This is a genomic window from Desulfoconvexum algidum (assembly GCF_055382125.1).
Genome location: NZ_AP042394.1, coordinates 5,302,470 through 5,417,812, shown reverse-complemented (window position 1 = coordinate 5,417,812; position 115,343 = coordinate 5,302,470). Strand labels below are relative to the sequence as shown.

At 47.2% G+C, this 115,343-nt stretch carries 104 protein-coding genes (1 of these 104 only partly in view); 48 read left to right on the top strand and 56 right to left on the bottom strand.

The features are described from left to right. The first annotated feature begins 143 nt into the window (after positions 1-143). The 11 genes from ACZ45G_RS24460 (at position 144) to hypD (ending at position 11,479) form a co-directional block, all read left to right on the top strand. Entirely contained in the window at positions 144-1,694 is a 1,551-nt protein-coding gene (locus ACZ45G_RS24460) for an ABC transporter substrate-binding protein (protein WP_464173148.1), read from the top strand. A 100-nt stretch (positions 1,695-1,794) separates the two neighbouring features. After that, entirely contained in the window at positions 1,795-2,781 is a 987-nt protein-coding gene (locus ACZ45G_RS24455; protein ID WP_464173147.1) for an ABC transporter permease, read from the top strand. Beyond that, positions 2,778-3,695 (top strand): ABC transporter permease, encoded by a 918-nt coding sequence (locus ACZ45G_RS24450; protein ID WP_464173146.1) that lies wholly within the window; start codon positions 2,778-2,780, stop codon positions 3,693-3,695. Before ACZ45G_RS24455 ends, ACZ45G_RS24450 begins: the two co-directional genes overlap by 4 nt. A gap of 9 nt (positions 3,696-3,704) precedes the next feature. Then, on the top strand, positions 3,705-4,664 hold the full coding sequence (locus ACZ45G_RS24445) for an ABC transporter ATP-binding protein (RefSeq protein WP_464173145.1): 960 nt from the start codon (positions 3,705-3,707) through the stop codon (positions 4,662-4,664). Between the two features lie 25 nt (positions 4,665-4,689). Continuing rightward, positions 4,690-5,730: an ABC transporter ATP-binding protein gene (locus ACZ45G_RS24440; RefSeq protein ID WP_464173144.1), complete on the top strand. Its 1,041-nt coding sequence runs from the start codon at positions 4,690-4,692 to the stop codon at positions 5,728-5,730. A 56-nt stretch (positions 5,731-5,786) separates the two neighbouring features. Beyond that, positions 5,787-5,990, top strand: coding sequence for a 2-hydroxymuconate tautomerase family protein (locus ACZ45G_RS24435; protein WP_464173142.1), 204 nt, complete (start codon positions 5,787-5,789; stop codon positions 5,988-5,990). Between the two features lie 8 nt (positions 5,991-5,998). Further along, entirely contained in the window at positions 5,999-6,694 is a 696-nt protein-coding gene (locus ACZ45G_RS24430; protein ID WP_464173141.1) for a 4Fe-4S double cluster binding domain-containing protein, read from the top strand. Positions 6,695-6,718: 24 nt separating this feature from the next. After that, entirely contained in the window at positions 6,719-7,462 is a 744-nt protein-coding gene (locus ACZ45G_RS24425) for an MBL fold metallo-hydrolase (protein WP_464173139.1), read from the top strand. 126 nt (positions 7,463-7,588) lie between these two features. Further along, positions 7,589-8,350, top strand: a complete 762-nt coding sequence (locus ACZ45G_RS24420) for a FadR/GntR family transcriptional regulator (RefSeq protein ID WP_464173138.1) — start codon at positions 7,589-7,591, stop codon at positions 8,348-8,350. 5 nt (positions 8,351-8,355) lie between these two features. Beyond that, entirely contained in the window at positions 8,356-9,114 is a 759-nt protein-coding gene (locus ACZ45G_RS24415; RefSeq protein ID WP_464173137.1) for a glycyl-radical enzyme activating protein, read from the top strand. Position 9,115: 1 nt separating this feature from the next. Next, positions 9,116-11,479: a trans-4-hydroxy-L-proline dehydratase gene (gene hypD, locus ACZ45G_RS24410; RefSeq protein ID WP_464173135.1), complete on the top strand. Its 2,364-nt coding sequence runs from the start codon at positions 9,116-9,118 to the stop codon at positions 11,477-11,479. 232 nt (positions 11,480-11,711) lie between these two features. Here the strand turns inward: hypD and ACZ45G_RS24405 are convergent, their stop codons facing one another. Beyond that, entirely contained in the window at positions 11,712-14,207 is a 2,496-nt protein-coding gene (locus ACZ45G_RS24405; RefSeq protein WP_464173133.1) for a right-handed parallel beta-helix repeat-containing protein, read from the bottom strand. Positions 14,208-14,304: 97 nt separating this feature from the next. Here ACZ45G_RS24405 and ACZ45G_RS24400 point away from each other — a divergent pair, with 97 nt between their 5' ends. Both ACZ45G_RS24400 and ACZ45G_RS24395 read left to right on the top strand, forming a co-directional pair. After that, on the top strand, positions 14,305-14,430 hold the full coding sequence (locus ACZ45G_RS24400) for a hypothetical protein (RefSeq protein WP_464173132.1): 126 nt from the start codon (positions 14,305-14,307) through the stop codon (positions 14,428-14,430). A 50-nt stretch (positions 14,431-14,480) separates the two neighbouring features. Continuing rightward, a complete protein-coding gene (locus ACZ45G_RS24395) occupies positions 14,481-16,634 on the top strand; it encodes a DNA translocase FtsK (protein ID WP_464173131.1) in 2,154 nt (717 codons plus the stop codon). On the opposite strand, the gene ACZ45G_RS24390 is transcribed toward ACZ45G_RS24395, so the two are convergent. From ACZ45G_RS24390 to ACZ45G_RS24350, 9 genes are all read right to left on the bottom strand, one after another. Further along, positions 16,597-17,097 (bottom strand): hypothetical protein, encoded by a 501-nt coding sequence (locus tag ACZ45G_RS24390; RefSeq protein ID WP_464173129.1) that lies wholly within the window; start codon positions 17,095-17,097, stop codon positions 16,597-16,599. The two genes, ACZ45G_RS24395 and ACZ45G_RS24390, sit on opposite strands and share 38 nt — an antisense overlap. A 190-nt stretch (positions 17,098-17,287) precedes the next feature. Then, positions 17,288-17,644, bottom strand: coding sequence for a hypothetical protein (locus tag ACZ45G_RS24385; RefSeq protein ID WP_464173128.1), 357 nt, complete (start codon positions 17,642-17,644; stop codon positions 17,288-17,290). Between the two features lie 175 nt (positions 17,645-17,819). Further along, positions 17,820-18,665, bottom strand: coding sequence for an acid phosphatase (locus tag ACZ45G_RS24380; RefSeq protein ID WP_464173127.1), 846 nt, complete (start codon positions 18,663-18,665; stop codon positions 17,820-17,822). Between the two features lie 34 nt (positions 18,666-18,699). Then, complete coding sequence (locus ACZ45G_RS24375; RefSeq protein WP_464173125.1) at positions 18,700-19,752, bottom strand: DUF1254 domain-containing protein; 1,053 nt, start codon at positions 19,750-19,752, stop codon at positions 18,700-18,702. A gap of 38 nt (positions 19,753-19,790) precedes the next feature. Beyond that, positions 19,791-21,311 carry a DUF1254 domain-containing protein gene (locus ACZ45G_RS24370; RefSeq protein ID WP_464173124.1) on the bottom strand — a complete coding sequence of 507 codons (1,521 nt, stop codon included), beginning with the start codon at positions 21,309-21,311 and terminating at the stop codon, positions 19,791-19,793. A gap of 35 nt (positions 21,312-21,346) precedes the next feature. Continuing rightward, positions 21,347-22,813: a DUF1254 domain-containing protein gene (locus ACZ45G_RS24365; RefSeq protein ID WP_464173123.1), complete on the bottom strand. Its 1,467-nt coding sequence runs from the start codon at positions 22,811-22,813 to the stop codon at positions 21,347-21,349. Positions 22,814-22,830: 17 nt separating this feature from the next. Then, positions 22,831-23,643, bottom strand: coding sequence for a hypothetical protein (locus tag ACZ45G_RS24360; RefSeq protein ID WP_464173122.1), 813 nt, complete (start codon positions 23,641-23,643; stop codon positions 22,831-22,833). A gap of 203 nt (positions 23,644-23,846) precedes the next feature. Further along, entirely contained in the window at positions 23,847-24,242 is a 396-nt protein-coding gene (locus ACZ45G_RS24355; RefSeq protein ID WP_464173121.1) for a hypothetical protein, read from the bottom strand. Between the two features lie 53 nt (positions 24,243-24,295). Next, positions 24,296-24,913 carry a hypothetical protein gene (locus tag ACZ45G_RS24350; RefSeq protein WP_464173120.1) on the bottom strand — a complete coding sequence of 206 codons (618 nt, stop codon included), beginning with the start codon at positions 24,911-24,913 and terminating at the stop codon, positions 24,296-24,298. Between the two features lie 213 nt (positions 24,914-25,126). On the opposite strand from ACZ45G_RS24350, the gene ACZ45G_RS24345 reads away from it, so the two are divergent. Beyond that, positions 25,127-26,752, top strand: coding sequence for a tetratricopeptide repeat protein (locus ACZ45G_RS24345; RefSeq protein WP_464173119.1), 1,626 nt, complete (start codon positions 25,127-25,129; stop codon positions 26,750-26,752). A gap of 126 nt (positions 26,753-26,878) precedes the next feature. On the opposite strand, the gene ACZ45G_RS24340 is transcribed toward ACZ45G_RS24345, so the two are convergent. From ACZ45G_RS24340 to ACZ45G_RS24310, 7 genes are all read right to left on the bottom strand, one after another. After that, complete coding sequence (locus ACZ45G_RS24340) at positions 26,879-27,712, bottom strand: RnfABCDGE type electron transport complex subunit B (protein ID WP_464173118.1); 834 nt, start codon at positions 27,710-27,712, stop codon at positions 26,879-26,881. Next, a complete protein-coding gene (locus ACZ45G_RS24335) occupies positions 27,709-28,494 on the bottom strand; it encodes an electron transport complex protein RnfA (protein WP_464173117.1) in 786 nt (261 codons plus the stop codon). Before ACZ45G_RS24335 ends, ACZ45G_RS24340 begins: the two co-directional genes overlap by 4 nt. A 92-nt stretch (positions 28,495-28,586) precedes the next feature. Continuing rightward, positions 28,587-29,207 (bottom strand): electron transport complex subunit RsxE, encoded by a 621-nt coding sequence (gene rsxE / locus ACZ45G_RS24330; RefSeq protein ID WP_464173116.1) that lies wholly within the window; start codon positions 29,205-29,207, stop codon positions 28,587-28,589. Next, positions 29,207-29,896 (bottom strand): FMN-binding protein, encoded by a 690-nt coding sequence (locus ACZ45G_RS24325; RefSeq protein ID WP_464173115.1) that lies wholly within the window; start codon positions 29,894-29,896, stop codon positions 29,207-29,209. The genes rsxE and ACZ45G_RS24325 overlap by 1 nt, the downstream gene beginning before the upstream one ends. Position 29,897: 1 nt before the next feature. After that, a complete protein-coding gene (locus ACZ45G_RS24320; protein WP_464173113.1) occupies positions 29,898-30,908 on the bottom strand; it encodes an RnfABCDGE type electron transport complex subunit D in 1,011 nt (336 codons plus the stop codon). Positions 30,909-30,972: 64 nt separating this feature from the next. After that, entirely contained in the window at positions 30,973-32,340 is a 1,368-nt protein-coding gene (gene rsxC, locus ACZ45G_RS24315; protein WP_464173112.1) for an electron transport complex subunit RsxC, read from the bottom strand. 68 nt (positions 32,341-32,408) lie between these two features. Continuing rightward, the gene (locus tag ACZ45G_RS24310; protein ID WP_464173111.1) at positions 32,409-33,323 is read right to left on the bottom strand and encodes a universal stress protein; all 915 of its coding nucleotides are present in this window, start codon (positions 33,321-33,323) and stop codon (positions 32,409-32,411) included. 244 nt (positions 33,324-33,567) lie between these two features. Between ACZ45G_RS24310 and ACZ45G_RS24305 the strand changes: the two genes are divergently transcribed. Together ACZ45G_RS24305 and ACZ45G_RS24300 are read left to right on the top strand one after the other, a co-directional pair. Beyond that, on the top strand, positions 33,568-33,999 hold the full coding sequence (locus tag ACZ45G_RS24305) for a flavodoxin domain-containing protein (protein WP_464173110.1): 432 nt from the start codon (positions 33,568-33,570) through the stop codon (positions 33,997-33,999). A gap of 37 nt (positions 34,000-34,036) precedes the next feature. After that, entirely contained in the window at positions 34,037-34,789 is a 753-nt protein-coding gene (locus ACZ45G_RS24300) for a YkgJ family cysteine cluster protein (RefSeq protein WP_464173109.1), read from the top strand. 91 nt (positions 34,790-34,880) lie between these two features. On the opposite strand, the gene ACZ45G_RS24295 is transcribed toward ACZ45G_RS24300, so the two are convergent. The 5 genes from ACZ45G_RS24295 to ACZ45G_RS24275 all read right to left on the bottom strand — a co-directional run bounded on the left by ACZ45G_RS24295 (position 34,881) and on the right by ACZ45G_RS24275 (position 38,935). Then, positions 34,881-35,294: a transposase gene (locus ACZ45G_RS24295; RefSeq protein ID WP_464173108.1), complete on the bottom strand. Its 414-nt coding sequence runs from the start codon at positions 35,292-35,294 to the stop codon at positions 34,881-34,883. A 110-nt stretch (positions 35,295-35,404) separates the two neighbouring features. Next, complete coding sequence (locus tag ACZ45G_RS24290; protein WP_464173107.1) at positions 35,405-36,094, bottom strand: queuosine precursor transporter; 690 nt, start codon at positions 36,092-36,094, stop codon at positions 35,405-35,407. A 618-nt stretch (positions 36,095-36,712) separates the two neighbouring features. Next, on the bottom strand, positions 36,713-37,042 hold the full coding sequence (locus ACZ45G_RS24285) for a DUF6951 family protein (protein ID WP_464173106.1): 330 nt from the start codon (positions 37,040-37,042) through the stop codon (positions 36,713-36,715). Positions 37,043-37,064: 22 nt separating this feature from the next. After that, complete coding sequence (locus ACZ45G_RS24280; protein ID WP_464173105.1) at positions 37,065-37,934, bottom strand: homocysteine S-methyltransferase family protein; 870 nt, start codon at positions 37,932-37,934, stop codon at positions 37,065-37,067. A 92-nt stretch (positions 37,935-38,026) separates the two neighbouring features. Further along, a complete protein-coding gene (locus ACZ45G_RS24275) occupies positions 38,027-38,935 on the bottom strand; it encodes a uroporphyrinogen decarboxylase family protein (RefSeq protein WP_464173104.1) in 909 nt (302 codons plus the stop codon). Positions 38,936-39,030: 95 nt separating this feature from the next. Between ACZ45G_RS24275 and ACZ45G_RS24270 the strand changes: the two genes are divergently transcribed. The 9 genes from ACZ45G_RS24270 (at position 39,031) to ACZ45G_RS24230 (ending at position 50,543) form a co-directional block, all read left to right on the top strand. After that, positions 39,031-39,186, top strand: coding sequence for a hypothetical protein (locus tag ACZ45G_RS24270; protein ID WP_464173103.1), 156 nt, complete (start codon positions 39,031-39,033; stop codon positions 39,184-39,186). A 281-nt stretch (positions 39,187-39,467) separates the two neighbouring features. After that, positions 39,468-41,303 (top strand): ASKHA domain-containing protein, encoded by a 1,836-nt coding sequence (locus tag ACZ45G_RS24265; protein ID WP_464173102.1) that lies wholly within the window; start codon positions 39,468-39,470, stop codon positions 41,301-41,303. A gap of 216 nt (positions 41,304-41,519) precedes the next feature. Continuing rightward, entirely contained in the window at positions 41,520-44,030 is a 2,511-nt protein-coding gene (locus tag ACZ45G_RS24260; RefSeq protein WP_464173101.1) for a GAF domain-containing protein, read from the top strand. After that, a complete protein-coding gene (locus tag ACZ45G_RS24255) occupies positions 44,027-45,406 on the top strand; it encodes a sigma-54-dependent transcriptional regulator (RefSeq protein ID WP_464173100.1) in 1,380 nt (459 codons plus the stop codon). The genes ACZ45G_RS24260 and ACZ45G_RS24255 overlap by 4 nt, the downstream gene beginning before the upstream one ends. Before the next feature lie 354 nt (positions 45,407-45,760). Next, positions 45,761-47,188, top strand: coding sequence for a trimethylamine methyltransferase family protein (locus ACZ45G_RS24250; protein ID WP_464173099.1), 1,428 nt, complete (start codon positions 45,761-45,763; stop codon positions 47,186-47,188). A gap of 50 nt (positions 47,189-47,238) precedes the next feature. Continuing rightward, positions 47,239-48,798, top strand: a complete 1,560-nt coding sequence (locus ACZ45G_RS24245; RefSeq protein ID WP_464173098.1) for a BCCT family transporter — start codon at positions 47,239-47,241, stop codon at positions 48,796-48,798. A 26-nt stretch (positions 48,799-48,824) separates the two neighbouring features. Next, entirely contained in the window at positions 48,825-49,457 is a 633-nt protein-coding gene (locus ACZ45G_RS24240) for a corrinoid protein (RefSeq protein WP_464173097.1), read from the top strand. 90 nt (positions 49,458-49,547) lie between these two features. After that, positions 49,548-50,348, top strand: coding sequence for a dihydropteroate synthase (locus ACZ45G_RS24235; protein ID WP_464173096.1), 801 nt, complete (start codon positions 49,548-49,550; stop codon positions 50,346-50,348). 63 nt (positions 50,349-50,411) lie between these two features. Then, positions 50,412-50,543 carry a hypothetical protein gene (locus ACZ45G_RS24230; RefSeq protein WP_464173095.1) on the top strand — a complete coding sequence of 44 codons (132 nt, stop codon included), beginning with the start codon at positions 50,412-50,414 and terminating at the stop codon, positions 50,541-50,543. Positions 50,544-50,779: 236 nt separating this feature from the next. Here the strand turns inward: ACZ45G_RS24230 and tsaA are convergent, their stop codons facing one another. Together tsaA and pepF are read right to left on the bottom strand one after the other, a co-directional pair. After that, on the bottom strand, positions 50,780-51,493 hold the full coding sequence (tsaA, locus tag ACZ45G_RS24225) for a tRNA (N6-threonylcarbamoyladenosine(37)-N6)-methyltransferase TrmO (RefSeq protein WP_464173094.1): 714 nt from the start codon (positions 51,491-51,493) through the stop codon (positions 50,780-50,782). Continuing rightward, positions 51,469-53,289, bottom strand: a complete 1,821-nt coding sequence (gene pepF, locus ACZ45G_RS24220) for an oligoendopeptidase F (protein WP_464173093.1) — start codon at positions 53,287-53,289, stop codon at positions 51,469-51,471. The genes tsaA and pepF overlap by 25 nt, the downstream gene beginning before the upstream one ends. A 168-nt stretch (positions 53,290-53,457) precedes the next feature. On the opposite strand from pepF, the gene ACZ45G_RS24215 reads away from it, so the two are divergent. The 5 genes from ACZ45G_RS24215 (at position 53,458) to ACZ45G_RS24195 (ending at position 57,897) form a co-directional block, all read left to right on the top strand. Beyond that, complete coding sequence (locus ACZ45G_RS24215; RefSeq protein WP_464173092.1) at positions 53,458-54,273, top strand: alpha/beta hydrolase; 816 nt, start codon at positions 53,458-53,460, stop codon at positions 54,271-54,273. A 94-nt stretch (positions 54,274-54,367) separates the two neighbouring features. Continuing rightward, entirely contained in the window at positions 54,368-55,069 is a 702-nt protein-coding gene (locus ACZ45G_RS24210) for an AzlC family ABC transporter permease (RefSeq protein WP_464173091.1), read from the top strand. Continuing rightward, complete coding sequence (locus tag ACZ45G_RS24205) at positions 55,062-55,373, top strand: AzlD domain-containing protein (RefSeq protein WP_464173090.1); 312 nt, start codon at positions 55,062-55,064, stop codon at positions 55,371-55,373. The genes ACZ45G_RS24210 and ACZ45G_RS24205 overlap by 8 nt, the downstream gene beginning before the upstream one ends. After that, a complete protein-coding gene (locus ACZ45G_RS24200) occupies positions 55,373-56,218 on the top strand; it encodes a TrmB family transcriptional regulator (RefSeq protein WP_464173088.1) in 846 nt (281 codons plus the stop codon). The genes ACZ45G_RS24205 and ACZ45G_RS24200 overlap by 1 nt, the downstream gene beginning before the upstream one ends. Before the next feature lie 140 nt (positions 56,219-56,358). Further along, positions 56,359-57,897: an NAD(P)/FAD-dependent oxidoreductase gene (locus tag ACZ45G_RS24195; protein WP_464173087.1), complete on the top strand. Its 1,539-nt coding sequence runs from the start codon at positions 56,359-56,361 to the stop codon at positions 57,895-57,897. Positions 57,898-57,905: 8 nt separating this feature from the next. Here the strand turns inward: ACZ45G_RS24195 and ACZ45G_RS24190 are convergent, their stop codons facing one another. Further along, positions 57,906-58,361 carry a hypothetical protein gene (locus tag ACZ45G_RS24190; RefSeq protein WP_464173086.1) on the bottom strand — a complete coding sequence of 152 codons (456 nt, stop codon included), beginning with the start codon at positions 58,359-58,361 and terminating at the stop codon, positions 57,906-57,908. A gap of 68 nt (positions 58,362-58,429) precedes the next feature. Then, positions 58,430-59,623 (bottom strand): MFS transporter, encoded by a 1,194-nt coding sequence (locus ACZ45G_RS24185; protein ID WP_464173085.1) that lies wholly within the window; start codon positions 59,621-59,623, stop codon positions 58,430-58,432. 171 nt (positions 59,624-59,794) lie between these two features. Between ACZ45G_RS24185 and ACZ45G_RS24180 the strand changes: the two genes are divergently transcribed. Further along, positions 59,795-60,823 carry a ketopantoate reductase family protein gene (locus tag ACZ45G_RS24180; protein ID WP_464173084.1) on the top strand — a complete coding sequence of 343 codons (1,029 nt, stop codon included), beginning with the start codon at positions 59,795-59,797 and terminating at the stop codon, positions 60,821-60,823. 1 nt (position 60,824) lies between these two features. On the opposite strand, the gene ACZ45G_RS24175 is transcribed toward ACZ45G_RS24180, so the two are convergent. From ACZ45G_RS24175 to ACZ45G_RS24165, 3 genes are all read right to left on the bottom strand, one after another. Next, positions 60,825-62,081 (bottom strand): glutamate-5-semialdehyde dehydrogenase, encoded by a 1,257-nt coding sequence (locus ACZ45G_RS24175; protein WP_464173083.1) that lies wholly within the window; start codon positions 62,079-62,081, stop codon positions 60,825-60,827. A gap of 24 nt (positions 62,082-62,105) precedes the next feature. Next, positions 62,106-63,257, bottom strand: coding sequence for a glutamate 5-kinase (proB, locus tag ACZ45G_RS24170; RefSeq protein ID WP_464173082.1), 1,152 nt, complete (start codon positions 63,255-63,257; stop codon positions 62,106-62,108). A 125-nt stretch (positions 63,258-63,382) separates the two neighbouring features. Further along, the gene (locus tag ACZ45G_RS24165) at positions 63,383-66,091 is read right to left on the bottom strand and encodes a DEAD/DEAH box helicase (protein ID WP_464173081.1); all 2,709 of its coding nucleotides are present in this window, start codon (positions 66,089-66,091) and stop codon (positions 63,383-63,385) included. Positions 66,092-66,308: 217 nt separating this feature from the next. On the opposite strand from ACZ45G_RS24165, the gene ACZ45G_RS24160 reads away from it, so the two are divergent. The 4 genes from ACZ45G_RS24160 to ACZ45G_RS24145 are packed head-to-tail and all read left to right on the top strand — an operon-like array spanning position 66,309 to position 68,254. Beyond that, positions 66,309-66,806, top strand: coding sequence for a YchJ family protein (locus ACZ45G_RS24160; RefSeq protein WP_464173080.1), 498 nt, complete (start codon positions 66,309-66,311; stop codon positions 66,804-66,806). Continuing rightward, positions 66,803-67,420, top strand: coding sequence for a LysE family translocator (locus ACZ45G_RS24155; RefSeq protein WP_464173079.1), 618 nt, complete (start codon positions 66,803-66,805; stop codon positions 67,418-67,420). The genes ACZ45G_RS24160 and ACZ45G_RS24155 overlap by 4 nt, the downstream gene beginning before the upstream one ends. A 50-nt stretch (positions 67,421-67,470) precedes the next feature. Continuing rightward, positions 67,471-68,043 (top strand): DUF4136 domain-containing protein, encoded by a 573-nt coding sequence (locus tag ACZ45G_RS24150; protein WP_464173078.1) that lies wholly within the window; start codon positions 67,471-67,473, stop codon positions 68,041-68,043. Next, on the top strand, positions 67,949-68,254 hold the full coding sequence (locus tag ACZ45G_RS24145) for a 7TM-DISM domain-containing protein (protein WP_464180008.1): 306 nt from the start codon (positions 67,949-67,951) through the stop codon (positions 68,252-68,254). The genes ACZ45G_RS24150 and ACZ45G_RS24145 overlap by 95 nt, the downstream gene beginning before the upstream one ends. Positions 68,255-68,528: 274 nt before the next feature. On the opposite strand, the gene pspC is transcribed toward ACZ45G_RS24145, so the two are convergent. From pspC to pspA, 3 genes are read right to left on the bottom strand one after another with little or no spacing between them, the layout of a single operon-like run. Next, positions 68,529-68,966, bottom strand: a complete 438-nt coding sequence (gene pspC, locus ACZ45G_RS24140) for an envelope stress response membrane protein PspC (RefSeq protein WP_464173077.1) — start codon at positions 68,964-68,966, stop codon at positions 68,529-68,531. Between the two features lie 18 nt (positions 68,967-68,984). Then, a complete protein-coding gene (locus tag ACZ45G_RS24135; RefSeq protein ID WP_464173076.1) occupies positions 68,985-69,230 on the bottom strand; it encodes a phage-shock protein in 246 nt (81 codons plus the stop codon). 56 nt (positions 69,231-69,286) lie between these two features. After that, positions 69,287-69,964, bottom strand: a complete 678-nt coding sequence (pspA, locus tag ACZ45G_RS24130; RefSeq protein ID WP_464173075.1) for a phage shock protein PspA — start codon at positions 69,962-69,964, stop codon at positions 69,287-69,289. Between the two features lie 214 nt (positions 69,965-70,178). Here pspA and pspF point away from each other — a divergent pair, with 214 nt between their 5' ends. Next, entirely contained in the window at positions 70,179-71,273 is a 1,095-nt protein-coding gene (gene pspF, locus ACZ45G_RS24125; RefSeq protein WP_464173074.1) for a phage shock protein operon transcriptional activator, read from the top strand. 74 nt (positions 71,274-71,347) lie between these two features. On the opposite strand, the gene ACZ45G_RS24120 is transcribed toward pspF, so the two are convergent. The 4 genes from ACZ45G_RS24120 to ACZ45G_RS24105 all read right to left on the bottom strand — a co-directional run bounded on the left by ACZ45G_RS24120 (position 71,348) and on the right by ACZ45G_RS24105 (position 76,457). Beyond that, on the bottom strand, positions 71,348-73,441 hold the full coding sequence (locus ACZ45G_RS24120; protein ID WP_464173073.1) for a lytic transglycosylase domain-containing protein: 2,094 nt from the start codon (positions 73,439-73,441) through the stop codon (positions 71,348-71,350). Next, entirely contained in the window at positions 73,438-74,748 is a 1,311-nt protein-coding gene (locus ACZ45G_RS24115) for a diguanylate cyclase domain-containing protein (RefSeq protein WP_464173072.1), read from the bottom strand. Before ACZ45G_RS24115 ends, ACZ45G_RS24120 begins: the two co-directional genes overlap by 4 nt. Positions 74,749-75,036: 288 nt before the next feature. Next, positions 75,037-76,224, bottom strand: a complete 1,188-nt coding sequence (locus ACZ45G_RS24110; RefSeq protein WP_464173071.1) for an aminotransferase-like domain-containing protein — start codon at positions 76,222-76,224, stop codon at positions 75,037-75,039. A gap of 125 nt (positions 76,225-76,349) precedes the next feature. Further along, a complete protein-coding gene (locus ACZ45G_RS24105) occupies positions 76,350-76,457 on the bottom strand; it encodes a dual CXXC motif small (seleno)protein (RefSeq protein WP_464180006.1) in 108 nt (35 codons plus the stop codon). Between the two features lie 211 nt (positions 76,458-76,668). On the opposite strand from ACZ45G_RS24105, the gene gpt reads away from it, so the two are divergent. Further along, complete coding sequence (gene gpt / locus ACZ45G_RS24100) at positions 76,669-77,151, top strand: xanthine phosphoribosyltransferase (RefSeq protein WP_464173070.1); 483 nt, start codon at positions 76,669-76,671, stop codon at positions 77,149-77,151. 95 nt (positions 77,152-77,246) lie between these two features. Here the strand turns inward: gpt and ACZ45G_RS24095 are convergent, their stop codons facing one another. Continuing rightward, complete coding sequence (locus ACZ45G_RS24095; protein ID WP_464173069.1) at positions 77,247-78,473, bottom strand: argininosuccinate synthase; 1,227 nt, start codon at positions 78,471-78,473, stop codon at positions 77,247-77,249. 187 nt (positions 78,474-78,660) lie between these two features. On the opposite strand from ACZ45G_RS24095, the gene ACZ45G_RS24090 reads away from it, so the two are divergent. Further along, a complete protein-coding gene (locus ACZ45G_RS24090) occupies positions 78,661-79,116 on the top strand; it encodes an arginine repressor (RefSeq protein ID WP_464173068.1) in 456 nt (151 codons plus the stop codon). A gap of 28 nt (positions 79,117-79,144) precedes the next feature. Here ACZ45G_RS24090 and ACZ45G_RS24085 read toward each other — a convergent pair whose 3' ends face one another. After that, positions 79,145-80,764: an N-acyl-D-amino-acid deacylase family protein gene (locus ACZ45G_RS24085; RefSeq protein ID WP_464173067.1), complete on the bottom strand. Its 1,620-nt coding sequence runs from the start codon at positions 80,762-80,764 to the stop codon at positions 79,145-79,147. A 301-nt stretch (positions 80,765-81,065) separates the two neighbouring features. Between ACZ45G_RS24085 and ACZ45G_RS24080 the strand changes: the two genes are divergently transcribed. Then, positions 81,066-82,694 (top strand): SulP family inorganic anion transporter, encoded by a 1,629-nt coding sequence (locus ACZ45G_RS24080; protein ID WP_464173066.1) that lies wholly within the window; start codon positions 81,066-81,068, stop codon positions 82,692-82,694. Between the two features lie 76 nt (positions 82,695-82,770). Here the strand turns inward: ACZ45G_RS24080 and ACZ45G_RS24075 are convergent, their stop codons facing one another. The 4 genes from ACZ45G_RS24075 to ACZ45G_RS24060 all read right to left on the bottom strand — a co-directional run bounded on the left by ACZ45G_RS24075 (position 82,771) and on the right by ACZ45G_RS24060 (position 87,262). Next, the gene (locus tag ACZ45G_RS24075) at positions 82,771-83,169 is read right to left on the bottom strand and encodes a response regulator (protein WP_464173065.1); all 399 of its coding nucleotides are present in this window, start codon (positions 83,167-83,169) and stop codon (positions 82,771-82,773) included. Then, complete coding sequence (locus tag ACZ45G_RS24070; protein WP_464173064.1) at positions 83,166-86,045, bottom strand: PAS domain-containing sensor histidine kinase; 2,880 nt, start codon at positions 86,043-86,045, stop codon at positions 83,166-83,168. The genes ACZ45G_RS24075 and ACZ45G_RS24070 overlap by 4 nt, the downstream gene beginning before the upstream one ends. A gap of 49 nt (positions 86,046-86,094) precedes the next feature. Beyond that, on the bottom strand, positions 86,095-86,862 hold the full coding sequence (locus ACZ45G_RS24065; RefSeq protein ID WP_464173063.1) for a substrate-binding periplasmic protein: 768 nt from the start codon (positions 86,860-86,862) through the stop codon (positions 86,095-86,097). 187 nt (positions 86,863-87,049) lie between these two features. Further along, positions 87,050-87,262, bottom strand: a complete 213-nt coding sequence (locus ACZ45G_RS24060) for a hypothetical protein (protein WP_464173062.1) — start codon at positions 87,260-87,262, stop codon at positions 87,050-87,052. 70 nt (positions 87,263-87,332) lie between these two features. Between ACZ45G_RS24060 and ACZ45G_RS24055 the strand changes: the two genes are divergently transcribed. Next, complete coding sequence (locus ACZ45G_RS24055; protein ID WP_464173061.1) at positions 87,333-88,154, top strand: HD domain-containing protein; 822 nt, start codon at positions 87,333-87,335, stop codon at positions 88,152-88,154. Between the two features lie 8 nt (positions 88,155-88,162). Here the strand turns inward: ACZ45G_RS24055 and ACZ45G_RS24050 are convergent, their stop codons facing one another. Next, entirely contained in the window at positions 88,163-89,197 is a 1,035-nt protein-coding gene (locus ACZ45G_RS24050; protein ID WP_464173060.1) for a MaoC/PaaZ C-terminal domain-containing protein, read from the bottom strand. A gap of 382 nt (positions 89,198-89,579) precedes the next feature. On the opposite strand from ACZ45G_RS24050, the gene ACZ45G_RS24045 reads away from it, so the two are divergent. After that, the gene (locus ACZ45G_RS24045; RefSeq protein ID WP_464173059.1) at positions 89,580-92,714 is read left to right on the top strand and encodes an NAD-glutamate dehydrogenase domain-containing protein; all 3,135 of its coding nucleotides are present in this window, start codon (positions 89,580-89,582) and stop codon (positions 92,712-92,714) included. A gap of 156 nt (positions 92,715-92,870) precedes the next feature. After that, entirely contained in the window at positions 92,871-94,220 is a 1,350-nt protein-coding gene (gene gdhA / locus ACZ45G_RS24040) for an NADP-specific glutamate dehydrogenase (RefSeq protein ID WP_464173058.1), read from the top strand. 9 nt (positions 94,221-94,229) lie between these two features. Here the strand turns inward: gdhA and ACZ45G_RS24035 are convergent, their stop codons facing one another. The 3 genes from ACZ45G_RS24035 to ACZ45G_RS24025 are packed head-to-tail and all read right to left on the bottom strand — an operon-like array spanning position 94,230 to position 96,692. Continuing rightward, positions 94,230-94,637: a hypothetical protein gene (locus ACZ45G_RS24035; RefSeq protein ID WP_464173057.1), complete on the bottom strand. Its 408-nt coding sequence runs from the start codon at positions 94,635-94,637 to the stop codon at positions 94,230-94,232. Positions 94,638-94,659: 22 nt separating this feature from the next. Further along, positions 94,660-96,342, bottom strand: a complete 1,683-nt coding sequence (locus ACZ45G_RS24030) for a hypothetical protein (protein WP_464173056.1) — start codon at positions 96,340-96,342, stop codon at positions 94,660-94,662. After that, entirely contained in the window at positions 96,342-96,692 is a 351-nt protein-coding gene (locus tag ACZ45G_RS24025; RefSeq protein ID WP_464173055.1) for a cupin domain-containing protein, read from the bottom strand. Before ACZ45G_RS24025 ends, ACZ45G_RS24030 begins: the two co-directional genes overlap by 1 nt. A gap of 278 nt (positions 96,693-96,970) precedes the next feature. Between ACZ45G_RS24025 and ACZ45G_RS24020 the strand changes: the two genes are divergently transcribed. Continuing rightward, complete coding sequence (locus ACZ45G_RS24020) at positions 96,971-99,361, top strand: Lon protease family protein (protein WP_464173054.1); 2,391 nt, start codon at positions 96,971-96,973, stop codon at positions 99,359-99,361. A gap of 12 nt (positions 99,362-99,373) precedes the next feature. Here the strand turns inward: ACZ45G_RS24020 and ACZ45G_RS24015 are convergent, their stop codons facing one another. Next, positions 99,374-99,832: a cupin domain-containing protein gene (locus tag ACZ45G_RS24015; protein ID WP_464173052.1), complete on the bottom strand. Its 459-nt coding sequence runs from the start codon at positions 99,830-99,832 to the stop codon at positions 99,374-99,376. 386 nt (positions 99,833-100,218) lie between these two features. Here ACZ45G_RS24015 and ACZ45G_RS24010 point away from each other — a divergent pair, with 386 nt between their 5' ends. Continuing rightward, entirely contained in the window at positions 100,219-101,460 is a 1,242-nt protein-coding gene (locus tag ACZ45G_RS24010) for a GAF domain-containing sensor histidine kinase (protein WP_464173051.1), read from the top strand. 115 nt (positions 101,461-101,575) lie between these two features. Here the strand turns inward: ACZ45G_RS24010 and fdhF are convergent, their stop codons facing one another. From fdhF to ACZ45G_RS23970, 8 genes are all read right to left on the bottom strand, one after another. Continuing rightward, positions 101,576-103,624: a formate dehydrogenase subunit alpha gene (fdhF, locus tag ACZ45G_RS24005; RefSeq protein WP_464173050.1), complete on the bottom strand. Its 2,049-nt coding sequence runs from the start codon at positions 103,622-103,624 to the stop codon at positions 101,576-101,578. Between the two features lie 18 nt (positions 103,625-103,642). Next, positions 103,643-104,455 (bottom strand): 4Fe-4S binding protein, encoded by an 813-nt coding sequence (locus tag ACZ45G_RS24000; protein WP_464173049.1) that lies wholly within the window; start codon positions 104,453-104,455, stop codon positions 103,643-103,645. Between the two features lie 3 nt (positions 104,456-104,458). Continuing rightward, positions 104,459-104,866, bottom strand: a complete 408-nt coding sequence (locus ACZ45G_RS23995; RefSeq protein WP_464180004.1) for a hydrogenase iron-sulfur subunit — start codon at positions 104,864-104,866, stop codon at positions 104,459-104,461. A 59-nt stretch (positions 104,867-104,925) separates the two neighbouring features. Beyond that, positions 104,926-107,988, bottom strand: coding sequence for an FAD-dependent oxidoreductase (locus tag ACZ45G_RS23990; RefSeq protein WP_464173048.1), 3,063 nt, complete (start codon positions 107,986-107,988; stop codon positions 104,926-104,928). 45 nt (positions 107,989-108,033) lie between these two features. Next, positions 108,034-108,411: a response regulator gene (locus ACZ45G_RS23985; protein WP_464173047.1), complete on the bottom strand. Its 378-nt coding sequence runs from the start codon at positions 108,409-108,411 to the stop codon at positions 108,034-108,036. 3 nt (positions 108,412-108,414) lie between these two features. Further along, on the bottom strand, positions 108,415-109,659 hold the full coding sequence (locus tag ACZ45G_RS23980) for a GAF domain-containing sensor histidine kinase (protein WP_464173046.1): 1,245 nt from the start codon (positions 109,657-109,659) through the stop codon (positions 108,415-108,417). 67 nt (positions 109,660-109,726) lie between these two features. Next, positions 109,727-110,416, bottom strand: coding sequence for a response regulator (locus ACZ45G_RS23975; protein WP_464173045.1), 690 nt, complete (start codon positions 110,414-110,416; stop codon positions 109,727-109,729). A gap of 288 nt (positions 110,417-110,704) precedes the next feature. Further along, a complete protein-coding gene (locus ACZ45G_RS23970; RefSeq protein WP_464173044.1) occupies positions 110,705-112,123 on the bottom strand; it encodes a sigma-54-dependent transcriptional regulator in 1,419 nt (472 codons plus the stop codon). A 255-nt stretch (positions 112,124-112,378) separates the two neighbouring features. Between ACZ45G_RS23970 and ACZ45G_RS23965 the strand changes: the two genes are divergently transcribed. The 4 genes from ACZ45G_RS23965 to ACZ45G_RS23950 all read left to right on the top strand — a co-directional run bounded on the left by ACZ45G_RS23965 (position 112,379) and on the right by ACZ45G_RS23950 (position 114,940). Beyond that, positions 112,379-112,594, top strand: a complete 216-nt coding sequence (locus ACZ45G_RS23965) for a hypothetical protein (RefSeq protein WP_464173043.1) — start codon at positions 112,379-112,381, stop codon at positions 112,592-112,594. Positions 112,595-112,618: 24 nt separating this feature from the next. After that, positions 112,619-112,804, top strand: coding sequence for a hypothetical protein (locus ACZ45G_RS23960; protein ID WP_464173042.1), 186 nt, complete (start codon positions 112,619-112,621; stop codon positions 112,802-112,804). A 554-nt stretch (positions 112,805-113,358) separates the two neighbouring features. Then, positions 113,359-114,141, top strand: coding sequence for an MBL fold metallo-hydrolase (locus ACZ45G_RS23955; RefSeq protein WP_464173041.1), 783 nt, complete (start codon positions 113,359-113,361; stop codon positions 114,139-114,141). A 451-nt stretch (positions 114,142-114,592) separates the two neighbouring features. Next, complete coding sequence (locus ACZ45G_RS23950; protein ID WP_464173040.1) at positions 114,593-114,940, top strand: hypothetical protein; 348 nt, start codon at positions 114,593-114,595, stop codon at positions 114,938-114,940. 17 nt (positions 114,941-114,957) lie between these two features. Here the strand turns inward: ACZ45G_RS23950 and ACZ45G_RS23945 are convergent, their stop codons facing one another. Next, a protein-coding gene (locus ACZ45G_RS23945) for a response regulator (protein ID WP_464173039.1) crosses the window boundary here: on the bottom strand, positions 114,958-115,343 show its 3' portion. The gene runs 7 nt beyond the window's last position; only the last 386 of its 393 coding nucleotides appear in the window; the start codon falls outside the window, past its right edge; its stop codon occupies positions 114,958-114,960.

The following is a 115,343-nucleotide window of genomic DNA, read 5'->3' as shown; positions in this document are numbered from 1 at the left end:
GTGTGGGGTAGGGAGATATCCCTTGACCCCATCAACTATCTTTGGTATTTTTTTCATTTAAAATAGGTGGTTTTTATGAAATATTGAAAGGTGGAAAATAGTCTGCTTTCAATATCACTTTTAATACATGTATGGAGGATGGAATGAAAAAATTATTATTGTTGGCTGTAAGCCTTCTTTTGGTGCTTTCTTTTACTGTTTCTGCCGGTGCAAAGACAGTGACAGTCGGACTGGCTGCAGATCCGGTATCCCTTGATCCCCAGGTTCAGTTGTCCGGCGGGATGCTCCAGCTGTCCCATTGGGTGTTTGACCCCCTTGTGCGTTGGACCCAGGAACTGACCTTTGAACCTCGTCTGGCAACAAAATGGGAACGGCTTGATGAACTGACCATGCGCTTTACCCTCAGAAAGGGCGTGAAATTCCACAGTGGAAACCCCTTTACCGCCAAGGATGTAAAATGGTCCTTTGACCGGATGAGAAAGGGTGTGGATTTTAAAGCACTTCTGGAACCCTTTGAGGGGGTCACCGTTGTAGATGACTACACCGTGGACATCAAAACCAAAAAACCCTATGCCCTTTTGCTCAATATGGCCACCTACTTCTTTGCCATGGATTCTGAGTTCTATACCGGCACCGATGCAAACGGACAGCCCAAGGATGCCATTCTGAAAATCGGTGAATCCTTTGCCCTGAATAACGAATCCGGTACCGGTCCTTTTTTTGTCACCAAAAGAGAGCACGGGGTTGTGCTTGAGATGGAACGGTTCAAAGATTATTGGGATACAAAAAGTCCGGGTAATATTTCAAAATTAATCATCGCCCCCATCAAGGAAAATGCCACGCGGGTGGCGGCACTTCTTTCTGGTGATGTTGATTTTATTTCTCCTGTTCCTCCCCAGGATTTCAGAAGAATTCACAAGGATGACAAGGTGAAACTGGTCACCATTTCCGGCGGGCGTATTATTACCTTCCAGATGAACCAGAACCGGGTTGAAGCCCTTAAGGATGTCAGGGTTCGCCAGGCCATTGTCTATGCCGTCAACAATGTCGGTATTGTTAAAAAAATCATGAAAGGAACGGCAACAGTTGCCGCCCAGCAGGGTCCCAGGGGATATACCGGTTATAAAGAGGCGCTTAAACCCAGATATGACCTTGTCAAAGCCAAGGCCCTCATGAAAGAAGCAGGTTACGAAAAGGGGTTTGAAATTTCCATGATGGCCCCCAACAACAGATATGTGAACGATGCCAAGATTGCCGAGGCCACTGCCCAGATGCTGGGGAAAATTGGTATCAAGGTGAACCTGAAAACCATGCCCAAGGCCCAGTACTGGAACGAATTTGATGCCAGAGCCGCCGACATGATGTTGATTGGCTGGCATTCAGATACAGAGGATTCCGGTAACTTCTCTGAATTTTTAATGATGTGCGAGAACAAGGAAACCGGATACGGCGCTTATAACAGCGGGTATTGCAACCCTAAAGTAGACGAGTTGACCCTGGCGGCCCAGTCTGAAACCAATCTTGAAAAACGGGCTGCCATGCTCCAGGAAATCGAACAGATTCTCTATGATGATGCTGCCTTTGTCCCCTTTCACTGGCAGAACCACTCCTATGGCGCCAAAAAGAATCTTCAGGTTAAACCGATTATCAATGCGATGAACTTCCCCTATTTCGGTGACATGGTCGCCAAATAGCTGCAACACGAGTATACCGTATTAAAACGCTGCCCCCACCCCGGGGAGGAAGATCCTCCCGGGGGTGGGGGTGCCTAAATTTGGAAAAATAAGAAAAAACATGTTTGCATTTATTTTCCGCAGAATCCTCCAGGCGGTGGTGGTCATGCTCGTCATCAGTCTGGCGGTATTTGCCATAAAAAAACAATTTGGAGATCCTGTCCGGGATCTGGTCGGCGAAAGGGTCACCCAGCAAGAACGTGCCCAAATCGCCGAAAAAATGGGTCTCAACGATCCTTTCTTCACCCAATACGGCCGGTTTATAAGAGATGCGGTCACCAAGGGGGACCTGGGAAGATCTTTTTTATACAACAAACCCAATCTTGAGGTGATCATCGCCCATGCCCCTGCCACCATTGAGCTGGTGTTCGGCACTGCCCTGATCATCATTGTGATTTCTCTTCCCCTTGGAATCTATTGTGCGCTGTGGCCCAGGCGGCTTCTATCCCGGTTTACCATGAGTTTTTCCACCCTGGGGGTCTCCATGCCCGTTTTTTTAACGGCCATTTTGCTTATCTATCTGTTTGCGGTCCATTGGCAGGTGCTGCCCTCCTACGGCCGGGGGGAAACCGTGGATCTCTTCGGCATGGGATACTGGCATACGGGGTTGCTCACCATTGACGGGCTTAAACATTTGATTTTGCCCTGTATCTCTTTATCCACCCTGATGCTGCCGCTTTTTATCCGTTTGATCCGGTCAGAGATGATGGAAGTTATGGAAACTGAATATATCAAATATGCCTGGGCCAAGGGGTTGGCTCCTTCAAGGGTTTGGCTGGTCCATGCCTTTAAAAATACCTTGCTTCCTGTGATAACGGTGTTCGGGGTCCAGATCGGTATCATGTTTGCCTTTACCCTTTTAACCGAATTGGTGTTCCAATGGCCGGGTATGGGGTTCATGTTTCTAGAAGCTGTGAACCGGGCGGATCTATCGCTGCTCATCGCCTACATGGTGGTGGTGGCAGCTTTGTTTGTATTTGTCAATACGGTGGTGGATATCCTCTATGGATTCATCAATCCCACCGTTAGAATAACAGGGACAAAATGAAAAAATTACAGCAATTTAAAGAATCCTATTTTTTTTACTCATTTAAACGGGACAAGGTGGCCATATCAAGCTTTGTTGTCCTGGCGATATTTCTTATCCTGGCAATTACCGCCCCCTGGATTTCTCCCATGGATCCCTATGATGCGGCCAGTATCGACCTCATGGATTCTGAAATTCCGCCCATGTGGATGGCAGACGGGTCTTCTCAGTTTCCCCTGGGCACGGACAACATGGGCCGGGACATGCTTTCCACAATGTTCTACGGATTGCGGACTTCTATTATCATAGGGGTTGGCGCTGTCGCTATCCAGGGGTTTATCGGGGTGGTGCTCGGCCTCATGGCCGGGTATATGGGGAAAACAACAGATGCCATCATCATGCGCATCGCAGATATTCAGTTTTCCTTCCCCTATCTGATGATGGCCATTCTCATGAGCGCCATTTTTCAGGTGGTGTTTGGGCTGGGCAGTTTTGAGCGTCTGGCCGTTCCCCTGCTGACCATTATCATAGGGCTTTCCAATTGGCCCATGTTTGCCCGGACCATAAGAGCTTCGGTTATTGGCGAGAAAAACAAGGAATATGTGGAAGCCGCCCGGGTGATCGGTCTGCCCAAATGGAGCATCATGTTTCGTCATATTTTGCCCAACTCCCTGACATCGGTGATGGTCATCTCCACTATCCAGGTGGCCAATGCCGTCATGAGCGAGGCGGCTCTTTCTTTCCTAGGATTGGGCATGCCCGTATCAAGACCTTCCCTGGGATCCCTTATCCGGGCCGGTCAAGAGTTTTTCTTTTCCGGTTCCTGGTGGATCACTGTTTTTCCGGGAATCTGGCTGGTGCTCTTTGTGCTGGTGATAAACCTTTTGGGTGACTGGCTCAGGGATGTACTTAACCCGAAACTTTACAAAGGATAGAAAATTACGATGTCTCATCTTTTAGAAGTGCGGGATCTTGAAGTGAAGTTTGCGCTAAGATCCGGCGATATAACGGCCATAGACGGCGCCAGCTTTACCCTGGACAAGGGAGAGCGGTTGGGAATTGTGGGGGAAAGCGGGGCGGGAAAGTCGGTGACCGGTTTTTCCATTATCAATCTCATCAGTAAACCAGGGTTTATTTCCAGGGGCAGCATTTTTTTTGAGGGAAAAAAGATCAGCGATTATAGTGATTCCCAGATGCGTAAAATTCGGGGGAATCGGATTTCCATGATTTTCCAAGATCCCATGATGACATTGAACCCGGTGTTTACCATCGGATTTCAGATGATCGAGACCCTAAGGGCCCATCAAAAAATTTCAAAATCTGCTGCCAGGATAGTTGCGCTGGAAAAATTAAAAAAGGTTCAGATCCCTTCCCCCGAAGAACGTCTGGATCAATACCCCCATGAATTGTCCGGCGGCATGCGCCAGCGGATCATCATTGCCATATCCCTGTTGTCAGATCCGGCCATTATCATTGCCGACGAGCCCACAACCGCCCTGGATGTGACCATCCAGGCCGAGATAATGGATCTTTTGCAGCAGCTTTGTGAAACCGAAAACATGGGGTTGATCCTGATCACCCATGATTTGGGAGTGGTCTCCCAGGTGACCGAGAAAATTGCCGTCATGTATGCGGGCAAGATCATTGAATTTGGCTTAACCGACCAGGTGGTCCATAACCCGGTTCATCCCTATACCATCGGCCTCATCGGGTCTATCCCCGGATCCACGGCACCGGGAGAAGAACTTCGGCAGATTCCCGGCATGATGCCGACCCTGAGCAATATCCCCCCCGGGTGTGCATTCAATCCCCGGTGTGAACTTTGCGAACCCATCTGTACCCGGGAAACCCCGGTGCTTGAGGAAAAACGAAACGGCATTATGGCAGCCTGCCATATGAAATAACCGATGAAAGATTATGGGAAATAACATGGAACAAGATCTTAAAATGAACCTGGAAAAACCATTGGTTTCCATCAATAATGTGGTGAAGCATTTTGATATTTCCGGCGGGCTCCTTGATCAGCTGACATTCAAAGGCGGTAAGCTCCGACTTGAGAAGACAACTGTTAAGGCGGTGAATGATGTGTCTCTCTTTGTTAACAAAGGGGAGACCCTGAGCGTGGTGGGGGAGAGCGGGTGCGGCAAATCAACACTTGCCCGGGTGATCATGGGATTGTATCCCCCCAATTCAGGGCAGGTTCTCTATGACGGCCAGCGGATTGATAATTTAAGCCACAACCAATGGCTTCCCTTTCGCAAGAAGATGCAGATGATCTTCCAGGACCCTTACGCCTCCTTGAACCCCAGGAAAACCGTGCGCCAGACCCTGGAGGAACCCCTGCGGTTCCACAACCCTAAAATGACGGCGGCAGAAGCCACGGACAAGGCAGCCCAAGTCATGGAACAGGTGGGGGTGGACCCTGCCTGGATCACCCGGTATCCCCATGAGTTTTCAGGCGGTCAGCGCCAGCGGATCTCCATTGCCAGGGGCCTTATTCTGGATCCCCAGTTTATTGTGGCCGATGAGCCGGTATCAGCTCTTGATGTGTCCATCCAGGCCCAGATTTTAAACCTGCTCATGGAGTTGATGGAAAAGCGGGACCTTACCTATCTTTTTATCACCCATGATCTTTCCGTGGTCCGCCATATCAGCACCCGGGTGGCGGTTCTTTATCTGGGCACCCTCTGCGAACTGGCCTCGGCCCATGACCTGTTCGCCGAACCCCAGCACCCGTACACAAGGGCCCTGATTTCCGCTATTCCAAAGTTGGGGGAGAAAAGAGCAAAACATATCAAGCTTAAGGGGGAGGTGCCCACACCGGTTCATCTTCCCACCGGATGCGTTTTCCACGGTCGGTGCGTTTATGCCGATGAGCGATGCGTCAGGGAAGTGCCAAACCTGGTGAAACTTGCCAATGGGAGTTTTGTGGCCTGCCATGGGGTTGAGGAAAACCGTGTCATGGAATAGCCTTCATGGGCAACAGATGTTTGTCAATGTAAAAGTGAGTGAGAAAAGGAGATGTCGTGCCGTTTGTGAACATTAAAATTACCAGGGAAGGGGCCTCACCGGATCAAAAAGCAACGCTTATCAGGGGGGTAACCGATCTTCTTGCCGATGTGCTGGGGAAAAATCCGGCAACAACTGTCGTGGTCATTGAAGAGGTGGATACGGACAATTGGGGTATTGGCGGAGAATCCATTACCCTGCGAAGACAGCGTGAAGGCTAAGCAGTGTCATGACAGACTGGCTAAGCGAGTGGATGGACGGTCACGGGTTAACCCTATGGGGAGCAGCAGACCTTCGGGCTTTTGACACCCCCAGGGATGAAACTGGACAAACATTTCCCCGGGCAATTTCATGGGCTGTCCCAATGGCCCCTCTGATAATGGCCGACATTCAGAAGGGTCCAACCCGGGCATATGCAGATGAATATACCCGGGTGAATCATCAAATCAATGAGGTTTCGTTAGACTTGGCGGGTGTTATCAGAACCCGGGGCTTTCGATCCTTATCATTGGCGGCATCTGATCGTACAGATGCGATTCATATCAAAGGGGATTTCCCCCATAAAACAGCCGCAACAAGAGCCGGGATCGGCTGGATAGGCCGTCATTGTCAGTTGATCACCCGCCCCTTTGGTTCATGGGTTCGACTGGGAACTGTTTTCACTGACATGACCCTCCTCTGTGGACCCCCGGTTGAGAAAAATTTTTGCGGTAATTGTTATCGCTGTGTGGATGCCTGTCCTGCAAGTGCTTTAACCGGTCAATCATGGGTGCCAGGGGTGCCCCGTGACGCCATACTTGCGGCAAAGGCCTGTGATCAATGGAAAAAGCAACATTATTTTCAGTATCACAAGGGGCATAATTGCGGAATTTGTTCTGCTGTTTGTCCCTATGGGTTAAAGGTTTTGAAAAAACTGATAGAATAACGCAATGGGACGCTTGGAGAACAAGTGAATAAAATTTTGAAAAAAAGATTGATTTCATTGGCTGCTGTTTTGGGCATCGTCCTGTTTTCAGGAGGGGTGATTCTGGGAAAACTTTATATGGAATCCAGGAAATTGTCGCCCGTGGAAACCCGGGAGATTGCTGCCGGCGTTTATGCGGTAAAAGATTCCTATGTAAATTTGTTTCTCATGAAAACCGATGATACCTATATTGCCTTTGACGCCGGCAATGATGCAAAGAAGGTTCGGCAGGAGCTCCTAAAACTCAAGATAGACCCCAAAAATGTAGCAGCCGTATTTTTAACCCATTCAGATCCTGATCATGTCGCGGCATGCATCCTTTTTTCCAATGCCAGAATTTTTCTTCCCAAGGCGGAAGAACCGATGGTGAACGGGCAAATATCCCGTTTTTTATTCATGAAAAATAAATTGGCTCTTCCCCATGAACTTCTTGAAGATAATCAGATCATAAATATTTCAGGTCTGAAGATCAAAGGAATCTCAACACCGGGTCATACGCCTGGTTCAATGTCCTTTCTGGTGAACGGAACCCATTTGTTTACAGGGGACACCATGGGGATAAAAAATGGGGAGGTCACACAATTTAATGATCTGTTTAATATGGATACCCGTCGCCAGCGAAAATCCATAACCCGATTGGCAGCTTTACCCGGGGTGGACTATATATTTACAGGCCATTATGGTTTTGTTGATTTACCTGAAATTTTTTTTCGAAACTGGAAAGAGTAAGCGTCTCTTAAGCTTTTCTTTTTTTGGAATCCTTGACACGGAAAGTCGAAACGATTAAACTGTAGGACAGTTAAACAATTAGATTGTTCTCTTTTAATCCGTGTATCCCAAAGGACTCCCATGGCCTTGAAGTTTATAAAAATGGTGACTCAAAAATCTTACCAGCATGTGGTGGAACAAATCCAGACAGCCATCATTGATGGAGAACTCAAACAGGGGGATTGCCTCCCCTCGGAGATGAAATTAAAGGATGCCTTTGATACCAGCCGGGGCACCATCCGGGAAGCCCTCAGGGTATTGGAACAAAAGGGGTTGATCTCGATCAGAACCGGGGTAAAGGGGGGGGCCGTCATCAAAGCGGTCAATACCGAAGCCATGAGCGATAGTATGGCCCTGCTCATTCGCCATGGAAATGTTTCTTTGCCGCATTTGGCTGAGTTCAGGAAGCTGTTGGAAGGGCATGTGGCCCAACAGGCAGCCAGGCTTGCCAATCTTGAAGATATCCGAGGGTTAAAGGATATCCTGGCCAAAATCCAAATCCTCATCAACACAGATCCCCCAGGGTGGGAGGACTTCCATCGTCTGGATGCAAATTTTCACCAGGAACTGGCCAGGATCGGGCAAAACCCTCTTCTCCAGGCCAATTTAACCACCATTCATGAGAATATCCATACCTATTTTCACCAATATTTGCCCTTTAGCCGGGAACTGCTTGATGAAGATTACCAGGATTTGTGCAAGATTATGGCGGCGGTGGAACGACAGGATGAAGGAGAGGCCAGAATCATCGCCCAACACCATGTGGCACGGTTCAGTGAACTCATGGCCGAGCATCAATACGCCCAAAAGATACCCGACAAAAGATTGCCTGGGAATAAGGAAGCATAACGGCAATGGTAAATATTACCCCCTCTATTTTTAAGATCCAGCGGTATTCCCTCCACGACGGACCCGGGATCCGGACCACCCTGTTTTTCCAGGGGTGTCCCCTGTCCTGCCAATGGTGCCACAACCCGGAAAGCCAGGCCATGGGGAAGGTTTCAGAGGTAAAAAACATTGGGGAGCTTGTGGAATCCCTGGTCCGGGAAATTGAACGAGATCGGATCTTTTACGATGAATCCGGCGGGGGTGTCACCTTTTCCGGGGGCGAGCCCCTGGCCCAACCAGAATTGCTCCTTGCCTTACTTTCGGCCTGCAGGGAACAAGAGATCCACACCTGTCTGGATACCTGCGGGTTTGCGCCTTTCAATATTCTCAAAGCGGCATCAACCGCAGCGGATCTAGTGCTTTTTGATATCAAAATTATAGCAGATCAGGACCACCAGGCCTTTACAGGAAAGCCCGTGGGACAAATACTTGAAAACCTTAGAAAACTCGCCCATTCCAGGGTACCCTTGAAACTGAGGTTTCCCCTGATTCCCACAAGGACAGATACCCGGGACAATATTCGCCAAATGATTGAATTTTTAAGGAGTCAGACCCCCTACCGGGATATTCATATTCTGCCCTTTCACACTAGTGGTGAGGGCAAATATGAGCGGTTGAAAATAAAAAACAAATTAAACCATATTTGCCCGCCCACAAAAGAGCGCGTGGAAGAAGTGCAGCAGATGTTTGAGGTCAAGGGGTTTAATACGACCATCGGAGGATGAAATGAATTTAAGGGTAGAACAACTGAGAAAAAAAAGTATGGATCGACCCGTCACCATTTCCCATGAACGGGCAGCGCTTGTGACCCGGTTTTATAAAACAAAGGTGAGCCCGGGTGATTCAGTCCCGGTTCAACGGGCCCTGTGCCTTGCCCATCTTCTTGCCCACAAGCGCATTTTCATCGATGAAAATGAGCTGATTGTAGGAGAACGTGGACCAGAACCCAAGGCGGTGCCCACCTATCCGGAAGTCTGCCTTCATTCCCTTGGGGATCTTGAAATCCTGGATTCCCGGGATAGTGTGGCCTATGGTGTCTCAAAAGAAACAAAACAGGTGTATGAGCAGACGATTATTCCCTTTTGGAAGGGAAAAACCATTCGGGAAAAGATCTTTGCCGCCATGGAAGATCCCTGGAAGAACTCCTTTGAAGCCGGTGTCTTTACAGAATTTCAGGAGCAGAGGTCGCCGGGCCATACCGCCGGGGGTGATTTGATCTATACCAATGGGTTCAGTGACCTGAAAGTCCGGATTCAGGCGGCCATGGATGCTCTGGACTTTTTTACAGATACCACGGCCCTTGATCAGCAGGAGGTGTTGACGGCTCTTGATATTGCAGCAGATGCCTTGATCGCCTTTGCCAACCGCCATGCCGATGTCCTGGAGGAATTGGCCCAAAAAGAAACCGACCCGAAAAGACGCCGGGAGTTGGTGGACATGTCAACGATCTGCCGACGGGTGCCCGAACATCAGCCAAAAACTTTCCACGAGGCCCTCCAGTATTATTGGTTTGTCCATGTGGGGGTGATAACCGAACTAAATCCCTGGGACGCCTATAACCCGGGGCGTCTGGACCAGAACCTTTATCCCTTTTACAAAGCAGATATTGAACAGGGTCGTCTGACCCGGGAAGCGGCCAGGGAGCTACTTTGTTGTTTCTGGATAAAATTTAACAATCATCCGGCACCGCCCAAGGTGGGGGTGACGGCAAAGGAGAGCAATACCTATGTTGACTTTTGCCTCATTAACCTGGGAGGGGTGACCCCGGCCAACAAGGATGGGGTAAATGAACTGACCTATTTGATTCTGGATGTTATTGAGAAGATGCGTCTGCTCCAGCCAAGTTCCATGGTCCAGGTCTCCCGGAAAAATCCGGACCGGTTTGTGAAACGGGCATTAAAAATCATTGCCACCGGCTTTGGCCAACCTTCGATTTTTAACACCGACGCCATTGTCCAGGAGATGCTCCTCCAGGGCAAATCCATGGAAGATGCCAGAAAAGCCGGGGCTTCTGGGTGTGTGGAAGCCGGCGCATTCGGCAGGGAAGCCTACATCCTGACCGGGTATTTTAACCTGCCCAAAATTCTGGAAATTACCCTGCACAACGGGTGGGACCCAAGGACCCAAAAGCAGATCGGTCTTCACACCGGTGATCCTGTGACCTTTGAGACCTATGACCAGCTTTTTTGCGCCTATTCCCGACAACTGGCCCATTTCGCCAAAATCAAAATCCGTGGTTCCAATGTGATCGAGCAGATAAATGGCCGCTACATGCCGGTTCCCCTGTTGTCCCTTGTGACCGAGGACTGTATCCAAAATGGCCGGGACTACAACCAGGGAGGGGCACGGTATAATACCTCCTATATCCAGGGAGTGGGCATGGGAACCATCACCGATTGCCTGTCCGCTGTTAAAACCACGGTTTATGATCAAAAGCGATTCTCTATGGAAACCCTTTTGGCCGCTTTGGTGAATAACTTTGCGGGAGATGATCGGGTCCGGCACGCACTTCTTAAGGCACCCAAGTACGGTAATGACGATGACTATGCCGACCAGGTCCTCACCGAGGTTTTTGACGCATACCACGGGGCTGTCACAGGAAAACCCAATGCCAGGGGAGGGGTGTATCGCATCAATCTTTTACCCACCACCTGCCATGTGTATTTCGGGGAAATTACCGGGGCTTTGCCTGATGGGCGCAAAGCTTTCATCCCTTTTTCCGAAGGAATTTCTCCTGTCCAGGGAGCAGATCATTGCGGTCCCACGGCTGTGTTGAAATCCGCTGCAAAAATTGACCATTTAAAAACCGGCGGCACCCTGCTCAATCAGAAATTTCTGCCAGGCTTCTTGGAGAGCGAGAAGGGCATCACCTCCCTGGTGCAGTTGATCCGTTCCTATTTTAAAATGGACGGTCATCATATCCAATTTAATGTGGTGGATAAGGAAACATTGCAAAAGGCCCAGAAGCATCCGGAAAATTACCGGGATCTTATTGTGCGGGTGGCAGGGTATTCAGATTATTTTGTGGATCTCACCCCGGCCCTTCAGGAGGAGATCATTCTTAGAACAGCCCATGAATGTAACCCATGAATTTTTTTTAGGCCGGGTGGTATTTTAATCAGGTCAATGAAAAAAGGATCTTTTTACTGTGACCGCTCAAACCTGTTTTTGGCTATCCGGGGGAGGAAGAACCGGCGGCAGTCTTCAGAACTGCCGCCGGAAGGTGGGTTATGACAATAGGTGATGGGTGGTGGTGGGTGGTGGTGGTGTGATGGCTCTCACCTGAAGAAGAGATGCCATCGTGGGTAAATCAGAAAAGAGGTTAATTTCTCCTGGTCAGGGCAGTCACCTGGCTTAAATCCAGAGTCAGGCCCTGTGTCAAGTCGTCAATATCGCAGTTGCCGGACGTACTGGTGTTTACCGTGACAGAGGAGGCGTCTTTCTCGTTGACCACGCGGCCCATATAATCAAGGGCAATGCCCCCGCCTCCTGATCTGGCCGTATTATCGGTAACAATGGTGCCATTTAGAAAAAGTGTTCCCTCATACACAGCAAAAGCACCACCTCGGAGTGCTGCTGTGTTGCCTTTCAAAAGACAGGTATCGAATCTGGTTTCGATGGGGAAAAGCGGGGAAGCATTGTTGTCCACATACACGCCGCCGCCGTTGCCGATGACAGTATTCCCGGCCAGGGTACATTTAAAGAAGTCCGGCCATGCCCCGTAGTCGATATAAACGGCCCCGCCCCTGTCCTGGGCAGTATTATCAACCAGGTCAACAGCGGTGAGTTTTGCGCCCAGGCCTGAATGGTCCGGCCCTGTCCTGAAAAGGAGTGCACCGCCGGACCGGGCTGTATTTCCGGAGATAGTGCAGTTTTCAATTGTGGGTGCGGAATAGTTGGTACAGGCAATGGCTCCGCCTTCTCCGGCCTTGTTCTTTTCAAAGGTGCAGTTTAAAATCCTGGGGGATGCGTGGTTGTCGCAGAGCATCCCGCCGCCCCTGCTGTTGTGAAAGTCGCCGTCAGCCCGGCCGTCCTGGATGACAAATCCGTCCAGAAGACTGTCGGATGCACCGAAAACCACGTGATATGAATTGTCGGTGTCGTCATTTAGCCTTCCGATGTCCCCGGACAATAGGGTGATATTGTTTTTAATATCCCGCTGTTCAAGTTGGGTTTCGGTGCCGTTAAATCCGCCCAGGATCGATACCCCCTTTTTCATGACAAAGGCTGCCGTCCGGTCTTGTTCGGATGTGGGCAGATATTTGCCCCGGGCCACCCAGATCCGATCACCTGAAACGGCCTGCTCTAACGCCTGGTTCAGGTCGGCACATGCGGTTTCCCAGGAGGCTCCGTCCCCCCCCCCGGAGGCGTCATCATCCACATAGATGACGCTGCCTCCGGAAGTGCCGGTTAAAGTCGTTGTATCATAAGAATAGCCGGTATAAGTACGGTTTTTGTCCTTGTCAAAAATATCTGTCCAGTATGCCATGTCTATTTTTCGGGCCGGGTGGAAGCCGGCATCCTTGGATTTGGAATAATAATTTTTTTCATCCAGGTATTCGGATATTTTCAGGGTGCCGTCCAGGGTTTCCACAATGGAATCGAAATCAAAGGTTGCCTTGGAATCATGCCAGTTGCTGATGGAAGAGGCTGAAAACATACTGATATTGGAGATAAGAATAGACCGGTAGAGATGAATCTCATTTCCCCTGAACGGTTTTCCGTCGGTCTGGACATCCTTATAGGTTCCCTGGTAGAGGGCGGCCCCGATGTCATAGGCCATGTTGCCGATGAATGTGGTGTACACCATCCGGTGGGAGGAGGAACCATCCGCCACGAGAGCAGCCCCGCGTTCGGCTTCGTTGTGACAGAAAAGTACATTCATCAGATAAACCGGGCTGCCCATATCCGCATACAGCGCACCCCCTTTGACCTCACAGGAATTGTTTGAAAAAACGCAGTTCATAAAGGTTGAAGCCGTGAAAAAATCATTGGTTACTGCCCCGCCCCGGTTGCTTGCATGGTTATCTTCAAATATACAGTTCTCAAACACCGGGGTCTCCCCGCCGATGGTGTTTTCCGGGCGGTCCGGATCCCAGGACCGGGTGACCATATTATATACAGCCCCACCTTTCCCAGCGTGATTGTTGCGGAAACAACAATTGCGGGTGAGGGTGCCGGCATGGATATTTAACAATCCGCCGCCGGACGATGACCTGCTGTTGGTAACAATGCCCGGAACCTTCATATTTCCCGTTTTTTCCGGGATCGCCACCAGACTGCCGCTGTCATCTGTCTCTCCTACACCCAAAACAGCATATCCGTCCCGAATGGTGAAGCCGTCAATGATGGCCCCATCGGATCCTGTTACCACATGTAAGGTATTGTCGGCCATCAGAGACGGATCTCCGATTTCCCCGGACAGAACCGTTATGTTCCGGGTCCAATCCCGCTGGGAACGCAGAACCTCCTTTCCCTGAAAACCGCCGAAAAGACTGATGCCCGGGATCAGAAGAAAGCTGGCATCTCTGTCTGCATCCATCGTGGGATAGTATGTTCCTTTGGCCACCCATATCTCTTTTTTATGGGTGTAATCACCGGCCAGGGCTTGTGAAAGTGAGGGATAGGCTGTGGACCAGGATGAGCCGTCCGGAGAATGGGCTCGATTGTTTTGATCCACATAGACGACGGAAGGGTTGATTTTCGTGAGCTGTTGTCTTCGCAATTTTACTTTCGGGAAGGGACCTGATGCCCATGACAGCGGTGCGATAACTGCCGCCATTATAAAAATAATTATTGCTTTTTTCGCGGTATTCATTGGCTATTTTCCTTTTAAACTTTGTATTTTCATTTAAACCTTCCTTCTCTTGTGTGATTTCAATTGGGATATAAGGTAATATACAATTATGTGAGCCATGAGATCAAAATATGTGGACAAAGAGATGATTGCCCGGGAAACCTTGAACCGGCTTAACTTTTATAGGACACAGATTGGCGCATCCTGCCAGCAGTGGCATCTCTTTAACAATTGTGCTATATAGCGTGGTTGTATTTTAATGGTTTATCTGAACTCAAATAAAAAGTTGGTAGTGTGGAAGAAAATAATTACAGCCTTGATAAAAATGTTCTGTCCATCAAAACAGAGTGTGGGACCTACAAATTTAAGATTGATGGAAATACCGTTTTGAGCAATGCACAGAGGATTGCCCATGTAATGGTCAGTGAAATGGAAAAAATTGCATTGGAATCTCAGGACCGTGGGAACAAATCAAGTCCATACGCGAAGTTGCTGTTATCCAACTTAAACATTACCGATAAATATGTCCAGCTTGAAAATAAATACAATCAGCTGCTTGAGGCGCATGAACGGATGATGGTCCTATGCCGGGACCGGGAAACTTCCAACGGCATCTGCAAACAGGAACCAGAAAAGACCGGGCCGCTTCCAGAAACACCACCACCATCACCGCCACCGAAAGAAGAAGAGAAAGAAGAAGAGAAAAAAGATCTGCCCCCTTGCCAGGAAGAAAAAGAGACACAGACCACAATAGAACCTGCTCAGCCGCTCAAAACCCCGGTGGTGCAACAGCCTGGCCCCCTGGTCAGGCGAGTGCTAGAAAGGTTGAAAGAATCAAAGGTCGTTGCAAAAACCTCCGAGGATCCCCAGCCCGAAATACCGTCCCAGCCAGAGGTACCGCAGTCCCACCGGCAAGAGACCGAATCTTTTGTGCAAACGAATGAAACAACCCATTCTCAATTGAAAATCAACACAGCACAAAAAAGCATGAATCCCATTGTCGTCCCACCCCATGGCTGTGATGAATTTAATATGCCTTCCCTGGATTTTCTTAAAAAAACCGATACACAGATGGAAGTGGATCATGAGGCCATCAGAAGAAGGGCGGAGGTGTTAGAATTAAAATTGGGGTTCTTCGGTATCAAGGGAGAGGTCATGGCAGTTTCACCCGGCCCTGTGATTACCACATTTGAATACAAGCCGGACCCTGGAATCAAGATCAGTAAAATTGTGAACCTGGCCGATGATCTGGCACTTGCACTGAGCGCCCTGAGTATCCGTATTGTCGCCCCGATTCCCGGTAAGGATGTTATCGGTATTGAAATCCCCAATACAAAGATGAGTATAGTCCCCTTTATTGATGTTGTCGGGTCTGAAGATTTTATCAATATCGACTCCCATACCCCCATCTGTCTGGGCAAGGATATCATCGGCAACCCGGTGGTTGTGGGGCTTGAAAAAATGCCACATCTGCTCATTGCAGGTGCAACGGGTACAGGAAAAAGTGTTGCCCTCAACGCCATGATTGCCAGTATTCTTTATAAATCATCACCGGATAACGTAAGATTTATCATGATTGATCCAAAGCGCATCGAGCTTTCGATGTTCAATGATATTCCCCATTTGCTCACCCCGGTCATCACCGACATGAAAAAGGCCAATATCGCCCTTCAATGGGTGGTTCGGGAGATGGAGAACCGGTATGAGATGCTGGCCAGGCTTCAAGTTAGAAACATTGAGCAGTACAATCACAAAATAAAACACTCTGATCTGTCGGAATATGGGGAAGATCATATTGAAGCATATCCCTATATTGTCGTCATCATAGATGAGTTGGCCGACCTCATGATGACCGCAAGCAAGGATATTGAGTTTTCACTCACCCGAATCGCCCAGATGGCAAGGGCGGCTGGTATTCACCTGATTCTTGCCACCCAGCGCCCTTCCGTTGATGTGTTAACCGGCATCATTAAGGCCAATTTCCCCACAAGGATATCCTTTCAGGTCTCCTCCAAAACCGACTCCAGAACCATCATCGATTCCAACGGTGCCGAAACCCTTCTGGGCAGGGGAGATATGCTCTTTGTCCCCCCGGGAACCGCACGGTTGACCAGAGTTCACGGCACCTATCTTTCCGAAACGGAACTTATCGCCATCACCAATTTTCTAAAGACCCAGGGAAAACCCCAATATATCCTTGAGATCACTTCGGAAAAAGAGGTCGAAGCGTCCCTGGAGGTGAACACAGATGATTATGATGAAAAATACAAGGAAGCCCTTGAGTATGTTCTGTTCACAAGAAAGGCATCCATATCAAGTGTTCAGCGTGAGCTTAGGGTTGGGTACAACCGAGCCGCAAGGATTATCGACCTGATGGAGAAAAACGGAATTATCGGCCCCACAGATGGGGTCAAACCACGCCAGGTCTTAGTCGACCGGATGGGATAGATACGAGACGCTTTTTGTTAATAGAAGTATGAAATAGGATTGGTTTTCTTGTAGACTTATTCCAATTGCGTTGGCGTTTTTGTTGTTCGTTTTTGTGTTTCATTTCACGGCCTTCGGCAATATGGGATTCAGGTACATCAATGTAGGCTGCATATTCAGCCATAATTTGTAACAGCGAACGGTTGAGAATCGCTATCTCTTTGTTATTCAGGGCAAAACCCCTGTGTACCACTGGAAAATTTTTGACTTCCGTGTCCAGGCCGAGAAGCTGTATGACTTTTTTCAAATTCCCGGCGGCAGCCTCATTGTTTGGCGGCCTAAAGACCATCACCATAGTTCTTTTATTATCCGTTAATTGGGAACGTATTGCCATACCGTCCATTTCTTGTAAATCGCAAAGTAAATTCGATAGTTCACAAAATTCCGGATCGGCTCCTTTAGACCCGATTGGGCTGCTTCGCATGTTTTCTAATCCATTGATGGTCTGTGTGCAGATCCGCACGAACCACAGACAGCAAATGGTTTTGCTGTCTGTGGTTCATCCGCATTAAACCGCTAAATGCCTACTCAATAAAGCTGATATGAACGTTTTTGATCTTGCCGTTGAACGCAAACGGTGTACAATACTAAAGATTGCACCTAATTTAACCAAACTATTCTGTTTTTTTATCTTTATCCGAGGGCTTCTCTTCACCAGAAGCTTCAGCTGCTTTTTCAACGACCGGCTCTGAAGCTGCACCAGAAGTTTCAGCTGCTTTTTCAACGACCGGCTTTGAAGCTGCACCAGAAGCAAAAGTTCCTATGACATTACCATCTACATCACGTAGTTCTGCGCCACCCGCAGCATTCAATATCAAAGTCCCAGATTCACGTCCAGAATCGTCAATCAATTTAAAAGTTCGATTAAGAGTACCTTTTTCAGCTACCTCAGGCTCTTTGGATTTTCCTCCACATCCGGCAATAGACAAAGAAACGAATAATACAATTATCATCAAAAATAATTTACGCATGGTATCCTCCCTTTTTTAATTGAAAAATTATATCAATGTTACTACGAATGACAACGACAAAAGAAACTAATATTCGAAATACTATCATACATGCTATTTATTATAAAAAACTTTCACCTGGCATGCAGATGCCCGGATATCCAAGCAAAATCCCCCACTTGAGCACTGAATTTTTTTAATCGTTTAAATGCAAGCGAATAGAAAGCGCTTCAGCCTCTGCATCGCAGTCACGAGATGGCGTCAGGCCTTTTGAAACAGCAACTTTATATTCGCTTTTGGCTGCTTCCAGTTCGGCACAAAAAACAGGGTCCCCATGCAACCGCGCAACCGTTGCGGCCCCCATAAAACGTCCTTCAGCCACATCACTTTGCCAGTGTACATTGCAGATATTCCGACTTTCACCGTATGCCCGGCCCCGGGCAAGAATTTTATCCGCCCGTTCCGGCGCAATCTCGGTCAAAATCAACGCCCATGCCCATCCGATGGCAGTATGTCCGGATGGGTAGGACCCGTCCTTTCTCAATTTTTCCTCCTCTTTCGGCGTACATACAGGGTTATCGTTTTCCATGAAAGGACGTTTCCGCTGATAATGATTCTTGGCCGTGTAGGTGGAAAGACCTGCATCTGTCAATGTGCGTCGCAAAATCATATAAAGATGCGGCGTGTCCTTTTCTGAGACTGGAATCCCCAGTGCACAGGAAAAAGTTTCGGCAGCTTCAGGAAACATCAAATTAGCGTCTTCCGTCGCAAGTTCCCAGCGGGGCGTACCCTGCAACTTCAGAGCTTTTTTGCTGACCTCCCTGTCAAATGCAAATGCAGCAGATCCGTCCGCCGGCGGCGGTGGAATCAGCTCAAGACTGTCGGGAAGCGCCTCTGGTGAAAGATATCCCGCAACAAGACCGTGATGGATCTCCGGGACTTCTGAAGGAATTTGAATGGTGTCAACACTTGCGCATGATACAAGGGCGAGAATGCATACAAGAACAAGCAATGTTTTTTTAATTCTAAACATCATCTTCATATTAAACCTCTTTTCGTTTCATTGTTTGTTCTACTTATTTCACCTTGACGGGTGTTGGTAATTTGTATGTTTCCAATTGGTTTAATTTGGGCTCGTATACCCGCATTACAAAGTTCCAACCTTTGGTGATAGGTAAGTTATTTTTAGCGTTGTCACCACATTCACCAAAAGTAACATCAAAGCTGCCATCTTCATTAAAAACGATGTTGTTTTTGTTCAAAATTGCTTTTTCATTAAACATCCAGCCTTCGGCATCATACATAGTGATTGAGAAGAAGCCAGGAGCATTAAATGGAGGTACTTGATAAGTTGCTTGGTAGCAAACACCTGTGTCGTCTTCCGGAGCATATGCGATGTATCGAGCATTGGCATCGGGTAATAATCCCCACCCCACAGCTGTGCCTAGTAAATGCAAATGCTCATCAACTGTGCCACGAGCTCCCTGCATATTATTTTGCGAGCCCAATGCAATCGCTTCATTTGCAAGCTTGACTCTGAGTTTCACGAGTTGATCCATATCATAATTAGGCTGTTTGAAGACTTTATCGCCTTTAACCTCTAATTTTATGGCTTGTTGTAGGGCGACTACTTTTTTTGCATCCGCTGGATCACTCAGATTAATCTCTGTACGTACGGCAACCTGAACAAAATCGCTGTCTGTATCGCTTTTAATCTCGTAGGTACCCGCACCCATAAAAACGTCATTAACATAGTGATCGTTTTGCACGATCATTGCCGATTGATAACGGCCATCCGTTTCTGGCAGGGTTATGGTTGCACCTTTTGATACATCAACCACAGCAGCACTGTAAATGGTATCTTGATTCATACGTACAACCGTTTGATTACTTAAATCAAATGCTGTTACTGGAAGGTGGACCAGCTTATTTGCCGCACCTAGTTTAATAACATTTCCATTAGTGACGTCTGATTCTGCTACTTTATAGTTTTCAAGCGTCACAGGGATCGTATCCGTTGCATCAGCGATAGATGCCTCCTTTGCTGTGGAACACCCAAAGATCAGTAAACTACTAACGAATAATGCGCTTATGATGGTTGGTAGATATATTTTTTTGTGAATATTCATTTTAACTTTCCTTTATTGTTTTCGTTTTGTTTTGGAATTTAGTTCACCAGCTCAAAATCGCCGGGCTTCCAGGTCTTGTCGAACCAGGGTTCCAGTGGGCCATAGAGTCGCAGTATGGCAAGGTAACTTTTTCCGGGGACCGTTTGAATCCAATTGCCCTCGTGGCCTTCTGGTGCCTTTGGCCCGAACCAGACTGTATACGAACCGTCCTGGTTGGGTTTGACCGATGGCATAGTGCTGTCAAGGCCGGCTGATTTCTGGTCGGTTTCCAGCATTGAGCGATGTTGACCCGAATACACCATGTATGACCAAAAATTATTGACTGGAATTGGCACAGGCAACGTTACCTTGTACGTTTTGCCACCATCGAGGTACTCGCCCTTATCGTCCTTGGGAGTAGCTGCATAGGCCGATCCTGTTCCCACTTTTGGCGTGACCATGGCAGGTGTAATACCGGTAGCCGCATAATGAAACATAATACGATCATCGAGAACCAGCTCGCCGTTGTTCATGAATTCGTGGCTGCCACCGGCAAAGGAAGAATACCACTGGCGGTCCGGATAGAAATAGACAGCCTTACTGCGCGGACTAAAAGTTATGGCTCGTGCCGTGGCGTTGCCGATTGCAGCGGCCTCCTTCAGAATCTTTTTCATGCGTGCATCTGGTGAAAATGTTTTTCCCTTTTTGATGCCGATGGAGGCGAAAAGCCCCACAAGCTCTGGATTAAATGCATCGGCAGGCTCATATTGAATCACTGCGTTAAGCTCTTCATAAAAGTGCTCATCGTTGGCATGAATGGTGTTAAACTGTTTGCCGGAAAGGTTGTAAACTTTTTGCTTTGGTGGCTTATTTGCTTGGGCGAGAGGATAGCAGCGAAAGCCTTCTTTCAGCTCTTTTGTAGACCCCTTCAAGTCGCCGTCTTTCACAAAAACGCGCATGAGCAGCCAGTGACGGTAGGTCGTGGATTTTACGACAAAGTAGCCTTCGGGGATATCCCCCTCGTAGTCCGGCCCTATAAACAGATATTTACCCCCCTTGCCCTGGTCCGGTCCGGTCAGGCCAACGTCACTAACGAAATGGAAAAATGCATCGTCAAGGGTGCCCAGGACAGGCCCGGGGATCTCTACTACAACCGGACCATTTTTTAAGTCAATCTCTGCAAAGGCATAGGGAGTCGTTGATTGGGCCGTCAATAATAGGCCCCGGGCATCCAGTAAGTCTTCGGTAATTCCCAGGTCGCCCGGTTTTAAGCCAGCGTCTTTGAGTCCCTCCAGCATGGCATACAGGGAAGTCGCCGGCATGCCGTTAAGAAACGCCTCTACGCCTCGTGATAGATCGAGAAAATCATAGGCTTTCTTGACCGTAGCTTCACTGGGCATCCCATCGAAAAATTCGAGATCACCGAGGAATTCGGTCTCCACCTTGTCCGGTGTGAGCAGGAATTTTGGTACATCGGCTGCGTATTTCGGGTTTGTAGTCTCTTTTGCCCATGCTGAAAAAGTAAGTAACAGGGTGATTGATGCAAACATCACTATATAAATTATTTTTTTGCCACTCATAGGTTATTTCCTTTTTAAAAAAAAATGGAATTTGATTAGTTCACCAGTTCAGCATCACCCGGAATCCAGGTTTTATCAAAATAGGCTTTCTCCGGGCCATACAGACGAATATAAGCAAACCATCCCTTGTTAGGTTTTGTCTGCACCCAGTTTTTTTCGGGTACGTTTTCAGGAAGTTTGGGGCCAAAGTAGAGGTCAAATGATCCGTCTTTGTTGGGCGTTGACCCATGAACCGATCCCATGAGCGGGCGTCCCAGGTCATTTTGGATCAGGGACCGGGTTTCGTTGTCGTAGGCGGTGAGTGACCAGAACATTTTGGCAGGTACATCTTTGGGAAAATGGATTTTGTAAGTGTGCTCGCCGCTGAGCCATTTACCACTCGCATCCATGTAGGCACCGATATATTGGGATCCTTGTCCCGGCACAGCGACAACCATGGATTTGGCGGTACCAATTGCCTCGAAGGCGTATTTGCTGCGCTGATCAATGGCCATGTAATCCGGTGTCTGGAATTCCGGATCACCGAAAAAGAGGTATTTCCACTTCCGTTTCCCGGGGTAGGCATACAAAACATCCTTTGGTATCCGTGATTGCCAGGCAAGGGTCTTGGCCATGGCCCGCCCCACGGAAGCCGCTTGGGTCAGGATCTCTTGCAAGCGCTGATCCGGCGCAAAGGAGCGCCCATGGGCAATACCCAGGGTTTCCAGCATGCCCAGCATGGCCATGTCCTGGGAGCGGGGTGGGTTTTCATTGATGTAACGGGCCAGGCTTTCAAAATAGGCAAAGTTCTCATTGGTCAGCATGTTGGCTTCTTTCCCGGCCATGGAAATAAAATTCATCTGTGGCGGCTTTTTTGCTTCGGAAAGCTTGTACTGTTTGTATGTATGGATGAGCTCGACAAGCTTTGGAAAATCATCCCGGGTTTGCGGAATGGCCCGCAGGTAAAAAACCACGATATTGGAGTCCGACGCTACAATATGAAAATGGAAGTCCGGCATGGGCCCGTCATAGCCGGGCGGCAGGATGAGAAATCTTCCGCCACGGTTTTGTTCTGGAGAAAACGGGCCGCCCAGGTCGCACAGGGGTTGCTGCCAGATATTGTTCATCGTTCCGAGAAGTCCGGGGGGCAGTTCCATCACCATGGGGCCGTTGCGCAGATCCAGGACACCCGACATGTAGACGGTATCCTGGTTGGCGGTAAGAACCAGTTGCTGCTGTTCCCCGGAATTATCCAAGACGAGGACCGCGCTGCTGCCACAACCCAGCCGGATGTGCTCGTCGGCCATTGCCCCATAGGACGCCATGGGCAAAGCCCAGAGATAGGCCTGCACAGCACGCTGGAAATCAAGTTCGTCATAAAGCGTCTGCACCGTTTTCTCTGTGGGATAGCCGCTTGTGAAATGTAGCTCTCCGATTCTGGTGTTCATGGTTTCCGCCCAGCCGGATGCTGAAAACAACGATAACAGGCAGGCCGCCCAAATCATGATTGCAAATTTTTTCATTCTTTTTTTCCTTTTTATTACAATTTAGGCAGCAGGATTTGCACCTGGAAACGCAGGGTCCATTCCGGCCCGATGGTATCGGGTTTTTCAACATTATAAAAGGCCTGGATCTGGGTGTTTACAGGTAATTTCCCAATTCTGAACAGCCTGCCGAATCCGCCGCCAAAAGGGACGGTCCATGTATTGTCACTGTCAGCTTGCCAGTTTGCCGTAATAATGGGTGATGAGGTCAGATACCAGCCATTTGGCAGGTTATAGTTGATAAAATACTGGGCCAGCATCTGGTTAACATCTTCCCGATCACTGTCACCGGCAAATGACCAGATGTTTTGCACCAGTCCACCAATAACCCAGGGGCCCTGCATGGTCAGAGCAACCGCGGCCGGTCCTGCTCCCCATTTTTTGCCGCCCAACCGACTATCGGTTGCAGTGGGAAGCAAAAAGACAGCACCGGTGCCCCAGATTAATTTTCCCGGTTTACGCGGCCCGAAGAACAGGGATTGATTGATATCACCCAGGCCAAACTTGCTTCCCTGGCCTTCATAAAATTCCGGCTGGCTGACCAGCGGTACAATGGTTCGTGAGATGATGAGCCAGTCTTCGTTTAAATCAAAAGGAATAACCGGTTGAATATTTGTGATGTTCTGGGTTTTCTCAAGCGGTCCATATCCAAAGTTGGTATTGTTCTGGACAGGAATACTCACCAAATCCGCCATGGGATTCTGGGTGGCCTTGCGTAAATCATCGTTGGAGGGTTCTGCAGCAGACAGGCCCGGTAAAAAAAAGACCATTACCAGGAAGAGTATTCCATAACATACGAAGTGCTTCATTTTCATGTTTTCCTTTATTCTTTTTGTTTTCACCATTAGGCTTTTTTAAAATACTTTAGCAATGGTTAAAATAAGTAATTCACCTTCAAACCTGGTTTCAGCATCCTTGCCAGGGTCTTCATAACGCAACATTCATAAAATTCGTTTTAGCCGGGTAGCCATGTCCCTCACATTTTATTTTTCTATCCAGGTAACGATTTTCATCAATTACCGAAAAATGGAATCCTGGACCATGCCGGGGCCGGCAGAACCGGCGAGAAAATGATGCGAAACTGATGCTCCGGTGATAACTCATCAGACCTTTTGACGTAGTAGTAATACTCAAAACCAATGGCTACCGGCAGTTTTCCCAGCATAAGCACTGTGGAGATACCGCCGCCTAACGGAATCGACCAATTATCACCACTGTCTGCGTCCCAGTTGTATCGAATGTTAGGGGCCATCCCAATATTGGTTGTAGGTGTAATACGATATCGAATGAGAGGCTGAAAATCCGTCAGGTTGACATTATTGCGATCACTATCACCCGCAAACGACCACCAGTGCTGAAGAATGCCTCCGATGATCCATTTCTCCGTGATATGTGCAATGGTTCCCATGGGGCCGGCGCTCCACTTACCCGTACCCAACCACTCATCGCTGGCTGTATCCATCATGATGGTAGGACCGAACCCATAGACCAGCGGCGGCGTATACTGGGGGAAAAAGCCGTCCAGAGAACGATATCTCCCAGGCCGGTTTCGCGTTCAAAATTACCTGTGATACCATCCGGCTCATCCGGTTCTTGGCCTGGGATGAAATTAAAGCCTGTGATCGTATCAACGCTTGCGATGGGGATAACCGGGCGGAAGATCACCCGCCATTTTTCTGTGAACGCCAATGACATCACGGGCTGAATCGTTGTTATATTCTGTATTTTGTTATCTTCCCCAATCGCATCAAGGGCGTCTCCACTCCAACTATAGGTATCATTCTGAATCATGCCGAACCAGAGATATGAAAAAGGATTGGCCATCATCTCGGCTATCTCATCCAGGGTCATCTCTTCGGGTTCCGTTGTGCCTTCTCCGACCTCGACGGCATCGGATTCCACCTGGGCCAGCAACATGCCGGTTTCACCGAAATCAAACTGTTTCTCCCTGTAAACCATGCCAGAAGTAGGCAATTCCAGCGAGCTTTTCCAGTCGTTTCCCACAGATGTTTGAGCCTCATCCTGCAGCCCTGAAAACGCCGGGGAGCTAAACAGCATAACCGTAGCAATAGACAACACGGCACAAAGATATCTTAAATTTATTTGGTCTCTCCTTCCTTGAAAAATTTTGTTGGTGTTTTATTTTCCCAAAATATTGGGATCGGTGAAAAGTTAATTGTAAAAAGATTTACTATCTTTGAGTTAATTAGGCAAATAAAATAGGTTGTGTTAAGTCCTTATATATAAGATGATATATAATTAGCATTTCTCTTCATTATTAGGAGTCGTAAAATGAACAAAGTACGACAGTATAAAGAAAATAACCTATATCAAAAAAATCCAAAAAAAATCTCCCATATCCAAAAAGAGGATAAAATTACAGAGCAGCTGGAAAGGATTATGAACAGTCCCGAGTTTCATGCTACAGCCAGTCAGCGGAAGCTTCTTGATTTTATTATTTCAAAAACGAGCAACGGCAGGTCCAATGAACTTAAAGGATACACAATAGCAGTTGAGGTTTTCCATCGAGGGAATGACTTTGATCCCAATTCCAACCCGATTGTAAGTATTCAGGCCGGTAAACTTCGACGGGCTCTGGAGAGATATTATTTGGTGGCGGGTCAAAACGACCCGTTACGCATAGATATCCCAAAGGGAAGCTATATTCCTATATTTATAGATCAAACATCCCATGAAGTTGATTCAACAGAGACGGATAAACCATGGGATGAAATTTTTAAACGAAGGTCTCCTGTGATAGAAATTGCCCCCTTTAATAACCTGACGGGGGATTCAACAAATGATATTATAGGAATGGGCGTTGCATCGGAACTGGCCATTGAGATTTCGCAATACCAGGAAATAAAAATAGTGCATACACCAGATAAAGTAGAAAACCCAGATCAAAAAGGAAATTATAGATTTGTTCTTTATGGGAATGTGTACAAAAATAACACCGAAATAAAAGTATCTTCTCAACTAATGGACACAAAAACCGGCGAACATCTCTGGGGAGAGAAATATCGGATGGATATTGGCGATAAAAGATTGTTGGAATTTCAAGAAGAAGTTGCACAAAAGGTCTCCCTCAAGCTCTTTGACAGCTATGGCGTTATATCAACCAGGCTGTTTAATGAATCAAAACTAAAACCACTGAGTGATCTTACAGCTTATGAGGCTATCCTGAAGTTTTATGAGTTTGAGAAAACCTGGACCAAAGAGTCTTTTTTAATCGCAATGGAAGCCTTAAACCATGCAAAAATTAACGAACCAAACTGCGGACAGGTCTGGACTTTATTAGGAAATCTTTACGCAAATATCTATGGTATGGATTTTTCTGGTTTCAAAGACCCCATAGAAAAAGCACTCCAGCATGCAGAAAAAGGTATTTCTATCACGCCATCTGATCCGCGGGCATGGAGCACATTAGCTTATATCTATTTGTTATCCGATGAATTATCACTGGCAAGAGAAGCAATCAACAGAGCACTGAAACTAAACGCAAGATCCCCTTTGAATAGAGAGATCCCAGGCTATGTCATGACACTTTTAGGGGAATGGGAAAAGGGAACGACTCTGATAAAAAAGTGTATGGAACTTAGCCCACATTATAGAACTTCTGTTCATTATGCCCTTTGGTTAAACCGTATCTGCCAAAAGAACTATGAAGAAGCGTATATGGAAATAATAAATTTTCCATCGCCCAATATATTCTGGTATCCATTGGCCAGGGCATCCACCCTGGGTCTTTTGGGAGAACATAAAAAAGGGGAAGCCTTTGTGAACAGGTTGATTGAACTGAAGCCTGATTTCTCAAGTAAGGCCGCGATATTGATAAGGCGATACGTTAAATTTGAAGAACTCGTCGATCGGATACTCAAAGGTCTCAGCCAAGTGGGTATGGATATATTAGGTTAGTATTCAGATTAGTTTGTGGATCTCACCCCGGTCCTCCAGGAGGAGATCCTTTTTAGAACTGCTCATAAATCCAGACCATTCATTTCTATAGGCCGGGTGGTATGACCGATATCCTATGGTACAAAATTAAGGGGTGTTTAATTGACTTGGTTCCCCAACGAAGTGGATGCAGTTTGTGGGGCATTTTTCCATTGCGCCTAGGGCATCTTCATAATGTTGGGCGGTATAGGAATCATATTCACATTTTGAGAGATTGCCTGTGATGGTAAAAATATCTGAAATTTTAGAACAGGCCTTGCAGGCGACGCAGGGTGTCGTACACACCGCTTTTGCATCCTTGGCCTTGTCTTGATTGGAACAGGCGACGGTGGGAATCTGGTCTTCCTTAAAACCTGCAATGGTGATAATTTTTCGGGGACATACCTTTGAACAGGCGCCACAGCCCACGCATTTTTTATAATCCACCACAGCCAATCCCTCGACAATGTGGATGGCATCATAGTTACACGCCCTAACACAGTCCCCAAATCCCAGGCAGCCAAAGGTACAGCCCTGGACTCCTGCCACCTGGTGGGCGGCGGCACACCGTTTTTCCCCCCGGTATTGGGTTGTCTGAAGGCGCTGGGAACTTGTGGCACCACAATGGACAATGGCCCGGAGCGGAATCATTTCACCGACTTCAACTCCCATAATGGCTGCCACACTGTCGGCACACGCTTTCCCCCCCACCGTACATTTGTTGACGGGAACATTGTCGGTAACCACGGCCACGGCATAGTCACTGCAGCCAAGATAGCCGCAGCCGCCGCAATTAACCCCAGGCAAAATTTCCAATACTGATTCTATTTTGGGATCCACCTCCACCTTGAAGGTTTTATTTGCCCAGCCCAGAATATAAGAGAGGATTATTGCCATGACCAGCATGGTGCCAGCTGCGATGGCAAGGGTAACAAGGATCATGGCAGCCTCACTTGGGATACAGGTTCAAGGATTGCAAGGACATCGGGCCGGGGGGGGACCCTGGTGGACACCTGTTCTGCTACAGGGGGCATGATGGCAGCGCGTATGCCCGAATCCACCCCGGTAAATCCCATGAAGGCGATGGCAAGGATACCGCCGATAACCAGGGTGATGGCAGCACCCTGGAAGGGTTCAGGGATATCACAAAGTTCGAGTTCTTCCCTGATGCCCGACATGATCACAATGGCAATGGTGAATCCCACACCTCCGAAAAAAGCCAGGGCAATGGATCTGCCCAGATCCCATGCATCCGCCGGGTTGTCAACGCCGGTAACATGGCTCATGATGGTAAGACAGGCAAAGAGGATCGCGCAATTGGTGGTGATGAGGGGGAGAAAAACCCCAAAGGAACCATAGAGCATGGGAAAATATTTTCTTACATACATCTCCACAAATTGAACCGAAGAGGCAATGGCAAAGATATAAACGATATAACTCAATACCGTAAGATCAATCTGTGCTGCGGCTTGTTCCGGGAGGAAAAAACCGGCAATAAAAGAAGACAGGGGAGCGCCTGGTATCAGCACCATGGTGGTGATACTCCAGGAGATTAAGGCGGCAATGCTTATGACAAAGGTAACGGCGCATCCCATGCCAAATGCCATTTCCACCTTTCTGGAAACCCCCACAAAGGGGCAGATGCCCACAAAATAGTAGAGTACAAAATTATTAATCAGGGCTGCTGTCAGGGAAATCAGCAGTATGTCCAAAAGATACATCATAAATAGTGCCTATACCTCTCTTGGGAATCGTGAAGAAACCAATGTAAAAACTAAAGTAAAAATCAGTGAAATAATTAAAGTAAAGTGGCGAATCATTTGGCAGACCCCTTGGATCGAATGATGCCGATCCAGTTGACAAATCCCAGGAGCAATCCCAATGTGATGAATGCGCCGGGGGGTAATACCATGATGACCCAGTCCGGCCAGGCAGTTGGAAGCACCCGTATCCCGAAAAGCATTCCTGTGCCCAGGATTTCCCTGACCGCGGCAATGCTGGAAAGGGCAAGTCCAAACCCAAGTGCTTGGCCAATGGCATCCGAGGCTGCCGTGACCACGCCTTGTTTGGAGGCACAGACCTCGCAGCGGCAGATGATAATGCAGTTAACGATGATCAAGGGAATATAGGGTCCCAGGGTTTTGCTCATCTGGAAAAAATAGGCGGCCAGAAAGCGGTCCGCAATGGTAACAAAGGTGGCAATGGTAAGGGTAAAAATAACAATGCGCAAATGGGGTTTTAATAAATTCCGGATCAGGCTGATGACAATATTGGCACACAGGAGTACAAACCCAACGGAACAGGCCATGGTCAGAGCAGGTTTCATACCATTGGTAACCGCAAGCGTTGGGCAAAGTCCAAGAAGCTGCCGGTATACCGGGTTTTCAGGTAAAATGCCCTGGACAAATCTTTCAAAGGCTGTGGGGGAATCCGCCATTAGGTGTTCTCCTTAATTTTGCCATTTTCATTTTGGGAGGTCTCTTGTTTGTCGGCCGTTTCTTTGGGGGGGGTAATAAGTTGGGCCTTGATATCGGTAATGGTTTTATTGACAATTCCCGTAACACTTCTGGAGGAAATGGTGGCACCCGAGATGGCATCGATTTCATTGTCCTTGCCAGAGTTTCCTTTCACAACAACCAGGCGGGTGGCGCTGGATTTTTTTAAAAACTGATCCCGCCATGGTTTTTCTATAATTCTGTTGCCCAGGCCCGGGGTTTCTTTCTGGTCCAGAATAAAAAGACCTGTAATGGCACGGGCATCGGCATCAAGGCCCAGCAGCAGTTCAATTTTATCGGCATAGCCCTGACCCGAGGCCTTGGCCACATGTCCTGCCAGGGTGCCCTCAAGAAAAGCATCATAGACGGTATAAAATTTTTTAATACCGTTTCGTTCAATTTCAATGGTCCGGGAGGTGATGGAAAGACTCTTTTTTTGACGACTGAGTTGTCCTGCCTGATCTTCGCCCAGAACAAGGGCGGGAATTTTTGCCAGGGTTTCCCGGGTTTTGTTTGCTTCAATAACGGGTCCCAGTTTTGTCTGGACTCCGGCAAGAGCGCAGCCAAAAGCGGTTGCAAGCAGCAGCACCAGCCAGGCCTGGAAAAGATTGCTGTCCTTAAATGAGCTCATATTAAGCTTCTCCCATGGGCTGGGGGTTGGTCCAGCGGTTAATCAGCGGGGTGACGGCATTCATCATGAGAACGGCAAACATGACGCCCTCGGGATAGCCGGAAAAAAGCCGGATAACCATTATTAAAAAGCCGGTTCCCAGGCCGAAAATCCATTTTCCCTTCGGGGTAAGCGGGGAGGTCACAGGATCCGTTGCAATGAAAAACACCCCGAACATAAGCGCCCCGGCAAAAAGATGGTGAACAAGGAAGAGGCCTGAATGGGACCCTATCAAATCTGTGATACCGGCAATGAGGGCGACCGACAACAGTATGCCGGAAGGGATCTGCCAGGAGATGGTTTTCCTGAAAACGAGAAACAGCCCGCCCAGGAGACAGGCGGCACTACTTGTTTCACCCAGGGAACCATTGGTGGTTCCCCAGAAAAGAGAGGCGGCTGGCATGAAAATGTTATTGAATTTTAAGGCACTCAAAGGAGTTGCCCCGGAAACCGCATCCACCAGCCCTGTCACATTTTCATAGGAGCCCGCCCCCATCAACTGGGCAAAGGCGATCATTACAAAGGCCCGGCCGACCATGGCCGGATTAAAAATATTCATGCCAAGGCCTCCGAAGAGGGTTTTTCCTATTCCGATGGCCACCACCGAGGCAAGGGCGCCCACAAACCAGGGGGCGGATCCCGGCAGGGACAGGGCCAGAATAATACCGGTGACCACAGCAGAGCAGTCTTTAAGGGTAATGGCCTTGCCCCGCATCCTGACAAACAAAAATTCAGATCCCATGCAGGCGATAACGCAGATTAAAAGCTGTTTGACGGCATAGAATCTAAACAAATAGATGGACAGGGCGATAACGGGTAGCAGCGCCAGGATCACATCGGTCATCATTCTTTGGGTATGGGCCGTTGCAGCGTTTATATGGGGAGACGGCGCCACATGGATGAGGGTTCCTGCTCGTTCGTCTGCTGAATCGGGTGGGGCAATTAATTCCTCGTTTTTTATTGTATCTGACACGCATTCGTTCCTTTTCGTGTGATGGGGCTCATTATTTGCAAGTTTTGCATGAAGACTCCTTTTCCTATCGTTTCGCCCAGGCGGCAACCAGTGCTTTTCCTGTTCGAATCAGCTGAACCAGATTGATTTTGGCCGGGCAGACATAGGTACAGCAACCGCATTCAAAACAGGCATGGATATGGTATTGACTTGCAATGGAGGGACTATTGTAGCGGGCAGCCAGGGCAAGCCGTGTGGGAATAAGGTTCATGGGGCAGGCATCCACACAGCGGCCGCACCGGATGCAGGGCGTCTCCTTTTCATCGGATATTTCGTCATGGGTCAGCACGGTGAGGCCTGAGGTTCCCTTGGTGACAGGTGCACTGAGATCTGAAAAACTAAATCCCATCATGGGGCCGCCGGCAATAATCCTCGCGGCATCATGGGTGATACCGCCACAAAAATCGATCACTTCCTTCATGGAGATGCCAATGGGAACAAAGAGATTCCTAGGGGTTTTTATCCCCCGCCCGGAGACAGAGATCACCCGGTGTGTCAAAGGTGCTTCTTTGATCACAGCCCTTGCCACTGTTGCCATTGTTCCGACATTGCTCATGGCAACTCCCACATCCGAGGGCAGCCCTCCCAAAGGGATTTCAAGACCCAGCACTGATTTTATCAGCTGTTTTTCACTCCCCTGGGGATATTTAGTCTTTAATACGGCAATTTTGATGACCGTCTGTTCCGTAGCTTCGGTCAGCTTTTTGATCGCCTCGGGTTTATTGTCTTCCACACAAATGACAATCTCCCTTGCGGATACGGCACGGCCCGTTAAAAGAGCACCGGTCACAATGGACCTTGCCGCTTCTTGCATCAGCCGGTAATCGCAGGTGAGATAGGGCTCGCATTCACAGCCGTTGATCATGAGGGTGTCGATCATCCGGGTATCATTGGGGGTGACCTTTACATGGGTGGGAAATGCAGCGCCCCCCAACCCGACAATTCCGGAATCATGGATAATTTTAACGATGGTCAGGGGATCATAAATGGAAATGCAGTCCCTGGGCCAGTCCTTTGAGCGCATCTCATCCCATATTTTTTGCGGGGGAATCTGATCCCCATCCGCCTGGATGGTGATGGCCGGAAGATGTTTGCCGTTTGGCAGGGTTACCACCGTCATCCGTTTTACTTTTCCGGCAATGGGGGAATGGAGGGAGGCGGATACAAAGGCTTCACCCAGGCCGATCATTTCTCCATACCGGACCGTCTGTCCCGGCTTGACCACCGGTTTGCAAGGCACTCCCAGATGCTGAAGCAACGGTAGCGTCACACTTTCAGGGATGTCCATCACTTCAACTTTTGATTCCTCGGACAAGGCTTTGTTATCCGGCGGATGAATGCCGTGTCGAAAATTACCGGTCCCTGGAAACCCTTTTAACCTGAACAAACTCATAGATCCCTATTTATTTTTTTTTAAGTTTAGTTGCATTATCTTTTAGATAGATTCAACGGGCTTGCAAATTATTGAACAATCCAGACAACATGGTTGTCTGCGTTTCTGAAAATTTTGTTGCCAACCCTGTTGAAGAATAGTTGTTTTACCGCTGTCAAGCGTCGTCTTCCAATCACAATGGTGCCGTAATCCCCATACCGGGCTTTGTTTAAAATACAATTGGGGTGATTTTTTTCACCCTCCATGATCTCAAAGGAAACCTGGTCAATTGGAAAACCGGCTTCCCGAAAATAATCCAAGGGCAAATCAAACATGTCGGTAGATGCTTTTTTGGGGCGAGGGTGAAACAGGCAACGGGGAGTTTGTGAATGGCACAATAACAATTTGCAGTCATTGGTGTTGATCAGAGAGCTCATGGATTTTATCGCCTTCATGATTTCCCTTGTCCCGTTAAAGGCAACGATGATATTTTTATGGGCAGGGTTTTTCCCAACAACAATCAGGGGAATGGTGCTGATTTTACCCAAAAGCTTAATGGGTAGACTGTCCACAAAAAAATCTTTTATCCTGCTGTGCCCCTTGCGACCAATCACCAAAGCATCATATCCGTTATGGGATTCATCGATAATATCCTGGAGAACCCCCTGGTTTTTGATATGAACCATGGGATGAATTGCATCCGATGGAAATCCTGCCGCCAGCAATCGTCGTTCGGCTTTTTCCATGGCAAGGTTGACCGTCTTTTTCCTTGCGGCCATGCTGGCCCTTATTTCAGGTGTTTTAAACCTAAAATCAAGCTCTCTCTCCATTTTCCAGAAGGACCTGGGAATTTTGGTTTCCACATAAAAAATAGAAACCTCGGTCCTGTCAGAGGGAAATACCTCGCCGATATATTGCACGGAATCCAGCGCAAGATGAGACCCGTCATAGGCAAGCAGAATTCTGATTTTTTTTAACGCTGTCGTTGTCATTAATTCTGTCATTGACAAATACTATCCTGTTTTAGTTTAGGCCATATCAAAAATTTAATCTTGAGAAATATCAATTTTTCAGCTGTTTTTCAATACTATTATTTTTTTTATTTCGCAATTGCTTTTTTTAGGTTGGTAATTTTTCTTGCACCGTCGCAACACAGACGATATAACCATTCTAAGTGGGAATAGCAGTTTCAAAATTTTATCCGCGGCATTGTCTGAGTTTTTTCAAAAACACAATAAAGGAGTCAAAATGGGAAAGGTATTGATCGTATATGCCTCCAGGGCAGACGAGACAAAAGGAATTGCAGAAGTGATTGGTGAGGGTGTTCGCAGCTCAGGGCACGAGGCCATTTTAAAAAAAACAAGTGAAATTAAAGGAGAAGAGGATCTAAAAGGGTATGACGGATACGCCTTTGGGTCCGCCACCTACCATGGTGAAATGATCACCTCCATGAAACAGATTTTGTTTGTTGCCGAAAGGGCAGAACTAAAAGATAAGCCGGGGGGTGCTTTTGGTGCCTATGGGTGGACCGGAGAGGCAGCGGTGAGAATATTTGACACCATGCATCATATCTATAAAATGAAAATGGTTGCAGGCCCCTTGATGCTCAAGGCCAGCTGGGTTGAGGGGGGGATAGAGGCTGCCCAGGAATATGGAAAAAGTATTGCGGCAATGATATAAAATGGTTTGATCAGAGAAAGCCCAGGGCAAAACACCAATGACACCAACCGAACAAGACCCGAAAGCCCAAAAAAGAGAAATACAAAATCAGGGACAATCCCTGGACTCGGGTGAGACCCGGACCAAAGCGCTTTTGGCGGAGTATATGGCCCAGGGTCGGGAAAAACTGGGTGCGTTTTTAGACGCCCATGGGGTAAGTTTGCCGGTTCTCGGGGTGGCCATGGAGCAGTTTACACAATCTGTTTTTGCATTGCCGGAAGGGACTGTCTGTAAACAAGGGTGTGCCCATTGCTGTCATTTAAGGGTGGGGGCTTCCATCCCAGAGGTGTTGGTGATTTATAGCGAACTTGCTGCCCAGACAACCCAGGAAGGGTTTATCCTTTTAAAAGAGCGGGTGCTGAATGTGGTTGCAAAGGGCAATACCCTAACCGATGCCTTTTGGCTTACCACCCGCACCCCCTGTCCGTTTCTGGATGTTGATACAAACCAATTGTGTCTGATTTTCAGCCTGCGACCCTTCGCCTGCCGTGCGTATCATTCCACGGACGTGGACGCTTGTCAGAAGGGCTATGAACAGGGGCAAAAAACCATGATCCCCTGTTTTCCTTTGTACCGGGCCACCACCGAGATGTATTCCAGTATTTTGACCTGGGTTCTGGCACAAAAAGGGTTCCCATCCTATCAGGTGGGGTTTGTAAAGGCCCTGGAAATTTTGTTTAAGAACAAGGGTGCTTCAGACCGATGGCTGGACAATAAGGAAGATGTTTTCAGGTCAGCAAAACTTGTCTGATACCTAAAAAAAGGCATTTAGCAGTGTGCGATTTACCAAATTTGTGAAAGGATAGGAAATTCTTTTTTGCCAAGCAAAGTATAAAAGATTATCAAGAGCCTGAAATGTGGCCCCGACCGAGATCGGCCTGCTCATCGGAAAAGATTCTGTCACCGATATAAACATGAAAACCTGAATGGCGCCATGAAAGCATATTCTTGATAACGGTATCCGTTATTTGGCCCTCTTTTTTAAGCGTCTTGAGAACTTCATACTGGAAGATTTCTTCCAGGTCTTCCAGTATGAACCCCGGAGCCATGTGAAAATAACCGTCTTGTGAAAAAAAGCTGTCGGAAATAATGGCATGCAGATGAGGGTTGAAATTGAGAAAGTCTCCATAAGTCTGTACCGCAATACTGGCACCGGGCACGGCATCATTATTGGTATAAATATTTGGGCCGGTAAAATGGACCAAGGAAATAATGTGGAACTGTTGTTTGGAAATTCGCTCAATTCCGATTCCCACTTAACCCCGCCTAATCTCGGCAATGTTCCCAATACCTCATAGCTTGCCTGCCAGATAACACCGATCATTGCCCATTTATTGATAAACGCATAAAACATGCACCGATCATATTAGGCCTTTGGTATTTTTCCCTTGTCATACCAGTGGCGGGCCAGATAGATAAAGGGAGTGTCCGCCACCCCCACCACCCATTTGAGCAGGTAGGTGGTCCAGAAAATCTCCATAAGGATCTCTAGTGGATATACCCCCCAGAAAGCAAGCAGCGTAAACAAAGAGGAGTCAATGAACTGGCTTGCCATGGTGGAAGCATTGTTGCGAAGCCATAAAAGCTGATTGGCCGGAAACCGGTTCTTCCAGAATTCAAAGGCCCATACATCATGGGTCTGGGAGATCATATAGGCCAGAAGGCTGGCGCCTGCGATCCTGGGCATGAACCCGAAAATCACGGAAAGGCTCTTCTGAGCAAAATCATCCTGGGCCGGGGCAAATGCCAGGGCCAGGTTCATGAGCACCGTCATCACCACAAGGGAAAACAGTCCGATATAAACCGCCTTTTGGGCCTGCCGCTTCCCATAGATCTCGGAAAGGATATCGGTAACCAGAAAAGATGCGGCATAGACAATATTGCCAAGGGTGGCGGTGGTGCCAAACAAATCCACCAGCTTGACCACCTGTACATTTGCCACCACCGCAGCCAAGGCTACCCAGGCAAACAATCCGGATTTGCCGAATAAGCGGTATGATATCAGGATACTTAGAAAATTAACGGCTAGCATGGCCAGCCAAAGCAGTTCATTCAAGACAGGTCTCCAGTTTTGTTAAGGCGGGTGCTGTGACCGCCTGGGTTGTTATAATTCCAGACCGATTTATTTACCAGGTCTGCACTGTAAAATCAAGGAGGGTTAAAATTTCCCCAGCAATTTTAAAGGTAGCATCTGTGAATTTGCCAACAGCGGTTCCGCAAATTTTTTGTCATATTTTTAAATATCAAAGTGATCTGTAATTCTAAATGATTCAACAGATCTCTTCTTGAGCAAATGGCTATACAAAAAGCGCTGTCTGGTTGGCACAACCGGTAAGCATACCGGCAATGCTGATGCAACAAAAGAAACCACAAAATATCTGGACGAAGATAGAACTTAAAACCACTCTTGAGGCCATTTCTATAGTGATATGAAATAACCCGGTATCAACGGCACTACCCTACAAAATCAGCATTAACGCTGTTTCATCACAGATTACGCCAGACGTTCAGGGCTTCTGTGATTTATCCCTTGATATTCAAAACTATATTCAATCTCAAAATCCAGGCCAATCTGTTCGTATCCCTGTCGATTTTACCGCTGCTGGTCCTGGTTTCATCACGGTGTATTCACCTGAGATAAAATAGGTGCGTGATTTAAAATGAAAAAATGCTGTTATTTGAATGTTATGGTTGCATTCTTAGCAAGTGCCAGACCGACGCTTACTTCCAATGCCTTTAGAACACCTGATAGTACAGGACATGATACATGGGGAATTGTTTTTAAAAAAGTATCAATGACCTGGGAATCAAGTTCCCCTGTTTTTTTGTTTTTGAATAATTCGGTCATTACATTCAATTTTTTCCCACCTAACAAGGCATCAACTTTTTTCCAGTTGGGACATTCGGTTTCCAACCGGAATGAGGCCATAAAGCCGTTCTTATCTTCAGCATGAACCATGGTTGTCAATCCACAAATACCACTATTTATTTCAACGTTAACCATTTTAAGTATGAGATTCCTTTTATTAAATAATTTCTTTGATTTTTTTTATATATTCCGGGGTTGTTCCACAACAACCGCCTATAATTTCCACACCAAGCGTCTTGATCTTTTTAATACTGTCTGCAAAAAAAAATTTATCCTCTGGATAAAAGACAGCAGTATCTTTTGTTGTTTCTGGCATACCTGCATTGGGCATAATGATTACAGGAACACTAACACTGCCTTTAATCTCCCGGGCCAGATCAATCATTGTTCTGCTTCCCATTGAGCAATTGGCGCCAACAGCAGTGGCACCGGCATCAACCAGTGATTTCATACTGTCTTTTGGGTTATTTCCAAAAATAGTAAAAAACCCTTTTTTCATTTTCTTAAAGGTCAAAGAACAGAAAACCGGTTTTTTAGAGACAGAACGAACCGCTTTAATTGCTGCAAATGCAATATTAACATCAAAAATTGTTTCAATAAGGAAAACATCAACGCCTTCATCTTCAAGAAAACCTGCCTGTTGGGCAAAGCAGTCCACAGCTTCATCAAATGAAACAGGACCCATGGGCTCAAGCATGTCACCAAGAGCCCCCATATCACCTGCAACGTATTGATTTTTACCACATACGGATCTTGCAATCTGAACCCCGGTTCGATTCACATCTTCTACACTTTGAGTGACCCCCATTTTTTTTAATTTTATGGCGGATGCACCAAATGTATTGGCTGTTGCAACATCTGATCCGGCATCATAATAGGCCCTATGTATTTCCCTTATAATATCAGGATGCTTTAAATTCCATAATTCAGATGCTTCTCCTCCTGCAATGCCTTTGCTGATAAGCATTGAACCCATGGCACCATCAAACACAAGACCATTGTTTTGAATTTTTTCAAGAATATCCACGACCGAGTTTCTCCCTGCACGTTTAATTTTTTTTATGCATGCAATCTTTGTGTTTGCTGCAATTTTATCCACACTGTCATCAACTGTTTATTTTATTGAATATGGTCTGCCAGTGCATATATTTTTTTTATCCGGTCCAGAAAATCAGCGCTGTACAAGCCGCAGGAAGAACTTAAAATGAAACCGCCTCCGGTTATCATGGCCTTTAACATGTCTGTGAATTCTAAAATCATTTCTTCAGAAAGCTCAGTTACCAGAAGCTGTGCATCGATCCCGGCCATGATAACATGATTGGGACCCATGAGGTCCCTCAGCTCCGGGAGATTGTTGATGCTGTGCTGAACTGCGGCAAGGCCATCAATCTGCCAGGAACGAATAAGTTTTGTTAATTGTTTGATTTTGCCGCAGGAATGTAAAAATACAGGCAGTCCGGCGTTATGAATGTTATTGACAGATTCCCTGTAAAATCCTGTACACAGCATCTCAATATCTTTGGGCGCGATCATGGGGCCCTGATCGGCGGCAAGATCATCTGTGAGGATGATGCCCTGTACTCCCATGTCAAGGCATTGGGAAATCAGGTCAAGAATTCTTGTTTGTTCCTTTTCATAGGCCTTGATGACCTGGCTGCGGTCCCGGGCCCATCCGATGAGAACATTCATCAGCCCCATACCGTTGACCAGTTCCTGGAATGGACCGTCAACCACAGCGGTAATAAACCGGCCGCCGATTTGGACAGCCTTTTTAATATCGGCATATTCAAAATAGCGATACCCCAGAGACGGCTTGCTAATGGTGTTATCGGTGACAGGAAGGCAGATCATCTCCTGCCCCAGCTGGTCAGCCATGGAAAAATGATTTTCAAGGGTGTCGGTAAATCCGGCCTGTTTCAAAAGGTCGGTTCCAAGCCAGACTTCTCCTCTTGGAACAGGAAATAAAGGGGTATTCTTTAATGCGGCGTTTATTTTGTCCGCAGCATTCTTTTCAAAGGCTTTTTTCATGTTCCACAAGATCCTATTGCAACTAAATTCAAAACGCGACAATAACAGATTTGAGCAGCGTTAACCAGTTTTGTACTAAATTATTATACAGGGAAATGATAGATATTGCTCTGCTGTCTGATGCGTTAAGGACAATCTATACACAGCCCAAACATATTTTGGGTGTATGGGAGGCCACCACCATGTTTCAGATGGCAGCAGCAAAGGACTTTCATGGGGATGAAGGTAAAGAAGGGGGGGGGGGCAAGTGAACCGGTAGAATAAAAAAAATGGCATGGATATTGATATAATCGATCTTTTCGGATAAGAGGGGGGCTTTGTAGAGAATGGGTGAATCGGTTAGTGGGTGTCTAATTTTTGAAACTATTGTTTTTATGTTCAAAATAGAGCGGAGTGATACCACAAGTTGTCACTTTTTAATATTCAATTTGGTTCTGGCTTTGCAAGGTTTGGACAACAAAATTCATGCATTTTTTATCAGAACAGAAGAACAGTATTTTTAAACTTAAAAAAATTGAAAGGACTATAAAAAATGAAAATTGAAGTAGATTTTCAACCCATCGGCAAACATGTGGAAATTGATTCAGGCACAACGATTTTACAAGCGGCCCAGGAGGCAGGCGTCGGTATTTCAGCTATTTGTGGTGGTGCGGGGTCCTGTGGCGCCTGTCGGGTTCGTCTGGACGATCAAGAGCATGTGAGCAAACCAAACGAGACCGAAATCGAAGTTCTTGATTCCGATGACCTGGCTTCGGGCATACGGCTGGCTTGTCAGACTGAAGTTTATGGCCCCACCCGGGTGGATGTCCCTTCCGAGTCCATGACGGCAACCCAGCGCACCCAGGTGGAGGGAGAAGAAATCAGTTTTGAATTTGAATCGCCCATCAAGGTCCTGGATTTGACCTTGGCCAAAGCCGAGGCCACCGACCTGCAGGCGGATTTTGAGAGACTCCGTGCTGCTGTTTTGACAAACGGCTGGGCTACCCTGCGCTGCCATAGAATAAATATTCTTAAACAAATTCCAGGTCTGTTGCGGGCAAACAAATGGAAAATTCGGGTGGGACTGCGCGGTGACGAACTGGTCAGTGTCAGTGCGCCGGGAACCCCTTTGCTGGGGATGGCCGTGGACATCGGCACCACCAAGGTGGCCGGGTATCTGGTGGATATGGTCAGCGGCGAAACCCTTGCCATAAAAGGCATCATGAATCCCCAGATTACTTACGGTGAAGACGTTATGGCCCGGATTTCCTATTCTTTCATGCATGAGAATGGATCGGGCATTTTGCAAAAGGCCATCATCGATGCGTTGAATAAACTGGCCATTGATCTTTGCGCCGCAGCTGGGGCAGACGGTGACACCGACACATCGGTTTATGTGCCGACCCAGATTGTGGAATCGGTCATGGTGGGTAATACTGCCATGCATCACCTGCTGCTGGGCCTGCCGGTCGAACAGCTGGGCCTTTCACCGTATGTGGCGGCGGTATCATCACCGCTGGATGTAAAGGCGGATGAAATTGACCTGGCTTTTTCACCGGGTGCCACTGTCCATCTGCTGGCCAATATCGCCGGCTTTGTCGGTGCCGATCATCTTTCCATGCTTCTTGCTACAGATACCCACAAGAAAAAAGGGGTGGTAATCAGCCTGGATATCGGCACGAATACGGAAATCACCCTTGCGTCCCATGGCAGCATGATTGCCTGCTCAACCGCTTCAGGACCGGCTTTTGAAGGGGCCCATATCCATCATGGCATGCGGGCCGCGGACGGTGCCATCGAACGGGTCCAGATTGTCGACAACAAGCTGGCCTTTCAAACCATTGGCCATACGGCGCCTGTGGGGGTCTGCGGCTCGGGTATCCTGGATGCCATTGCCCAGCTCAAGCTTTGCGGGGCAATGAACGACAAGGGTGCTCTGGATGTCAAGCATCCCTTGATCCGTGAGGGTAAAAAATTGCCCGAAGCGCTTCTGGCAGCAGCTGCCATATCTGGAAACGGTCATGATATTGTCCTGACTCGCAGTGATATCAATGAAATTCAGCTGGCCAAAGGCGCCATGCGGGCGGGCATTGAACTGTTGCTGGATGCGGCAGGTGTCACGGCAGCGGATGTTGATGAATTTATAATTGCCGGTGCTTTTGGTACTTACATCAGCGTGGAAGCTGCCGTTGGCATTGGTATGTTTCCCGATATTCCCATAGATCGGTTTCGTCAGGTGGGTAATGCCGCCGGTATTGGTGCAAAGCAGGCCCTTTTGTCTACCACACGCCGGGCGGAAGCCGCTGGCATTGGCGAACGGGTCGAGTACCTGGAACTCACCGTCAGTAAGAAATTTCAGGCAGAATTTTTAAAGGCCTTGTATATGTAATAGTTCGTATCGAAAAGTGAATAATCTTATTCTGGTTCTGACCTTTCAAACCCAGCCAAATTACCTCTTTCCACCTTATTATGCATAGGTAAACCTATGGCCTGGCAAACCGGTTGTGCTCCACCCTGTCCTGTGGTAGACTGCAATCGGTGTGGGCAAGGGTCGGGGTTGAAAAGGGCTTCGTTAATTTTGATGTTTTAAACGTGTTGTTTTTTGATGGTTAAATTAATAAAGTCTTTTTTTTTTCTTGCTGCCCTCTGGTGTGCTCTTTCGATAACCAGTCCGGCGTTTTCATCGGACAATCTCCTCACCTCCGACGAACAGAAATGGCTGAACGATCACAATCGGACAGTCCGCCTTTCCCCTGCACCCGACTGGGAGCCTCTGGAATTCTTCAATGCAAACGGAAAATATTCCGGGCTTATTGCTGAGTACATCTATCTTCTCGAGAAAAAGCTGGACATCAAATTTAAGATTATCCAGACTGACACTTGGGGCCAGGTGTTAGAGATGGCCAAGGACAGGGAGGTGGATGTCATATCCGCCGCCTATGCCACCAAAGACCGGCGACGGTTCATGAACTGGTCAGATCCTTACATTAACCTTAAGACCACCATTATTGTCAAAAAATCTTTGAAGAAAAAACTCTCCCTTGAGACGATGACTGGGATGCGGGTGGGGGCGCCCAGGGACTACATCCTTTTTGACTACCTGAAAAACAATTACCCAGAGCTTGACGTGGTGGCGGTTGAGACCGGAGCCCTAGGCCTTAAAAAGGTCTCGTTCGGTGAGATTGACGCCATGATCATGGAGATGCCCAACGCTCTCTATTCCATTGAAGAGAGCCAGCTCACCAACCTTCGCCTGGCCGGAACCACGGATTATATCGCCACCTACAGCCTTGGCACTCGAAAGGACTGGCCAAAGCTCCACTCCATCCTCACCAAGGGGTTGAACAGGATCACGCCAGGGGAGCGGGAGACCATCTATAACCGCTGGATACACCTTACCCAGGATCCCTGGTACAAGAACCGTACCTTCTGGTACATCACCGCAAGCCTTGGCATTGCCTTTTTTCTGATCGTGGGCACCGTCCTCTTTATTAACCGCACCCTCAAGGTCCAGGTGGCCCAGCGCACTGGGGAACTCCGGTTCAACGAGATGCGCCTGGAAGCCCTGCTTAAGCTTGCCCGCATGAACGACGCATCCATTGACGCCATCATCGACTTTGCCTTTAGGGAGGCCATTCGCCTCACAAAAAGTCGGTTCGGCTACCTTGCCTTTGCCGGCAAGGACAGCATTTTCTACACCGTGGACAGTTTGGGGCGCTCCTACCAAAAGACCGTCTTCAAGAGCGAGGAATCCGATTTCACATCTAAGACCATTGGACTTTGGCGGGACGCCATAATCAAAAAAAAGCCTGTCATCTCCAATGACTACATGGAGTCCAACCCGTTCAGGCGAGGCGTACCAGAGCAGCATTTAACCATATACCGGTACATGAACATTCCGGTTGTGAACGACAACCAGGTGGTTGTGATCGCCGGTGTGGGAAATAAAGCCGACCGGTACGACGAGAGTGACCAGCGGCAGCTCTCCCTGCTCCTTGACGGGATGTGGCGAATGATTCGGCGAAGGGAGTCTGAAATGGCCCTGAAAAGCAGCGAAAAAAGGTTCAGGGACCTGGTGGAGAACTCCCCCTTTGGCATCTCCATCATCAGAAAGGGAAGGTTGGTCTTCAGCAATCCGGAGCAGGAGCGCCTGAAAGGCCTCATGCCCCTGTTCCGCCACGGCAGGTTCTCTACCATTCACCCGGATGATATAGACAAGGTTGAGGAATTCTACCGCACCTTCACCTCAAGTTCAAATTCCGCCGAACTTGAATTCAGATTTTACCCCCAGGATACCCCTTCCCAGGGGCAGCTCAAATGGGTTAACTGCCGGGCCACCCCCATTGACGTCCAGGAGGGTATGGGAACCCTTATTACCACCATGGATGTCACAAAGGCCAAAAACCTGGAACGGCTGCTCATCATCCAGGACAAGATGGCCTCTCTGGGCCATGTGTCCGCCGGCATCGCCCATGAGATCAGGAATCCCCTGTCTGGCATCAATATTTACCTCAATGCCCTGGAGCAGCATCTTCTGGACGGGGAGGAGATGGCGGAGACCTCTCCCATGATCCAGCAGATCAAGTCCGCATCCGGGAAGATCGAATCCGTAATACGCAGGGTGATGAACTTTTCCAAACCCCATGAGCCCAAGTTTGTTCCAGCCAACCTCCATAAGCCCATTGATGAGGCCATCGCCCTTTCTGCAGCCACCCTCAGGAAGAACAAAATCACGCTGGTCCGCAAATTTGATCCAGATCTCCCCCTCTGCCATGCCGAGCCCCATCTCATTGAGGAGGTGGTACTGAATCTGATTAATAATGCCTGCCATGCCCTGGAAAGGGTAGGGACAAAGACCCTCCTCATCGCAACCGACCACGACAAACATTTCGTCTCCATAAGGGTGGAGGATTCAGGCCATGGCGTTCCGTTTCACATCCGCCAGCGGATCCTGGAGCCCTTTTTTACCACAAAGAAAAACAGCACCGGCATTGGCTTGAGCATCTGCCACAGGATCATCTCCGACCACAAGGGAGAATTTACTGTCTCCACAAGTGACCTTGGCGGCGCGTTGATGCGGGTAAACATTCCAATAATAAAGAGAAGCAGACCATGACCCTTGATTTTAAGATTTACATCGTGGATGACGAAGAGATCATCCGGGACGGTATCCGGCTCACCCTTGGAAAGCGCTATACCCTCCTGGGATTTGAAGATGCAGAGAGCGCCATCGAGGCGATGGAGACCGACCCGCCTGACTTGGTCCTCCTGGACATAGGGCTTCCCGGCCTCAGCGGCATCGAGGCCCTTGAAGCGATCAAGGAGCAGAACCGGGAAATCATCGTCATCATGATCACCGCCTACGAGGATATCACCTCGGTGATTTCCTGTATGAAGCTCGGGGCCTATGACTATGTGGTCAAGCCCATCTACATGGAGGAACTCGAGGTGACCATTTCAAACGGCCTTGAGACCATCCGCCTTCGAAAGGAGATCCGGGCGATCCAGGAGAGTCAGCTCAGGGAAAACCTGCCCTGTTTCATCAGCGAGAGCCATGCCATCCAGGAGATCATGACTTTTATTGAACGGGTGGCTAAGAGCCCTGACACCCCTGTGCTTATTCTTGGTGAGACCGGCACGGGAAAGGAGCTCATCGCAAGCACCATCCATTATCGAAGCCCCCATCATAAAGGCCCCTTTATCACGGTCAATTGTGCGGCCATCCCCAGGGAACTGATCGAAAGCGAACTTTTTGGTTATGAAAAAGGCGCCTTCAGTGGGGCCAGCGCCACCGGGAAAAAGGGATTGATCGAAGCGGCTGACGGCGGAACCCTGTTTCTGGACGAAGTGGGGGACATGAGCCTGGAGGTCCAGGCAAAGTTGTTGAGATTCCTCGAGTACGGCGAGTTCTATCGGGTGGGCAGCACCCGGGTCAACCGGGTGAATACCCGGATCGTGTCGGCCACCAACAAGGACCTTGAAACCATGATCAGCAAAGAAACCTTTAGAAAGGACCTTTTCTTCCGGCTGGGGGTGATCAGAATCAATCTTCCCTCCCTGAACGATCGGCCTGAAGACATTGAGCTGCTGGCCAACTATTTTATCGGTAACTTTTCTGAAAAATTTAACATCCCTGGAGTCACCCTGTCCAGGGCGGCCCTGGAGCTGTTGATGCAATACTCCTGGAGCGGCAATGTCCGGGAACTCAAAAATATGATGGAGCGGGGGGTGCTGACGGCCCAGGGCAAGCAGATAACGGCGCTGGATCTCGGCCTGGACCAGATGCGAAGGGGAGAGATGATGACCGGTCCCTACGACAACTTTGCCCCGATCCCGGCCGCAGGCATTGACATCAACGAGGTCCGGGCCGCGGTGGATCGGTTCTACTTTAACCAGGCCCTTAAGATGGCAAAGGGAAACGAGACCAAGGCCGCAAAGCTTCTCAACCTCAACCACCACACCTTCCGGTACCAGTGTAAGAAGGTTCTATAGGGGACGCTTTGCTCCGGCCTGCCTTCCCCCTGGCCGGTTTCCAGCCATAAAATTTCGGTCGGGAGCCAGGGCTCAACTTTCCCGTAGAAGATCTTCTATTTTCTTTAAGATCTTCTACGGGGCTGAATTCCCTCCCTTTGATTCCTGGGCGATCACATTTTGGCCCGGCCAGGGCCTATGTAAAAACTTTGTTTGTGAAAAATGTTATATTTCAGATGGTTGTTTTGAATCGCAGCAAATCTCTTCGTAAAAATACAGCCCCTGGTATGCTTAATGCTATTTATTCTTTTCAAGTGATCGAAACAGTCTATTAATCAGGGTCTTTCGAAGATCTGATAATGAAAGGAGTTTATAATGGGATTGGCAAGCAAAATCAGGGTCGTTGAAACAGAGGTACTCAAACAGGTTCATGAAGCAACCGTTGAAATCTTTGAAACCGTGGGCATTGAATTTCAGCTGCAGGATGCCGTGGATATCCTGGAACAGGGCGGCGCCCGGGCAGAGGGACATCGGGTTTTCATACCAAGGAAGATGCTCGAGGCAGCCATAAAAACGGCCCCTGCTTCGTTTAAACTATGGGGAAGGGACGACAAAAAATCCATCATCATGGGGGAGGGCCAGACCCGTGTCCATGTTGAGCCGAGTAACGGCCCCGTGTTTGCCCAGGATATCAAGGGGGGCAAACGAAAGGGCACCATGGAGGATCTTATCAACTTCTATAAGCTTGCCCATACAAGCGATGTGTGCGATGTCAGCGGTGCCATTCCGGTGGAGCCTTCGGATATTGATTCGGAAGGGCGTCACCTCAGGATCTTCTATGAGATGATCAAACACACGGACAAGCCCATCCGCAACAACGTGGGCACCTATAAAGAGGTCAAGGAGATGTTCGACATGTTTGAGATCGCCGTGGGAGAACAAGGTTACCTCAAAACCCATCCCTCCATCTATGTGAGCATCAACCCCTTGAGCCCCCTGGCCTACGACAGCAAGCCCCTCGAGACCATCATTACCTTTGCCAAATACGGTCAGCCTGTGACCATTCTCTCCTGCGCCCTGGCCGGCATCTCCGCCCCTGTCAGCCCCCTTGGTGCTGCAGCCCTGCAGAATGCCGAGATGCTTGCAGGTCTTGTTCTCATGCAGCAGATCAATCCAGGGACACCCTATATTTATTCTCCCTCATCGGCCATGCCCAACATGCAGAACGGCCAGTACGTCACAGGATCTCCCGAGTCAAACCTGATCAACATCATTAATCTCCAGCTGGCCCTGGAACTATACAATCTGCCCACCCGGTCCATGGCAGGACTTACCGACGCAAAGACCATCGATGCCCAGGCCGGCTATGAGACCATGCAGAACCTGTTCATGTGCATTGCCGGCGGCTCCCATGTGATCAACGAGTGCCTCGGAGTAATGGATTCCATCATGACCAACTCGTTTGAAAAATTTATCCTGGACGAAGAGATGATCTCAAGGATGATACGGATCATGGACGGTGTGGGCACTTCTGAAAAAGACCTTGCCCTTGATGTGATCAAGAGTATCGGTCCCCAGGGCTCATTCCTCATGCATCCGTCTACCTTGGCAGCCTGCAGGGGCTCATGGCGGCCCACTGTCTCCTCCTGGGACAGCTATGACAAGTGGGAAAAAGCCGGGGCCCCGGATGTGGTCGAGACGGCCAACAAAGCGTATCTCAAACGAATCGCTGCAGCCCCTGATATTCTTTTAAGCGACCAGGCCGAGGAGAAACTCCAGGCATTCATGGCAGCGGCCGTTTAGACAGTTATTTTTTTATGCACCTTCATTTTTAAAACAAGGAGTAATGAAAGTTGAATAAACCCAAGATAGACCCCTATATCTTCTGGCCTTCGGTGTCTCTGATTCTGGCAGTACTGGTACTGCTCATGGTCAACCCGGAAGCTGGCCGGACCACGATTTCCTCAGTGCTCGCCTTCATCACCCATAACTTTGATTCCCTGATCGAATGGTTCACCCTGGGCGGTTTCCTCTGGCTGATCTGGCTTGCCTTCAGTAAATACGGTTCCATCAAGCTCGGGGGGCCGGACGACAAGCCCGAGTTTTCAACCTTCAGCTGGATCAGCGTCATGCTCACGGCAGGATCCGGCTTTGCCCTCATGTACTGGGCAGCGGTGGAGCCCATCTACTATCTGTCGAGTCCCCCCTTTGGCATCACGCCGGACTCGCCTGAGGCCGCCAAATGGGCCATCAGCTACGGTATTTTCCACTGGGGATTTTCTGCCTGGGGACTCTTTACCATGGCTGCCGTGGGCATCGGCTACACCTACCACGTACGGAAAATTCCTTTTCTCAAGGCCAGCGTCGCCTGTGAAGGGGTCCTGGGCAAGTATGCCTCCGGCAAGGTGGGCAAGGTTATCGATTGCATCATCCTGCTGGGAACCGTGGGTGGTATGGGCACCTCCCTGGGGGTTTGCGTGCCCCTGATGTCGGCCTGCTTCACCAAGGAGTTCGGCTTTGCCCAGTCCGTGGGCCTGGACGCGTCTGTAATTATTATCTGGGTCGCCATCTTCGGCACCACGGCTTACCTGGGTCTCCACAAGGGAATCAAGATCCTGTCTGACTGGAATGTCTACGGCATCATCGTCCTGCTGCTCTTCATGTTCCTTGTGGGAAATACCTCTTTTCTCATGTCCTACTACTCCCAGAGCATCGGGGTGATGTTCCAGAATTTTCTTGAGATGAGCACCTATACAGAGCCCATCCTCAAGACCGGGTGGCCCCAGGACTGGACCGTGTTCTACTGGGCGTGGTGGGTGGTATGGGCCGTCTACATGGGATTGTTTATCGCAAGGGTTTCCAAGGGCCGAACTATCAGAGAAATGATCATCGGGTCCATGGTCGCCCCCACCATTGGAACCTCCATGTTCTATCTGGTGTTCGGCGGAACCATCGTGGATCTTCATCTGAACGGCGGCAATCTCATCACCACGTTGCAGAGCGAGGGAGCCCCTTTTGTGATTATCAGCATGCTGGAATCCCTGCCTCTGTTTTCCATTGTCCTGCCCCTATTCATGATTATCGGGTTTGTCTACCAAGCCACAAGCTTTCAAGGTGCTGCTTATACCCTGGCATCCATGGCCAGCGATCGGCTGCTGCCAGACGAGGAACCAGCTCCCTGGCACAGGCTGTTCTGGGCCATCGTACTCGGTGTGCTCGGTTTTGTCATAATCATCGTCGGAGGACTCAAGATCGTCCAGATCGCCTCGGTCATCCTGGCCGTGCCGGTATACATCATCATCGCCATGATGATCTTCTCCGTGATGAAGTGGATGCGTGAGGATTTTGGCAACCAATGCCGGAGCAAGAAAATGGTCTATGATGTCACAACCAAACAGGTTTCTGAAGAATAATAAACATACAATAGGAGAATATTATAATGTCAGATTTTGCAGCCATTACAGAAACATTGATCTCAGGGGATGCAGACGTCCTCGTCAACCAGGTTAACCAGGCCATTTCATCGGGCCATAAGCCTGGCGAAATCCTGTCCCAAGGTCTGATTTCAGGCATGGACATCGTGGGGGAGAGAATGGAGAGCGGCGAGATGTTTATTCCCGAAGTTCTCATGTCCGCCCAGGCCATGTCCCAGGCCGTTGGGGTACTGAAACCCCTTCTGGGCGAAGGAGAGTCCAGCTCTGCAGGCCGGGTGATCATTGGAACCGTCAAGGGAGACCTCCACGATATCGGCAAAAATCTTGTCTCCATGATGATGGAGAGTGCAGGGTTTGAGGTAACCGATCTTGGTGTGGACAATGCGCCGGAAGATTTCATTGGGGCAATTAAAGAACAAAATGCCACCATCGTTGCCCTTTCCGCCCTCTTGACCACCACCATGCCCATGATGAAAAAAACAGTGGATGCCATTGTGGAAGCAGGTTTAAGAGACCAGGTTAAAATTTTGATCGGCGGGGCGCCGGTTAACCAGAGCTTTGCCGATGAGATCGGTGCGGACGGGTATGCCGCCGATGCCGGCTCTGCCAGTAAGCTTGCCAAGTCCTACCTGAATTAAACGAAACACCACCTTGATCCGGGATAGGGCGGATGCCATGATGGATCCGCCTGTCCCGGATTGATTTTAAGGAAGCAAAAAGGAGATATTATGTTTGAAGTGATCGGAGAGAGGATCAACACCACCCTTAAAAAAGTACAGGCAGCGGTCATTGAACGGGATGCTGAGCATATCAAAGCCGATGTAAAAAAACAGGAGGCCTGCGGGGCTAGCTACATTGACGTCAATGCCGGAGCCAGGATTGGCCACGAAAAAGAAGACATGGCGTGGCTTTTGGAGATTATCCAGGAGGTGACTGAACTTCCCCTTTGCCTGGACAGCCCGGATCCCGAAGTGCTGGAGATGGCCTATACCATGGTCACCAAGACCCCAATGGTTAACTCCATCAGCCTTGAAAAAAATCGTTTTGAGGCCATGATTCCCTTTCTCAAGGGAAAGGATTGCAAAATCATCGCCCTATGCATGGACGATTCCGGGATGCCAAAGAGTGCGGATGACATCATTAACCGCGCCAAGGATATTGTGGGTGAACTGGAAGCCATCGGTGTTAAAAGGGAAAACATCTATGTGGATCCCCTGATCCAGCCCATGAGCGTTGACAAAGATAACGGAAACATGGTTATGGATGCGGTCCAGGCGATCATGACCGATCTTGAAGGGGTTCACACCACAGGGGGGCTTTCCAACATCTCCTACGGCCTTCCCCAGAGAAAGATCATTAACCGTATTTTTCTTGCCATGATGATGAAGGTGGGGTTTAATTCTGCCATCATGGATCCCCTGGACACGGAGATCATGGCGGTCATGAAAACCACAGAAATGATCAAGGGCTGCGACAACTACTGCATGAACTACCTTAAGGCGGTCAGGGCCGGTAACATCAAGGCTTGATCCACCTTAACCCTATGGAGGGCTCCCCGGGTTCCCCTTCCAACCTAGAGAAAAGAATTCGCCATGATACCCCACAATGAAACGGCAATACTGACTATGAAAAAGATTTCCTCCGCCCCGGCCCTGGGAGAATTTGACAAGAAGATTGGCGTTTACATGGACCGCAAGTCCGGTAAGGACAAAAATAGCCCCTGAAACAAGGTATGAAAACTGGGTAAGTAAAATTTTATTTGGCATGGTTAAATTCAAAATTATTTAAGAGTTGAAATATGCACTCAACCAGGTACTGGCAAAACATGTTGTGCCAGTACCTGGTTGAATCTTAACATTCCTGAAATAAAACATAGGCATTAAGTGGGGGATGGGAATCGTCTGGATTTTATTGAAAAAGATCGAAAACTATCAAATTTCTGATTTACCAGATTCGTGATTTACTGGGTGTGCTCCAGGGCAATCACCTGGATGCCGCCATTGATCACCCTCCATTTCAGGTCAAAATCAAACAATCGGATTCCGTAGAGCCTGTCTGGCTCATCTTTGATATTGCTGCAATACCCGGGTCTGGGATCGTTTTCAAGAACCTGGGTGATGATGGATCGAAGATCCGGGATTTCTTCGTCCAGGAGGGCACATTGCCCAAGGGCCTTGTCGGAAAAATTGATATGGAACCCGGAATCGGGAGGGGTGGGCGCAAAGCCGCCCGTGGCCTGGGGGATGCTGTCTGAATAGGGCAGATAGGGTTTTATATCCAGCACCGGGGTGTTGTCTAAAATATCCACCCCCGTAAGGTGGAGAATGGGTCCTTGGGAACTTATTTCCACGGAGTTAAGTCTTACCGCAGACATGCCGAGGGAATTGGGCCTGAAGGGGGAGCGGGAGGCAAACACCCCGACGCGTTTATTGCCGCCCAGGCGGGGGGGGCGGACCATTACAGGCCAGGTGTTTGTGACGGCCCTGTGAAAGACAAAAATCAGCCAGATATGGGAAAACCCGGAAAGTTCTCTTACGGCTTCTTCCCTGGCAAATTCCGGATGAAAGACCAGGGTGCCCGGTGCCTTTTCCACCAGATTCATCTGCCGGGGAATCCCGAATTTTTCCTTGAAGCAGGTGTGCAGGGTGCCTATGGGTTTAAATGGGTATTCCATAACGTTTCCAGGGTATTTACTTGTTGTTTAAAATAGGTGATGGTTGCAAGAATCGGTTCTGGAGAGGACATGTCCACCCCGGCGGTTCTTAGTTCGTCAATGGGGAATTGGCTCCCCCCAAGTTTAAGAAAGGAGAGGTAGTCCGTTACTGCTGTTTGGCCCAGGGTCTGGATCCTTTTGGAAATGGCCAGGGCAGCGGATATGCCCGTGGCATATTGATAGACATAAAAGCTGGAATAAAAATGGGGGATGCGAAGGCATTCAAGGCCAAGCACCTCATCTATTACCAGGTGATCTCCAAAATAGACTTCCAGAAGTTTTTTATATTCCCCTGTCAGGGTTTCCAGGGTCAGACTTTTGTTTTGGGCGGCAAGCCCGTGGATGATGTTTTCAAATTCAGCAAACAGGGTCTGTCTGAAAAAGGTGGCCCGGATATTTTCGATTTCCCGGTTCAGGATATAGGCCTTCATCCGGGGATCTGCCTCATATTTTTTTAAAAGGTATTGTCCCAGAAGATTCTCATTCAGAGTGGAGGCCACTTCGGCCACAAAAATAGTGTAATCGTGGCTTGCATAGGGCTGATGTTTTTTTGAATAATAGGAGTGCATGGAGTGGCCGGCCTCGTGGATAAGGGTAAAGAGGCTGTTGATGGATTTTTCTTCATAATTCATCAAAATATAGGGAGGGGAATCATAGCACCCGGAAGAATAGGCACCGCTTCGTTTGCCTTTGTTTTCATACCGGTCCACCCAGCCACGGGTCAACCCTTTTTCCAGGATATCACAGTATTCTGCTCCCAGGGGGGCCAGGGCCGCGATGCAGGTGGTGACGGCTTCTTCATAGGGCATGTGAAATTTTACATTGCTGACAATGGGAACATAGGTGTCATAGATATGCAGCTCGTCCAATTTCAGGGCTTTTTTCCGAAAATCAAGATAGGCATACAAGGGGGTCAGGTTTTCCCTGACGCTTGAGATCAGGTTGTCATAAACGGTATCGGCTATATTGTCCTTGTATAGGGCCGCTTGCCTTGCATGGGAAAAGTGTTTTGCCCGGGCATAAAAAAGATCTTTTTTTACCGAGGCACAAAGGGAAGCTGCAATGGTATGCTTATGACGCGCATAAATCTCATAGTACTGGGTAAATACACTTTTCCTGAAATCCCTATTCTTGTGGCTCAATAAAAGGGTGAAATTGCCGTGGCTTAAGGGTTGGGACTTGCCATCCGGATCAATCAGGCTGCCGAAGTTGAGATCTGCATTGTCCAGCTGGCCAAAAATCTGCCGGGGAGCGGCGAGGCATTCTCCGGCCATGGCAAGGAGTTGCTCCACCTCGGCATTTCTGGTGTGGGGGATATTCCGGATGATTTTTTCAAGGTAAAACCCATAGGCACCAATGGACGATTCCTTGAGAAAAACAGCCAGTGTCGTTTGGGGAATGGCCTGGATTTGGGGGATAATAAAGCTGGCTGCGTCACTGACCCGGGTGTGAAGGTTCACGGCCCGTTGAAAGAGATCATCTGCTGGGTCATTGGTTTTGTCTTCATCGTTTTTTAAGTGGGCATAGGTGTAGACCTTTTCAAGGTCCCTTGCCATGTCATGGTCAAAATCAAGGCCGGCCTTGAACAATTCATAGGAGGTGTGGAGCATATCTTTGAATTGTTCATATCCGGGTATCCTGTTTTCCAAATCTGTATAAAGGGTTTCCCAGTCTTGTTCTCTTGAAAAAAGGGGGGTAAGATCCCAGCAATCCTGCGCCGGGATGTCCTGTCTCGTTGGAATATTTTTTTTGTCCATGGTAACTCCTTTCTTGCTGGGACAGCGGTTGTCTGCTTTTATCCTGCCCAATAGTTTCCTTAACTAGATCAGATCCCGGGGGTTTGTCAAGGAAGGGATAAAAAAAGGATGATTTTGAAGGGTGGTTTGGGTATGGTGGATATCATATTAAACTTGGGGGAAGAATAGATGAAAATTATAGGATTCATTCTCATCGGCGGCATTGTCATTATAGTGGGGCTCATGCTTTTTTCAAGAAAATTATTATATTTTCCTACCCCTGTGAGCGGGGCAAGGCTTGCCTACCTGAAATCCGGGTTTGATCAGGTCAGGGAAATTACCATCCCCATTGAAAAAAAAGGGTCTCTCCATGGCTGGCTGATTCAAAAAGATATGGAGAACCTGCCCACCCTTTTTTATTTTGGAGGCAATGCTGAAGAGGTCTCTTTGAATATGGAGGATTTTGTCCAAAAGATTGATGTCAATGTGGTCATGGTTAATTATCGGGGATTTGGGCAAAGCGATGGAACTCCGGATGAAGGTTCATTGAAATCAGATGCCCTGGCCATCTATGATGCCATGGCAAAAAAATATAAGATAACGCCTGATAATGCGGTTGCCTGGGGGCGAAGTATCGGTTCCTCCATGGCCTGTTTCCTGGCCCTTGAGAGGGGACTTGGCCGGCTGATTCTCACCTGCCCCTTTGACAGTATCGTGTCTGTGGCAGCCCATTATTATCCTGGCTGGCTGGTGGGAATGGTCTTAAAGGATAAACACCAAACCATCGATTTTTCATCCAAAATCATTGCCACCACCCTGGTTTTGGCATCCAAAGCAGACGAGGTGATCCCCCCGGAAAATACCCTGAAGCTGTATGAGAGTCTGAACTGTCCCAAGGAGTTGGTGTATATTGACGGGGCTGGGCACAATACCATCTCGGAGTTTGATGGGTATTATGGGGCGGTAAATCGGTTTCTGAGGGGATACGGCACCATTTCCAATTAAAGTTTTTTGTTTGGAGTAAAGATTTCTTGACAAAAATATAGTAGTTACTACAATAGTCACTAATTGTTATTGCGTTAATTATGGAGCGATTGGAATGGTAAAACAAGAGGTCCAGGATGCTATAAAAGCCGGCATCCCTATTTTTATCGGTTATTTCCCGGCTGCCGTGGCCTTCGGGATTCTGTCCAAAACCACAGGGGTTTCCCTGTTGGAATCTTTTTTATTTTCAGCCGTGGTCTTTGCCGGGGCCAGCCAGTTCATTGCGCTGAACCTTCTGGCCACGGGAATGGGGTTCACCGGGATTATCCTGACCACCTTGCTGGTTAATTTCAGACACTTTTTAATGAGTGCCTATCTTTCCACCCGGATTAAGGAAAAGCTTAAAAAATATTATTTTGCCCTGGCCTTCGGCGTGACAGACGAGGTTTTTTCAGTGCTCTCCTTTAAACGAGGTCCCCTGTCCAAGGGGTTTGTGTTTGCCCTCCAGATGTCTGCCTATTCCGGATGGGTAGCAGGCACCCTTTGTGGTTATCTTCTGGGGGGATTTATGCCCCCAATTTTGAGCCAGAGCATGGGGGTGGCATTGTATTCCCTGCTTTTGGCCATATTAATGCCCGAGATAAAGGCTTCTTTCCTCTCCTTGTTTCTGGCCCTGTCATCGGGCCTTCTCAATTGGTTGTTGCTCTATCTGGATATTTTACCCAAGGGCTGGAGCATCATTGTGTGCATTTTTATTATTGCCACGGCAGGGGCTTTTTTAACCTTGAGGTACCAAAAGGAGGAACTCCATGGGTGATAATCTGATCCCCCTGATCCTGGGAATGGCTGCTGTGACCTATGGGCCAAGGCTGTTACCGTTTCTATTTTTTTCCAACACCCCAATCCCCAGGCGGGTGGATGCCTTTTTAAAATGTATTCCCGTGGCGGCCATCGGCGCGCTGATCATCCCCGGTGTAATGACCGCCACCCCGGAATTTCCCCCGGCGGCCCTACTGGGGATTGGATTTACAGCTGTCTACGGTTTTTTCAAGGGCGGCATCATTGTACCGGTATTGGGATCGGTGGGGGTTACCTACCTGGCCCTGGCAGGACTGGGATAATGGATCAAGCAACCCAAATGATGTCCGACATGAAGACCCTGGGGTTTTCCGAGTATGAGTGCAAGGCCTATTTGAAACTGCTGGAAGCGTTTCCCTTGAACGGGTATGCCCTGAGCAAAGCCTCGGGGATCCCAAGGTCCCGGATTTACGAGGTCTTGAACAATCTGATCGACAAGCAGATGGTCTTTGAGCAGGCAAATGAAAAAAACCGGGTCTATTACCCCGTGGAGCCCAAGATCTTTATTGAAAAGCTTAAGGCCCATTATGAGAAACTTTTTGAGGATTTGGCCGAATATGCCGGTGCTCTCTACCAGGAACCCAAGCAGGATGATAAGCTGGTAGTGATTTCAGGCAGAGAAAATATTATCAGCTTTCTAAAGCTGCTCATCCAGGGGGCCCAAAAACGGGTGGCGGTTTCCATTTGGGAAGAAGAAATACAAGACCTCACGGTTGAGCTGGATGCGGCTGTGGAGCGGGGGGTCATGCTCAGGGGGATTTATTTTGGAAAAAAGAACGCCTATGCGTCCCTTACGCCCCACCGCAGGATTGACCGATACGTGGCCGAGAAAAAGGAACGCTACCTGTCCATTATCATCGACCATACCCATGTTATCTCCGGGATTATGTCCCGGGGAGCCAATGCCAAGGTCACCTGGACCCGGGATGAGGGATTTATCGAGGTCAGTGAGGATTATATCGCCCACGATCTTATCGTCAATCTTTATTCTGCCTCCCTGGACCCTTCGACCTATAAACGTTTTGAATCCTTTGCCGACAATGTCCATGACCATTATTTCCACTATTCGAAAAAGGATCTGGCCACCTATAAAAACCTCATGGAGTGACATTTTTCATGGCCGATCTAATTCACTATTTCTTTTACAATTTCCATGGATACTGATAAACTCATTGGATGGAGCGCCTTTAAGCATTGTGCTTTCCGGTATCCAACCCTTGGCCGGCACCATCACAGGAGATTTAGAATTTGGGATTTCGGGAAATTACCCTAGAACTATCCACCGACTACACGGATGAGGCTGCAAGGGATGCCATTGCAAAACAATTGGGCATCCTGCAGTTTACCTGGCAGATCCAGGGCAAAAGCCTGGATGCCCGGAAAAAAAGCAACATCCACTGGCTGATCCGGGCCGGTGTGCTGTCCGATGAACTAATTGGCGGAGAGCCCTTTGTATATCCTTGTTTGGAAATTCCCTGGAAAAAAAGAATCACCAAGGCTTTGGTGGTGGGAAGCGGGCCAGCTGGCTTTTTTGCCGCCCTGGTGCTGCAGAAAGCCGGATTTCAAACCCTGCTCATCGAACGGGGTTCCAAGGTGGGCAGACGGTCTGACAGCATACAGACCTTTGAATCTACCGGCACCTTTGACCCCATCAATAATTATGCCTTTGGAGAAGGCGGGGCCGGCACCTTTTCTGATGGAAAGCTCACCTCAAGAACCAAGCGGGTGGCTGCTGAAAAACAATTCATTCTGTCCAGCTACATCCGGGCAGGTGCTCCCAGGGAAATCCAATATCTGGCCCATCCCCATTTGGGCACGGATTATCTTCGGCGCATTGTAAAGGGCCTGAGAAAGGAATTTGAGGCCCTGGGAGGGCAGATGCAGTTTGAAACCCTGCTCACGGACCTGACCATTAAAAATGGAAAGGTGGTTGCGGCCGTCACCTCAAAGGGCGAAATCCCCGTTGATGAGGTGGTCATTGCCCCGGGCCACTCCGCCCATGAAACCTATCGCATGCTGATTGGAAACCAGGTTCAATTTCAAACTAAAAATTTTGCCATTGGCTGCCGGGTGGAACATCCCCAGGAATTCATCAACAAGGCCCAGTGGGGAAGGGACTGTCTTCCCGGGGTCAAGGCCGCAGAATATCGGCTTACGGCAAAAGGGGACGGGTATCTTCCCGTCTATACCTTCTGCATGTGCCCCGGCGGAATGGTGGTCCCGGCTGCCGCCTATGCGACCGCCAATATCGTTAATGGCATGAGCCGTTACAAACGAAGCGGTAATTTTGCCAATGCCGCCTGCGTGGCCGGTATCAACCTTGAAACCCTTTTGAAAAAGCCGGTGGAACCGCTGGAAGCCCTGGATTGGCTGGGGGATCTGGAACATCGGTTTTATGAATATGCCAAGGGCTATCGTGCCCCCTTTGCCACCATCGACGGGTTCATCCAACAACAGGCCCCCTCCCGGACAGTTGACACAAGTTATCCTCTGGGGCTCACCCCGGCACCTCTTTGGGACCTACTTCCCCAGGCGGTCAGCCGTTCCATTGCCCAGGGACTCACCGTATTCAACCGAAAACTTAAGGGATTTGATTCAGGGATTATTTTGGGGTTGGAGAGTAAAACATCATCGCCGATCCAGGCCGTGAGAGATAAGGATAGATGCTGCCAGGGGTTTTCGAACCTGTATCTGGCAGGGGAGGGGTCTGGCTGGGCCGGGGGAATCATCTCCAGCGGTGTGGACGGGATTCGTTCTGCCATGGCCATCGTCCAAAAAACATCATGAACCGTTAATTATCTGTTTTTATTGAGTTTTCCTGGCAGAAAAAAATTGTCAATTACCCCTGGTCCTGTAGAGGAAACGGCCAGACCTAAAGTCTCGAACCAATTCAGGGCTTCTGTCTCGTTAGAAAAGGCGCGGATATGGAAGCGGTTTTTTTCTTTGTCGATCTGATGGATGGTGAATTCCTTTAAACCGGAATCCATAATCAGGGCACGGGCCACCTGGCCGTTTGCCTGTGCCCAGTCAGAAATTTTTTCGAAAAAATCAATTGCATCCGGGGTCCCCCCTTCAAATTGCCTCAGATCGCTTAGAATGCCGAATTTTTTGAGATTGCTCTGCTTAACAAGTGTCTCATATTTGGAAAAAAAGGCTTGGGCTCCCTCCAGGTTCCAATTGTGAAAAAATCGTATGATGAAAATTTCCCCTTGAAGAGAAATCTCGAATTTGCCGTGTGCCTCAAATTGCATATATTTCCTTTTGTTGATTTGTTTCAATAATATACGAAATATATAATGAAACAGTCAATGTCAATTGTTTATTCAAGGCCTGGGGTCGGGATTATACCGGGTTTTCTAACACGCAAGATAAGGAAGGCGGATATCAAATAAAAAAAAGCAAATCCTGTGAATACAATCGTAAAATTTCCATTGGTGGTATCCAGAACAATTCCGGAAAGCCAGGGACCCAAAAAGCCGGCAAGAAAACCATAGGCGGTGAAAACAAGGCCGAAAACTCTGCCGAAATTTTCAAGGCCGAAACATTCGGTGACCAGGGGAGCTGAGACCGTGAACATCGCACCAAAAGCAAGACCGACAAAGCAGGCAAGGAAACTCAATAGATAGAGCTCTGTGACAAAAGGCATCAAAAAATAGGCTGCTGAGGCGAAAAGAAAAACTATCATTAGAATTTTTTGTTTTGGAAAATAATCCGCCAGGCGGCCGCAAACCAGCCGGCCGATCCCATTTAAAATATTAAAACAGGTGAGAATCATAACATATTGGGTGACATCATAGCCCAGGGTCTGGCCAAATGTGGCGCTAAGTATGATTAGAGAAACACCGGCTGCCCCTGCAAGTGCCCATACACACCATAAATATCTGAAGGGTTTCAAGGCAATTGTCTGCATCAGGCTCAGCCTGGGGGCGATTGTCAGAGCTCGTTTTGCCATGGATTTCGGAATTTTGATGAACAGGGCGCATCCCATCCCGATGCTGATGGCTGCAACCATGGTGATCCAACAGGTGGCCCCATATCCTTTTGAAACCAAAAGGAAGGAAAATACTGGGGACATGATAGCGGATGAGCCACCAAATGTTAGATTGATGATCCCCGTGAGAAGCCCTTTGTTTGCCGGAAAGAGTCGTTGGAATATGGTTAAGCAGGGGATATAGACAAATCCGCAGAAAAAGCCTTCCGCAAATGCCCAAATATAGACATGGGTGATTGAGGTTGCATATCCGACAAGACCAATGGACAGGGCACAAAAAAAATTACCTGTCAGAATCATCCAATGGGGTGCTATTTTTTCCTGAAGTTTTCCGGAAAGGTACATGGAAAAGCCGGTTCCGGCCAGAATAAAAAACATGAGCCGGCCTATCTGGGATTTGTCCACGTTGAATAGCTGCTGCCATTCACCTGCCATGACACCGGGAAATCCGAAAACGAATGACCCTGGAAAAAAGATGGCAAAACACCCGCATGCCACAAGGAAGTGTATGTTATTGAACATGCGCAATATCATATTTATCCAGACCTCTAATGTTAGGAAAGAACCAATCTAACTTTTTTTTCACAAATTGGAAACTTAATTTTTAAGCATGACGGCTTCTTTGGGCAGCATTTACAAATTTTGGAAAATCTGACATAGATAAATATCTATAACCAAAAGGAGACAGCGTCCATGAATCAGACAGGTTTGGATTTTAAAATAGCCGTGGTAGGGGCCGGCGCCATTGGCGGTATTTGTGCGGGTCTCATTAAAAAGGCAGGCCTTAATGTCCAGGTGGTGGTTCGCAGAGAAGAACATGCCCAAAAGATCAAAAACCTGGGGATTCATATCACCGGCATAAAAGGAGAGTTCACTGAGAGAATGGATGCCGTAGTCGGGGTGGAGAATATGGACCCGGACGTAGATTTGGTGCTGCTGGGGGTCAAGGCCACGGCCCTTGCGGATGTGACTCAAAAACTTAGTTCCCGGCTGAGTCCTTCAGCCATGGTGGTCTCCCTCCAGAATGGATTTTGTGAACAGGCCCTGGCCGATGTCCTGGGAAGGGATCGGGTCATCGGCTGTGTGACCGGCTGGGGCGCCACCCTGCACTCGGACTGTGATTTGGAAATGACCTCCAGCGGCGATTTTATTATCGGCAATATCGATGGCAAAAAAGATCCTCGCCTGGAAAAGGTGCAATCTGTTTTAAACCGGGTGCTTCCCTGCCAGATCTCAAATAATATTGGCGGCAGCCTCTATTCCAAACTGATCATCAATTCCTGTATTACCTCTGTGGGCGCTGTATGTGGCCTTTATCTGGGGCAGATGCTGGCCCAAAAAAAGGTCAGGCTTGTTTTTTTAAGGATAATGGAAGAGGCCATGGCCGTTGCAATAGCCATGGATATCAAGGTCGAAATTTTTGCCGGCAAGCTCAATTATTACACCTTTCTTGAAGAAAACGGAATGATTTTGGCCCTGAAGCGCCATTTGTTTTTGAGGGTGCTGGGGTTTAAATACAGACGGCTCAAATCCTCCATGCTCCAGTCCCTTGAACGAAAACAAGCAACGGAAATCGATTATTTAACAGGCTTTATCACAAAAAATGGCAAAAAACACCAGGTTCCCACCCCGGTGAACGACCAGATCTTTGAGATGGTCCGGGAAATTGAGCAGGGCCAACGGGCCATATCCCCCGATAATCTGGAGCAAATAAAAATTTGAATCAGATCCGGATCTGACCCTCTCCCCAGGCAACAAATTTGGTGGTGGTCAGCTCTTTGATGCCCATGGGACCGTAAGCATGGAGCTTTGAGGTGGAAATCCCCATTTCCGCCCCCAGTCCCAGTTCCCCGCCGTCATTGAACCTTGTTGAGGCATTGACAATGACCAGAGAAGCGTCCACTTCCCGGACAAACCTGCGGGATCGGCTGTAGTCTTGTGTGATAATGGCTTCGGTATGGTTGGAGCCGTGGGCCGCGATGTGGGCCATTGCCGCATCCATATCCTCAACCACCTTGACGGCCAGGATAAGATCCAGATATTCCGCGTCCCAGTCTTCAGGGGTGGCGGATTCAATCTGGGGAAGAACTGCACAGGTTCGTTCACAGCCCCTAAGGGCTACGCCGGCTTTGGTCAAGGCTTTGTAGACCAGGGGTAAAAATTTATCTGCAATGCTCCCATGGACCAGCAGGGTCTCCAGGGCATTGCAGACCCCGGGCCGCTGGGCCTTGGAATTGACACTGATGTTTGCGGCCATCTCAAGATCGGCACCCTCATCCACATAGGCATGGCAGACCCCTTTGTAATGCTTGAGCACGGGGATGGTTGACAGGGCCACCACATGGCGGATGAGGCCTTCCCCGCCCCTGGGAATGATCAGGTCAATGGACTCTTCCTGTTTAAGCAGAATGTCCACGGCTGCCCGGTCCGGAACCGGGATTACCTGGACAGCGGCCAGTGGCAGGCCTGTTTCTTTCATGCCCTGTTCAATTACCGATGCCAGGGCCATGTTGGAACAGATGGCTTCGGATCCACCCCGCAAAATTACGGCATTTCCTGCCTTGAGGCAGAGTCCTGCAGCATCTACGGTGACATTGGGGCGGGATTCATAAATAATCCCGATGACCCCTAATGGAATCCGCATCTTGGCGATTTCAAGTCCGTTGGGCCGGATGGAGGCATCGGACAAAGACCCCACCGGATCGGCGAGGCCTGCCACAAACAAGAGGCCGTCTGCCATTCCCTGGATAACCGCATCACTGATGGTGAGCCGGTCGATCATGGCCGGGGAGAGTCCGTTTGTTCGGGCACGGTCTATATCCTTTTCATTTTCCACCTGGATGGCGGAGGCATTTTTTATGATCAGATCGGCAATGGCCACGAGGGCCTGGTTTTTTTGGCTGGTGGATACGGCTGCCATGGTTCTGGACGCTTGTCTGGCATTTTGGGCTATTTGAATGATCTTGTTTTCCAAAGACATCGTGTCTCCTTTTGAAGGGGGTGTTTAAAAAGTTAATTCCGTGTCGGCCGTTATCACCAGGTTGTCCCGGTGGATCACTTCATCATAGGACCTGAACCCCAGACGGTCTTTTATCTGGCTGGTCTTACAGCCCATGATCCTAAGAATATCTGCGGCATTGTAGTTGACAAGGCCCATGCCCAGAAGCTGTTTGTTTTCATTTAAAAACTCAACCGGGTCTCCCACATCAAAATAATCTTCCACCCGGGTGATGCCCGAGGGGAGAAGGCTTTTTCCCTGTTTGAGGACGGCGTTCTGGGCGCCGGCATCAATGGTGATCTTTCCCTTGGCCTGGAGGGTGAGGCCGATCCAGTTTTTTCGGGAATTGAGTCGTTCCTCTTTGGGGACAAAATAGGTGCCGATATAGTCATTGTTGAAAATGTCGATCAAGATGTTGGGCGCAAGTCCCGAGGCAATGATCATGGGGATTCCGGCCGAGGTCAGCTTTCTGGCCGCCGTGATTTTGGTGCCCATGCCGCCGGTTCCTAAAGGGCCTGCAATTTTTCCGGCCATGTCATCGATGTGTTTTCCCATATTTGCCACTTGTCTTAGCAGCTGAGCGTCCTCGTGGACCCGGGGATCCTTGTCATAGAGGCCGCCGATATCCGTGAGATTGATCATGAGGTCGGCACCGAGAAGCAGGGTGATCATGGCACCTAGATTGTCATTGTCCCCGAATTGCAGGGATTTGACAGCAACCGTATCGTTTTCATTGATAATGGGTAGTACATTCCATTCCAACAGGGTGTTGATGGTGTTCCGGGCATTGAGATACCGAATCCTGTCACACAGATCCCCCCGGGTCAGCAGAATCTGGGCCACTTTCCGGCCGCAGTGTTCCAGGGATCGTTCCCACTCCCTGATCAGATCTGCCTGGCCAATGGCAGCGACTGCCTGACGTTTGGGGGTTTCCGATGGCCGGCAGGAAAGCCCCAGCTTGGTGACCCCGGCTGCCATGGCCCCGGAGGAGACAAGAATCACCTGGATTCCCCGGTCATGCAAGGCGCAGATTTGATTCGTGATGGCGGTGATGATCGCAAGGTTCAAACGATTGTCTTTGGTTAAAACCCCGCTGCCAACCTTGACCACGATTCGTTTGCCGGCTGAAAGAGGGGGGTGTTTTTTGGGTATTTCCATGTTCATATCTCTATTTAAGTATCTTTATTTAAGTGTTTTTTTGGGGGCACATATTATCGGGTTAGTGGTAAACACCTTAATTTATTTGAATTGAATTTCCTATGCCGAATCGGCCTGAAAGTCAATCAAAATCCCGGCAGTTTGAATTTCATGGTGACTTCCCCTGTCTGGCTGTCAATTTGAACCATTTTTTCCTGGTCCTGGCCTTTCTCCATTTTCTGACCCGTGGCCATTTCCATGAGACCGGCAATGAAGGTCATGCCCGAATTGAGGACGGCTTCAATTTTTTCCGGCGGCTGGCTTGCCAGAATGTTTTCAGAAGACACCCTGTTTTCATGTTGTATGTTTTCATGTTGTATGTTTTCAGGTTGGGTCTTTTCGGGTGGCGTTTCTTTTAGTGGGGTATCTTCCGGAGAATCAATTGCAGGTTGTGCCTCGTTCAAAACTTTTGGGTTCAGGTAGAAGGGGGTGTCCTCGGGGATGTCTTCTGGTTCCGCCGCATCATAGGGGATGGCTTCAGCCTCTTCTCCCATCATTTCCCTGAGCCGGTTGAGCATCTCATTGCGTTTTTCCCGGGAAAACTCCACCGTGTCCGGGCCTTCATCAAACACCCCTTTGAACAGGTCGGTCTTCAGCTGGATCCCTGCCAGGATTCTTTCTTCTATGCTGTTTTTGGCAATGAGGTTGATGACATTGATGCACTGGCTCGCCTGTCCGATGCGGCTGACTCGTCCGATGCGCTGGTTCATTTTTGCCGGGTTCCAGGGCAGTTCAAAATTGACCACGCAGTCGGCGGCCTGGAGGTTTAAGCCCGTGCCCCCGGCATCGGTGGACAAAAAGACCCGGCAGTCTTTATTATGGGTGAATTCATCAATTAGAGCCTGGCGTTTTTTGACGGGTACTTTGCCGGATAATTCCACAAAGGGGATGCCCATGTCGGACAAGTGCCTGGCAATCAAAAAGGTCATGGTGGTCCATTCACTGAAGATGACCATTTTGCGCTGACTCTGGATGACGATTTCATCCAGGATGCTGTCCAGTTCCTTCAGCTTGGGGGAAATATGGGTGTCCCGGTCCACAAGATAGGTGGAATCACAGACCATCCTCATGCGCAGCAGCAGGGTCTGGATTCTTCTCATGTCCATGGGGGTTAAAAATTTTTTATTGAGCAGGGGCACAAGGGACCTGCCATACCCCCCATGCATTTCAAGCTGTTCCTGGGACAGATCAATATAATAGTTGTTCACCACTTCCCGGGGCAGTTCCTTGAGCACCTCTTCTTTTTTTCGCCGGATCAGGAGGGGTTTTAACTTTTCTTTGAGTTTGGCCAGGTTTTTATACCCGGCAATATTGGTTTTTTTATTCCTGGGAATCATAAAATGATCGGCGGCAAATTTCCATAAAGGGGTCAGCAGGTAGGGATCCAGGAACTGGACAATGGAATAAACATCTTCCAATTTGTTTTCCAAAGGTGTGCCCGTAAGGACAATGGCATGTTTTTTGGGCAGGCGCTTAACCGCTTCTGCGGTTTTGGTGGAGAAATTTTTAATGCGCTGGGCTTCATCCAGGATGATGATATCCGGGTTAAACCCCGACAAGATTGTGACATCTCGCAGCACTGCCTCGTAGTTGGTGATTTTGAATAAATTGGGGTCATTGCGATACATGGCCTTGCGCTGGAAGGGATTGCCTTCAATGATGGTGGCCTTTTCCTGAGAGAAGCGTTCGATTTCCCGTTTCCATTGTTCTTTTAAGGAGGCCAGGGTGACCACCAACACCTTTGAAAACCCGAAGATCTTTTTTTTGAGTATTCCTAAAGCAATGGCCTGCAAGGTTTTACCAAGGCCCATCTCATCTCCAATGAGTACCCCTGTTTTTAGCAGTCCAAACTTCACCCCCTCCTTTTGATAGGGGTATAGCTTGGTGTTGAGGGCAAGCTTGGGAATGGCGTCTTGTGTGATCTTATTTAATTGCAGGATCTGGAGGCGGTGGTCCACCCGTTTGAGCAAGTTCTGCCGGATTCTTACCCGTTTGTCACCGTGGAGCTTTGCCATGAGCCCCATGATCAATGCGATGTCCGTTGCAACGAACTGCCCCTGCTCATTAAAATATTTTTTCAAAATAGGTTTCAGATCTTTCATTTCCGCGTCAAGGCGCTGGGAAAAAAGGCGGGGTCCTTCGGACAATGAATCCCAGTAAATGTCTGTATAGGGGAAAATTTCTTTGCTAAGTTGTCGTTTAAATCCCGGCTCTTTTTTTAAAAAGTCGGCCATGAACTGGATATGTTTGCAGGTGCCAAGGCCGTTGGTCAGGTAGTCCGGGCAGGAACAGTGGCCACTCGCTTTTTCCGGATCATGGAGGGTGACGGTGTATTGGCGGCCGCCCTTGTTGGTCACCAGGTGGTCTCCCTTGAACATGTCCCCCCTGCCAGGGGTGAATTTTTCCGACAAGGCTCTTTTCTTTCGGTCTGCCAGGGCCTGGGCCTTGATTTCTGTCCGAGCCAGATAGGGTTCAGCCGGATCCTGAAATAGTTTTTTTGGGGTTTTTTCTCTTGCCAGAAGATCTCCTACGTTTAGGCTGGCCGCCACTACATGGCGGCACCCTTGCCTTGGGTAGGGGCAATTGCAACTGGTTTCCACTTGATCTGCATTAATATGGATACGGGTGGTGTAGTTTCCCAGGGTGCCGTCAAACTCATAGGTGAAGGACTTTTTTGTTAAATCTTTTTGTGACAGAAAATAGGACCCGTGCTCGTAGGTGTTCAGGCCTCTGTAAAAAATAAGCTGGGTGTCGGCAATTTTGTTTTTAATATGGTCTTTGGACAATGTCAGCATGTTTTTTTTCCTTGTGTTTTCGATTAAACTTAAGGGTTTACCCTAATATAGCTTTCCCTTTGTTTCAATGTTTTTTTCATGGGGAACCCCAAAACGGGTAAATAGCGAGTAGAAAAATCCAAACGGCCATGATATAATTTTTTGCTGATGTAAGAATGAAACCCTGGGTTGAAAATGAGATACCGGCTGTGCCGGGCAAAAAAGGGGGGGGGGATCAATGACCGAAGGGCTTTGCTGCTGCCAAAGTGGGAACACGAGTGATACTTGTTGCGGGCCCTACCTTTCGGGGCAGGCCATTCCCGCCACCCCGGAACAGCTGATGCGATCCCGGTATGCCGCTTTTTTCTACAAAAATATGGATTACCTTATTGCCACCCGAGATCCGGATCACCGGGAGGAAAATGACCGGCAATTGCTGGCCGATACCTGTAACACCACCCAATGGCGGGGGCTTGTTGTGGTGAAAACAGATGATTCTCAACTGGACCAGGGGGTTGGGTATGTGGAGTTTGTCGCGTTTTATGAACAGAGGGGCATAGGCCCGCTCCGTGACCTGATCCACGGCCAGATCCACGAAAAGGCCCGGTTTGTGAACAAGGAGGGCCGCTGGGTTTATTGCGACGGGCAGATGCTTCCCCCGGTGGTCTGGGGCCGGAACCAGCCCTGCTGGTGCGGTAGCCATAAAAAATTTAAACGATGCCATGGCGCCCCATGATTTATTATCTTGCCATGGGAAGCCTGCTGGGGGTTTCTGCCGGGATGTCCCCGGGTCCCCTGCTGGCCCTTGTGGTATCGGAAACCCTTGCCCATGACATCCGGGCCGGTATCCGGGTGGCCCTTGCCCCTTTGGTCAGTGATCTGCCCATTGTGCTGTTGACCCTGTTTGTTCTGTCAAAATTGTCCGATTCCCATTCTGTGCTGGGGGGAATTTCCCTTGTGGGCGGTGGGGTGATTTTTTACATGGGGGTCCAGGGGATTCGCACCTCGGGCGTGGTACTGGATATGGAAAAAAAAGCCCCCCGATCCTTAAGCAAAGGGGTGATGGTGAATTTTTTGAGTCCCCATCCCTATCTTTTCTGGATCAGCGTGGGCGCCCCCATCATGGGCCGGGCCATGGCGGTGAATGTCGGGGCGGCCATTTTTTTTGTGGCAGGTTTTTATCTGTTGCTGGTGGGGTCAAAGGTTTCGCTGGCAGTGCTCGTGGGCCGATCCAAATCATTTTTAAAGGGCCGGGTGTATGTGGTCACCATGAAATGCCTGGGGGGGTTGCTTTGCGGTTTGGCGCTTCTCTTGTTCAAAGACGGGCTGGGCCTGCTGGGTTTTTTGTAACTGCTGTAAAAAAAAGAGATTGGTCATTAACAAGTGGCCGGGGGGTGAAAATGAAAAAAAGACATAGTGTGTCTGTTCTTGTCTGTTCTTTATTTGCCATATTTATATTGGGGTGTTCCAGCATAGAGGTCAGTCAAGATTACCAGCCAGATTGGGATTTTGGTAATTTAAAAACATATGCCTGGAAATATAAAGGCCAGGAAAAAACTGGCGATATGAGAATTGATTCGCAATTGCTGGATGATAGAATTCGTAAGGCAACAGAGGAAAAACTACTGGAAAAGGGGTTTACAAAGAGTTCCGGTAAAATCCCTGATTTTCAGATAGTCTATAAATATTCCATTTCACGAAAGATTTATTCCAACCCGGTCAGCACGGGTCTCGGGTTCGGATACGGTCATTATGGCAATCATGGCGCAATCGGTATCAGAACAGGAACACAGATAGATGAATACGATGAGGGGCTCCTGATTATTGATTTTTTAAAACCGGGCAGCGATATTGTTTTATGGAGAGGGAACAGCACGCGTGTGGTTGAAACCCATTCAACCCCTGAAAAAAGAATTCAGGATATCGATCAAACCATTGGGAAAATGCTGGACCAGTTTCCTCCGGGTAAATAAAATCGGTTTTTTGGAGAAAACGGGTTCGCAAGAAATTAATGTCACAAAAAATATTGAATATTTCATGGATAATAAAGGAGCGGTTTCTGAAAAAGAAACTTCTTCGTTGATATTTACTAAAAATATGGAAAAAAATATAGATTTAGGATTGACTGAATCTTTTATATGGCTCCGTTTTCGAGTCAAAAATGACTCGGATATCACAAATTGAGTACTTGAGTTTAACATTCATAAATTTTATACAGTCGAGCTCTATAGTAACCAAAGTGATTAAGTTGACCTAAAATTTGAAGGGATTATCGAAAGGCCCTGACCGGACATCTCTTGGGGAAATATGGAGCTAAAATTGGCGGGGTGTAAACGGTCTCTCTCTTCCACTCAGGCCGGGACTGCTCCCGGCCACCCTTATAAACGCTCGCCCTGGGGTTTTCAGAGAGCCTATTTGCAGCGGTTGATTTTTTGAAATCGTTTTGTCATATGAAGTGTTACAGCTCAAACTCCCGGGAGGTAACCGTGTGTTCCATTCTCTGGATTCTGCGGTCGAGGTTGTCAAATTTGCGCTTGACCCGCTGGATGGCAGATTCCCTGGAATTTGTATAGGACTGATAAAATGCCTGATCTTCATCATTTTCAAGGGGGATGACAGGTCCCATCTTCAGGAGCAGCCCGGCAACAATGTACAATACCCCCACAGGCCAGAATCCGGTGAATAAAAAGAGAAGAAAGACAATCATTCTCGTCCAGAAGACACTGAAATGAAAGTGTTCTGCTATCCCCCGGCAGACCCCCATGAGGATGCCCTGCCGTGAGCGGTAGACCCTGTTGGTGGGGGTGATCGCATCCACCTGGTTTCGGAAATGGCCGTATTGGGTGCGGTATCTGTCAAAGCCTCTGCGCCCTTTGTTTTTATGATGGTATCTCATTTTTTGAGTTTCCTTTTTTTATATGTCTTTTCTCTGACGTTCAATCAAAATGGTTTCAAGTGCTTCTATCCGCTCTTCCATTTTAGACAGCCCGTTGAAAATATCCTGGATCATTTTGGTTTCATCGGCATGGGTCTGCTTGTCTTTCTTTGAGATGCCGCCGGTTTTGGCAGCCCGGATGATGCCGATGAGAATTAATCCAAGTGTGGCAATCAGGAGGATGGCCCCGCCGATAAAGAACCCTACGAACATTATGCCATGCATTATAGTGTCACTCCTCTCAGGTGTGTGTGATCAAAAAAAGTCATTGAATTTATACCCTAGGTTGTAGCATCATTTTTAGAGGAATGGGAGGACTTTAAATCATGGAGTTGCTGTTCGATTTCATCGTCGGATGCCAACCCTTCAAATTCTTCCTCAAGGGTGGTTTTGCGTCCGAAATTGACCAGGTCTGCCTCGGCTTCCAACCGTTCAATCTGGGATTCTATTTCATCAAATTTTTGCATGACCTCGGCAGAATCCACCCGTCGGATCTCCTGCTGGGCTTTCTTTTTCCGTTGGGCCCGGATATGACGCTGGACCAGCATTCGCTGTTTGTCCCGGGCAGATTTGAGTTTGGTCTCAAGTTCCTGGATATCATCCCGGTACTGCTCCACAATCACCCCTAATTCCATGTGCTCTTCATCCACCGTATCAACTCTCTGGGTGAACCGTCTTTTTTCCAGAAGGGCCTGGCGGGCCAGATCGTCTCTTCCCTTGGCCACTGCCAGTTCTGCTTTTTCTTTCCAGAATAATTGCCTGTCCTTTGTTTCTTCCAGGAGCCGTTGAACTTTTTTCTGACTGGCAATGGTGTTGGCACAGGAGGACTTGATTTCGATGAGGGTGTCTTCCATTTCCCGGATCATGAGCTTGATGAGTTTTTCAGGATCTTCTGCTTTGTCCAGCATGGCATTGATGTTTGATGAAACAATATCGCTAAAGCGTGTAAAAATTCCCATGTGTTTTCTCCTTATTGGGTTGTTATCTGATAGGCTCAACATGAAAACATTAATAGCAGAAAGTGTGCCAGGGCGAATGATTTAAAAAAACGGTTGTTATTTCAATGGGTTGTTCGCTTGACCGGGAGATGGTTTTGTGGTATTATTGATCAATAAATGGTTTTATTACTATTTTATGGTTATATTAACCAAAAAAATTATCCCGGGAGGCGGTATGGATTTTTCGAGTCAGGATGGCGGGGAAGGGGGGCATGTTTCCATGTCCGAAGCCCTGGGTCAGTCCGAGGCATTTATTGAATTTCAGGAGCAAATTTCCCAGGTGGCGCCTATAGACCGGCCGGTTTTAATCCTGGGAGAGCGGGGGACGGGCAAGGAACTGGCCGCCGCCCGAGTCCATTTTTTATCCAAACGCTGGCAAAAACCCATGGTGACCTTAAATTGTGCCGCCCTGACCCCCACCCTGATCGGGTCTGAGTTGTTCGGGTATGAAAAAGGGGCCTTTACCGGTGCCACGGTTCGCCAGGTAGGCCGATTTGAACAGGCGGACGACGGGACCCTTTTTCTGGATGAAATCGGCACCATCCCCATGGAGGTCCAGGAAAAGATCCTTCGGGTGGTGGAATACGGGGCCTTTGAACGGGTGGGATCCTCCCGGCCAGTGCAGGTGGATGTCCGGATTGTGGCTGCCACCAACGTGGATTTGTCCAGGCTGGCAGACCTGGGCAGGTTTAAACAGGATCTTTTGGACCGGCTCTCCTTTGAGGTGATTTATGCCCCGCCCTTGCGGTATCGAACCGAAGATATCCTTTTGCTGGCCAATCATTTTGCCGGAAGGATGGCCTATGAACTGGACTGGGAAGAGCTGCCGCACCTCACCCCCGGGGCTGTTAAAACCCTTGAGTCCTATCCCTGGCCCGGCAATGTCCGGGAATTAAAAAATGTGATTGAACGGGCTGTGTACAAATCGCCTTCCCACAGGATTGGAGAGATTTCCTTTGATCCCTTTCAATCTCGCTATGGGGAGGGGTTGGGCACAGGCCCTACAAGGCCGGGCCTTGTAGGGCCGGATGCTCTGGCGCTGGATCCAGGGTGTGATGTTTCACGCTCGGCTCAAGGGCCAGGGCAAATGGACATCATGACAGCTCTTTTTGAAAAACCCCTGAAGGAATCCATCCGGGCCCTGGAATTTCACAGGCTTTGTGCTGCCCTGTCCGCCTGCCAGTATAATCAGAAAAAAGCCGCCGCCTCGTTGGGGATTTCCTATGACCAGTTCAGGGGTTTAAAGAAAAAGTATGGGCCAGATTTATGATAAATTTCCAGGAACAGGTGCTGCAAAGATGGGGATGCGGTTCCTCGGGGTTTCCAATGCTATGAAAAAAAGGTTTATTGAATCTCAAAATTTCTAGGACTACTGACAATGGGATAGTGGATTGTTTGCCGGAGCTGTAATTTGCTAAAATCCATGACAGGGTTGTATTTTTTCAGCAGCCACAGAGGGATTTCCAGCTTATTGAGGCATAGGAGCCAGATGGTATCCCCGCGCTTTATTTCATAGGTGCCCACACCTGTAATGGAAAAGGATTCAAAAAAATCTTCTTCCATTTCCTTGTGATATTCGTACCTGAGCTCCTCAAAGCGTTCCAAATCTTTTGGGCCCAGGGGTATTTTAATTTTTTGGTCAATGGAAATCGTTTGGCCATAGGGAAATTGGTTTAAGACACGGATTTTCTGGGTGGGGATTTGGAGCCAGTCTGCATAGTGGCCCAGGGTTTCCTCCGGGTCCACCCGGATAACTCCCACCAGTTGATTTGATTGGGTAAAGGTTTTTTTGATTTTAAGGTCGCTTGTGACAATTGCAAGGTTGATCGTTGGTTCCTTGGAAATTGGTTTTGCCACGGCTTCCGGGCTGTCAGGCAAGGGGGAGACAACTGCAGCGGTTGGGTCGGGTGCAGTTTTTGTCATTAATTTTTCCCGAGGCAAGGGCAGTGGTGGTGTTTCTTTTTGAGGAGAAGGCAAAACCGTATCGGTGTGTGTCTTTGGTGGCAGCGGTGTTTTTGCCGTTTTCTTTATTGGGTTGTAATCCTTTGGTTTTGCAAGGGCCAGTTTTTCAGGGAGAATCACTTCTCCCTGGACGGGAATCCTCAGGTTCTGGCCGATATAGATGGTGGCACGGCGGCTCAGACCATTTGCCAGAATCAGTGCATTTAAGGGGACAGAGTGGGTCCTGGCAATGTTGCCTGCTGTATCGCCCTTTTGGACCATATGGAATTTGCTGGGTTTTTGTCTGGCCTGGTACAGATCTGTTGTCACCCGGGCAATGGTTTTATGGAGGACCTGGGCGGGCAGGCGGAGCTCAAATCCTTTTGGGATGTGTTTGCGGCCGTCAAATACCGGGCTTCTCAAGGAGGGGTTCAATTTTTTGATTGTCTGGATGTCCAGATTCAGACCCTGGGCCAGGGCCTTGGCTGGCAGATAACCCTTGGTGGTATACCGGGTCACGTGAACCGGTTTTTGAAGGGGGATGTCTCCAAAATAGGTTTTATGATTTTTGGCCACCTGCCGGGCCGCCAGAAACTCAGAATAAAAATTTCGTGAGGCGAACCTAAAGGAGCGTCCCTGGTAAGTGTTAAAGATCTTTTCATAGCCGCCTTTTTGTTTCTGGGCCCGGAGCATTCCGTTGACCCCATGGTTATAAGCGGTAAGGGCCAGGGGCCATTGTCCTAGCTTTGCATAATTTCTTTTTAAAAGTCTGGCCGCTGCCTGGGTTGAGATGTAGGGGTCCCTTCTCTGGTCCACAACATACCCTATTTCCATATACATCCTTCCGGTTCCCCGGGTAAACTGCCAGATGCCGGCAGCACCGAATTTTGAATAGGCTGTAAAATCAAAGGAAGATTCCACACAGGGCAGGTAGGCCAGGTCAATGGGGAGGCCATGGGAGGCAAATATTTGTTTGAATTGATCAATCACGGCACCGGACCGTATCAGGCCCTCCTTAAAATGCTGACTCAGTCCGGTCTGGCATCGCAGCACATGGGCTGCCTGTTTAAAGTCTCGGGGACTGGCTTTTTTGCCAAACAATTGGACCACTTGTTTTTCTTTTGGGGTGGCAGGTGGCTTTCCTGCTGCAAGGGCCAGCAGGATTCTTTTATATTTTTTCTGGACAGCTTCTTTCTTTTTTTTGTTTCGTTTGGACGCTGTCCTTGTCTGTGACGGGTCCAGGCGGATTACTTCGTATATCCTGTTCAGATGTCGGGCGTCATGGATGACGCCCTGGGATCGGGTATAGCGGGTAAACATGTCTATCCAGAATGCCACATTGGGTTCAATGGAGGGGTAAACAGGAAAGGTTTCAACCTCCGTTTTTTCAAGGTTCCGGGTTGATGAATGGGATGGAGAAACTGCCAATAGTGAAAGTCCAATTGCCATGGCGATGAAGATACCTGTGATAAATAAATGTCTTGTGGAAAACTTCATACACTCCCTTGAATGTTTTTCAGCGTTTTTCCGATGCATTGGTTCCTGCCTCCCTCTTTAGCCTCGTATAATGCTTTGTCAGCAAGGGCAATAAGATCTTTAGCAGACGTGTTACGTCCTGGCAGGGCGGAGGCGATGCCAAGACTCAGGGTTACATATTTTTCTATTGCAGAGTTTTTATGGTCTATTTTAAGGTTTCTTACGGAGGTTCGAACCCGTTCTGCAACCGTTGTTGCACCTTTCAAATCTGTATTTGGCAAGATGAGAACAAACTCTTCGCCACCATACCGTGCAACCAGATCGCTGGAACGGCTGCAACAGTCATGGATGGCCCGGGCAACTTGCTGAAGGCATTCATCCCCTGCCTGATGCCCATAGGCATCATTATAATATTTAAAAAAATCTATATCACACATAATCACAGCGAATTTATTTTTTTCTCGGAGGTGTCGCCTCCATTCCGAGGCAAGATATTCATCAAATCTTCTTCGATTGGGTATTTGGGTCAGGCCATCTACCCCGGAAAGGATCTTAAGTTGTTCATTGGCTTTTTCCAATGCCTGTTCCGTCCGGACTGTTGCGCTGATATCAATTGAAAATCCGTTAAATCCATCTGTTCGGCCAAATTTATTCCGGGTGGTTTTTGCATAGCATAATGCCCAGAGATAGGAATTATCCTTTCTTTTCAATCGGCACCTGAAACTGACAATCTGATCTGCTTCAAAAATATTGAACATAAATTCTTCGGCTTTTTCCTGATCAAAAAAAACCTGGGCTGCAAAATCTTTCACCTGACTCACAACCGTATCTGATGATTCATGGCCAAGCATCCATGCATATTCGGAATTTGCCATGGTTATGTTGCCGTCCAAGTTAACATGGTACATACCAATGGGGGCAACTCCGAATATTTCTTCAATCTGCTGTTTTTTTTGTTTAAGGTCTGTTTCGTCTTTTGATTTATCTGAAAGGTTGGCTACTAATAGGGCAATCCCCAGTTTTTTCGCCTGTAAATTTATGATGGGTGCATAGGTGATATCACACAAGATTTTTTGTCCATGTCCATTTTCATGGGAAATAGTCATCATTCCTGCCCGGGTGCACTGAATCAAGGTTTCTTTGTTGACGGGAATCAGTTCATCTAAAAAACGCCCCAAGGCCTCGTTCTCCGAATGTCTGAACAGATCTGTTGCCCCTTGGTTCCATGCGGATACGCGTAAATCCATATCGGCCTCAATATGGGCCATACGGGCATATCCCATTAGATTTCCCAGAGCAAGTATTCTGTCAATCAGTTTTATATTCATGGCAATTTTTTAAAAATTTAGGTTGATTATGGAGACAATCCTATGAATTATTCTGGTGTTTAACAAGAAAAATCTCACTAAATTTTAATTTTGTGTTTATTTATAGGGGCATCGGGCCGGGATAAAATACTGTTCTGGCATTGGCTGCATCAATACCTGTGAATACCAGGCCTTCCACATGGAATACCGCAGGGAGAAGGTGATCGGGTTTAAACAATTTTTGACACAGCATCATCTTGAAGTGTATCTGCCCCCGGAATTGACCGCTTGATAGGGAAATGTTGACGCCTATCCTTGCATGCTGTGGATGGCTGATGCTAATTTTTCAACGGCTATTTTAATGGTGGGTTCATCGGCCATGGTATAGTTGAGCCGCATGGTTTCAAGACCTTCTTTTGGGTCGGTGTAAAAAAATTGCCCGGGCACAAATGCCACCCCGTTTTCAATGGCTTTGTCATAGAGGGACAGGGCTTTAAACCCCCTGGGTCCTGTTACCCACAAGAACATGCCGCCGTCGGAGGGGGCACAGGTGAACCCTTGTGGCAAAAATTGCTTCAATGCATCTTGCATGGCCTTTTGCCGGGGTTTATAAATGTCGATGATTCGGGGCAGATGGCTGGATAAATAACCCCCTTCCAGGTATTCTGCTGCCAGGGCCTGGTTAAAGGTGGAGGTGTGAAGATCCACCCCCTGTTTGACCAGGACCAGCCATTCCCGTATAAATTTGGGGGCGGCATAAAATCCAATGCGCAGTCCTGGGGCAAACACCTTGGACAGGGTGGAAATATAGACCACATGGTCGGGCGCCAGGGTTTTGATGGCAGGTACCGGGTCTCCCTTGTAGCGAAGGGCAGAATAGGGGTCATCTTCCACCAGCAGTACGTTGTATCGTTGGATGATGTCGGCAATATTTCTCCGCCGTTCAAGGGTCAGGGTCCGGCCTGTGGGGTTTTGAAAGGTGGGAACCAGGTAAATAAATTTGATGTCATGGGTTTGCAGGGTACGTTCCAGGGAGTCTGGAACCAGGCCTTCATCATCCATATCCATCCGGATATAGGAAGGTTCATAGGGGTTGAAGGCAGAAAGTGCCCCCAGATAGGTCGGGGCTTCCAGGGCAATTTTGTCCCCCTTTGATATGGTCAGTTTGGCAATGGCATCCAGTACTCCCTGGGAACCCGAGGTAATATTGACGGCATCCGGCGAGGCGTGGATTCCCCTTTGTTCAAGGAGAATGGATATTTGTTTCCTCAGGGGCAAAAATCCTTCGGTCAAATCATATTGAAAGGCGCTGGATTTGTATTTTTTTAACACCTTGTCGGTGAGTTCCCGGATAATGTCCATGGGGAAACTATCCGGAGAAGGGATGCCGCCTGCCAGGGAAATAATGCCGGGATTGGCGACCACTTTTAAAATTTCCCGGATGGCATTGGCCTGCATAAGATTTGTTCTGTCTGCCAAAAGATGTTGATAGTCCATTTGTTTCTCTCTTTTTTATAGGGTCATTTTTTTTATAAGTATAACAGGGCAAATAACAGATACAGATTATGGAAAAGCGACCATAACAGATCCCGAAAAACCAGATGCGGATCATAAAATACAGGCTATAATCGGTTTATGGGCACATTGGCAAGCTGTTCTTCAAGATATTCATCCATGAGATCTTTATAGTTTTCCAGGGCAAGTTCTTGGCCGCAGGACCTGCAGCTCAGTGTTACCTTGGTTCAGGTGTGCTTGATATAAAGCTTTCCATTGCAGTGGGGACAGTCTGTATTCAACTCATTCACAATATTTTTTCCTTAAGTCTCTTTTCTTTTGTCTATTTATAAAATAAATAGATACAATAAAACAATTGGATGAAAGGTCAACATAAACCTCACCACTCTATTAAAAGTAACCGAACACAGGAGAGATAACACCATTATGGATAAAAAAAAGGATCGGTACAAAAGAAGCTACCCTATCCCCTGGGATCAGCTTCATCGGGATGCAAAAGCATTGTCATGGCGGCTCCATGACCGGGGGACCCCGTGGAAAGGGATTGTTGCCGTCACCCGGGGGGGGCTTGTGCCGGCGGCCATCATTGCAAGGGAGCTTGGGATCCACCTCATTGATACGGTGTGTATCACAAGCTATGACTGGCAGAACCAGGGGGAACCCACCACCTTAAAAGGGATAGAAGGGGACGGAAGTGGCCTGCTTATTATTGATGACCTGGTGGATACGGGATCCACGGCAAAGGTGGTTCGACGCATGCTTCCCAAAGCCTATTTTGCAACGGTCTATGCAAAACCAGCTGGTAAGCCCCTTGTGGACGCCTTTGTAACCGAGGTCAGCCAGGATACATGGATTTTGTTCCCCTGGGATTCCGAAGCCCGGTTTGTTGAACCTATTGCCGGGAATTAACCGAGATTTGATTTACAAATAATGATTCACAAATAATGAAGGCCGTGGAGAAAAGTAATTTTTTCTCCACGGCCTTTTAAAAATGAATCTGTCGCTTATTTTTTGTCGATAATATTTCTGTGGGCCATGAGCCGGATTGCATTGATCCGGATGAACCCTTCTGCATCTTCCTGGTTGTAGCCGCCTTCAATATCCATTGAGGAAAGATCCTGATCATACAATGAGGAGGGGCTTGTCCTGGCAATGGGGTAGGCAACCCCTTTGTAAAGTTTGAGGGTAACTTCCCCGTCAATGACTTCCTGGCTCTTGTCCATGGCAGCCATGAGAAATTCCATCTCCGGGCTGAACCAGAATCCGTTGTAGACAAGTTCTGCATATTTTGCTGCCAGCATATCCCGGATCCGCATCACCTCCCGGTCCATGGCAATCCCTTCAATATCCATGTGGGCTTCATGGAGGATGGTGCCGCCGGGTGTTTCATAAACCCCCCGGGACTTGATGCCCACGAAACGGTTTTCAACCATGTCCAGGCGCCCGATACCATTTTCCTGGCCCAGCTGGTTCAAATATTCAAACAATTCCAATGCATCTGTTTTTACGGTATTGTCTTCCAGGTTGGTGACCTTTACAGGGATGCCATCCTTGAATTCAAGAATAATCCGGGTGGCTTTGTCCGGTGCATTTTCCGGGGAGACCGTTCGGGAATAGATGCTTTCATCGCACACATGGCCCGGATCTTCAAGGATACCGGCTTCATGGGAAATATGGAGGAGGTTGTCATCTTCGCTATAGGGCTTGGAGGCAGTCTGTTTGGTGGGGATCCCGTGTTTTTTTGCATAAGCCAGCAGATCGGTCCGGCCTTTGAAGGCGTTGAGGAAATCCTTGTTTTTCCAGGGGGCAATGACCTTGATCTGGGGATTTAAGGCATAATAGGACAGCTCGAATCTCACCTGGTCGTTCCCTTTTCCCGTGGCCCCATGGGAAACAAACTTTGCACCCACTTTCCGGGCAATCTCGATCTGGCGTTTGGCGATGATGGGCCGGGCAATGGCAGTACCCAGAAGATATCGGCCTTCATAGACGGTGTTGGCTTTGTATACGGGGAAAATATAATCCGTTACAAATTCTTTTCTCATGTCTTCGATAAATACCTGGGATGCGCCGATTTTCAGGGCTTTTTTTTCAGCCACATCAAAATCTTCTTCCTGGCCGATGTTGGCCATATAGGCAATAACGTCATATCCTTGTTCCAACAGCCATTTTAAAATAATGGATGTATCTAGTCCGCCTGAATAGGCCAGAACTACTTTTTCCTTTGACATACTATCTCCTTCGCTTTGATTTTTATAATATTTTTTATGGTTTCTGCATTTATATCATGACGCTATTAATGCAGAAAAATCTTGAAATAGTCAAGTGCTACTGTATAAAATGCGCATAAAGTTTGCATTCACGCATAAATATGATATAAAAACAGAAAATTTACATAAAAATACAAAGAAAATGAATATGACTATTTCTACTGAATTAAACAGCCTGCTCTCCCAGGGGATTTCCGGAAACCAGGCCCAGCTTGTCCAGGCCCTGGGAGAAAAGGGGATACGCACCACCCAGTCTTCTGTTTCCCGGGCATTAAAAAAGATAAATGCAATAAAAGGCCAGGATGAAAAGGGCAATGCCGTATATGCCCTGGCCCCGGCCGAAATAGGGCTTAAGGATACGGGTTTTTTTGATTCCCTGGTGAACAAAATAGCAGACAATGGATACCAGATTGTGATCCAAACCCGGCCAGGGACTGCCAATACCGTTGCCAAGTTCATTGATGACCACAGGTTTGATCAGGTCTTAGGATCTGTGGCCGGAGATGATACCATTATTATTGTTCCGGCAAACGTGGTAACCATTGGGCAAACTGTTCGGGAGATTACCGCCTATATGAAGCAGATCGGTATTTTTGCTGCATAGTGGTGTGAAGATGACTGCTACCCCGGGGTTAAATCACCAGGCCCGGACGGATAGTGGGATCCGCCCTCCCGTTTTTAACCACCTGTACCCCGTTGATGAAAACCGATTCCACCCCTGAAGGTCTGCGATCTGTGTTTTCAAGGGTGGTGTTGTCCCGGACCCTGTCCCAGTCGAGAATGTTGATATCCGAAGCCTTGCCTTCTTTTAAAATTCCTCTGTCCCTTATATTGAAGCGCCGGGCACTGGCGCCGGTCATTTTGTGGATCACCTGTTCGCAGGTGAGCAATTGTCTGTCCCGGGTCATTTCTATGAATTTGGGAAAACAGCCGTAGGCAGCAGGGTTCTGAAGCCCGTCCGGTTCGGCCCAGGCATCGGTCATAAATAAAGATGCCTTGTGTCGGATGAGTTCGTCAACAATTTTTGGGCTGGTATATCGATGCATCAGCACCCGGGCCGTTCCATGGCTCTGACGGATAAAATCCATATAATTTTTAAAGGGGCTCACCTTTCTTGCCTTGGCAATATCCGATAAGAACATGCCGTTGAACTGGTTAAACGGGCCGTGTACGGCCGATGCAATCTGGATATCTTTAAATCCGAATCCCAGCAGACGAAAGGAGAGGGCTGCCAGAAGCCTGACCTTGAAAATCAAGGTTTTGTCGGTATAGCTTGCCGGTGCTTTTGCCATGAACCAGTCCGGCAGGAGTACCGTGATAATGGAGGCACCGCAATGATAGGCATAGGTGTCGAGCATAAGATCCACCCCGTCTGTTATGGCCCGGTCGATGAGGGCCATTGCCCGGTCAAAGGTTTTCCAGGTTTTTGTCCCTACAAAAATAAGGTGGGACAGCTGAAGCCGTACCCCAGTTTCCCGGGCCAGGTTGAGCATCTCTTCTAAGGCGATTAAATTATGGGCTTTACCGAACGGCATCACAGGATAGGTAGCGGATATGGATGAATAGGCTTTTTGGTGGACGGTCAGGATTTTAGCGTTTCTTTTTACCAGGTCTGCGATTTGTTTGATCTCTTCTTTTTGGGCAAAAATGCCCGGGGCATATTGAAATCCGAATGAGACTCCTTTTGCCCCCTCATCCATTGCTTTTTCCAGCAGATACAGCACCTCTTTCATCTGTTCGGGCGTCAAAGGAGCCGGGTTTCCGCCGCAAACCGATGCCCGTATGGTGCCGTGGCCTGCCAGGGTGGAAAGGTTGTGGGTGATCCCCTTTGTTTTAAGATGGGCCCCATATTCAGCCATGGAGGCCCATTCAAGCCTTGGGGTGCCGGTCTTAAAAAGATTGTTCTCTTCGATGTATTCTTTAAAGGAAGAGTCCTGTTTCAGCCCGGCAGCGCTGAATCCGCAATTGCCCCCCACAAAGGTGGTGATGCCCTGCTCGGTAAAGGGGGTGGTCAGTTCCGGGCGGGCCGCATTGGGCAAAAACCAGTCATTGTGGGAATGCATGTCAATGAACCCCGGGGTAATGGTTTTATGGGTGCAGTCAATGACCTGTGAAGGCCCTGGGATTTCCTGCCTGGAAACAGCTGCAATGGTTTTTCCCCGGATAAGAAGGTTTCCCTTGAACCCCTTTGAACCGGATCCGTCAATAATAAAGCCATTCTTTAATAAAATCGGTTTTGGGTCAGAAGTCATGATTGTGTTCCTTATTCTGCGGTTTTAACAATTCATGGGAAAAGGCAGCGTTCTCTGTCGGACCATGGTGTATCCGTATCAATATCACACGGTCGAGTACCTCATCAACCAGCGGTGCTTTTATTTTCATGGGAATACCCTTCAAGTTAAAATCTTTTACCTTGCTTTTCTCGGGCAGACCTTATACATAATACGACTTTTTTCCCAACTAAAAAATGAAATTTCTTCCACGGGCATGGCTTTCCATAAGAGGGCCATGCCTGTTGTTATTGCGTCATTATGAAAAGGCAAAGCCGTATTTATGTTTGAATTGATCAAGAAGAGAACCAAGAATGTTAAAAACGATATCACATCGGGCATCACCGTCGCCCTGGCCCTGGTCCCCGAGGCCGTTGCGTTTTCATTTGTGGCCGGGTTGGATCCCCTGGTGGGGCTGTATGCCGCCTTCATGGTCGGTCTTATTACCTCCCTGTTTGGTGGTCGCCCAGGAATGATTTCCGGCGCCACCGGAGCCCTTGCCGTGGTGATGGTCTCCCTGGTAAGCGAGGGAAACGCCATGGGCCTTGCCATGCCCCAGCCCGTTTCAAATATGGGGGTGCAATACCTTTTTGTCACGGTGATTCTCATGGGCATTTTCCAGGCCATTGCCGGCGGCCTTAAGCTGGGTAAGTTTATCCGCCTGGTTCCCCATCCGGTGATGCTGGGATTTGTTAACGGCCTTGCCATTGTGATTTTTTTGTCCCAGCTGGATATGTTCAAAACCGTTAGAACCGGTGTGTCCCACTGGTTGGCGGGACCAGAGCTTTTCACCATGGCAGGTTTGGTGATCACCACCATGATGATCATGGTTTTGCTTCCCAAGATTACCCGGAAAATTCCCGCAGCCCTCACGGCCATCCTGGTCGTCACCGGAGTGACCCTGGCGTTTAATCTGGAGGTTGCCACCGTGGGATCTTTTATCAGAGATGGGGGTGGAGAAGGTTTAAAGGGCGGTCTTCCTGTGTTCCAATCACAATTGTTTTCCCTGATTCCATGGAACTTTGCGACTCTGAAATTTATTTTTCCTTATGCTTTTATCCTGGCTGGTATCGGTATCATTGAATCTTTGCTCACCCTGAACCTGATAGATGAGATTACTCAAACCCGGGGCAACAGCAATAAAGAGTGTGTGGCCCAGGGCATGGCCAACATTGTCACTGCCCTGTTCGGGGGGATGGGGGGATGCGCCATGATCGGCCAGTCCATCATCAATGTGAATTCTGGCGGCAGGGGAAGGCTTTCCGGTGTTGTGGCGGCCCTGTCCCTTCTGGGGTTCATCCTTTTCGGGTCCGCCATCATCGAGCAGGTTCCCATTGCAGCCCTTACCGGCATCATGTTCATGGTGGTCATCGGAACCTTTGCCTGGTCCAGCCTCAGGATAATGCACAAGATTCCCAAATCAGACGCCCTGGTTCTGGTCAGTGTATCGGTTCTTACGGTGACCTTTGACCTGGCCGTGGCCGTATTTGTCGGCATCATCATGTCCGCCCTGGTCTTCTCTTGGGAAAATGCTTTGAGAATCAGGGCCCGGAAAAGAATCAAACCCGACGGCACAAAGGTTTACGAAATTTGGGGTCCGCTTTTTTTCGGGTCCACCCAGATGTTTGTGTCCAAATTTGACGTGAAGGGGGACCCGGAAAACGTAGAGATCGATTTCATGGAATCCAGGGTGTCGGATTATTCGGGGATTGAAGCCATTTCAGGGGTTGTGGAGAAGTATGAAAAACAAGGGAAACACATTGCCCTCAAACATTTGAGTTCCGATTGTATAAAGTTGTTGAACCGGTCAGATAAAAAATACCGGGCCATTATTATCGAAGAAATCGATGATCCCCGATATTACGTGGTGGCCGACCCCAACAGCTTTCATGCAAGTCTGTCCAACCCATGATCAAAACAAAAAAGCCCCATGGCAAGATCCGGCTATTAGAGTTTGTGGCCATTTTTAACGCATTGTTCATGAAATTTCATCTGTATTTATCAGACAATAATTTCGTAATTTCGTTTTCCAGTTCATGGGGATCTGTCACTGGTTTTGCAAATATATGGTCGGCCACGCAAGGTAATCCAAGGAGATCTTCAGAGGCCTTATATTCAGGTGAGCCTGTGCAAATTATAAAAACCATTTCAGGATATCGTTCAGATGCCTTTCGAATAAAGGTTTCACCATCCATGCCCCCCATACGGATATCTACAACAGCCGCATCACAAGTTTCTTTCCCAAGGAGGTCAAGGGCCCTTTCTCCGCTTTCAGCAGATAGAACCTGCCATTCACGATCTTCAAAAAAGTCAAAAAAACTTTGCCTGACATGAAGCTCATCATCGACAATCAGTATTTTAACAGAACTATGATCTATATTCATCATTTTTTTCCATTCCCTTCCAAAGGTAACCGAATAATGAATGTTGAGCCTTTGCCTAATGTTGAAACCACCTCCATGGTTCCGCCATGGTTTTGTGTAATGATAAAATAGGAAACGGATAGACCAAGACCGGTACCCACTCCCACGGGTTTTGTCGTAAAAAAAGGTTCGAAAACCCGGGACTGGGTCGCCTCGTCCATGCCGGGGCCGTTATCTTCAATTTCCATTTTCAGCATACGGTTTTCCTTTTCAACTGAAAGTCTTAGTATAAAACAGGGGTGAACATCCTTTGCAGCATCTTCCGCTTGCATTGCCTGGGCACCGTTACGAAGAATATTCAACAGCACCTGCTGAATTTTTGCCCCCTCACAGGGAAACATGGGAAGATTCTCTTGGTATTCCTTAACGATTTTGATGGTTTTAAAATCGTATTGTTTTTTTAAATCGTAATCTGTGGATGCAAGTTCAATGATCTGATCCAGAAGCTGAACTGGATGATGGCTTGAAATGACCGCATCCGTTTTCCTGGCAAAGCTGAGCATATTATCAACAATTTCTGCCACCCGCTGGCCAGACTCATTGATGGCCTGAATCATCCTCAGAATACTTCTTTTCTCCATGAAGGCGTTGATATGATCCATGGATACACCAATGGCCTCTGCTGCAAGGATGTTGGCGGGCATGTCAAGGTTGCAAAGCCTTGATTTCATGACATTGGCAGTTTGTATCATTCCTGCTAGCGGATTGTTAATCTCATGGGCCATACCCGCAGCAAGGCCTCCAACTGACAACATTTTTTCTGACTGCACCATCATTTCTTCCAGCCGGACCTGTTCTGTCACATCATCAATCCGGATAACGGCACCATCAACACCATTGGTCACCAACGGATAGATAATAATATTCTCATACCGTGTTTGATCCGTTTCTTGCCTGGCCTGGCGTAGATCAGAACATACCTGCCGCATATCGATGGCCTGCTTGACCCGCGCAAGTTCATTGGAAAGAATCGGAAATGCTTTTTCAAGGGGCTGTCCCTTTGCGGATTCCAGGGAAACCCCTGTGATTTGCTGTGCTTTTTGGTTCCATTGGGTTATACGGCCCTCCCTGTCTACCCCAATCAGCACCGAGGGCATGGAGTCGATGATATTTTCCAGATAATTGCGTAGATTTCGGATCTCCTCTTCAGCCTGTTTACGATCCGTAATATCCTGATAGGTTCCTAATATGCCGATGATATTCTGCTGTTCATCCCTCATCGGTACCTTGCTTGTCATAAGCCATCTTGTTTGGCCATCTGGTCTGTTCTGGGGTTCTTCATAGGAGAGTTTTGATTTTCCTGAATTCATCACGTCAATATCATCCTGGTGGAATAATTCTGCCTGTTTTACAAATGCAAGATCATGATCTGTTTTTCCAATCAAATCATCGGGTGAAGGCAGTCCTGCATCTTGGGCAAACGCTTTGTTGGCACCTAAATAGATGCATTTTGTATCTTTCCAGAACACCCGAACCGGAATGCTGTTGAGAACAAGTTTTAATATCCGATGGGTTTTTAATTGTGATTGTTCTGCTTCTATTCGCTCGGTAATGTCCAGTAATATGCCGTGATAATGGGTGATATCTCCTGCCTCATTTCTTTTGATATAAGTTCGGTCATCTACCCATCGGATTTCCCCGGATTTTGTAACGACACGGTAAGGCTTATGAATGAAATTTTCACAATTTTTTTCAATACTATACTGGAGAATCTCCTGTTTAACTCTTGCTAAATCATCGGGGAAAATGATTTGGTCATAACGGATGGTATTGCTTAATAATTCATCAGGATGATATCCAAATACGGTTTCAATATTTTCGGTCACAACCTCGACCGGCCAGCCGGGTTCATTCTTCCAGGTAAAGGCCACCAAAGGGCTGCTGTTGACAATTGCATAGGCATCATCCCGGGCTTTTTCCAAAAGTTTACGGTCATTGATATCTGAGTGGGTACCGATGAAACGCGTGGGTTTTTTATTTTTATCACGGGCCGCTATTTTTCCTTTTGCCAGTATCCATTGGTAGTTACCATTTTTATTTGAGAATCTGAATTCCTGATGATAGGTGTCAACTTCACCGGAAAGACAGTCGTCTATTGCAGATTTTATCCGAACCACATCATCTGCATGAATTCTTTTTTCCCATTCTTCAAAGGAATCTTGAAACTCATGGGTTTCATATCCAACCATGGCGTAATAGCGGGCATCAAAATGAACAATGTCATTTTCTAAATCCCAATCCCAGATCCCGTCATTGGCACCTGCTAATGCCATTTCAAGTCGTTCTTCACTCTGCCGCAGGCGGTGCTCACTCTCCTTGAGATCTGCGGTCCGTTCAACAACCCTGTCTTCAAGCGTTGTTTTTGCCACCATCAGCTTGAGAAAAAACCAGATCGCAGTCAAAACTAAAATTAGACAAAGGAAAATATAAAAATATAAAAATACGGCTCTATTTTGCCAGTCCACGCTGACTTTTCCAATACTCGTTTGGTTATAAAATATATTTTTTTCCAAATGGTACACAGGTAAAAGGCCAACACGGGATAAAATGTCTTCTGCTGTCTTTTCATGGGGGGGGTCTATGGCAGTAAATTTAATACCGGAATCATCAATTACGGATACACGTTTATAGTGATTTGATTTCGCCGCCAGTGTCAGGTATCCAATGGGTGTGTTTTTTTCATATCGCCAAAGGGCGTCCGCTATGACAATTGCATGTGCTTCAAGCGCAAGCTCAGCCTTGTGAAGAGTTGATTTCTGGTAATATAAAACAAAGGAAAGAAACATCGCTACAAGAATCGTCAAAATAATCGTGAATGTAAGTCCATCATTTTTTTTCATTAAAAAATCCGTTGTTTTTAAATGTGAGGTCCGGGGGACATCCCTTGATTTAATAATATTTTCGAATAATTTTTTTTATCGATCCATCGTCCAGCATTTTTTTTATAATACCATTAAATTCGACAAGAATATGTTTATACCCGGATTGCTTATTGATCAGCAGGTGAAACGGCATGGATTCGAGAGATACGCGGGTTTCAACAATCTTATTTGCCATGCCATCTTTTTTGAGGACGGCTTTTACCCCAACCGGCCATTCAATGACAAGGTCTCCTCTTCTTGCGGCCAGCATCTTCCAGACATTATGAACTTCGCTTGTTTCAAAAAAGGGAATACCAAGGGTGGTGATATTGTTTTTGTGCCACCCGTTGCCGCTGTAAGTGATAACCGTATAGCCTCCTCTTTTGATATCCGATAGGGAGCCAATCCTTTGTATCGCGTTCATTCGTTTATGACCTTTATAGGTGAATATTTTTAATTCTTTTACGAAAAAGGGAGCCGGGTGAGTATCGCAATATGCAAGCCTTTGTGCTGTGGGAACTGTTATCATCGCATCTAACTTACCCGATCGAACCTGGTTTTGACATCTTTTCCATGGCATTTGAAACCATTCGGTATGGATGCCCATACGATTTTCCATGGCTTCCATAAGAATTTCGTAGAAAAATCCTTCTATCTTCTCATCTTTGGCCTTTGCAAAAAACGGATAAAATTCCGGATATGCTATTGTCAATGCACTTTGGGAGATGGCATATATTGGAAATATAAATACAAACAGGATGGCAAAAATAATAATTTTCGACCTCGGGCGGATCATCTTCAATTTCCTTGTGGAATTCGTTCAATTTTTTTTATTGCATGTTCACGCGCGTTTCAGCAAAATTAAATGGTATTTTTACGTTTTGTCAGCAAAACCATCTATCCAATAGTAATAACCGCAATTGATAAGAATCTCAATGTAAAACAAAATTTTTGATATTTTTAATGAATAAATAAATTATTTTTTAGCTGACGGTCGTTTTTAATCCGGTGCCTTTTTCCAGGCGCATGTTAAAATTGATGACCGGGATGAGATCCATGTGGGCGGAGTAACTTTTAACATAGGCAAATCCCAGTTCTTCCCAGTTCTTCCCAGTTCTTCCCAGTTCTTCCCAGTTCGCCACAGGTGCTTGACAAGGCGGTGCCCCGGCGATAGACTCTGGCCGTCTTAAGGTCACATACCATTGTGCCGGCAATGTTGTGACTTACGCAGAAAAGCCGGGAATTGTAAAGGAGTCGGGCGAGAAGATGACAGATAAGGATTACAAGGCATTGGCGGTTTTTTTCGATGATTACACCACAGGTTTTATCACTCGGGCAGTTAATGCCCATCCCCATGTGACAAAAAAAGAACATACGGTTCGGGTGGTTGAAAACATCGTTTTTCTGGGAGAAAAGCTGGGGCTTTCCCCTCAACAGATGTTATTGGCAAAGGCTGCGGCCCTGCTCCATGATATCGGGCGGTTCAGTCAATTTGAGACCTATGGCACCTTTTTGGATGCGGCGTCAAAAAATCACGGGGCACTAGGGGTGGGAGTGATTCGGGAACACGGGCTTCTGGAATCCTGGCCAATTCGAGAAAAAAAACAGATTGTCCGGGCCATTGCACTTCACAATGCCTATCACCTGCCTCCGGGAATAGATAGGGATACCCTTTTTTTGACCCGATTATTGCGGGACGCAGACAAGTTGGATATTTTTCATGTGGTCACTCAAAATTATCTTAGACTAGATCCTGGTGAAAACGGGTATCTTACCCACAATCTCCCGGATGACGGCCTGATTTCCAAGCGCCTTTTTGACCGGGTTCTAAACAAGGAATTAATTGACAGTCATCAGGTTCACTCGGTCAATGATTTGAAATTGCTCCAGATCAGCTGGGTGTTTGACCTGAATTTTAAGGCAGCTGTGGAACGGGTGAACCGCTGTGATTTTATTTCCCTGATCATTTCCACCATGCCAAATTCAGAGCGCCGGACCTTCCTGATGGCGTTTATGAAGGCCCATGTGGCCAAAAAAATGGAAGAATGCGGGACACAGGCAAGCGTTCTTAACGGCCGATCAGAGTAGGTGAGATTTTATTGTTTAAGGTTAAGGGCAAATTGTCCCTTGAGGTGGGGGAGGCCTCTTTTTGTATCCCGGAGTTCAAAATTGATTCGGGTTTCATTGGATTCTCTTTCCAGGGCGGGGTTTTCTCCGGGCATGGTCTCGGCCGGTTCATGGCCCAGGGTAATGACGGCCGGCATGAATATGGGAAGCTTGAAGGCGGCATCCGCCCTGATGGGGTAGTGGGCTCCAAATTCTTTTTCCATGCTTGCAATGACCCGGGCAAGGCTCCACATGCCGTGGGCAATGGGCTGTTTAAACCCGATCATTTTGGCGGTAAATCCATATAGATGATGGGGGTTGTAATCTCCTGAAACATTGGCATATTTTAAGCCTGTATTTCGGGGCACAAAGATGGACTCTTTTATTCCAAGGAATCTTTCTTCTACTCGTTCATATCTTTTCTTTTTGGGCGGCTTGTTTTTACTTCGGGTAAAAAAAGTGGATATCCCTTTCCAGACAATTTCTTTGTTCGAAATAACCGTGAGTAAAAATTGAGAGTGAATCCCTTTTTTAGTTTTGGTGATCCCATGGAGTCGGCAGGATAAGTTCAGGATTTCATCTGTTGTCACGGCTCTCGTCTGTTCAAATGATTGGCCGACCTGGATCAGGCCCATGGGATTGATGGGGAAATGGGGCGTGGTGATAAATTTCCCCAAAAGACCGATAAACAAGGTTTGGAGATAAGTTGCGGGGATGGTGGTGTTAGGATCAATTTTACCCGGTTCAATGTTACTGGGTTCAATGTTATTGGGTTTAATGTTACTGGGACTTGCAAAGCCGCAGACATTTTTGTAGCGAAGGATTTTTTTTGCATCTGGTTTCAGGTTATTGCGCACAACCCGCACCTTTGAAATACGGGTGTCATCATCAAGAGTAGACGGCCGGATCATGGACAAAAAAAAGAGGTTTAAAAACAGGGTGGCAACGGGGGGATTTTTTTTGAGTTCCACAAGCGTTTCAGGGCCTGTTAATTCAAATTGGACAGGGGTTTCGACAATATCCATATATTAGTTTCCTTTAATTTATAATAAAGAAAGCTATCCTATCTTTGTTTGTTTTTGAAGTCAATATTTGGGGGTGAAATGAACAATAAATATAGGCGGTTAACACTTTTGTCCCCGGAGGAAACCAATTGCTTCCAAGATAAGGATATTTTTATATTGACCAACCATAATCAAGGGTATAAGAGCAAGAACTACATTGAAAAATAAAAGGGATTTAGTGTTTTTGAAATTTTTTAAACTATATTTAATTAAATTATTGTAACCTGACGATGGAAAATGTTAATTTACTTCGTATCTCATAGTGTGACATTTGTTGCCGTTGTCCGGCGACGGGATTCGTATCCATTATTTAAAAAACGATTGCCCCAAAATAGGAGATTCAATGGAAATCCAAACTGATAGTTCTCTTCTGGTTTCACCCGGTGCTTATATCATCAATAAAGCCCAGAGTGTGAAACTTAACCCAAGTATTCTATACGAAGCTGTTATTGATCTGTCTTCCGAAGGATTGGTGACGGCCAATTGCATCAATAAGGCTGCCGGGATTCTTCTCAATGACCTGGGCCTTCCCGATTATTTTTTTGAAACCATCACCAAGGAATCCTTGAAACACATCCTGGCATCCATTGCCAAAAGCATTAAACTTGCCGATGGCAAAGTCATGCTAAATTCATGGGTGGCGGACATCGATTTTGACCTGGCCCAGGGCAGTCAGATTCAGCGGGTCAGAATTGCCACCAAAGAGACCCGGGATCGCATGGAATCAGTTTTGAATACCCAGCTTGCCGGACATCGCCGTGATTATTATTATAATCCTGAAAGTGAATACTATACCTATATTTTCCGGCCTGAGACGGTGGCAGAGTTCAGCGCCGCCGATTTTTCAGATTCCCGGTTCCTGTTCCACCTGAACCTGGATTACAAAGATACCCCCCGCCTGACCCGGAATCGGTATGAAAAATTTTTAGGAGAGTGTTCCACAGCTGTTATCCCCCTGATTGAGGTGTTCAATCTCTCGGATATCGGGGAAATTCGTTTCATGTTCAATTCTGATTTTGAACGGCCCCAGCTGCAGGTGCTGAGAAAATTATTTGCCAACCATGGGCTGGTGATTACCCGGGCCTATTGGGAACCCTATTATACCCCATCCGGGGTTGTTTCCTCTATTTGTTCCCTCTATGTCCAGGGGGAATTGTCCCGGAAAATGGAAACCGCCCTGGTGGATGATCTGCGGTCCTATTTAAGTCTCGCTGTCAGCCCGGCCACACTGCTCTATGTGGAAGAAAAATTAAGCTTTAATGAAATGCTGTTTGCCGTCAATGCCATCGATTTTACCCATATGTTTATCTTTAAAGAACGGGGAACCCATACCGACCGGGATATCATGGAGAGTCTGGCAAATATGGACCATAAGGAGGCCTTCTCCGCACGGATCCACGAGTCCAACAAATTTACCTATGTGTCCAGGATCATTATGGATACGGCAGTTGCCAATCCGGACCTGATTTCTTTCCTCTACGGGCTGTTTGAACAAAAATTTAACCCGGATACCCCATTTGACCTGACTCCGGAGAATCTGGAGAAAAAACAGAAGGAATTTTTCCGGATGCTGGCCATTCGGTTTATGGATTTCCCCCTGGGTCATGATATTTTTGCCTTTATGTTTAAACTTATTCCCGCAACCTTTAAAACCAATTTCTATAAACCCGAAAAACGCTCCTTTTCCTTTAGGATGGACAACCGGATTTTGGATCCTCTGGTGTTTAAACAATTTGTATACGGAATTTTCTTTGTCAACGGTCATTATGCCTGCGGGACCCATTTGCGGGCCGACGATATTGCCCGGGGCGGGTTGCGCCTGATCCGGGTATCACCCACCAACCATGCCATGGAACTGGACAATGCCCTGTTGCTTAATTATGCTCTGGGGCCAAAAGCCCAGCGCCTCAAACACAAGGATATTTGTGAAAGCGGTTCAAAGGGAGTGGTGGTGCCCCATACCCTTTATGCCCGTTACAGCATGGATGCCCTGTATGACTACACCGAAGGGATTATGGATCTCATGCTCCCCGATGCCAGGGTCATTGATTATTATGGACGCCCTGAAATGGTATTTTTCGGTCCGGATGAGGGAACAGCGCCTTTGATGGATGCCGTGTCTCTTCGGGCAAAACAGAGGGGATATCAATATTGGCGGACCATTACCACGGGTAAGAGTTTTGGCATTCCCCATGATACCTATGGTATCTTAAAGAACGGCGATCTATTCGGGTTGATTGAACGGGGCGATACGAAAACCGAACTTGCGATCAACGGAGATACCAAGGTTGTGACCGCAGACATGGAAGAAATCTATGGTCATATCGGCGGAGAAATTGAAACCAGCGGCATGACCACCACCGGTGTCATGGGGGCCTTTAGAACCCTCATCGCCCATTATGAATGCAAAGAAGAAGAGCTGAACCTGATGATGACCGGCGGCCCTGACGGAGATTTGGGCTGTAACGAGATCCAGTGCTACAGGGGCAAAATCTGTCTGATAATTGACGGGGGCTCCATCCTTTTTGATCCCGACGGCCTGGATAAAAAGGAACTCATGAAGATCGGATTCATGCGCCACACCTCTCCCCGGATGAATTCTTTAGGATATCCAAAGGGTAAATTGGGTAAAAACGGATTTCAGGTGCTGCTACGGGGCAAGAACATCACCCTGCCCGACGGCACCTTTGTGGAAGACGGGGCTGTTTTCCATAGAAATTTTCTTACGGACCCTGATAATAGACGGTATATTGAAAAGGCCGATATTAAGGCCTTTATTCCCTGCGGCGGGTTCAAGGATACCATCAACCATGGGAATGTGAGGCAATTTACCGCCCAGTTCAAAGAACTGCAATTTATTGTGGAAGGGGCCAATGTCTTTTTTGATGATACGGCCCGGCGGTATATTGCGGCCTCCACCAAGATTCGTCAGATCAAGGATACCACTGCCAACAAGGGCGGGGTTTTTTCCTCTGCCGTGGCAGAAGTGCTCACGGCCTTTTTGCTCGAAGACAGCTATGATAAGCACCTGTTGGAAGACAAGGTCACACGCTGGGCATTGATCCGGGATATCATGATGCAGGTCTTAAGCTATGCCGGTGCTGAAACCGATATGCTCATCAAAATTCATGAGCAGGATCCTACCGTCCCCTTGTTTGCCCTTTCCGAAAAAACCAGTGAACAGATTTTTGCCTTTCAAACGGTTGTCGGGGAAAATATTGAGAACCTGCTGGCAGATGAGGATCTGCTGTGGAAGGTATTGGAAACCTATATTCCCGGAATATTGGTGAAAACCCTGGGGCGTGACGCCATTTTGAAGATCCTGAATTCTGAACCGCTGCTGGCCTATCGAAATGCGATTATTACCAAGAAGCTGTCTTCAATTGCCTTCTATCAGCACGGCCTGGACTGGGATGATTATGTGGCTGGCGCTCAATCGGATTTTATCGGAACGGTCTCAGCCTTGTTTGCAAAATAACCGGCATGGCCAGGAGCACAGGTATTTGCTCCTGGCCATAACAAAAAATGAAACTCTTATAATTGCAATACCCTGGCCCAGGTTTTATAGAAGAGAAGGGGGGATACCTGGCATTTCCTTTGGCTAAAACTTTTAATCGGAAACAGGAGTATAAAAATGGGAACAATAATAGACATTGTTACTGGAAGAGATCCTTTTGAGAAAGAATTTCACCAGGCGGTTACCGAGGTTGTGGAATCGGTGAAGCCGGTTCTGGACAATAATCCAGAGTACCGGCATGCAGGGATTATGGAACGGATGGTTGAACCCGAACGAGTGATTCAATTTCGGGTTCCCTGGGTGGATGATCAGGGTAAAGTCCAGGTTAACAGGGCATTTAGAATCCAAATGAGTTCTGCCATTGGTCCCTATAAGGGAGGCCTTCGCTTTCATCCTTCTGTTAATCTTTCTATTTTAAAGTTTCTTGCCTTTGAACAGGTGTTTAAAAACGCTTTGACCACCCTTCCCATGGGCGGTGGTAAGGGCGGATCGGATTTTGATCCCAAGGGGAAATCCGACTTTGAAGTGATGCGGTTCTGCCAGAGTTTTATGGCCGAACTTTTCCGGCACATTGGAGCGGACACCGATGTGCCGGCAGGAGACATCGGTGTCGGGGGCAGGGAAATCGGGTATTTGTTCGGTATGTATAAAAAACTGAAAAATGAATTTTCCGGGGTGCTTACGGGAAAAAGCCTCCATTGGGGTGGCAGCCTGATCCGGCCGGAAGCCACCGGATATGGATCTGTTTTTTTTGCCGATGAAATGCTGGCTACCCGGAAGGAGAGCCTGAAAGACAAAATATGTCTGGTCTCGGGTTCGGGCAACGTGGCCCAGTATACCACCCAAAAAATCAACCAGCTCGGGGGAAAAGTGGTGACCCTGTCTGATTCTTCCGGATATATTTTCGATGAACAAGGGATTGATGAGGCCAAACTTTTGCACATCATGTATCTTAAAAATGTAAAACGCGGCCGGATTAAGGAATATGCACAAAAATATCCCGAAGCGGTTTTTATTCCCCTTGATACAAGCTTAGACCATAATCCCCTCTGGGACCACAAGGCCAATTGTGCCTTCCCCTCAGCCACCCAGAATGAAATTAATGGAAAAGATGCCCAAAATTTGGTGAACAACGGGATCACCACGGTCTGCGAGGGTGCCAATATGCCCACCACCCACGAGGGTATTGAGGTCTTCCTTGACAATAAAATCCTCTTCGCGCCGGGTAAGGCTGCCAACGCAGGTGGCGTTGCCGTTTCCGGCCTTGAAATGTCCCAGAATTCCATGCGGATCAAATGGTCCAGCCAGGAAGTAGAAACCAAACTCAAGGCAATTATGCACAGCATCCACAGCACCTGTATGGGGGCTGCCCAAGAGTATGGAACTCCCGGCAATTATGTCAATGGCGCCAATATCGCCGGCTTTGTCAAGGTGGCCGATGCCATGATGGACCAGGGGATTGTCTAAGCTCAGGAGTTAAAAATCCTTTATATAGGGAGCGATCATGACCCGTTCATTGGGCCGGACATCTCGCCAGGAAATGGTATACAAGATTTCCTCAGAAAGTTTTCTTTCCGGGTGGAGTTGGGCCACCCGGATTTTATCTCCCAGCTCCACCCACAGGGTTTTAGCAATATTAAGGTCATAGGCTTTGGCTATTTTTTTTGCAAAATTATCAATATAATTTTGCAATGAGGTGTTCATGAATTGGGTTGTTTCTGTTGATTTGAAAATCACGGCAATGGGAAACAGATAGTTGATTGCCTTGGTGTCGTCCCCCAGTTTAACAATTCTGACCCTGTAGGATCCAGGCCACCAGCAAATGGGCTTTTCACCAGCGCGGCTTTTCCCATCCCATTCATAGATAATATCATGAAGAATCATGGCGTCTCCTTTCATCTTTAGGTTAAAGGGTTGCCCCGCGGCAGGCCTGGGCAAAATCTTCAGGATAGCAACCGCTGATCCATCGAAGCTGGGCTTCGGAAAAGGTTCCCGGGGCATAGGGAAGCTTCGGGATAAATGAATACAATAGATGCTGTCCTATATCCTGCTCCAGATCCTGCTCCAGATTTTGACCCAGATCTTGATCCAGATCTTGATCCAGATCTTGATCCAGGGCCTGTTTGTCAAACCGGCCGGACAACTCAATGGCCGTGACCATTTGGGCTCCCAGGGTTTCAAGTGTCTGGATGGCGATGAGCATGGCATGATCCAAAGACGCTCGTAGGGAGATATCTGCTTCCAGAATGTTGCTGCAGGCTTTCTTGGTCATGAGGCAAAGTTCCCATTCACTGGTCTGGGCCTTGGGAACAAATAGGATTACCCGGGGGTCTTCATGGACAATGAGGGAGGCTGGCCCCTTTGGTTTACCGTCTGTCCGCTCATTGTTTTGGATGGCAGATAGATATGCCTTAAAAAAGCTTTTCCCCGTGGAGCGTTTAAATTCCGTGATAAAATCAGTCACCAGGTCACCACAGGAAAAACAGTCATAGTCATCTCCTCTGGTGTCTGTAATTTTTCTTGGAACCATGCTGTTTTGCTGGTGAACCATCTGGTGGGAAGCATGGAGCCTGTGGCCGGACTGGGCAAATCCAAATCCGAAATTCCATCCCCACAGGGAGTGGTTAAAGGTAAGTGCTGGCTTCGGGCTCGATTTAAGGGCTTTTATAATGCGCATTCGAAGCGCTTCCAGCTCATCTGTGCCCAGGCATTGTTTCAGGGTTGGCAGGGCAATCCCGAGCTGACCTGCCACCCGGACATAGACCCGTTGGTAATAAAGATGGCGCAGACCCGTCATGTCCTGAACGCTCAGATCCTTTGCCCGGTACCGGATGGCGTCATCGGCCATGTTGGAGGCATAATGGCCCCAGGGAATATAGGAGTTTCGTCTCAGGTATTCAAACACATGGGTGGCCTTGTCCCTGGATTTAAACTCCCCAACGATTTCACTCGTCCCCTGGACCCCGGGTTTGAGAACCAGGGCTTTTTTATAGGCATCGGGAAGGAAAGGGTTGTTGATCAGTACCTCAAACACCTCGGGGTCATGGATATCCGGGACAATACGGCCCTCTTTGGTCTGTTTGTATCCAATACCCCAGGGGGTATGAGTTCCTTTTTTAAACAGGAGGGTGCAGGCTTTCTGGGCCAGGAGGATCAGTTCTTCCGGATCAGTGGATGCCTGGGCCAGGGCAATACAAAGGGGGTGGGGCAGCAATTCCAGAAGCCTTGTTTTATCTTCAGGGGTCAGATCCGGTTGCCAGCTATCTAATTTTTGGAACAACGAGCAGGGGGAGGGGCGGGGGATAGCGATGGTTTCAGGTTTACCTGCATGACCGTCCGCCCAGGCGGAATTGATAAAGGTGGTGCCCCTGAAGGGGAAGGGGTTGGCAATTTCAAAAATCTTGTCTGCAGAAGGTTCCTGAACATTTTCTTTGGGGAAATTTACCTGGTTGTTCACAAAGGTTCCGTTGGCGAGTGTCCCCAGGTTCTCTATATAATCGTGTCCCCTCAGGTTTTTAACTTCAAATTCGGGTTGGTGGACCCCTACCCTGAAATGGCCGGAAGGGTCCACACATGTCCGGGGTGTCATTATAGTTCCGGTGCCTTGGGGGGTACCAGGCAGACAAAGGTAAACATCTGGTCTGTGGTGTTCCTGAACTGGTGCTCCAGGTTGGGGGGGATAAAAATGGCCGAACCCGGTGACAAGGGATGCCATTGAGCGTCAATAAAGACCTCTCCATTCCCCTGGTGGACAAAGATCTCGTGCTCCCAGTCATGGGTATGTTTGGGGGTATATCCGCCGGGTCCCATTTCAAAAAGGCGCATACAAAAATTGGAGGCCCCGTCTTCCTTTCCGATCAACACCCTTCCGGCAACAGCTTTTACCATCTCATTGTCCATGGTTACGGGCAATATTTTGTTATAGTGGGTTATTTTCATCGATGTATCTCCTTATGATTTTTTTATATTATTCACTAAAAATATGCGATTGAACCCGGCGTTGTCAATACACTCTTTCTGATTCCGCCAATCCTTTAGGTATTATGGTTGTCTGATTCTGCAGCTTCCTGGAAATAAAAATTGATAAATAGACACGGCTATGCCAGGATATCCGATCAAGAACATGTTGCTGTGTGGAATATTACCTAGATCAGAGCCCGGCCGTTCTTTAAATTGCAGTTAGGGCGTTTTCAGTATTTTGTTTAGAGGAGAGGACAATGGCAAAAATAACAAAAAAATTTCATGTTCCAGCAAAAGAGCTGACAAGAACATCTGATGATTCACTTTTTTCGTTTAAGACCACCAAAGAACTTGCGCCCCTTGACAGTGTTATCGGTCAGAAAAGGGCCGTGGAGGCCATCGATTTCGGGTTGAATATGAAAAGTTCGGGGTACAATATATTTGTCACCGGGTATGAGGGGACGGGGAAATCAACCATTGTCAGAGATATCCTCACCCGGTATGCCCAGGCATCGCAGACCCCGCCAGACCTGTGTCTGGTTCATAACTTTGATGATGAATACTGCCCGGTTGCCCTGGAAATGAAACCGGGAACCGCTGTTGCCTTTGCCCGGAGGATGGCAAGATTTATTGAAAATATAGAACTTAAAATTCCCCGGTCCTTTGAGTCGGAAGACTTTCAAACCCAAAAAAAAGAGACAGAAAGAGAATATACAGACCGGCAGAATTCAATTTTTGCAGACGTTGAAGGGTTTGCCAAGCCTCTCAATGTGGGGATTCTCCAGACGGAAACCCAATACCAGGCGGTTCCGGTTAAGGAGGGGAACCCAATTCCTGCCGAGGAATATCAAGCCTATGATGAAAAGACAAAAGCCCAGATTCAGGAAAATCTGGGCCTGGTTCAGGAACGGTTGAATCTGGTACTCAGAGAGATGGGGAAGCTGGGACAGGAGCTGAGAAAAGCGTATAAAAAACTGGTGGAAAACCAGGCGGACAGGGTGATCTTAAGGCAGATCGAAACCATGGCGGATTTGTTTGTTCATAACCCTGGTATTGAGGCATATTTAAAAAGGATACACACAGATATCGTTGAAAATGTGGCTGTATTTCTGGATGCCGGAAATGGCCAGGACGAAAAGGATCTTTTGTCCATGGCAGAGGAACTGGTGACACGGTATAAGGTCAATGTCCTCTGTGACCGGAAAAATGAGGCAGGGGCGCCGGTTATCTTTGAAACCAGCCCCAGTTTTCAGAATCTTTTTGGAAAAATTGAAAATTATCCGGCCATGGGCGCTGTGCCAACTGATTTTTCCAAGGTCAGGGCCGGATCTGTTTTAAAAGCCCACAAGGGTTACCTGGTGCTGGAAATAGACCCTTTGCTGATGAATCCTCATATATGGGAGACATTAAAGAATACCCTGGTAAACAGGACCCTGAACATAGAAGACCTGCCCGATCAATCGGGAAGGGGTGGAACCCTTTTAAAGCCCCTTCCCATTCCCGTGGATGTCAAGGTTATCTTGATAGGGAGTTATGAACCCTTTCGGGCTTTGCAGCAGGTAGATGATAAATTTAATAAAATTTTCAAGGTCAGGGCGGATTTTGATTACGAGGTAGACCTGACGCTGGAGAATGAATTAAAATATGCCAGGTTCATTGCCAGAACCTGTTTGGCTGAAAACCTGCTGCCCTTCACCCCCTGCGGGGTATCGGCCATCCTGGAATATGGCAGCCGCATGGTTGAGGACAAGGAAAAACTCTCCCTGCGGTTTGGTAACGTAACAGGGATTCTTAAGGAGGCAGATTATTGGGCAAAAAAAAGCGGGGCGGAGCTGGTCACCCGAAAGTTTGTTCTCGCCGCAGTCACCGCACACAGGTTCCGCAACAATCTCTACGAAGAAAAGGTGCAGCAGGGGTTTGATGACCATTCCATTCTTTTAGATGTGGCAGGGGACATGGTAGGCCAGGTTAATGCCCTGGCGGTTTACAGTCTGGGGGAAATCGCCTTTGGCAGGCCCACAAGAATCACGGCTGAAGCGTATATGGGGACCCCGGGTATTATTAATGTGGAGCATGAGGCCGATATGTCGGGCCAGACCCATGACAAAGGCGTGATGATCGTTTCAGGATATATCGGACGCATGTTTGCCCAGAATTATCCCCTGAGTGTCAGCATCAGTATTACCTTTGAGCAGAGTTATGCCGGTATAGACGGGGACAGCGCCTCTTCCACCGAAGTCTATGCGGTGCTGTCAAGCCTGTCCGGCATTCCCATCCACCAGGGGATTGCCGTGACAGGATCGGTAAACCAGAAAGGAGAAATCCAGGCCATTGGCGGCGTTAACGAGAAAATAGAAGGGTTTTACGATGTCTGTGTCAAAAAGGGAATTACCCGGGACCAGGGGGTGATGATCCCGGCCGCAAATGTAAAAAATCTCATGCTTCGCCAGGATGTGATCCAGGCCGTGGAAACAGGGGCGTTTCATATCTATGCAGTTGCATCCATTGAACAGGGAATAGCGGTCCTGACAGACACACCGGCGGGAAAGATGGATTCCCAATTAAATTATCCTGAAAATACCGTGTTTGGGCTTGTGCAAAAAAAACTGGGTAAATACCATGAACGGTCTCTGGAATTTGGGAAATAAAGGCCAGGGAAGTTATAAAAAATGTGCATATCCGGTTTGCTCGGCCTGGAATTTTTCCAGTTCTTCGGGTGTATCCCTTAAAAATGAGAAATCGGTAAAGTCAAATCCCGGCGCCACGGTGCATCCCACAAGGCTGTATTGTCCTGTGGTGACAGCTGCCTGCCAGGTATTGCCGGGTACGATGGTAACATACGCTTCACAGCCTGGGCCGATGATCTCCTCTTTTATCCTCGTGTCAAACTGGATTAATTGAAGGGGATCACCTTCATAGAAATTCCATATTTCATCGTGGACCACCCGGTGGAACCGGCTGATTTGTCCTTTTTTCAGCAAAAAGTAAATATGGGTGACTGCATTTCGGGTTTCCGTGACAATTGCGGACCGGACCCTTTGCCTGGATCGGTATATTTCCTTAAAGTACCCGCCTTCGGGGTGGGGGGTCAACCCATATCGATCTATTAGTTGTTTCATAATCCCTTTTCAAAAATCTTATCCTGGCATACTCAGAAGGCATCTGGCAAATTTAAGGTATCCGCCCAGTAAAAGTCAATGTAAAAAAAAATTGGACGATTTTCCGGGATTTTCGGTCGGCATCCTCTTGTTCCAAAATGGTGTTCAGGGTGGAAGAACTTAAGAGGGATCCAAATTGCCGGGCACCCAGCCATGCCCGTGCCCGGCTGGGTGCATATTTCAACCTGGTGATTTTTTAGACGGTTCTTGACTAAAAGTGCCTTTTTGTCCTATACCATACGGTGCTTTGTGGAAATAAACACTCTCCAGCGAATCCAAGGCTGCTATTGTTATGGCTATTTGAAATGGTGATTTTGAAATGAATCAATAAAAATATGGGATGGTCTATGACCCAATTAAAACAATATAAACGGTTTTATCAGCTGTTCCGGGAAGTGAGCCTGGTGGTTCACTCCAAAGGGGAGCTGGATGATGTGCTTGGGATGGTGGTTTCCCGTATGGTTCAAGGTGTCGATGCCCTGGGGGGGGTGCTGTGTGTGGTGGACAAGGATTCAACCCACTTCAAGACGCGGGCATCTTACAAAGTACCCGGATCCTATCTGGCTTTAAAACCCCTTGCCGGAGAGAAGCTCTCCCGTTGGCCTGAGATCGATAACAAGATCCACATCATTGAGAATATTTTTAAATCTCCCCGGGTCAAATTTCCCCAGAAGGCCTGGGATGCAGGGGCAAGAGTGATGGTGGATGTTCCCCTGCTCATCGGGGGGCAGATTTTTGGATTTATCAGGCTTTATTTTTCGGACAACCCCACGCTTTCCGAAGATGTGATGGATTTTGTTACGGCCATCGCCTCTCAAAGTTCCTGTGCCATCAACCACGCGGCTGAGATAAAATCTCATGTTCTCCAGTACAACCAGCTTGCCACCAAGGTTGACCGCTTGTCCTCTCTGGGGAGGATGGCCGCAGGAATAGCCCATGAAATCAACAATCCATTGACCGGGATCCTCCTTTACAGCTCCAATCTGTCGAAAAAGGCCGAACCCGGTCCCTTTAAGGACGGGTTTGAGATCATCATGCAGGAGACCCAGCGCTGCAAAAAGATCATTCAGGGGCTGCTGGATTTTTCCCGGGAGAAAAAACCCCAGAAAATTTTGGCAAATATCAATGAGGTCATCGAAAAAGCCCTGGCCCTTATGGACAACGAGTTTTTCATTCGACGCATCAAACTGCTGCGGGATTTTGATGCTTGCACCCCAAACTTTTTTCTGGACGCAGATCAGATGGAGCAGGTGGTGATCAACCTGTTGTTCAATGCTGTCCAGGCCATTGGAGAGGGGGGAACCGTCACCGTGCGCACCCTGTTAAATAAAGAAAAAGGGAGCGTCTGTGTCGAAGTAGAAGACAATGGATGCGGTATCCATAAAGATATTCAGAAAAAAATATTTGAACCATTCTATACCACCCGGGCAGAGGGAACAGGGCTTGGCCTTGCCGTCAGCTACGGCATCATTAGAAATCATCAGGGCCAGGTCAAGATATCAAGTGAACCCGGTATCGGCACATTGATCAGGCTGACCCTGCCCGTACAAGAGGAGGCCTGCGACCTCGAAGGCGAAATCACCTCATAAATTTGTTTTGTTGCGGACCATTTTCCGTTTAAAAATTAAAAATAATTAAACGGAAAATGGTAGCAAGCTATGTATATCGAGCTATGTATATCGAGATATCTCTATCAAGATATGTTTATTGAATTAAGCGTTCAATTTTAACCGCGCCCACTTTGAATTCCGGGATTTTGGCCAAAGGGTCAAAGGCCGTGGAACTGGTTAACATATTGGCCGGGTTCTCGCCAAAATGGATGGGCAAAAATAACATTCCTGGTTTTACATCCGTTGTTAGCCTGGCAGGAACTTCCATTTGCCCTCTTCTTGAGGTCAATCTCACCAATTCATTTGGCTGTATTTTCAGTTTTTGTGCATCACTTGGATTAATTTCCACATACCCGGTTTTTTGTTCCACGTCCAGATGTTTTGACACCCTTGTCATGGTGCCGGTATGGAAGTGGGCAAACATCCTCCCGGTGGTAATCTGAAACGGATAGTCTTCACAGGCAAGCTCTGCCGGGTCTTTATATTCAATTGGATGAAACTTGCCTTTTCCCCTGGCAATGCCATCTTTGTGAAGATAGGGGGTTCCCGGATGAGACTGGTTGGGACATGGCCATTGCAACCCATTGATGCCAAGCCGTTCATAGGTCATTCCCCCATAGCTGTGTTCCGTCAACGAAGCGATCTCATTAAAAATTTCTTCGGCAGACCCATAGGACATCTCATATCCCATGGCCGTGGAGAGTTTTGAGATGATCTCCCAGTCAGACAACGCATTGCCCACAGGCTCTACGGCTTTTCGTGTTCTTGAACACCGCCTTTCCGTATTGGTAAAGGTCCCCTCTCTTTCACCCAGTGAGGCAGATGCGAATACCACATCGGCTATCTGGGCAGATTCCGAAAGGAAGATGTCCTGAACGGCAATAAAATCAAGTTTTTTAAGGGCATGATTCAGATGGTTCCAATCCGGGTCGCTGAGTTTTGGGTTTTCACCAATGATATACATCGCTTTTATTTTACCCTCATCAATGGCCGAAATCATATCCGTAATGGTCATGCCAGGCGTGCTGGAAAGCTCACATTTCCAGGCCTCTGAGAACTTTTTTATGACCTCAGGGTTGGCAACCGGCTGGTACCCGGTGAATACATTGGGCAATCCTCCCATGTCACAGGCGCCCTGGACATTGTTTTGTCCCCTTAAAGGGTTTACCCCCCCCCCTGCAACACCGATATTTCCACAGAGCATGGCGATGTTGGCGCAGGATTTTACATTATCAACCCCGGTGGTATGCTGGGTAATGCCCATGGCATATAACAATGCGGCAGGAGAATTTGTGGCATACAGTTCTGCCATTTGTTCAATATCTCGTTTGGCGACACCTGTAATCTTTGAAACCTTTGCCGGTGTATATGTTTCAATGGTTTGTTTGAAGGCGTCAAAGTCTTCGCATCGATCGTGAATGTAGTCTTCAGAATGCCAGTTGTTTTTAATAATCACATGCATCATCCCGTTTAACAGGGCAACATCAGAACCCAGGTTATGATGAACACAAAGATCAGCAAGCCTGGCAAGCTGAATGTTTCTGGGGTCCGCAATAATTAACTTCGCACCATTTTCCTTGGCCTTTATAATGCGGCTGGCAATCAAGGGATGGCAGGCGGTTGTGTTGGATCCAATTACAAAAATTGCTTTCGAATCGGTTTCAAATTCAGCTATGGAGTTTGTCATGGCACCACTTCCGAATGCAGCGGCAAGACCTGCCACTGTGGAAGAATGTCAAAGACGGGCGCAATGATCTACATTATTGGTGCCTATGACAGCCCGTGTAAATTTTTGGGCCAGATAGTTTTCCTCGTTGGTGATTTTGGCAGAGACAAGAACCCCTATGGAATCGGGGCCATACTCTTGTTTGATCGTTTGAAATTTTTTGGCACTAAAATCAATGGCTTCATCCCATGTTGCCTTTTGAAATTTACCCTTCTCTTTAATCAATGGTGTTTTTAACCGCATAAAACTATTGATATATTCATGGAGATTCCAGCCTTTTATGCACAGCTTCCCCTGATTTACCGGGTAGGATTTAAGGGGCAGGGTGGAATTTATTTTTCCATCAATCACTTCGAAAAGAACGCCGCAGCCTGTTCCGCAATATGAGCAGACCGAGGGTACAAATTTGCAGTCCATTATTTTTTTTCCTTATAGTTAAGCATCCATTGGTTTGGGTTCAAGTACCACTTTATCTCCAATGATGTTAAAAGGAGATTTTTCCATACCCGCTCCTGGGCTGTAATCGAAAACAGTGGATACAATTTGATTGACCTCCCTGTAAAGAAGGCGCAGGGGGATGTGAGACGGGCAGGCATCTTCACATAATCCGCAGTCTATACATCTTCCTGCCATATGGGTGGCCCTGATAAGATGGAAAATAGGGATATCAACCGGCAGTACTCCCGGCTCCACAAGACTGGGGTGTTCAAGGCTGCATTCCGTACAAAAACATACGGGACATATATTTCTGCACCCGTAGCATTTGATGCATTTACCAAATTCATACATCCACCTGGAAAAACGCTCGGTGTTATCATAGGAATCCATGAGCGTCTCAGGATCCATATTAAAATCAATCCCATGTTCTTTTTTATAGGTTCCGCTTTGTTTTGGTTCAAGATAAGAGCAGTCACCATGGGGCTTGAGCGGTGACGGGCAGCAATTGACATTCACCGTTTCAATGTTTTTCGGGTCTAACTGGTTCCAGACGTAAAGAAGATTCAATGCCCTCTGGTTGCAATCCCTTGCAATGATTCCGATTTTAATGTCCGGGTTTTTTTGGGTCAGGTGAGTTGCTATTTTTTCAAGAGAGTAGCGGTTTTCACCAACCTGAAGTTGTGGTAGCTCATCCAAATTGTCCCGTGTAAAACTGTGGGGAATCAAATGGCCATCCAAGTCCTTATATCCTAAAAAAATATCAACCTTGTTTTGCGTAATGAGTTGTTCGACCTGATTGATGATCGTCATATCCTATATCCCTCCTTTAACAATCTCGTCGACGGTTCCGAGTTTTAAGGGGTTGGGGCCCAGTTCTCTGATTTTTTCAGTAAAATCAGTAACAACCTGTACATATTTTTGTGCTTCCGCCGAAGAGATCCATTCAAGATGGAGGCGCCCTTCAAGCCCCATGAATTTTAAAAGTTCCTGAAGAAATGTGATTCTTTTGATGGTCATATGATTACCAGACTGGTAATGACAATCGCCAATGTGTCAACCTCCTACCAGAACCCCATCCGCTTTGCTCTGCAATGCCCTTAGAATATGGTGGGGGGATACGGATGCCGAGCACATGACCCGGACCGGCAGGATATTGGGGGGATACTGAAGCCGCGAGACACCGGCCAGATCTGCAGCCCCATAGGTGCACCAATTACACATAAAGGCAATTATTGTGGGTTCGAATATATCTGTTTTCAAGAGGAATCTCCTTTTATTATTTAGGCGCTCATCGCACTTTTAATTTGTGCGTAGAGCTGTTCATTGTTAAAACCATCAAGGGTCAGTGCTTCAGAAGGGCATGTGGCAGCACAGGAACCGCATCCCTTGCAAAGAGCGCTGTTTATAAGGGCGACATTCTTTTTAACGTCCATTACAATGGCCCCGTAGGGGCAGACCGCAACACAGGCCTGACAGCCTGAACAAAGCCTGGGATTTACTTTTGATACGATACCGCCGATACTGATCGACTCTTTTGACAGAGTTGTTATTGCCCTTGATGCAGCCGCTTTTGCCTGGCCAATGCTTTCATCAATGGGTTTTGGATAATGGGCCATTCCGCACATAAAAAGTCCATCGGTGGCAAAATCCACAGGCCTCAGTTTCTGGTGGGCTTCTAAAAGCCACCCATCACTGTCACAGGCAACCTTGAATGCCTGGGTGAGGTCTGTCTGGTTTTCGGCTTCTATTCTCGCTGCAAGACAGAGAATGTCCGCATCAACCGACAGCTGTCTTCCTAAAATAGGATCGTAAAATTCGACACAAACAGATTCTTCATTGGGGGTGACAACCGGTTTTTTATCGAGATCATACCGGAAAAAGAGAATGCCAAGGTCCCTGGCCTCTTTGTAAAGAAGTTCCCTCGTTCCATAGGTCCTGATATCCCGGTATAAAATAAAAATGTTTGCTTCGGGATTCATTTTTTTTATTTCAATGGCGCTGTGTATGGAATGGGTGCAGCATACTTTTGAGCAATAAGGATGGGCTGCATCTCTTGATCCCACACATTGGATGAAAACAATATTATCAGCCTTTTTAATCTGGGAATCCTCTCGTTTAAGAACCGCATCAAGGTCAAGATGAGTCATAACACAAGCATGCTTTCCATAAAGATATTCATCGGGGCGTGATTCTTTTGCGCCCACGGCAAGGATGGCAATACCATGGGAAATTTGTCGTTCAGACTCACCGGATGTAATGATTGTTTTAAAATTTCCCACAAAGCCATCCACCTGTTTTACGGTGGAACCTATAAACAGATCGATCCGTTCATTTTTTTCAACTTCCTGTATCAGCTGTTTTACATAGGACCCGATATCTTCATCCCGATATGTTTTGTTCAGCCGTCTTGCAATTCCCCCCAGGTTTTGATCTTTTTCCACGAGAGAGACAGAAAATCCCTGGCGTGCAAGGGAAAGGGCCGCGGTCATTCCTGCAATACCGCCCCCAACCACAAGACCTGACTGGGTAACCGGCAATTGGCTTTCGTACAGAGAGGTTAACAGAAAACTTTTGGCAACGGCCATTCGCACCAGATCTTTGGCTTTTTCTGTGGCCTCTTCCGGCTGCTTTGCATGTACCCATGAATCATGGTTTCGAATATTTGCCATTTCAAAGAGGTGTCTGTTCAGGCCAGCATTGATAAGGGTTTCTTTGAACAGACCCTCATGGGTTTTAGGAGAACAGGCAGCAACCACCACTTTGTTTAATCCCTGTTCTTTGATCACCTGGGCCATTTTATCCTGGGTATCCTGGGAACAGGTAAAAAGGTTTTCTTCACAATAGATGACCCCGGGAAGTGTTCTTGCGTATTCGACAACCGATGGGACATCAATGACACCGCCGATGTTTGTTCCACAATTGCAGACAAAGACTCCTATTTTCGGAAATTCTCTGGTCGTGTCACGCTCCTGGGGAATGGCGATTTTTTTTGTTCGTGTGTGTCTGGCAAGGGCAATGTTCTCAGTTGCGGCAGCCGCAGCAGAACTTGCTTCCATTACCGACTGGGGGATATCCTTGGGCCCTGTTAAAACACCGCAGGCATATATTCCCGGTGATGAGGTCGAAACCGGGTTGAAGCTGTCCGTTTCAATAAAATTGTGACGGTCTAGTTTGATGTCCATGATGTTTGCAAGGTCAATGGAAGACTTGCCTATTACCAGCCCCGTTGACAGAACAACGATATCAAACATTTCATCTTCCATCTGGCCCGATTCCGTTACATACCTCAGGGATATACCGCTTTTATCCATGGGAATAGCCGTGTGGACCTTGGATCGTATGAAGCGCACCCCTTTTTCCTGGGCGGTTTCCACATATTTGTCAAAATCTTTTCCCTGGGTTCTCATATCCATATAAAAGATGGCACAGTCTAAGGGTTCTTTGCTGTGATCCTTTGACATGATGGACTGTTTTACGGCGTACATACAGCAGACAGAGGAGCAATAACCATTACTGCATTTGTTTTCATCCCGGGACCCCACACATTGCAGCCAGGCAATTTTTTTGGGATGCCGTGTATGTTTTTTGTCCGATGGTAAACATAGCTGGCCGCCAAATGGGCCGGTGGCGGACAATATCCGTTCAAACCCCATTGAGGTGACGATATCAGGATGCTGGTTAAACCCGAAGTTATCCAGCGTTGAAGGATCAAAGGAATTAAATCCGGTTGAAAGGATGATCGATCCCACATGAAGCGTGAGTGCTTTTTTGGTGTCCTCAAAATTTATGGCATCTGCCGGGCATAAATCTTTACAAAGTCCACATTTTTTTTTGTTTAAATAGATACACTGGGTATCATCAATGGCATATTTTAATGGCACGGCCTGGGGATAGGGGACATAAATTGCTTTTCTTTTCCCAAGATCTTCATTGTATTCATCATCAACTTTTTTTGGGCATTTTTCTGCACAAAGACCGCAGGCCAGACATTTGTCTGTATCTATATAGCGGGGATGCTCTATAAGGGAGATTTCAAAATCACCCTCGGACCCTGAAACAGCTGAAATTTCCGTAAGTGTTAGCAGTTCAATGTTTGAGTGCCGGCCGACCTCGACCAGTTTAGGAGAAATAATTCACATGGCACAATCATTGGTGGGGAATGTCTTGTCCAGCTGGGCCATTCTCCCCCCAATGGCAGGAGATCGTTCCACCAGGTAAACATAAAATCCTGAGTTAGCAAGGTCCAAAGAAGCCTGTATCCCTGAAATACCGCCTCCGACGACCATTATAGCCCCCTGAAGACCTGTTTGAAGATCAGTTTGGTTTATACTTTGTGTTTTCATTTAATTACTCCATGGTTTAATAGATGCAATTTTTTATATAATAGATTATTTTTTGGAAGTTTTTTGAATCCCATTGGCAATGGCAATGGCAATATCGTCTTCACTAAACGGTTTTGATATATAGTCATTGGCCCCCAGTTTCATGGCCGTTACAGCATTTTTAACAGTTGAATATCCTGTGATAACAATGACATAAACTTCAGGTTTGATTTTTTTGACCGTTTCTAAAATCTTCATGCCGTCCATGTCTTTGAGTTTCATATCAAGAAGCAGCACATCGTAGGGATTGTTTAAAACAAGTTCAAGTCCTGCAACGCCTGATAAAGAATGGTCACACAGATATCCCATTTCTCCTAAAATTATTTCACACCCTTTGCAGATTATATTTTCATCATCAATAATCAGTACTTTTTTTTGTGTCATTGATCAGCCTTTCGCGGTAATCTTATTTGTTTTGTTCATTATCGGCAGGTTTATGGTAATTAAAGTTCCGGTGGCTTTTTCACTCAGTATGTTTACCGTGCCCTTATGATTTTTAATAATACCATAGCTGACGGCTAGCCCAAGCCCGGTTCCATGTGCCTTGGTCGTATAAAATGGCTCAAATATTTTTTTTAACTTGCCCTGGGGTATGCCATGTCCATTATCCTGAATTTCTATCAGGACAGATTTTTCTTGCGCGTTCATTTTTGACCGAATCCCAATCCTTCCTTTTTCATTAACGGCATGGATTGCATTCAACAGCATGTTGATTATTACTTGTTCGATTTGGTTGTCATCCAATTGAAAATTTATAATGTCCGGGTCAAGATTCTTTTTTATCTCGATTCGTTTAATGAAAAATTCATTTTCCATCAAGGCAAGCGCTTTTTCGATTATTGTGTTAATGTTTGCTTCCACCTTTTCAGGTTTTTTTTCTCTGGAAAACTCAAGCAATCCCTGAATAATCGTCTTACACCGTTGTGTTTCCTCCATGATAATCTTAAGCCCCTCTTTAAATGGCCCGTCTTCTGAGGCTTTTTTGAACAGGTTTGAACTGTAAAGCAGGATTCCGGTAAGCGGATTATTTATTTCATGGGCAATACCCGCGGCCATTCGTCCCAGGGAGGATAGCCGGTCAACTTTTGTGGCAAGTTGGTTATACCGCAAGGTGTAAAATTTTATTCGGTCATTGTGGTCGATTGCACAGGCACACTGCTCGGTCACAGCCGCCATGAAATCCAGTTCATCATCGGAAAACCTCTTTTTCTCGTTAAAATAGGCTCTGATAAATCCAAAGACCCTGTTATCAATTACCAAGGGCACATCCAGCATCATCCGGATGCCGATATCCCATGCTTCTTGCGGGTACTTCACTCTATATGCGTTTAGGATATCGGTAATAATTTGGATGCTATGGTTTTTATCGGGCCAGGGGATAAACCTTTTTCCTGTCAAAGGCTCCAAGGCAATATATTTCTCATCGATTCCATAGGATGCACGAATATGAAAATAGTCGGTGTTTTTATTAAAAATACAGAGAGCTGCCCCTTTTGCGTCAAGACCTTGGGTTGTATTGGAAACAATAAGTTTAAGCACTTCATTCAAATCGGTTTTACTTGTAGAATGAACAACTTTACTCAGCTCTCGAAACATCCGATAAAATTTTTCAAATTGTTTTGATTCAGTCATAGCTGCTATCTTTAGTCCTTAAATCAACAATAAACAAGGGAATATTCATGATATAGGGTTGTTTGTCTTACCATGCTTCCCGTTCGAGGCGTTTGTAAATGAACATCAACTGCTTTTGTGTCAGTTCACCGACATTTTCATTTATCCATTGCAGGTCACCGGATGCAATGGCCGATTTAGCCTCGGAGGTTAATGTATACTCTGTTAGTGCGGCAGTTCCTTCTTCCATAAGGTGAAGCCAGAAACTTTCATCTTCTGATGTCCGGTTCAATACGTTCAATACTTCTCTTTTTTCGATGGATTTATTGTTTTGAGAATCAAGGAGGGGTAAATTTTCCTGATTGATTTTGGAAGCGTTAAAATCAAGGGCGTCTTTGATGGCTGTTTTGATCTGTTCCTCGGTAAACGGCTTGGAAATAAAATCATGGGCCCCAAGTTTCATCGCATCGACGGCCAAGCTACTGGTGGCATAACCGGTCATAACAATAACACCCGTGTCAGGCTTAGTTTCCGTTGTCCTTTTTACAACCTGCATGCCGTCAATATCCGGAAGGTGTAAATCTGCCATCAGAAGGTCATAGTCATATTTTCCAATGGCATCCATGGCGCCAAGCCCTGTTCCCTGAAGTTCAACATCATATCCTTGTTCTTCCAGAATCATTTTCAGCCCTTTTGCAACATTTAAATCATCTTCCATAATCAATATATGCGGCTTAGTGGTTTCTTTTGTTTTATCTCTTTCTTTTAAATCAATCATGTCTGTCTCCTTTTTTATTTTGTTGTAACTTACCAATACCTATAGCATAGGGTATGCCAGGGGGTGAAAAAAAAATAAAACAGGAGGTAATGTGGGCATTTTATTCGTTAAATCAATGTCTTATATTAAAATTTGTAATCACGATGATTTTTAAGAATGCAGGATTGATCGAGTTTTCGTATATAAAAATATATGCTGGATGAAGAAGGTATGGCCTTTTTTAGGGGATGGGCCTAACGCTGGGACCGTATATTTTAATATATGTCATATATAAAAATATATGACAGTCTATTGTTTTAACGCCTCGGGCGAGGTGATCTCGTATTTTTTCATTAGGGTTGAAAAGTTAGAACGTTGCATTCCCACCGATTTCGCGGCGTTGGTAATATTACCGTCGGATTTTGAAAGCGCTTTTTTTAAGAAAGCAGCCTCTATTTTGTTGAAATGATTCTCAATGAAACTTTTTTTTACGGCCTTGAGTTCATCAATATTTCTGGGAACGGGTATGTCATCGGCGGTGTCATCTTGCCGGATTTCAAGATTGTCATATAAAATTCTTTTGTTTAATTGGTTTCCATCGGACAGGATCACAAGCCGTTCAATAACGTTTTTTAATTGTCTTACATTACCCGGCCAGTCAAAATTTACAAGGATTTTAAGGGCATCATCTGAAAATCCTGATATCTTTTTCCCGGTTTTACGACAGAACCGCCTGAGGAAATAATATGCAAGGGTGGGGATATCATTTTTTCTGTCCCTTAGGGGGGGAATGTGTATGGGGAATACATTTAAACGGTAAAACAGGTCCTCTCTGAATTTTTTTTCTTTCACCATTTGCTGCATGTCCATGTTCGTTGCGACAATAATCCTGGCATTTGTTCTTTTTTCCTGGCTTGCACCAACTGCTTTATATTCCCCTGTTTCCAACACCCTTAGAAGTTTGCCCTGCACCTCCATATCCAGATTGGTCACCTCATCCAAAAACAGAGTGCCGTTTGAAGCAATTTCAAAAATACCCGGCATTGTTTTATCTGCCCCGGTAAACGCACCTTTAACATGACCGAAAAGCTCACTTTCCATAAGCGAAGGGGAAAAAGTATTGCAATCCACGGCCAGGAAACGGTTGGCGGCTCTTTTGCTATGGGTATGAATGGCATTTGCAAACAATTCTTTCCCCGTTCCGCTTTCTCCGTCAAGCAAAACCGTGCTGTCCAAAGGGGCCACCCGTTCTATCTTTTTAAACACCTCAACTATCAGGGGGTTTTCCCCAATAATATTATTAAAACTGAATGTGTCATAGAGTTGGTTTTTTAAAGACAGGTTCTTTTGAATAAGGCGTCTGTTTTCCAATGCCTTAAGAACGGATTGGACGAGATTTTTTTCATCAAAGGGCTTTGTAATGAAATCAAAGGCACCATTTTTCATCGCTTCCACCGCATTTTCAACTGTTCCATGCCCGGTCATCATTATGATACTGACATCATTTTTTTTCTCATTAATCTCTTTTAGTATTTGAATACCGTTCATATCCGGCAGCTTGATATCCAGAAGGACCAGGTCAAATGAATTGTTTGATATCATATTCAGTCCTTCCTGGCCTGAATATGATATATCAACATCATATCCATTTTCTGAAAGAATAAGTTTACATCCATGGCAGATAGACGGTTCATCATCCACAACTAAAATTTTTTGCAAGTCATTCATCTTTTAAACTTTTTATTATCCCCCAACCAGTTCAAGATTAGCAGTTCAAAATTAGCCAGTTCAAAATATTTTCATCATAATACCAGAAACAATGATCATTATACAAAATGTGTTTGTAAAAAGTAAGAACAATGTCAGAAAAGTATTATTAAAGGATATTGGAACCATGATATCAGTTGCAATGGCCTGATATCCATAATTATGTCTTGACATATAGGTATAATTATGTCTTTATATGGAATATTGGGGTATTGGATGAAATCTATAAAGGATTACGAGGGTCCCTGGTTAAAAGGTGAAAAAATGAAAAATCTGGATGAAAAACTCAAATTAAAACAGCTGACCTTAAGGATGCCGGAAAATCTTCACAGGGAATTCAAGGTGACTGCGGTTAAAGAAGGCAGAACAATGGGAGACGTGACAATTGAACTCATCAGGCAATATTTGGAAAAAATATCCGATCCCCTTTGATTTAAATTTATAAAGGAGGATGTCATGAAATTTTCAGATTTTTTTGTGCCCAAGTACGTTCATTCCAATCCACAGGTTCGGATTAAATTTGTCGACAAAACAACAGACGTGACCCTATTGCAGTCCATGGTCGAAAAGGACCAGGATGGTGAAGTGGTCCAGGCGGCAAGGCAGAGAATCCAGGCCCTGACGGTTACCCACAAGCAATAAAATGCCAAAACCCCTGAAAAATAGTGCCGGCCTGGATCCTTTCTTGGGATATCCAGTCGGCATTCCCTTGTTCCAGGATGGTTTTCAGGGTTTGAGAACTCAAGCTTGACACATTCCGTTGCTCATCATCGGCTATTTGCCTTTTTACGAGGTATTGTTCTGGGTCTACGATCTGCCTTCCGTGAAAAGCCAGATAAAATTTGTTCTTGTCATGGCATCTATCCTTGTTACGGCGCACGGAATCCTATCTTACATGAATATGATTTAAAAAGTCTCAGACAGGAACAGACGAGATCATCTTAGGGTGATCACCTAATCCTGACAGAAAATGAGGAAAATTATGACTATGGAAAACTGTTCTCAGTATGTTGCAAAAGAATCGCACCCAAATTGTAGAGCAAATACTAAAAGATAAGAAGGGACGTCAGCTAAAAATGAATGGGTTAAAACTATATACGGCGAGCTGTTTTTGGAGTATTAAACACCCTCATATATCGTTGACATTATTTGAATGCGCAACTATTGTGCGTCAATATTTGTGTGTGGGGGTATTTATGAAAATCGAAACAATTGACTGCAATTTAATAGCCGCGTATACTAAATCTGGAATATTCCCTTATAAACTAGGTATTTATCTCTACATAGCAGACGGACTTCTGATAGATACCGGATCTGCAGCAATCTTAAAGAAGACTAAATTTCTTTTAAAAAAAGAGAATATAAACTGCCTAGCCCTTACCCATGTTCACGAGGATCATACAGGTGCGGCAGCATGGATAAAAGAAAATTTGAAGATCCCCGTATATCTTAATAATAATTCAATTACCGAGGCTTCCATGGGAACCAAACTTCCCCTTTACAGGAAACTTGTCTGGGGAGATAGGGAGGGCTTTGCAGCAGATCCTATGCCTGCCTTTATTGAAACTGAGAAATATAAATTTGATGTGATAGATGCTCCTGGGCACCATAAAGACCATGTTGCCTTTCATGAAAAATCCATGGGGTGGCTTTTTACTGGTGATCTTTACGTGAGTCGCAGGCAGGTTGTTGCGTTTAAAGATGAAAATATCAATGATGCCATAAACTCTATTAAAAAAATTTTAAATCTTGATTTTGACACAATATTTTGCGGTCATTCCGGTGTTCATAAAAATGGAAGAGAAAAGCTTAAATCTAAACTCGATTACTTTGTGAAGCTTCAGGGCGAGGTGAGAGAATTGGAAAAAGAGGGGCTTGGATATAAGGAAATAAACAGACGTCTTTTCCCGAAGAAAAATCTTTGGTCGATAATTTCAAGGGGGGAGTGGTCCTCTTTGAATATGGTGAAGACTGTTTAGCAGGGCTATCTCTTCGGTGAATGTCAAGCTTTTAAGCCTCGGATCAAAAATTCAAATGGGAAAAATATTATCAAACTGCTCGATCAATTTTAAAATTCTTTCCGGTGAAGTATCTCATAAGATAGAGCCGTGGAAGATGAATACGTTAGAGTTTGGAATCCAATATTACAATTTTATGGAGCACAGTTTTCGAGGCATGCTTTCCCAAAAAAAACCGGATAAAGACTGAATGCTGGGCCGGAAGGAAGTTAGGCTTTACACGGCATTATTTCGTTCCAAATTTTTCCTGGCGGCACTGCAGTTCTAATTTAAACCCCCCTTGCCCTTCGCATGGGCAAGGAAGTCATTGAAAAAGGGCAGTATTTGCACACGGATTTACACGCGATATTGTTTTTTTTAAATTTTTAAAGTAAATTATACGCTTAAAAAGTGTAATATCGAAAGGAAAAACATGGCGAAAAAAAATAGCAACCAGCAGGATATAACCTTGAAGGAACTGATCTCTTTGGGAAAATATGTGGTTCATGCCATGGAAAACCCAGACAATGAGATCGATATCAGATGGGATATACTGGACACCCTGAAAAAGGAAGTGACATTCACAGAAAGGTTCATGGGAAGCGTTCCACAGGATGACCCGGAACTGATGAAAATAATCTCATATTTTAACCGTCAAACAGAAATCGTTGACGAAGTAATCCTCAGGCCCCACATGAAACAGGAGATTGAGTTTACCGTCAAATTTATCACATCCAATCAAAAACGGATAAATACGATTCTAAACGACGCCTCAAAATAGCGATATAATTTTTCGCTTCAAGAAATCAATTCCTTGATTTTTTCCAATAATGCATCCTTATCGACCGGCTTGTCAAAAAATACATCCGGGCTGAAATATTCAGCATCATCGTATTTATCGAATTTCAATCCCAGCTCATCTTCCATCCCGGTAATACCGATAATGGGTGTATTTTTCAGTTCAGGATCATTTCGGATCTGGCGACAGACTTCAAATCCGGAAAAGGTGGTTTCCATCATGACATCCAGCATAACAAGATTTGGGCGTTCTTTTTTGATCAACTCAATTCCGGTCTGACCGTCGGGAGCTGTTTCAACTTCAAAACCATTTCGGGATAAAAATGTCTTCATGGTGAATAAATAATCTGTATTATCGTCAACAATTACTATTTTTGAAACTTTTT

Excerpts from the sequence above, each read along its gene's own strand:
- ACZ45G_RS24180 (WP_464173084.1), top strand. The coding sequence starts at position 59,795 with ATGAATCAGACAGGTTTGGATTTTAAAATAGCCGTGGTAGGGGCCGGC.
- ACZ45G_RS24080 (WP_464173066.1), top strand. The coding sequence starts at position 81,066 with ATGTTTGAATTGATCAAGAAGAGAACCAAGAATGTTAAAAACGATATC.
- ACZ45G_RS24340 (WP_464173118.1), bottom strand. The coding sequence starts at position 27,712 with ATGATCCTTGTTACCCTTGCCATCGCAGCTGGCACCATGCTGGTCATG.
- ACZ45G_RS24150 (WP_464173078.1), top strand. The coding sequence starts at position 67,471 with ATGAAAAAAAGACATAGTGTGTCTGTTCTTGTCTGTTCTTTATTTGCC.
- gdhA (WP_464173058.1), top strand. The coding sequence starts at position 92,871 with ATGGGAACAATAATAGACATTGTTACTGGAAGAGATCCTTTTGAGAAA.
- ACZ45G_RS24455 (WP_464173147.1), top strand. The coding sequence starts at position 1,795 with ATGTTTGCATTTATTTTCCGCAGAATCCTCCAGGCGGTGGTGGTCATG.
- proB (WP_464173082.1), bottom strand. The coding sequence starts at position 63,257 with ATGGAAATACCCAAAAAACACCCCCCTCTTTCAGCCGGCAAACGAATC.
- ACZ45G_RS24065 (WP_464173063.1), bottom strand. The coding sequence starts at position 86,862 with ATGATCCGCCCGAGGTCGAAAATTATTATTTTTGCCATCCTGTTTGTA.
- pspF (WP_464173074.1), top strand. The coding sequence starts at position 70,179 with ATGGATTTTTCGAGTCAGGATGGCGGGGAAGGGGGGCATGTTTCCATG.
- ACZ45G_RS24370 (WP_464173124.1), bottom strand. The coding sequence starts at position 21,311 with ATGAGTGGCAAAAAAATAATTTATATAGTGATGTTTGCATCAATCACC.
- pspC (WP_464173077.1), bottom strand. The coding sequence starts at position 68,966 with ATGAGATACCATCATAAAAACAAAGGGCGCAGAGGCTTTGACAGATAC.
- ACZ45G_RS24305 (WP_464173110.1), top strand. The coding sequence starts at position 33,568 with ATGGGAAAGGTATTGATCGTATATGCCTCCAGGGCAGACGAGACAAAA.
- pepF (WP_464173093.1), bottom strand. The coding sequence starts at position 53,289 with ATGGACAAAAAAAATATTCCAACGAGACAGGACATCCCGGCGCAGGAT.
- ACZ45G_RS24365 (WP_464173123.1), bottom strand. The coding sequence starts at position 22,813 with ATGAAAAAATTTGCAATCATGATTTGGGCGGCCTGCCTGTTATCGTTG.
- ACZ45G_RS24255 (WP_464173100.1), top strand. The coding sequence starts at position 44,027 with ATGACCCTTGATTTTAAGATTTACATCGTGGATGACGAAGAGATCATC.
- ACZ45G_RS23965 (WP_464173043.1), top strand. The coding sequence starts at position 112,379 with ATGAAATCTATAAAGGATTACGAGGGTCCCTGGTTAAAAGGTGAAAAA.
- ACZ45G_RS24075 (WP_464173065.1), bottom strand. The coding sequence starts at position 83,169 with ATGATGAATATAGATCATAGTTCTGTTAAAATACTGATTGTCGATGAT.
- ACZ45G_RS24160 (WP_464173080.1), top strand. The coding sequence starts at position 66,309 with ATGACCGAAGGGCTTTGCTGCTGCCAAAGTGGGAACACGAGTGATACT.
- ACZ45G_RS24015 (WP_464173052.1), bottom strand. The coding sequence starts at position 99,832 with ATGAAACAACTAATAGATCGATATGGGTTGACCCCCCACCCCGAAGGC.
- ACZ45G_RS23980 (WP_464173046.1), bottom strand. The coding sequence starts at position 109,659 with ATGACTGAATCAAAACAATTTGAAAAATTTTATCGGATGTTTCGAGAG.
- ACZ45G_RS24275 (WP_464173104.1), bottom strand. The coding sequence starts at position 38,935 with ATGAAAAAAGCCTTTGAAAAGAATGCTGCGGACAAAATAAACGCCGCA.
- ACZ45G_RS24090 (WP_464173068.1), top strand. The coding sequence starts at position 78,661 with ATGACTATTTCTACTGAATTAAACAGCCTGCTCTCCCAGGGGATTTCC.
- ACZ45G_RS23985 (WP_464173047.1), bottom strand. The coding sequence starts at position 108,411 with ATGACACAAAAAAAAGTACTGATTATTGATGATGAAAATATAATCTGC.
- ACZ45G_RS24270 (WP_464173103.1), top strand. The coding sequence starts at position 39,031 with ATGATAGATATTGCTCTGCTGTCTGATGCGTTAAGGACAATCTATACA.
- ACZ45G_RS24185 (WP_464173085.1), bottom strand. The coding sequence starts at position 59,623 with ATGTTCAATAACATACACTTCCTTGTGGCATGCGGGTGTTTTGCCATC.
- ACZ45G_RS24450 (WP_464173146.1), top strand. The coding sequence starts at position 2,778 with ATGAAAAAATTACAGCAATTTAAAGAATCCTATTTTTTTTACTCATTT.
- ACZ45G_RS24405 (WP_464173133.1), bottom strand. The coding sequence starts at position 14,207 with ATGAATACCGCGAAAAAAGCAATAATTATTTTTATAATGGCGGCAGTT.
- ACZ45G_RS23960 (WP_464173042.1), top strand. The coding sequence starts at position 112,619 with ATGAAATTTTCAGATTTTTTTGTGCCCAAGTACGTTCATTCCAATCCA.
- ACZ45G_RS24310 (WP_464173111.1), bottom strand. The coding sequence starts at position 33,323 with ATGACAGAATTAATGACAACGACAGCGTTAAAAAAAATCAGAATTCTG.
- ACZ45G_RS24070 (WP_464173064.1), bottom strand. The coding sequence starts at position 86,045 with ATGAAAAAAAATGATGGACTTACATTCACGATTATTTTGACGATTCTT.
- ACZ45G_RS24095 (WP_464173069.1), bottom strand. The coding sequence starts at position 78,473 with ATGTCAAAGGAAAAAGTAGTTCTGGCCTATTCAGGCGGACTAGATACA.
- ACZ45G_RS24155 (WP_464173079.1), top strand. The coding sequence starts at position 66,803 with ATGATTTATTATCTTGCCATGGGAAGCCTGCTGGGGGTTTCTGCCGGG.
- ACZ45G_RS24025 (WP_464173055.1), bottom strand. The coding sequence starts at position 96,692 with ATGAAAATAACCCACTATAACAAAATATTGCCCGTAACCATGGACAAT.
- ACZ45G_RS24010 (WP_464173051.1), top strand. The coding sequence starts at position 100,219 with ATGACCCAATTAAAACAATATAAACGGTTTTATCAGCTGTTCCGGGAA.
- ACZ45G_RS24135 (WP_464173076.1), bottom strand. The coding sequence starts at position 69,230 with ATGCATGGCATAATGTTCGTAGGGTTCTTTATCGGCGGGGCCATCCTC.
- ACZ45G_RS24250 (WP_464173099.1), top strand. The coding sequence starts at position 45,761 with ATGGGATTGGCAAGCAAAATCAGGGTCGTTGAAACAGAGGTACTCAAA.
- ACZ45G_RS24110 (WP_464173071.1), bottom strand. The coding sequence starts at position 76,224 with ATGGACTATCAACATCTTTTGGCAGACAGAACAAATCTTATGCAGGCC.
- ACZ45G_RS24265 (WP_464173102.1), top strand. The coding sequence starts at position 39,468 with ATGAAAATTGAAGTAGATTTTCAACCCATCGGCAAACATGTGGAAATT.
- ACZ45G_RS24165 (WP_464173081.1), bottom strand. The coding sequence starts at position 66,091 with ATGCTGACATTGTCCAAAGACCATATTAAAAACAAAATTGCCGACACC.
- ACZ45G_RS24445 (WP_464173145.1), top strand. The coding sequence starts at position 3,705 with ATGTCTCATCTTTTAGAAGTGCGGGATCTTGAAGTGAAGTTTGCGCTA.
- hypD (WP_464173135.1), top strand. The coding sequence starts at position 9,116 with ATGAATTTAAGGGTAGAACAACTGAGAAAAAAAAGTATGGATCGACCC.
- ACZ45G_RS24210 (WP_464173091.1), top strand. The coding sequence starts at position 54,368 with ATGGTAAAACAAGAGGTCCAGGATGCTATAAAAGCCGGCATCCCTATT.
- ACZ45G_RS24430 (WP_464173141.1), top strand. The coding sequence starts at position 5,999 with ATGACAGACTGGCTAAGCGAGTGGATGGACGGTCACGGGTTAACCCTA.
- ACZ45G_RS24345 (WP_464173119.1), top strand. The coding sequence starts at position 25,127 with ATGAACAAAGTACGACAGTATAAAGAAAATAACCTATATCAAAAAAAT.
- ACZ45G_RS23955 (WP_464173041.1), top strand. The coding sequence starts at position 113,359 with ATGAAAATCGAAACAATTGACTGCAATTTAATAGCCGCGTATACTAAA.
- pspA (WP_464173075.1), bottom strand. The coding sequence starts at position 69,964 with ATGGGAATTTTTACACGCTTTAGCGATATTGTTTCATCAAACATCAAT.
- ACZ45G_RS23950 (WP_464173040.1), top strand. The coding sequence starts at position 114,593 with ATGGCGAAAAAAAATAGCAACCAGCAGGATATAACCTTGAAGGAACTG.
- rsxC (WP_464173112.1), bottom strand. The coding sequence starts at position 32,340 with ATGAGTTTGTTCAGGTTAAAAGGGTTTCCAGGGACCGGTAATTTTCGA.
- gpt (WP_464173070.1), top strand. The coding sequence starts at position 76,669 with ATGGATAAAAAAAAGGATCGGTACAAAAGAAGCTACCCTATCCCCTGG.
- ACZ45G_RS24390 (WP_464173129.1), bottom strand. The coding sequence starts at position 17,097 with ATGCGAAGCAGCCCAATCGGGTCTAAAGGAGCCGATCCGGAATTTTGT.
- ACZ45G_RS24215 (WP_464173092.1), top strand. The coding sequence starts at position 53,458 with ATGAAAATTATAGGATTCATTCTCATCGGCGGCATTGTCATTATAGTG.
- ACZ45G_RS24030 (WP_464173056.1), bottom strand. The coding sequence starts at position 96,342 with ATGACACCCCGGACATGTGTGGACCCTTCCGGCCATTTCAGGGTAGGG.
- ACZ45G_RS24020 (WP_464173054.1), top strand. The coding sequence starts at position 96,971 with ATGGCAAAAATAACAAAAAAATTTCATGTTCCAGCAAAAGAGCTGACA.
- ACZ45G_RS24325 (WP_464173115.1), bottom strand. The coding sequence starts at position 29,896 with ATGAGCTCATTTAAGGACAGCAATCTTTTCCAGGCCTGGCTGGTGCTG.
- ACZ45G_RS24045 (WP_464173059.1), top strand. The coding sequence starts at position 89,580 with ATGGAAATCCAAACTGATAGTTCTCTTCTGGTTTCACCCGGTGCTTAT.
- ACZ45G_RS24375 (WP_464173125.1), bottom strand. The coding sequence starts at position 19,752 with ATGAATATTCACAAAAAAATATATCTACCAACCATCATAAGCGCATTA.
- ACZ45G_RS24120 (WP_464173073.1), bottom strand. The coding sequence starts at position 73,441 with ATGAAGTTTTCCACAAGACATTTATTTATCACAGGTATCTTCATCGCC.
- ACZ45G_RS24200 (WP_464173088.1), top strand. The coding sequence starts at position 55,373 with ATGGATCAAGCAACCCAAATGATGTCCGACATGAAGACCCTGGGGTTT.
- ACZ45G_RS24285 (WP_464173106.1), bottom strand. The coding sequence starts at position 37,042 with ATGGTTAACGTTGAAATAAATAGTGGTATTTGTGGATTGACAACCATG.
- ACZ45G_RS23970 (WP_464173044.1), bottom strand. The coding sequence starts at position 112,123 with ATGAATGACTTGCAAAAAATTTTAGTTGTGGATGATGAACCGTCTATC.
- ACZ45G_RS24240 (WP_464173097.1), top strand. The coding sequence starts at position 48,825 with ATGTCAGATTTTGCAGCCATTACAGAAACATTGATCTCAGGGGATGCA.
- ACZ45G_RS24300 (WP_464173109.1), top strand. The coding sequence starts at position 34,037 with ATGACACCAACCGAACAAGACCCGAAAGCCCAAAAAAGAGAAATACAA.
- ACZ45G_RS24400 (WP_464173132.1), top strand. The coding sequence starts at position 14,305 with ATGAGATCAAAATATGTGGACAAAGAGATGATTGCCCGGGAAACCTTG.
- ACZ45G_RS24055 (WP_464173061.1), top strand. The coding sequence starts at position 87,333 with ATGACAGATAAGGATTACAAGGCATTGGCGGTTTTTTTCGATGATTAC.
- ACZ45G_RS24415 (WP_464173137.1), top strand. The coding sequence starts at position 8,356 with ATGGTAAATATTACCCCCTCTATTTTTAAGATCCAGCGGTATTCCCTC.
- ACZ45G_RS24085 (WP_464173067.1), bottom strand. The coding sequence starts at position 80,764 with ATGACTTCTGACCCAAAACCGATTTTATTAAAGAATGGCTTTATTATT.
- ACZ45G_RS24260 (WP_464173101.1), top strand. The coding sequence starts at position 41,520 with ATGGTTAAATTAATAAAGTCTTTTTTTTTTCTTGCTGCCCTCTGGTGT.
- ACZ45G_RS24050 (WP_464173060.1), bottom strand. The coding sequence starts at position 89,197 with ATGGATATTGTCGAAACCCCTGTCCAATTTGAATTAACAGGCCCTGAA.
- ACZ45G_RS24380 (WP_464173127.1), bottom strand. The coding sequence starts at position 18,665 with ATGAAGATGATGTTTAGAATTAAAAAAACATTGCTTGTTCTTGTATGC.
- ACZ45G_RS24335 (WP_464173117.1), bottom strand. The coding sequence starts at position 28,494 with ATGATGTATCTTTTGGACATACTGCTGATTTCCCTGACAGCAGCCCTG.
- ACZ45G_RS23975 (WP_464173045.1), bottom strand. The coding sequence starts at position 110,416 with ATGATTGATTTAAAAGAAAGAGATAAAACAAAAGAAACCACTAAGCCG.
- ACZ45G_RS24035 (WP_464173057.1), bottom strand. The coding sequence starts at position 94,637 with ATGATTCTTCATGATATTATCTATGAATGGGATGGGAAAAGCCGCGCT.
- ACZ45G_RS24205 (WP_464173090.1), top strand. The coding sequence starts at position 55,062 with ATGGGTGATAATCTGATCCCCCTGATCCTGGGAATGGCTGCTGTGACC.
- ACZ45G_RS24190 (WP_464173086.1), bottom strand. The coding sequence starts at position 58,361 with ATGCAATTTGAGGCACACGGCAAATTCGAGATTTCTCTTCAAGGGGAA.
- ACZ45G_RS24440 (WP_464173144.1), top strand. The coding sequence starts at position 4,690 with ATGGAACAAGATCTTAAAATGAACCTGGAAAAACCATTGGTTTCCATC.
- ACZ45G_RS24460 (WP_464173148.1), top strand. The coding sequence starts at position 144 with ATGAAAAAATTATTATTGTTGGCTGTAAGCCTTCTTTTGGTGCTTTCT.
- rsxE (WP_464173116.1), bottom strand. The coding sequence starts at position 29,207 with ATGGCGGATTCCCCCACAGCCTTTGAAAGATTTGTCCAGGGCATTTTA.
- ACZ45G_RS24000 (WP_464173049.1), bottom strand. The coding sequence starts at position 104,455 with ATGACGATCATCAATCAGGTCGAACAACTCATTACGCAAAACAAGGTT.
- ACZ45G_RS24235 (WP_464173096.1), top strand. The coding sequence starts at position 49,548 with ATGTTTGAAGTGATCGGAGAGAGGATCAACACCACCCTTAAAAAAGTA.
- ACZ45G_RS24360 (WP_464173122.1), bottom strand. The coding sequence starts at position 23,643 with ATGAAGCACTTCGTATGTTATGGAATACTCTTCCTGGTAATGGTCTTT.
- ACZ45G_RS24355 (WP_464173121.1), bottom strand. The coding sequence starts at position 24,242 with ATGGGAACCATTGCACATATCACGGAGAAATGGATCATCGGAGGCATT.
- ACZ45G_RS24230 (WP_464173095.1), top strand. The coding sequence starts at position 50,412 with ATGATACCCCACAATGAAACGGCAATACTGACTATGAAAAAGATTTCC.
- ACZ45G_RS24385 (WP_464173128.1), bottom strand. The coding sequence starts at position 17,644 with ATGCGTAAATTATTTTTGATGATAATTGTATTATTCGTTTCTTTGTCT.
- tsaA (WP_464173094.1), bottom strand. The coding sequence starts at position 51,493 with ATGGAATACCCATTTAAACCCATAGGCACCCTGCACACCTGCTTCAAG.
- ACZ45G_RS24115 (WP_464173072.1), bottom strand. The coding sequence starts at position 74,748 with ATGAATATAAAACTGATTGACAGAATACTTGCTCTGGGAAATCTAATG.
- ACZ45G_RS24175 (WP_464173083.1), bottom strand. The coding sequence starts at position 62,081 with ATGTCTTTGGAAAACAAGATCATTCAAATAGCCCAAAATGCCAGACAA.